This window comes from Rhizobium sp. B230/85 (genome assembly GCF_019355735.1).
GTDB lineage: Bacteria > Pseudomonadota > Alphaproteobacteria > Rhizobiales > Rhizobiaceae > Rhizobium > Rhizobium rhododendri.
Genome location: NZ_CP072157.1, coordinates 1,383,404 through 1,498,746, shown reverse-complemented (window position 1 = coordinate 1,498,746; position 115,343 = coordinate 1,383,404). Strand labels below are relative to the sequence as shown.

At 58.2% G+C, this 115,343-nt stretch carries 104 protein-coding genes and 11 pseudogenes (2 of these 115 running past the window's edge); 53 read left to right on the top strand and 62 right to left on the bottom strand.

Annotated features, from left to right (window positions below):
- The 6 genes from J5289_RS24910 to J5289_RS24885 all read right to left on the bottom strand — a co-directional run.
- On the bottom strand, positions 1-180 hold the start of the coding sequence (locus J5289_RS24910; protein WP_209206997.1) for a sugar phosphate isomerase/epimerase family protein. It extends 690 nt beyond the left edge of the window; 180 of the gene's 870 nt are visible here — the first part of the coding sequence; its start codon is at positions 178-180; its stop codon lies beyond the left edge, outside the window.
- A gap of 195 nt (positions 181-375) precedes the next feature.
- On the bottom strand, positions 376-1,230 hold the full coding sequence (locus J5289_RS24905) for a sugar phosphate isomerase/epimerase (protein WP_142831594.1): 855 nt from the start codon (positions 1,228-1,230) through the stop codon (positions 376-378).
- Between the two features lie 4 nt (positions 1,231-1,234).
- Complete coding sequence (locus J5289_RS24900; RefSeq protein WP_142831595.1) at positions 1,235-2,230, bottom strand: ABC transporter permease; 996 nt, start codon at positions 2,228-2,230, stop codon at positions 1,235-1,237.
- Positions 2,227-3,228 carry an ABC transporter permease gene (locus J5289_RS24895; protein WP_142831596.1) on the bottom strand — a complete coding sequence of 334 codons (1,002 nt, stop codon included), beginning with the start codon at positions 3,226-3,228 and terminating at the stop codon, positions 2,227-2,229. Before J5289_RS24895 ends, J5289_RS24900 begins: the two co-directional genes overlap by 4 nt.
- On the bottom strand, positions 3,221-4,735 hold the full coding sequence (locus J5289_RS24890) for a sugar ABC transporter ATP-binding protein (protein WP_209186136.1): 1,515 nt from the start codon (positions 4,733-4,735) through the stop codon (positions 3,221-3,223). The genes J5289_RS24895 and J5289_RS24890 overlap by 8 nt, the downstream gene beginning before the upstream one ends.
- Positions 4,736-4,819: 84 nt before the next feature.
- A complete protein-coding gene (locus J5289_RS24885; RefSeq protein WP_209206999.1) occupies positions 4,820-5,809 on the bottom strand; it encodes an autoinducer 2 ABC transporter substrate-binding protein in 990 nt (329 codons plus the stop codon).
- Between the two features lie 230 nt (positions 5,810-6,039).
- Between J5289_RS24885 and J5289_RS24880 the strand changes: the two genes are divergently transcribed.
- Positions 6,040-7,098 carry a LacI family DNA-binding transcriptional regulator gene (locus tag J5289_RS24880; RefSeq protein WP_209186134.1) on the top strand — a complete coding sequence of 353 codons (1,059 nt, stop codon included), beginning with the start codon at positions 6,040-6,042 and terminating at the stop codon, positions 7,096-7,098.
- 1,535 nt (positions 7,099-8,633) lie between these two features.
- Positions 8,634-9,150: pseudogene (locus tag J5289_RS24875) on the top strand (SDR family NAD(P)-dependent oxidoreductase); the annotation flags it as partial.
- Positions 9,151-9,486: 336 nt separating this feature from the next.
- Here J5289_RS24875 and J5289_RS24870 read toward each other — a convergent pair.
- Positions 9,487-10,401 carry a LysR family transcriptional regulator gene (locus J5289_RS24870; RefSeq protein ID WP_142831636.1) on the bottom strand — a complete coding sequence of 305 codons (915 nt, stop codon included), beginning with the start codon at positions 10,399-10,401 and terminating at the stop codon, positions 9,487-9,489.
- 172 nt (positions 10,402-10,573) lie between these two features.
- Between J5289_RS24870 and J5289_RS24865 the strand changes: the two genes are divergently transcribed.
- The 6 genes from J5289_RS24865 (at position 10,574) to J5289_RS24840 (ending at position 16,405) form a co-directional block, all read left to right on the top strand.
- Complete coding sequence (locus tag J5289_RS24865; RefSeq protein ID WP_209207000.1) at positions 10,574-11,854, top strand: serine hydrolase; 1,281 nt, start codon at positions 10,574-10,576, stop codon at positions 11,852-11,854.
- A gap of 30 nt (positions 11,855-11,884) precedes the next feature.
- A complete protein-coding gene (locus tag J5289_RS24860; RefSeq protein WP_209186132.1) occupies positions 11,885-12,766 on the top strand; it encodes an NmrA family NAD(P)-binding protein in 882 nt (293 codons plus the stop codon).
- A gap of 71 nt (positions 12,767-12,837) precedes the next feature.
- Positions 12,838-13,665 carry an aldo/keto reductase gene (locus J5289_RS24855; protein WP_209186131.1) on the top strand — a complete coding sequence of 276 codons (828 nt, stop codon included), beginning with the start codon at positions 12,838-12,840 and terminating at the stop codon, positions 13,663-13,665.
- 222 nt (positions 13,666-13,887) lie between these two features.
- Positions 13,888-14,316, top strand: a complete 429-nt coding sequence (locus tag J5289_RS24850; RefSeq protein WP_209207001.1) for a hypothetical protein — start codon at positions 13,888-13,890, stop codon at positions 14,314-14,316.
- A gap of 379 nt (positions 14,317-14,695) precedes the next feature.
- Complete coding sequence (locus tag J5289_RS24845) at positions 14,696-15,370, top strand: permease (RefSeq protein ID WP_244615504.1); 675 nt, start codon at positions 14,696-14,698, stop codon at positions 15,368-15,370.
- Positions 15,371-15,829: 459 nt separating this feature from the next.
- On the top strand, positions 15,830-16,405 hold the full coding sequence (locus J5289_RS24840) for an alpha/beta fold hydrolase (RefSeq protein ID WP_247750693.1): 576 nt from the start codon (positions 15,830-15,832) through the stop codon (positions 16,403-16,405).
- Between the two features lie 268 nt (positions 16,406-16,673).
- Here J5289_RS24840 and J5289_RS24835 read toward each other — a convergent pair whose 3' ends face one another.
- From J5289_RS24835 to J5289_RS24815, 5 genes and pseudogenes are all read right to left on the bottom strand, one after another.
- Positions 16,674-16,964: a hypothetical protein gene (locus tag J5289_RS24835; protein ID WP_209207003.1), complete on the bottom strand. Its 291-nt coding sequence runs from the start codon at positions 16,962-16,964 to the stop codon at positions 16,674-16,676.
- A 71-nt stretch (positions 16,965-17,035) separates the two neighbouring features.
- Positions 17,036-17,464 carry a type II toxin-antitoxin system VapC family toxin gene (locus J5289_RS24830; RefSeq protein WP_209186127.1) on the bottom strand — a complete coding sequence of 143 codons (429 nt, stop codon included), beginning with the start codon at positions 17,462-17,464 and terminating at the stop codon, positions 17,036-17,038.
- On the bottom strand, positions 17,461-17,700 hold the full coding sequence (locus J5289_RS24825) for an Arc family DNA-binding protein (protein ID WP_142831607.1): 240 nt from the start codon (positions 17,698-17,700) through the stop codon (positions 17,461-17,463). Before J5289_RS24825 ends, J5289_RS24830 begins: the two co-directional genes overlap by 4 nt.
- 255 nt (positions 17,701-17,955) lie before the next feature.
- Positions 17,956-18,670 (bottom strand): annotated as a pseudogene (locus J5289_RS24820) (IS6 family transposase).
- 39 nt (positions 18,671-18,709) lie between these two features.
- Positions 18,710-18,958, bottom strand: a complete 249-nt coding sequence (locus J5289_RS24815; RefSeq protein WP_142831608.1) for a hypothetical protein — start codon at positions 18,956-18,958, stop codon at positions 18,710-18,712.
- Between the two features lie 349 nt (positions 18,959-19,307).
- Here J5289_RS24815 and J5289_RS24810 point away from each other — a divergent pair, with 349 nt between their 5' ends.
- Positions 19,308-19,652, top strand: coding sequence for a hypothetical protein (locus tag J5289_RS24810; protein WP_209207006.1), 345 nt, complete (start codon positions 19,308-19,310; stop codon positions 19,650-19,652).
- A gap of 1,059 nt (positions 19,653-20,711) precedes the next feature.
- On the opposite strand, the gene J5289_RS24805 is transcribed toward J5289_RS24810, so the two are convergent.
- Positions 20,712-21,116, bottom strand: a complete 405-nt coding sequence (locus J5289_RS24805) for a helix-turn-helix domain-containing protein (RefSeq protein ID WP_209207008.1) — start codon at positions 21,114-21,116, stop codon at positions 20,712-20,714.
- A 726-nt stretch (positions 21,117-21,842) separates the two neighbouring features.
- Positions 21,843-23,474: a sensor histidine kinase gene (locus J5289_RS24800; RefSeq protein ID WP_142831618.1), complete on the bottom strand. Its 1,632-nt coding sequence runs from the start codon at positions 23,472-23,474 to the stop codon at positions 21,843-21,845.
- A 951-nt stretch (positions 23,475-24,425) separates the two neighbouring features.
- Between J5289_RS24800 and J5289_RS24795 the strand changes: the two genes are divergently transcribed.
- From J5289_RS24795 to J5289_RS29515, 5 genes and pseudogenes are all read left to right on the top strand, one after another.
- Positions 24,426-25,136 carry a haloacid dehalogenase type II gene (locus J5289_RS24795; protein ID WP_209207016.1) on the top strand — a complete coding sequence of 237 codons (711 nt, stop codon included), beginning with the start codon at positions 24,426-24,428 and terminating at the stop codon, positions 25,134-25,136.
- Positions 25,137-25,423: 287 nt separating this feature from the next.
- The gene (locus J5289_RS24790; RefSeq protein WP_209183094.1) at positions 25,424-25,954 is read left to right on the top strand and encodes a phosphate-starvation-inducible PsiE family protein; all 531 of its coding nucleotides are present in this window, start codon (positions 25,424-25,426) and stop codon (positions 25,952-25,954) included.
- 657 nt (positions 25,955-26,611) lie between these two features.
- Positions 26,612-27,091 carry an Hsp20 family protein gene (locus tag J5289_RS24785; RefSeq protein WP_209183070.1) on the top strand — a complete coding sequence of 160 codons (480 nt, stop codon included), beginning with the start codon at positions 26,612-26,614 and terminating at the stop codon, positions 27,089-27,091.
- Positions 27,092-27,186: 95 nt separating this feature from the next.
- The gene (locus tag J5289_RS24780; RefSeq protein ID WP_143123089.1) at positions 27,187-27,696 is read left to right on the top strand and encodes an Hsp20/alpha crystallin family protein; all 510 of its coding nucleotides are present in this window, start codon (positions 27,187-27,189) and stop codon (positions 27,694-27,696) included.
- Positions 27,697-27,766: 70 nt separating this feature from the next.
- Positions 27,767-28,069, top strand: a pseudogene (locus J5289_RS29515) (NADH dehydrogenase ubiquinone Fe-S protein 4); the annotation flags it as partial.
- 329 nt (positions 28,070-28,398) lie between these two features.
- On the opposite strand, the gene J5289_RS29510 reads toward J5289_RS29515, so the two are convergent.
- From J5289_RS29510 to J5289_RS24755, 5 genes are read right to left on the bottom strand one after another with little or no spacing between them, the layout of a single operon-like run.
- Positions 28,399-28,599: a hypothetical protein gene (locus J5289_RS29510; protein ID WP_224129430.1), complete on the bottom strand. Its 201-nt coding sequence runs from the start codon at positions 28,597-28,599 to the stop codon at positions 28,399-28,401.
- A gap of 36 nt (positions 28,600-28,635) precedes the next feature.
- The gene (locus tag J5289_RS24770) at positions 28,636-29,616 is read right to left on the bottom strand and encodes an aldo/keto reductase (protein ID WP_209207020.1); all 981 of its coding nucleotides are present in this window, start codon (positions 29,614-29,616) and stop codon (positions 28,636-28,638) included.
- Between the two features lie 15 nt (positions 29,617-29,631).
- Complete coding sequence (locus J5289_RS24765) at positions 29,632-30,618, bottom strand: aldo/keto reductase (RefSeq protein ID WP_209207022.1); 987 nt, start codon at positions 30,616-30,618, stop codon at positions 29,632-29,634.
- A gap of 32 nt (positions 30,619-30,650) precedes the next feature.
- Complete coding sequence (locus J5289_RS24760; protein WP_209207023.1) at positions 30,651-31,478, bottom strand: SDR family oxidoreductase; 828 nt, start codon at positions 31,476-31,478, stop codon at positions 30,651-30,653.
- A gap of 5 nt (positions 31,479-31,483) precedes the next feature.
- Positions 31,484-31,900 carry a cupin domain-containing protein gene (locus tag J5289_RS24755; RefSeq protein WP_143123084.1) on the bottom strand — a complete coding sequence of 139 codons (417 nt, stop codon included), beginning with the start codon at positions 31,898-31,900 and terminating at the stop codon, positions 31,484-31,486.
- A gap of 97 nt (positions 31,901-31,997) precedes the next feature.
- On the opposite strand from J5289_RS24755, the gene J5289_RS24750 reads away from it, so the two are divergent.
- The 7 genes from J5289_RS24750 to J5289_RS24720 all read left to right on the top strand — a co-directional run bounded on the left by J5289_RS24750 (position 31,998) and on the right by J5289_RS24720 (position 36,580).
- Positions 31,998-32,891: a LysR family transcriptional regulator gene (locus J5289_RS24750; protein ID WP_209207025.1), complete on the top strand. Its 894-nt coding sequence runs from the start codon at positions 31,998-32,000 to the stop codon at positions 32,889-32,891.
- 143 nt (positions 32,892-33,034) lie between these two features.
- Positions 33,035-33,334: a hypothetical protein gene (locus J5289_RS24745; protein ID WP_209207027.1), complete on the top strand. Its 300-nt coding sequence runs from the start codon at positions 33,035-33,037 to the stop codon at positions 33,332-33,334.
- On the top strand, positions 33,334-33,765 hold the full coding sequence (locus tag J5289_RS24740; RefSeq protein ID WP_209207029.1) for a type II toxin-antitoxin system VapC family toxin: 432 nt from the start codon (positions 33,334-33,336) through the stop codon (positions 33,763-33,765). Before J5289_RS24745 ends, J5289_RS24740 begins: the two co-directional genes overlap by 1 nt.
- Before the next feature lie 358 nt (positions 33,766-34,123).
- The gene (locus J5289_RS24735) at positions 34,124-34,438 is read left to right on the top strand and encodes a helix-turn-helix transcriptional regulator (protein ID WP_142831623.1); all 315 of its coding nucleotides are present in this window, start codon (positions 34,124-34,126) and stop codon (positions 34,436-34,438) included.
- Positions 34,439-34,440: 2 nt separating this feature from the next.
- Positions 34,441-34,905, top strand: a complete 465-nt coding sequence (locus J5289_RS24730) for an SRPBCC family protein (protein WP_209183074.1) — start codon at positions 34,441-34,443, stop codon at positions 34,903-34,905.
- Between the two features lie 40 nt (positions 34,906-34,945).
- Positions 34,946-35,362 (top strand): GFA family protein, encoded by a 417-nt coding sequence (locus tag J5289_RS24725; RefSeq protein WP_209183075.1) that lies wholly within the window; start codon positions 34,946-34,948, stop codon positions 35,360-35,362.
- A gap of 138 nt (positions 35,363-35,500) precedes the next feature.
- The gene (locus tag J5289_RS24720) at positions 35,501-36,580 is read left to right on the top strand and encodes an IS630 family transposase (RefSeq protein ID WP_111223089.1); all 1,080 of its coding nucleotides are present in this window, start codon (positions 35,501-35,503) and stop codon (positions 36,578-36,580) included.
- Between the two features lie 266 nt (positions 36,581-36,846).
- On the opposite strand, the gene J5289_RS24715 is transcribed toward J5289_RS24720, so the two are convergent.
- The 4 genes from J5289_RS24715 to J5289_RS24700 are packed head-to-tail and all read right to left on the bottom strand — an operon-like array spanning position 36,847 to position 42,055.
- Entirely contained in the window at positions 36,847-38,274 is a 1,428-nt protein-coding gene (locus tag J5289_RS24715) for an arabinose isomerase (RefSeq protein ID WP_209188196.1), read from the bottom strand.
- Between the two features lie 25 nt (positions 38,275-38,299).
- Positions 38,300-39,304 (bottom strand): ABC transporter permease, encoded by a 1,005-nt coding sequence (locus J5289_RS24710; RefSeq protein WP_142832538.1) that lies wholly within the window; start codon positions 39,302-39,304, stop codon positions 38,300-38,302.
- On the bottom strand, positions 39,301-40,863 hold the full coding sequence (locus J5289_RS24705) for a sugar ABC transporter ATP-binding protein (protein WP_209207041.1): 1,563 nt from the start codon (positions 40,861-40,863) through the stop codon (positions 39,301-39,303). The genes J5289_RS24710 and J5289_RS24705 overlap by 4 nt, the downstream gene beginning before the upstream one ends.
- A 22-nt stretch (positions 40,864-40,885) precedes the next feature.
- Positions 40,886-42,055 carry a sugar ABC transporter substrate-binding protein gene (locus J5289_RS24700; RefSeq protein ID WP_209207043.1) on the bottom strand — a complete coding sequence of 390 codons (1,170 nt, stop codon included), beginning with the start codon at positions 42,053-42,055 and terminating at the stop codon, positions 40,886-40,888.
- A gap of 185 nt (positions 42,056-42,240) precedes the next feature.
- Here J5289_RS24700 and J5289_RS24695 point away from each other — a divergent pair, with 185 nt between their 5' ends.
- Entirely contained in the window at positions 42,241-43,128 is an 888-nt protein-coding gene (locus J5289_RS24695; protein ID WP_209207045.1) for an AraC family transcriptional regulator, read from the top strand.
- A gap of 326 nt (positions 43,129-43,454) precedes the next feature.
- Here J5289_RS24695 and J5289_RS24690 read toward each other — a convergent pair whose 3' ends face one another.
- The 3 genes from J5289_RS24690 to J5289_RS24680 form a co-directional block, all read right to left on the bottom strand.
- Positions 43,455-43,877 carry a type II toxin-antitoxin system VapC family toxin gene (locus tag J5289_RS24690; protein ID WP_209207046.1) on the bottom strand — a complete coding sequence of 141 codons (423 nt, stop codon included), beginning with the start codon at positions 43,875-43,877 and terminating at the stop codon, positions 43,455-43,457.
- On the bottom strand, positions 43,874-44,128 hold the full coding sequence (locus J5289_RS24685; protein WP_142831627.1) for a type II toxin-antitoxin system Phd/YefM family antitoxin: 255 nt from the start codon (positions 44,126-44,128) through the stop codon (positions 43,874-43,876). Before J5289_RS24685 ends, J5289_RS24690 begins: the two co-directional genes overlap by 4 nt.
- Positions 44,129-44,536: 408 nt before the next feature.
- Positions 44,537-46,669 (bottom strand): bifunctional diguanylate cyclase/phosphodiesterase, encoded by a 2,133-nt coding sequence (locus tag J5289_RS24680; protein WP_209207047.1) that lies wholly within the window; start codon positions 46,667-46,669, stop codon positions 44,537-44,539.
- A gap of 362 nt (positions 46,670-47,031) precedes the next feature.
- Here J5289_RS24680 and J5289_RS29505 point away from each other — a divergent pair, with 362 nt between their 5' ends.
- Positions 47,032-47,508, top strand: coding sequence for a LysR family transcriptional regulator (locus J5289_RS29505; protein WP_247749420.1), 477 nt, complete (start codon positions 47,032-47,034; stop codon positions 47,506-47,508).
- 316 nt (positions 47,509-47,824) lie between these two features.
- On the opposite strand, the gene J5289_RS24665 is transcribed toward J5289_RS29505, so the two are convergent.
- The 6 genes from J5289_RS24665 to J5289_RS24640 all read right to left on the bottom strand — a co-directional run bounded on the left by J5289_RS24665 (position 47,825) and on the right by J5289_RS24640 (position 54,976).
- Complete coding sequence (locus tag J5289_RS24665) at positions 47,825-48,220, bottom strand: RidA family protein (RefSeq protein ID WP_209207049.1); 396 nt, start codon at positions 48,218-48,220, stop codon at positions 47,825-47,827.
- Between the two features lie 62 nt (positions 48,221-48,282).
- Positions 48,283-50,085: an ABC transporter ATP-binding protein gene (locus tag J5289_RS24660; RefSeq protein WP_209207050.1), complete on the bottom strand. Its 1,803-nt coding sequence runs from the start codon at positions 50,083-50,085 to the stop codon at positions 48,283-48,285.
- A 2-nt stretch (positions 50,086-50,087) separates the two neighbouring features.
- Complete coding sequence (locus J5289_RS24655) at positions 50,088-50,951, bottom strand: ABC transporter permease (RefSeq protein ID WP_374108599.1); 864 nt, start codon at positions 50,949-50,951, stop codon at positions 50,088-50,090.
- Positions 50,948-51,889, bottom strand: coding sequence for an ABC transporter permease (locus J5289_RS24650; protein WP_143123098.1), 942 nt, complete (start codon positions 51,887-51,889; stop codon positions 50,948-50,950). The genes J5289_RS24655 and J5289_RS24650 overlap by 4 nt, the downstream gene beginning before the upstream one ends.
- A 23-nt stretch (positions 51,890-51,912) precedes the next feature.
- Positions 51,913-53,430: an ABC transporter substrate-binding protein gene (locus J5289_RS24645; protein WP_209207051.1), complete on the bottom strand. Its 1,518-nt coding sequence runs from the start codon at positions 53,428-53,430 to the stop codon at positions 51,913-51,915.
- A 64-nt stretch (positions 53,431-53,494) separates the two neighbouring features.
- Positions 53,495-54,976, bottom strand: coding sequence for a M81 family metallopeptidase (locus J5289_RS24640; protein WP_142831699.1), 1,482 nt, complete (start codon positions 54,974-54,976; stop codon positions 53,495-53,497).
- A gap of 754 nt (positions 54,977-55,730) precedes the next feature.
- On the opposite strand from J5289_RS24640, the gene J5289_RS24635 reads away from it, so the two are divergent.
- A complete protein-coding gene (locus J5289_RS24635) occupies positions 55,731-56,594 on the top strand; it encodes a MurR/RpiR family transcriptional regulator (RefSeq protein WP_143123079.1) in 864 nt (287 codons plus the stop codon).
- 148 nt (positions 56,595-56,742) lie between these two features.
- On the opposite strand, the gene J5289_RS24630 is transcribed toward J5289_RS24635, so the two are convergent.
- The 4 genes and pseudogenes from J5289_RS24630 to J5289_RS24615 form a co-directional block, all read right to left on the bottom strand.
- Entirely contained in the window at positions 56,743-57,849 is a 1,107-nt protein-coding gene (locus J5289_RS24630; protein WP_142831701.1) for a branched-chain amino acid ABC transporter substrate-binding protein, read from the bottom strand.
- A 288-nt stretch (positions 57,850-58,137) separates the two neighbouring features.
- Positions 58,138-58,668 (bottom strand): annotated as a pseudogene (locus tag J5289_RS24625) (peptidase M14); the annotation flags it as partial.
- A complete protein-coding gene (gene denD, locus J5289_RS24620) occupies positions 58,628-59,596 on the bottom strand; it encodes a D-erythronate dehydrogenase (RefSeq protein WP_209207052.1) in 969 nt (322 codons plus the stop codon). The pseudogene J5289_RS24625 and the gene denD, both read right to left, overlap by 41 nt.
- Positions 59,597-60,328: 732 nt before the next feature.
- Positions 60,329-61,302: pseudogene (locus tag J5289_RS24615) on the bottom strand (DUF932 domain-containing protein); the annotation flags it as partial.
- 607 nt (positions 61,303-61,909) lie between these two features.
- Between J5289_RS24615 and J5289_RS24610 the strand changes: the two are divergent.
- The 3 genes and pseudogenes from J5289_RS24610 to J5289_RS24600 all read left to right on the top strand — a co-directional run.
- Positions 61,910-63,292, top strand: a complete 1,383-nt coding sequence (locus J5289_RS24610) for a Fic family protein (RefSeq protein WP_209186909.1) — start codon at positions 61,910-61,912, stop codon at positions 63,290-63,292.
- Positions 63,289-63,951: a hypothetical protein gene (locus J5289_RS24605; RefSeq protein ID WP_247749915.1), complete on the top strand. Its 663-nt coding sequence runs from the start codon at positions 63,289-63,291 to the stop codon at positions 63,949-63,951. Before J5289_RS24610 ends, J5289_RS24605 begins: the two co-directional genes overlap by 4 nt.
- Positions 63,903-64,317, top strand: a pseudogene (locus tag J5289_RS24600) (SDR family oxidoreductase); the annotation flags it as partial. The gene J5289_RS24605 and the pseudogene J5289_RS24600, both read left to right, overlap by 49 nt.
- A gap of 19 nt (positions 64,318-64,336) precedes the next feature.
- Here the strand turns inward: J5289_RS24600 and J5289_RS24595 are convergent.
- The 6 genes from J5289_RS24595 to J5289_RS29765 form a co-directional block, all read right to left on the bottom strand.
- Complete coding sequence (locus tag J5289_RS24595) at positions 64,337-65,311, bottom strand: sensor histidine kinase (RefSeq protein ID WP_257625477.1); 975 nt, start codon at positions 65,309-65,311, stop codon at positions 64,337-64,339.
- Entirely contained in the window at positions 65,308-65,508 is a 201-nt protein-coding gene (locus tag J5289_RS29500; RefSeq protein WP_247749914.1) for a hypothetical protein, read from the bottom strand. Before J5289_RS29500 ends, J5289_RS24595 begins: the two co-directional genes overlap by 4 nt.
- Positions 65,509-65,597: 89 nt before the next feature.
- The gene (locus J5289_RS24590) at positions 65,598-65,969 is read right to left on the bottom strand and encodes a response regulator (RefSeq protein ID WP_142832377.1); all 372 of its coding nucleotides are present in this window, start codon (positions 65,967-65,969) and stop codon (positions 65,598-65,600) included.
- On the bottom strand, positions 65,966-67,372 hold the full coding sequence (locus J5289_RS24585; RefSeq protein WP_209188290.1) for a sensor histidine kinase: 1,407 nt from the start codon (positions 67,370-67,372) through the stop codon (positions 65,966-65,968). The genes J5289_RS24590 and J5289_RS24585 overlap by 4 nt, the downstream gene beginning before the upstream one ends.
- A 236-nt stretch (positions 67,373-67,608) precedes the next feature.
- Complete coding sequence (locus tag J5289_RS29770) at positions 67,609-67,776, bottom strand: hypothetical protein (protein ID WP_307877425.1); 168 nt, start codon at positions 67,774-67,776, stop codon at positions 67,609-67,611.
- Positions 67,777-67,895: 119 nt separating this feature from the next.
- On the bottom strand, positions 67,896-68,012 hold the full coding sequence (locus tag J5289_RS29765; RefSeq protein WP_307877424.1) for an SDR family oxidoreductase: 117 nt from the start codon (positions 68,010-68,012) through the stop codon (positions 67,896-67,898).
- 669 nt (positions 68,013-68,681) lie between these two features.
- Between J5289_RS29765 and J5289_RS29960 the strand changes: the two are divergent.
- The 5 genes and pseudogenes from J5289_RS29960 to J5289_RS29495 all read left to right on the top strand — a co-directional run.
- Positions 68,682-69,065, top strand: a pseudogene (locus J5289_RS29960) (Abi family protein); the annotation flags it as partial.
- Positions 69,066-69,560: 495 nt separating this feature from the next.
- On the top strand, positions 69,561-69,902 hold the full coding sequence (locus J5289_RS24570) for a helix-turn-helix domain-containing protein (protein ID WP_209186906.1): 342 nt from the start codon (positions 69,561-69,563) through the stop codon (positions 69,900-69,902).
- On the top strand, positions 69,892-71,175 hold the full coding sequence (locus J5289_RS24565) for a type II toxin-antitoxin system HipA family toxin (protein ID WP_209207055.1): 1,284 nt from the start codon (positions 69,892-69,894) through the stop codon (positions 71,173-71,175). The genes J5289_RS24570 and J5289_RS24565 overlap by 11 nt, the downstream gene beginning before the upstream one ends.
- 215 nt (positions 71,176-71,390) lie before the next feature.
- Positions 71,391-71,594, top strand: a pseudogene (locus J5289_RS24560) (hypothetical protein); the annotation flags it as partial.
- Positions 71,549-71,743: pseudogene (locus J5289_RS29495) on the top strand (short-chain dehydrogenase/reductase); the annotation flags it as partial. The pseudogenes J5289_RS24560 and J5289_RS29495, both read left to right, overlap by 46 nt.
- A 260-nt stretch (positions 71,744-72,003) precedes the next feature.
- Here J5289_RS29495 and J5289_RS24550 read toward each other — a convergent pair.
- On the bottom strand, positions 72,004-72,696 hold the full coding sequence (locus J5289_RS24550; protein WP_209186903.1) for a Crp/Fnr family transcriptional regulator: 693 nt from the start codon (positions 72,694-72,696) through the stop codon (positions 72,004-72,006).
- Positions 72,697-73,268: 572 nt separating this feature from the next.
- Here J5289_RS24550 and J5289_RS24545 point away from each other — a divergent pair.
- Complete coding sequence (locus tag J5289_RS24545; protein ID WP_209188295.1) at positions 73,269-73,799, top strand: ROK family protein; 531 nt, start codon at positions 73,269-73,271, stop codon at positions 73,797-73,799.
- A 64-nt stretch (positions 73,800-73,863) separates the two neighbouring features.
- Here J5289_RS24545 and J5289_RS24540 read toward each other — a convergent pair.
- Positions 73,864-74,633 (bottom strand): annotated as a pseudogene (locus J5289_RS24540) (SDR family NAD(P)-dependent oxidoreductase).
- Between the two features lie 840 nt (positions 74,634-75,473).
- Here J5289_RS24540 and J5289_RS24530 point away from each other — a divergent pair.
- Together J5289_RS24530 and J5289_RS24525 are read left to right on the top strand one after the other, a co-directional pair.
- Positions 75,474-76,103 (top strand): recombinase family protein, encoded by a 630-nt coding sequence (locus tag J5289_RS24530; RefSeq protein WP_209186901.1) that lies wholly within the window; start codon positions 75,474-75,476, stop codon positions 76,101-76,103.
- Between the two features lie 366 nt (positions 76,104-76,469).
- Complete coding sequence (locus J5289_RS24525) at positions 76,470-78,419, top strand: nucleoside-diphosphate sugar epimerase/dehydratase (protein WP_219259069.1); 1,950 nt, start codon at positions 76,470-76,472, stop codon at positions 78,417-78,419.
- A gap of 40 nt (positions 78,420-78,459) precedes the next feature.
- Here the strand turns inward: J5289_RS24525 and J5289_RS24520 are convergent, their stop codons facing one another.
- Positions 78,460-79,284 carry a glycosyltransferase family 25 protein gene (locus J5289_RS24520; protein ID WP_209187813.1) on the bottom strand — a complete coding sequence of 275 codons (825 nt, stop codon included), beginning with the start codon at positions 79,282-79,284 and terminating at the stop codon, positions 78,460-78,462.
- 527 nt (positions 79,285-79,811) lie between these two features.
- Between J5289_RS24520 and tauA the strand changes: the two genes are divergently transcribed.
- The 4 genes from tauA to J5289_RS24500 all read left to right on the top strand — a co-directional run bounded on the left by tauA (position 79,812) and on the right by J5289_RS24500 (position 82,828).
- Positions 79,812-80,783, top strand: a complete 972-nt coding sequence (gene tauA / locus J5289_RS24515) for a taurine ABC transporter substrate-binding protein (RefSeq protein WP_374108608.1) — start codon at positions 79,812-79,814, stop codon at positions 80,781-80,783.
- A gap of 58 nt (positions 80,784-80,841) precedes the next feature.
- Complete coding sequence (locus J5289_RS24510; protein ID WP_209187811.1) at positions 80,842-81,633, top strand: taurine ABC transporter ATP-binding protein; 792 nt, start codon at positions 80,842-80,844, stop codon at positions 81,631-81,633.
- Positions 81,630-82,484 (top strand): ABC transporter permease subunit, encoded by an 855-nt coding sequence (locus J5289_RS24505; protein WP_142831689.1) that lies wholly within the window; start codon positions 81,630-81,632, stop codon positions 82,482-82,484. The genes J5289_RS24510 and J5289_RS24505 overlap by 4 nt, the downstream gene beginning before the upstream one ends.
- Before the next feature lie 188 nt (positions 82,485-82,672).
- Complete coding sequence (locus J5289_RS24500) at positions 82,673-82,828, top strand: hypothetical protein (RefSeq protein WP_219259082.1); 156 nt, start codon at positions 82,673-82,675, stop codon at positions 82,826-82,828.
- A 70-nt stretch (positions 82,829-82,898) separates the two neighbouring features.
- On the opposite strand, the gene J5289_RS24495 is transcribed toward J5289_RS24500, so the two are convergent.
- The 9 genes from J5289_RS24495 to J5289_RS24455 all read right to left on the bottom strand — a co-directional run bounded on the left by J5289_RS24495 (position 82,899) and on the right by J5289_RS24455 (position 91,629).
- Positions 82,899-83,090 carry a hypothetical protein gene (locus J5289_RS24495; protein WP_142831688.1) on the bottom strand — a complete coding sequence of 64 codons (192 nt, stop codon included), beginning with the start codon at positions 83,088-83,090 and terminating at the stop codon, positions 82,899-82,901.
- Positions 83,091-83,258: 168 nt separating this feature from the next.
- Entirely contained in the window at positions 83,259-84,008 is a 750-nt protein-coding gene (locus J5289_RS24490) for a VOC family protein (RefSeq protein ID WP_209187810.1), read from the bottom strand.
- Between the two features lie 54 nt (positions 84,009-84,062).
- Positions 84,063-84,665: an alkylhydroperoxidase domain protein gene (locus J5289_RS24485; protein WP_209187809.1), complete on the bottom strand. Its 603-nt coding sequence runs from the start codon at positions 84,663-84,665 to the stop codon at positions 84,063-84,065.
- 9 nt (positions 84,666-84,674) lie between these two features.
- Positions 84,675-85,322, bottom strand: coding sequence for a CMD domain protein (locus J5289_RS24480; protein ID WP_209185844.1), 648 nt, complete (start codon positions 85,320-85,322; stop codon positions 84,675-84,677).
- Positions 85,323-85,349: 27 nt separating this feature from the next.
- On the bottom strand, positions 85,350-86,399 hold the full coding sequence (locus tag J5289_RS24475; protein WP_209207063.1) for a putative FMN-dependent luciferase-like monooxygenase: 1,050 nt from the start codon (positions 86,397-86,399) through the stop codon (positions 85,350-85,352).
- Positions 86,400-86,403: 4 nt separating this feature from the next.
- Positions 86,404-88,098: an ABC transporter ATP-binding protein gene (locus J5289_RS24470; RefSeq protein WP_209187808.1), complete on the bottom strand. Its 1,695-nt coding sequence runs from the start codon at positions 88,096-88,098 to the stop codon at positions 86,404-86,406.
- Positions 88,095-89,003, bottom strand: coding sequence for an ABC transporter permease (locus tag J5289_RS24465; RefSeq protein WP_209207065.1), 909 nt, complete (start codon positions 89,001-89,003; stop codon positions 88,095-88,097). The genes J5289_RS24470 and J5289_RS24465 overlap by 4 nt, the downstream gene beginning before the upstream one ends.
- Positions 89,000-89,944 carry an ABC transporter permease gene (locus tag J5289_RS24460; protein ID WP_209187807.1) on the bottom strand — a complete coding sequence of 315 codons (945 nt, stop codon included), beginning with the start codon at positions 89,942-89,944 and terminating at the stop codon, positions 89,000-89,002. Before J5289_RS24460 ends, J5289_RS24465 begins: the two co-directional genes overlap by 4 nt.
- A gap of 53 nt (positions 89,945-89,997) precedes the next feature.
- Positions 89,998-91,629, bottom strand: a complete 1,632-nt coding sequence (locus tag J5289_RS24455) for a TIGR04028 family ABC transporter substrate-binding protein (protein WP_374108598.1) — start codon at positions 91,627-91,629, stop codon at positions 89,998-90,000.
- A gap of 434 nt (positions 91,630-92,063) precedes the next feature.
- Between J5289_RS24455 and J5289_RS24450 the strand changes: the two genes are divergently transcribed.
- The 3 genes from J5289_RS24450 to J5289_RS24440 are packed head-to-tail and all read left to right on the top strand — an operon-like array spanning position 92,064 to position 94,658.
- A complete protein-coding gene (locus J5289_RS24450) occupies positions 92,064-93,032 on the top strand; it encodes an aliphatic sulfonate ABC transporter substrate-binding protein (protein WP_142831679.1) in 969 nt (322 codons plus the stop codon).
- A 16-nt stretch (positions 93,033-93,048) separates the two neighbouring features.
- Positions 93,049-93,894, top strand: a complete 846-nt coding sequence (locus J5289_RS24445) for an ABC transporter permease (protein ID WP_142831678.1) — start codon at positions 93,049-93,051, stop codon at positions 93,892-93,894.
- A complete protein-coding gene (locus J5289_RS24440; protein ID WP_209185840.1) occupies positions 93,894-94,658 on the top strand; it encodes an ABC transporter ATP-binding protein in 765 nt (254 codons plus the stop codon). The genes J5289_RS24445 and J5289_RS24440 overlap by 1 nt, the downstream gene beginning before the upstream one ends.
- Positions 94,659-94,689: 31 nt before the next feature.
- Here J5289_RS24440 and J5289_RS24435 read toward each other — a convergent pair whose 3' ends face one another.
- Both J5289_RS24435 and J5289_RS24430 read right to left on the bottom strand, forming a co-directional pair.
- Positions 94,690-95,271 carry an alpha/beta hydrolase gene (locus J5289_RS24435; RefSeq protein WP_142831697.1) on the bottom strand — a complete coding sequence of 194 codons (582 nt, stop codon included), beginning with the start codon at positions 95,269-95,271 and terminating at the stop codon, positions 94,690-94,692.
- 222 nt (positions 95,272-95,493) lie between these two features.
- Complete coding sequence (locus tag J5289_RS24430; RefSeq protein WP_153816604.1) at positions 95,494-95,664, bottom strand: hypothetical protein; 171 nt, start codon at positions 95,662-95,664, stop codon at positions 95,494-95,496.
- Between the two features lie 148 nt (positions 95,665-95,812).
- On the opposite strand from J5289_RS24430, the gene J5289_RS24425 reads away from it, so the two are divergent.
- The 8 genes from J5289_RS24425 to J5289_RS24390 all read left to right on the top strand — a co-directional run bounded on the left by J5289_RS24425 (position 95,813) and on the right by J5289_RS24390 (position 104,405).
- Complete coding sequence (locus J5289_RS24425; RefSeq protein ID WP_247750698.1) at positions 95,813-96,568, top strand: ABC transporter substrate-binding protein; 756 nt, start codon at positions 95,813-95,815, stop codon at positions 96,566-96,568.
- A gap of 215 nt (positions 96,569-96,783) precedes the next feature.
- Positions 96,784-98,205: an LLM class flavin-dependent oxidoreductase gene (locus J5289_RS24420; RefSeq protein ID WP_209207066.1), complete on the top strand. Its 1,422-nt coding sequence runs from the start codon at positions 96,784-96,786 to the stop codon at positions 98,203-98,205.
- Entirely contained in the window at positions 98,205-98,972 is a 768-nt protein-coding gene (locus J5289_RS24415) for an ABC transporter ATP-binding protein (RefSeq protein ID WP_209207068.1), read from the top strand. Before J5289_RS24420 ends, J5289_RS24415 begins: the two co-directional genes overlap by 1 nt.
- A 9-nt stretch (positions 98,973-98,981) precedes the next feature.
- On the top strand, positions 98,982-99,863 hold the full coding sequence (locus tag J5289_RS24410) for a branched-chain amino acid ABC transporter permease (RefSeq protein ID WP_209207070.1): 882 nt from the start codon (positions 98,982-98,984) through the stop codon (positions 99,861-99,863).
- Positions 99,864-99,934: 71 nt separating this feature from the next.
- Positions 99,935-100,918, top strand: coding sequence for a branched-chain amino acid ABC transporter permease (locus tag J5289_RS24405; RefSeq protein ID WP_374108607.1), 984 nt, complete (start codon positions 99,935-99,937; stop codon positions 100,916-100,918).
- Between the two features lie 86 nt (positions 100,919-101,004).
- Positions 101,005-102,345 carry an ABC transporter substrate-binding protein gene (locus J5289_RS24400; RefSeq protein ID WP_209207072.1) on the top strand — a complete coding sequence of 447 codons (1,341 nt, stop codon included), beginning with the start codon at positions 101,005-101,007 and terminating at the stop codon, positions 102,343-102,345.
- Positions 102,346-102,364: 19 nt separating this feature from the next.
- Positions 102,365-103,135 carry an ABC transporter ATP-binding protein gene (locus J5289_RS24395; RefSeq protein WP_142831671.1) on the top strand — a complete coding sequence of 257 codons (771 nt, stop codon included), beginning with the start codon at positions 102,365-102,367 and terminating at the stop codon, positions 103,133-103,135.
- A gap of 34 nt (positions 103,136-103,169) precedes the next feature.
- Positions 103,170-104,405, top strand: a complete 1,236-nt coding sequence (locus J5289_RS24390) for an acyl-CoA dehydrogenase family protein (RefSeq protein WP_257625475.1) — start codon at positions 103,170-103,172, stop codon at positions 104,403-104,405.
- A 34-nt stretch (positions 104,406-104,439) separates the two neighbouring features.
- Here the strand turns inward: J5289_RS24390 and J5289_RS24385 are convergent.
- The 4 genes and pseudogenes from J5289_RS24385 to J5289_RS24370 form a co-directional block, all read right to left on the bottom strand.
- A pseudogene (locus tag J5289_RS24385) lies at positions 104,440-104,661 on the bottom strand (VIT1/CCC1 transporter family protein); the annotation flags it as partial.
- Positions 104,662-105,092: 431 nt separating this feature from the next.
- Positions 105,093-108,194, bottom strand: a complete 3,102-nt coding sequence (locus tag J5289_RS24380) for an efflux RND transporter permease subunit (RefSeq protein WP_209207076.1) — start codon at positions 108,192-108,194, stop codon at positions 105,093-105,095.
- Positions 108,191-109,324 (bottom strand): efflux RND transporter periplasmic adaptor subunit, encoded by a 1,134-nt coding sequence (locus J5289_RS24375; RefSeq protein WP_209207078.1) that lies wholly within the window; start codon positions 109,322-109,324, stop codon positions 108,191-108,193. Before J5289_RS24375 ends, J5289_RS24380 begins: the two co-directional genes overlap by 4 nt.
- Positions 109,321-110,775 carry an efflux transporter outer membrane subunit gene (locus J5289_RS24370; protein ID WP_247750702.1) on the bottom strand — a complete coding sequence of 485 codons (1,455 nt, stop codon included), beginning with the start codon at positions 110,773-110,775 and terminating at the stop codon, positions 109,321-109,323. The genes J5289_RS24375 and J5289_RS24370 overlap by 4 nt, the downstream gene beginning before the upstream one ends.
- 300 nt (positions 110,776-111,075) lie before the next feature.
- Between J5289_RS24370 and J5289_RS24365 the strand changes: the two genes are divergently transcribed.
- Together J5289_RS24365 and J5289_RS24360 are read left to right on the top strand one after the other, a co-directional pair.
- On the top strand, positions 111,076-111,759 hold the full coding sequence (locus J5289_RS24365; protein WP_209185833.1) for a response regulator transcription factor: 684 nt from the start codon (positions 111,076-111,078) through the stop codon (positions 111,757-111,759).
- Positions 111,759-113,024, top strand: a complete 1,266-nt coding sequence (locus tag J5289_RS24360) for a HAMP domain-containing sensor histidine kinase (protein ID WP_209207080.1) — start codon at positions 111,759-111,761, stop codon at positions 113,022-113,024. Before J5289_RS24365 ends, J5289_RS24360 begins: the two co-directional genes overlap by 1 nt.
- Positions 113,025-113,094: 70 nt before the next feature.
- Here the strand turns inward: J5289_RS24360 and J5289_RS24355 are convergent, their stop codons facing one another.
- Positions 113,095-114,504, bottom strand: coding sequence for an amidase (locus J5289_RS24355; protein WP_209207081.1), 1,410 nt, complete (start codon positions 114,502-114,504; stop codon positions 113,095-113,097).
- A 124-nt stretch (positions 114,505-114,628) separates the two neighbouring features.
- On the opposite strand from J5289_RS24355, the gene J5289_RS24350 reads away from it, so the two are divergent.
- Positions 114,629-115,195: a TetR/AcrR family transcriptional regulator gene (locus tag J5289_RS24350; RefSeq protein WP_142831664.1), complete on the top strand. Its 567-nt coding sequence runs from the start codon at positions 114,629-114,631 to the stop codon at positions 115,193-115,195.
- Positions 115,196-115,335: 140 nt separating this feature from the next.
- Here J5289_RS24350 and J5289_RS24345 read toward each other — a convergent pair whose 3' ends face one another.
- On the bottom strand, positions 115,336-115,343 hold the 3' end of the coding sequence (locus tag J5289_RS24345) for a hypothetical protein (protein WP_142831663.1). 271 nt of this gene lie beyond the right edge of the window; only the last 8 of its 279 coding nucleotides appear in the window; its start codon lies off the right edge, out of view — the gene reads right to left on this strand; the stop codon is at positions 115,336-115,338.

Here is a 115,343-nt window from a genome sequence, read left to right as displayed (position 1 = left end):
GATACTGTTGTCTGCCGCGCTCTGTTTGATCAGGGCAAGATCTGCGTCGCTATAGTCGTTGATGTGGTGCGCAGCCACTTCGATGACATCGAAGCCAAGCTTCGCAACCTTCTCGATGTATGGAGCAAAACTGGCGCTCCACTCATGTTCCCAGTAAGAATAGTAAATTCCATGCTTCATTGGAGCCTCCTTGAGTTTTCAGATGCAGATGTTCAGAACGACCAGCCGTCGAGAAAATTTGATCGGGTTAATATTCGTCGTCTCCTCCTTGCGAATGGAATTACCTTCCTGCCTAGAAGCGTCGCATGACAGCCGGACCGTCCGTCTTTGCCGGAGTGCAAGCTGCGATCGCCGGCGGCAAATGCCGGCTTGACTTCAACGGGAGAACAATCCGTATTGCGCGGCCTTACCGCGCAGAAAAGACAAACCGTCGCCCATCACCTGTTCAACGTCGCGCGCGACCGGGCGCCATGTCGATATGTCACCCGCCATGTCCGCTGGCATGCCGACAAAACTTTCCAGCGTCAGGACTCCCTTGAAATCGACCGCGGCGAGAGAAGCGAAAATAGGATCCCAGGGAACGTTTCCGTAGCCGGGCGTGCCTCTGTCGCTCTCCGACATATGCATGTATTTCAGATGATTGCCGGCGTTCAGGATGCCGTTTCCGGCGCCCTTCTCCTCGATATTCATGTGGAAGGTGTCGAGATGGATGAAGACGTTGTCCAGACTGATCCGTTCGACCAAGGTGACGGCCTGCTCGGCGGAGTTTATCAAGTGGCTTTCATAGCGGTTCACCGCCTCGACACCAAGCTGGATGCCATGAAGCTTCGCATGGGTGCCGGCGGCGTGCAGGGCGCGCACCAGATTGTCATATTCGGCCTGCGTCGGGGGCAGCCCGGTCCGCTCGTTGGTACCACCGTATGTTACACCAGTCAGCGCTTCGCCCCCCAGCGCTGCCGCCGTGTCAATTGCAATCTTGAGATGTTCGATCGCCGCATCCGGTCGAACCGAAGCCCATGCCGCCTGCGGCAACACCAGGGAGCAAGCAGCGCGCAGGGAATGTCTATCGAGAAGTTGGCGCGTGTGTCTTGCATCAACCGACGTCGCGTCCAGTAGTGGTATTTCGATGAAATCCAGCCCGTACTCGGCCGCGCCGGCTATCGCTTTCTCCGCACCGGGGCGGTCCCACTTCATCGTCCATATGCTTGCATGAATGCCGAACCCTTGCATATGCCTAACCTCTTCTGCTGCTGAAAACTTTGTACTGCGATGCGGCCCATCGAAGGATCATGACGCCGACAAGCAGCAGGCCCCAGACGGCGGTTGCCAGATGCTGATTTGCGCCCATCAGGTTCAGGCCAGAAGACAGAAGTTGTAAAACGACGAGAGCGACGAAGACTGGAATGACCCGGCCGAAACCGCCGAATGGGTTGATGCCGCCGAGAAAGCATGCAAGCACCGTAATCAACAGGTAAGATTCACCATGTCCGACCCGGACGGAGTTGAAACGCGCCATCATGACGATACCGGCGATGGCACACATCGCTCCGGACAAGGTGTAGACCAGGATAACCACCCTGCGAGTGCTGACGCCGGAATAGCGGGCGGCCTCGATATTGGAGCCAATCATGTAGGTGTTGAAGCCAAGCTTCGTGCGCGTCAGCAGCACGTGCCACACCAGCACGCAGCCGAGCAAGACGATCAGCGGGATGGGAATCCCAAGCCAGCTGCCGTGACCCAGCGGCTGAATAAAATCAGGAAAGCCAGAAACATCGCCACCGCGCGTGAGGAATTCGCCGAGACCCCGAACGAAGATCATCATGGAAAGAGACACCAGGATCGGGTGCGCCCGCGTGTATGCCACGACGACGCCCATGATCAAGCCGGTGGAAGCGCCGGCTACGACCGCACATAGGCAGCCGACCGCGAATATGAAGGGGTTGGCATCCACGCCGCCATTTGCCTGCAGGATCCAGGCGACGGTCAGCCCGGCGAAGTTAGCGGTGAACGTGACCGCCAGATTGAGCCCACCGGTCAACACCGGCAAAAGCATCGCCAATGTTAGCAACCCCAATTCCGGCAGTTGGAACGCAACGGAACCGAAGGTCGCCTGGCTTAAAAACTGCGGCGACGCGATGCTGAAGAACAAGAGCACGGCCATCAACGCGAGGAAGGGTCCAACCATCTCCTTGCCGAAGCGCCTATAGAAAGTTTCAACGATAGCGGTCATTGCGTTTTACCCTCCTTGCGAAGGAACGGCATGAGCCGATCGATGCGCGTGTTCGACACGGTGATGGCTACCAGAATGATGGCGCCAATGATCATCTTGAAGGCGAAGGGCGACACGCCCATCAGGTTCAGTCCGTTTTGTATGATGGCGATCATCAGGATCCCCAGCACGCAGCCAAGCACCGATCCTTTTCCGCCACCAAGGCGCGCGCCGCCAAGCACAACCGCCGCCAGCACATCGAGCTCGCGGCCATACAGAGCGTTCGGAACCACTTCTTGGGCGTAGTGCGCCTGGACAAGGCCGCCGATGCCGGACATAAGCCCCAGCCAGCCGAAGGCAATGAACTGCATCGCTCCGACATTGATGCCGAACCGTCGCGCGCCCTCCGGGTTGTCGCCAAATGCGTAGAGCTGGCGTCCGATCGTCGTGCGGGTGATCAGCAGCCAGGTTGCGATGACGCACAGCACCATGACGAGAACCGGAAGCGTGATCTCGATCCAGGTACCATTGGGCATCTCGTGTTCGAAAAGCACCACCCGGCTGGTCAGCCAATCCGGCAAATTGTAGATTGACACGCCGCCGGTAAAAAACATCAGCAGGCCAAAATAGATATTGAAGGTTGAGATCGTCGCAACGATGGAAATGATGCGGAAGCCATGGATCAGAAAGGCATTGAGCGCGCCCAAGAGAATTCCGACCGAACCGGCGATAATGAGCCCAGACACCCAGCCGCCGCCGCCAATCCAGCCGAGCGCGATGACGGTGACGTATTGCACGACGGACGCACTAACCGCGAAGGATATGTCGATGCCACCGGCGATCAGGACGACCAACAGGCCGACCGCGAAGATGATGTTGACCGAGCTTGTGTTGAGCAGATCGAACGTATTGCCGAGCGAGAAAAAATTATCGGTGGCGAACGACAGATAAATGCAGATGACGGCAATGACGCCGATGAGCGCACTTTCGGTCGCGTGAGTACGAATAAAACTACGCATAAACAGCCGCCTCGATTTCCTGGAGTGAGCAATGCCGCGGATCGAACGAGCCGACGATCTCGCCTTTCGCCATGTGCAGCACCCGGTCTGCGTTGAAATAAACCTCCGGCACCTCGTCCGAAATCAGAATGATCGCCAGTCCGGTCTTCGCCAATTTGGCGACGATCTCGAAAATTCCGGCCCGAGCACCGACATCGACACCAACCGTCGGCGAATCGAGAATGAGCAGCTTCGGCTCGGTCGCCAGCCACTTGGCAATCGCAATGCGCTGCTGGTTACCGCCTGAGAGCGTCGAGATCGCGTCTTCCTGAAGCCCTATCTTGACACCGAGTTCGCGGATCCATCCGGCAACGAGATCGTGCTTCTTTTTGTCCGAAAGAAACCCGCCGGATCGGATTTTGTAGAGTGACGAGATCACCAGATTGTCGGCGATCGACTGCGGTTGAATGAGACCAAGAGACAGACGGTCCTCCGACAGATAGGCAATTCCAGCATCGATGGCGTCCCGATTGGACGAAAACCGGACAACCGAGCCTTCGAGCGTCACAGTGCCGGAGTCTGGCCGGTTCATGCCGAACAATGCGAGCGCCAATTCCGTCCGCCCGGCGCCCAAAAGCCCGGTGATGCCAAGCGTTTCGCCACGTCGAACGGTGAGCGAGATATTCTCGAACTGACCGCGACGACTAAGCGACTTGACCTCAAGAACGGTCGGCTGGTCTTCTTTCAAGGTGGCCCGAAGGTGATTGTCGAAATTCTTGCCCGTCATCAGTTCGGTGATGCGAGACTGGGTCATGCCCTCCGTCGAGTAGGCGCCGACCAGGGCTCCGTCGCGAAGGACGGTCAGGCGGCTCGAAATCTCCAGCACCTCGGCTAGGCGGTGACTGACAAAGACGACGGAAACGCCGTCGGCGGACAGAGTGCGCACAATATTCAGAAGATGATCGGTCTCCGATTGCGTCAGCGACGCGGTTGGTTCGTCCATGAAGACGATCTTCGCCTCGCCGACTAGGGCGCGGGCAATCGCGACGATCTGTCTCTGCGCTATGGGAAATTCCTTGAGCGGCAGATCGATATTCAAATCGACTCCAAGCCGCTTGAGAGCGCTCAATGCCAGCCGCCGCATGTGGCGATAATTGACGAATCGAGGCCAGCGACCGAGAACGGTCTGGAAGGCAATGTTTTCCGCGACGGTCATCTCCGGAAAAAGTGCAAGATCTTGCCAAATGACCTGGATGCCCTTTGTCTGTGCCGTGACCGGCGACATATCCGGGTAGGCCTGACCATCGAATTCAATGATTGCCCCAGGCGCCGGACGATATACTCCAGTGATGATTTTGATCAGGGTGCTTTTGCCAGAGCCATTCTCGCCGGCAAGGCAATGGACTTCGCCCGGCAGCACATCAAAGGAGACATTCTTCAACGCATGGACGCCGCCAAACGTAATATTGATGTCGCGCAGCGACAGCAGCGGTCGGCTGCCCGCAGTCGCACTATCGATCTCATGCATTCAGATGTGCTCGCCCGTTTTGGTGGATGGTCAACGAGCCGGGCCAGCCCAAGCAGGCCCAGCTTGCTGGGAGGAACAAGTGTCCTAGAGGCCCATGGCGGCCAGACCAGCGACCGTGTCCTTGTTGATCTGGACAAGCTGGTCGACTATGATGTTGTGGTTAGTGAAATCAGGATGGATGACGCCGAGACCCTCGATCGTATCGCCGTCCTTCAGTTGCTCGCCCTTCATCAATTTGTCGGCGAGCGTCACGAAAACTTCGCCGGCTTGCTTCGGATTCCACATAATCCCGCCCGAGATCGCATCCGATTTCAGCAGCTTCTCGCCCTGACCGGGCGAGAAGGGACCCAGGACAAAAATCTTGCCGGTCTTGCGCCGCTCTTCAACAGCACGGCCGGCGCCGATTGGCCCTTGGCTGCCGAAAGCCAAGAAACCCGTCAAATTCGGGTGGGCGGAGATCAGATCCAAAGCGGTGCTGCGACTTTTGTCGACATCCTCAGCCACGCCGTAGCGATCGCCGACCAGCTTCATGTCCGGATTATTTTTCTTCAGATAGGCAATGGCCGCATCGGCCCAGGCATTGTGCAGGGGAACCGTCAGCGAACCGACAAATACCGCGTATTCGCCTTTTCCGCCCATCTTGTCGGCGAGCAGCTTTCCGTAAGCCTCGCCGAAGCCCTTCGAAGAGGCGAGTTCGAAGTCCCAATCGGCGCCTTTCTGACTGGGCGACTCATGGGTGATGACGATGATGCCCTTTTCTCGCGCCTTGGTGAGAACCGGCTCCAGAACCTTAGCGTCGTTCGGCACCACACCGATGACCTTCACGCCCTGGGCAATCAGATCCTCTATGGCGCGAACCTGCAGTGCGGGGTCAGAACTCGTTGGACCGACCATCGTCGCATCAATACCGAGCTTCTTGCCTTGTTCCTTAATGCCGGCTTCCATCGCATTGAACCACGGGATGCCGCCAATCTTGACGACCACGCCGACTTTGCCGGCGTCAGCGGCAAAGGCGGCTGCAGCCGTTGAAAGCGCCAGCGACGCGGCCAGCGCGGCAACGATAAATTTGGTCATTATTTCTCCTCCACAGTTCCCGCAGGAACACGCAGACGCCCACGAAGGCGCCCTCTCCTCATCCCTGACGACGGCCGAAGCCTTCGCCACCTCATTCCCCACTTCCCGATGGGGCCACCAGAAGCACAATCGATATTTCTTTTTGCGCAATCGATGGTGCAAATATCATCTATCTAATGTGGGCTTTCGTCAAGAGGGGACGGAGGATAAGAGAAAATTAAGGAGCGACCATGAAAGACGACAGCAAGAAAAAGGCCACGATTTACGATCTCTCTGTGCTTTCGGGAATCTCCGCCTCGACTGTCAGTGCGGTTCTCAACGGCACGTGGCAAAAGCGGCGCATCAAGGAAAGTACGGCGGCGCTCATTCGCGGCCTCGCCGACAAGCATCAATATACCGCCAACCGCCAGGCACGAGGCCTTCGCAGCTCCAGGTCCGGCTTGGTGGGCCTTATGCTTCCGGTCTACGACAATCGCTATTTTTCGTCGATGGCTCAGGCATTTGAAGCGCACGTGCGGCAACGGGGCCAATGCCCGATTGTCGTAAGCTCGGGTCGCGATCCTCAGGAAGAACGCGAGACGGCAGAGGATCTCATATCCTATTCAATCGACGAGCTGTTTATTTGCGGTGCCACCGACCCTGATGGTGTGCATGATGTCTGCGAAGCCGCAGGGTTAAGACACGTCAATATCGATCTGCCCGGGTCGAAGACCCACTCGGTGATCAGCGACAACTATCAGGGTGCGAGGACGCTTACCGAGGCAATTATTCGGCACTTCCCTGCGGACGATCCGTTGCGAGCTGACGAGATCTTTCTGTTCGGCGGGCGTGACGATCACGCCACGCGTGAGCGTATACGAGGGTTTCGAGATGCTCGCGGTGAACTGCTCGGCGTTGGAGTGGAAGACGGAACCCAATCTACCGGCTACTCTCCGAACGCAATGCGGATTGCCTTTGAGTCATATTTTCAGCGTACGGGGAAACTTCCAAGGGCATTGTTCGTCAACTCTTCTATCAACTTCGAGGGTTTGCTGCGTTTCATGTCGGCTCACCCGCACGAACTTTTCGCTGATTTGGTGGTCGGGTGCTTTGACTATGACCCCTTCGCTTCATTCCTTCCTTTTCCGGTGTTCATGATGAAGCAAGATGTAGAAGGGATGCTTTCCAAGGCCTTCGAGCTCATCAAACAGCCTTCTACCCACCCGTTGATGCATCTCGTTGCATCGCAGTTAGTTCCTCCGCGTACTGCACTCCTTGGCCCATTGGACAACCTCAAAGATGCTCTCTGAAAAGTCGCCAAACCTTGTTGTCGAGTTTGGCGGCTTTGAAATTACCGAAAAACGCACGCCTTTAAAGGATTCGAACTGGCGTGCTTGTAGCGAGAGAAGCTAAAATATTGATCTTTTGGGTTGCGCGGCTCTCCAACTCGATCGCTCAGCTGATGGATGGAGCGGGAGAAAAGGCTAATACGGGAAACGCCAAGCGTTACCAGCTCACGAACCCATTTGGGGTTATCACACCCTTCCCTCTGCGGACAACGGTCGATAAACGAGCATCCAGCGGGCAGGTGTCGGTTGCTTGGCAATTGGCCTGTCTCGGCATTCGGCCAATCACCATGAGGCATCGCAGATGCGTGACGTTATCCACGTGGCCAATCAGTTTTAATCCAACGCTTGCAGATACCGGTGAAGTTGGATCGTGACGTATCCGGATAGAAGGGTTGCTGGGAGCACTTGTTGCGCGAGATATACGATGAATTGGCCCCACACAAGTGGGGCCAGCCGCGCATCAATAATCGCCTGGGGGCGGTGGTGCAAACCCCGGCGGTGGCCGTGGTGGTGGCCCGCGCCTGAAACCAGGCGGTGGTTCGTCGTCATAGCCGTTCCAGTGCCGCCGCGGCGGGGGTGGTGGCATACGATTAAAATAGCACGGCCCGTCAGGACCCAGGTGTCAGCCTCGCCCGAAAGCATAGTCTACATGCAGCACGAACAATGACACGCCCGCTGGGCTAACGGTACCAGGCACCGCCACTGAAGCGGTCGAAGCAAGGCCTTATATGGTCAGTCCTATAGTCAAGAACATTGTTTTCATAAGGTGTTCACATAGGTTTTGAGGTCCAGACGACATGATGGAAGAAGCCGCTCGGTGTCTGGCCCCGACTAGGCGGGGCCATCTCTTTTAGTTGTCGTCGCCGGGTGGCGGCGGCGGTGGTGGCAAGCCACGATCATCGCCAGGGCGCGGATGGTTGAGATGGCGACGCGGCGGTGGCGGTGGTGGGCCATTGCGAATGCAACGGCCGTCGCGTCCAAGATGGCGACGCGGGCCACACTCGCGGTCAACCAAAACAACCGAGTTCGATTGAGCGACCGAAAGACCGGCCGCAGGCATGGCGTAACTGGCTGAGGCGGACATACAGCTGGTTATAGCGGTGAACACCAATATTAGCTTTTTCACTTTCTCTCCTAAACTGCCCCACGTCGGATCAGTTAGCGCATCCCGGGTGAATATCCAGTGGATCATAGAGACAACTAGAGGAGCCCTGGTGGAACGACCTCGTTTCGATCTCGCGGCCCCTGCTATCGAGATGACCCCACAGAACTGGAACTGTGAGGATGTGGACGATTGCAGTCACAAAAAAATGCAGCCTCCTCGTCGCCGAGCACGCATCCGGACAGCAAGCTCGGCTCATTCTTGCTGTCATTGTCGCGCCATAACTCGGGAGCCCCTTCAAGAACATCCTAAAATACCCTCGAGCTTCCTCGAACCTGCCGTATGGCCGGGTTGGCTGTGACGGCAGAAGTCAGTTCCGGCATTGACTAAGGTCAACTTTGGCCTCCTCAACGTAACCCGCGCCGTCCTGCCCTTCATGCGCCGGGCACGTTCCGGCCGCATCCTGAATATCTCGTCGATCGGCGGCTATCGCGGCGTCGCTGGCTTCGATGTTTACCCAACGAAATTCGCGGTCGAAGGGCTGAGCGAGGCTCTACATGACGAACTTGCACCGCTTGGCATTCAAGTCACCGTCATCGAGCCGGGCTATTTCAGCACCGACTTCCTCGACAGCTCATCCTTGTCCGTCAGCGGTAATATCATCGGCGATTATGCAGACACTTCCGGCAAGGTGCGAACCATAGACCGCCGGTCTCAGCCATAATCAACCCGGCAACCCTCAAAAGCTGGCAGAGGCGCTCATCGCCTTCACTGACGCCCCCAATCCGCCGGTCCGCCTGCCGCTCGGTAGCGACACGGTCGCCGCGATCGAGAAAAAGCACGCACAAGACGCTGCCATTCTCTCCGAATGGCGCACCGTCTCGTTCTCGACCGACTTCGCCGTTGACTAACGACGGCGCTCGTCTGATTAACTTCGTGAAATGGGAGGCCGCTTTCGGGGCCTCTCATCGCCTTGAAAGGTATCGAACCGCGTTTTTCAATTCTCGGCGATTTAAGAGACTGAAGACCCTTCCAGTGACTAAAAAACCCCGACTTAAGGATAGTCCCGTACTGAACTGAACCGTTGCCAACGCCGCGCCGCATACGCCGTATGTGGCCACAGCTGCGTATCCCCGGGCAAATATTTCAATTCATCTGCGTGAAAATCAGGGTCCGCAGCTCTGACCGCACCGTGTTGTGCAAAAACAAGGATTTCTCTAACAGCCCCCGCAATCATCTTCTTTCGCTCAGCCGTCGCGCGCTTTCTCCTTGGCGACCTGCTGTACAAAATCGAGGAAAGCTCTGACCTTTGCCGGCGGCAGATGGCGCGCTGGATGGTACGCGTAGAGGGGATAATGTTCGTCCGACCAGTCTTTGAGAATTTGTCTTAGTCCGCCGCCTTTCAGCCAGGGATCCAAACCGATCTCCAGGCTCTGAAAGATACCTTGGCCGGCAATGCAGGCGGCGATCGCGGCGGATGGGTCGTCAAAAATTATCCTGCCGACGACTTTTACGCTGACAACTTCACCACCTCGATGAAATTCCCAAGGGAAAGCTCGGCCGGTCTCGGGGTCTCGGAACAGAATAACTTCGTGTCCACCTATCTCCTCCGGCCGGACCGGCTCGCCGAATTTCTCGAGATAGGCGGGGGCCGCGCACGTGATGACGCGGATATCCAGAAGCTTTCTTGCGATGAGTGACCCGGCATTGGTCGATCCAAATCGGACGGCCACATCGAACCCGCTCATCATGTCGTCACGGGCGTTCGTCGTCATAAGATCGATTTTCAGATCCGGATATTTCTCGGTGAACCGCGGAAGCTGGGGCGCTAATACCATCCTTGCGAACCAAGGGTCGATCGATACGCGCAGCCTCCCGCCGACCGCTGCTGCCGATCCCGAGGCGGTCGCAGCCGCTTCTTCCAGGCCCGCCACGAGCGGCACCGCTTGTAGACGAAACAAACGACCCTCTTCGGTCAGCGCGACAGAACGGGGTGTGCGGTCGAAGAGACGCACGCCCATCCTTGTTTCCAGTCGTCCGATTGCTCGGCTGATGCCGGAAGGGGTCACTCCCAATACGTCCGCGGCCTTGGCAAAATTGCCGGCGTCGGCAACTGCCAAGAATACACTTACCCCAGTAAGAAGACGTCCGTCGAAGCTCATGAAAAAGCTTTCGCATTCCGGGAAAACGAATAACAGTGATTTTTTGTCATTTTGAATATGACTATTATGATCTTTTAGCATGGCTCAGCTGTTGGTAGGTATTCGCCGTCAGCCTTTCGAAGGCGAGCGGTTTACCAGACCCGCGATCCGTCTGGATTCAAGGTAAACAATCATGAGTGAGATCACGAGAAGAGCGGTGCTGACACGCGGCACCATGGCCGCCGCCGCGGCATGTCTTGGGGCAAGCGCTGTTCAGGCGGCCAGCCAAAGCCCGCGCCTCAAAAATGCGAAGTTTAACTCGATCGATGCCGCGATAGAGAAGGCAGTCAATGACCGCACGGTCGCTGGTGCGGTCGCTATGGCTGCAACGCAGAAGGGAATCGTCTACGAAGGCCTTTTCGGCAAGGCAAACGTGGACAGCGGTACCGCAATGCGGCCTGACACGGTCTTTTGGCTTTTGTCGATGACGAAGGCGATCACAGCGACAGCATGCATGCAGCTGGTTGAGCAGGGCCGCCTCAAGCTGGATGATGACGCATCGAAATACCTGCCGCAGCTTGCTGCACCCAAAATTCTGGTAGGTTTTGATGCCAACGGTCAGCCACAGCTGCGTTCCGCCAAGAACTCAATCAAGGTTCATCACCTTCTGACGCATACCTCCGGCTACACCTATGCGAACTGGAGCGATGTGATAGTGCGCTACGAGACCGCCACCGGTTTACCCGATATCGCAACCTGCCAGAACGCCGCCTTCAATGTGCCGCTCGAATTCGAGCCGGGGGAACGATGGCAGTACGGCATCAGCATGGACTGGACTGGTAAGCTGGTCGAAGCTGTTAGCGATCAGTCGTTGGAAGTCTATTTCCGGGAGAACATTTTTGCGCCTCTCGGAATGAAGGATTCGGGATTTCTGATCAGCAGCGAGCAGAAGCGCCGTGTCGCGACATGTTTCAGCAGAGAGACTGATGGCGGCTTGAAAGCAATGCCGTTCGAGATGCCTCAGAGGCCGGAATTTTTCATGGGCGGTGGCGGCGCATACAGCACCCCGCAAGACTACATGATGCTCCTTCAGGCATTGCTCCATGGAGGCAAGTTGAACGGGGTTCAGATCCTCAAGCCTGAGACCGTCGCGATGATGATGCAGAACCAGATCGGGGATCTGAATGTTCGCAAGATGGAGTCGGCCGCACCGGCCTATTCGAACAGCTTCGATCAGTTCCCGGATCAGAAGCACAAATGGGGCTACTCTTTCGACATCAACACTGAGGCTGGGCCACACGGCCGCTCCGCAGGCAGTGCATCCTGGGCTGGGCTACTCAATTGCTACTTCTGGATTGATCCGGTTCGCCGGGTGACTGGGTCCCTCTTTACGCAGCTTCTTCCTTTCTATGACGACCGCGTCGTTGCTCTCTACGGCGACTTCGAACGCGGGCTCTATGACGGGCTCGCTTAATCTCTCCTCTTTCTGAATGGAAAATCAGACATGTACGCAATCACTGGAATCACCGGCAAAGTCGGCGGCGCTCTTGCGCGGACTCTGCTCGCCAACGGCAAAGCCGTCCGTGCGATCGTTCGCGATCAGGCCAAGGGCACTTCGTGGGCCGCTCTCGGCTGCGATGTCGCTCTAGCCGAGATGGAAGACGGAAAGGCGCTTTCGGCGGCCTTTGCCGGCACTGAGGCCGTCTTCATTCTTCCGCCGTCCGAGTTCGACCCTGAGCCTGGCTATCCCGAGGCGCAAAAGGTGATCGACAGTGTCGTCGCCGCTCTAAAGACCGCACGCCCGAAAAAGGTCCTCTGCCTGTCGACGATCGGCGCAGACGCGAAAGAGGACAATCTGCTGTCCCAGCGCACGATGCTGGAAAATGCCCTTAACGAGCTTGACCTGCCTGTCACCTTCCTCCGACCCGCATGGTTCATGGAAAATGCACTTTGGGACTTAGGCACGGCCCGCGACACTGGCATTCTTCACAGCTTCCTGCAGCCCGCGGACAAAAAGTTCCCGATGATCGCAACGAAGGACATCGGCATCCTGGCGGCAGAGCTGATCCAGCAGGATTGGACCGGAAAACGCGTCGTCGAGTTGGAGGCTGCTCAACGGGTATCGCCAGATGACCTCGCGCAAGCCTTCGCAGTGGCGCTCAACAGGCCGGTGAAGGTCGAAATTGTCAACCGCGCAACTTGGGAGGAGCTGTTCCGCTCGCAGGGGATGAAGAACCCGACGCCGCGTATTCGCATGCTCGACGGCTTCAATGAAAGCTGGATCGAGTTCAAGGACAGCGGTCGCCTGGCGGAAAAGGGAAACACCTCGCTGCAGCAGGTCGTGGACGCACTCGTGGCCGGTGACAACACAGACGATCGCGCCTGATCGAACGATTAGGATGCAGGGGGGCGCCCACCTGCATCTCCAGCTTTGTTGTTGTGGAAGGAAAATATCCAATGGACACGATCGAAACGCAAGGTGTGACGATACCTCGTCTTGGCCTCGGAACGTTCCGGATGCCGGGTGCCGGCGCGCAACCGGCGGTGGAAAGCGCGCTTTCGCTCGGATATCGGCATATTGATACCGCGGCAATGTATGAAAATGAGGCGGCGGTCGGTACGGCGATTGCAGGCTCAGGCATTCATCGCCGCGAACTCTTCGTCACGACCAAGGTTTGGCACGATCAACTGGCGCCGGGTGCTTTGCAGCGAGCCTTCGCGACTAGCCTCGAAAAGCTGAAGATGGACTATGTCGATCTTTTTCTCGTGCATTGGCCGTCGGCGGACATGGACATTGCGGCGACCCTGACTGCCATGGGCCGTCTTCGTGAACATGGCTTCGCGAGAGCAATCGGCGTGTGCAATTTCAACATGCCAATGATCCGGCACGTTGTGGAAGACATACAGGTTCCGATCGCGGTTCATCAAATCGAGTACCATCCGTATCTGTCGCAGGCGCCCATGCTTCAGTACCTGCGCGCCAAGGGAATTGCGCTGACCGCTTATGCCCCTTTGGCGCAGGGCCGCGCGGCGAGCGATCCGACCCTGCAGTCGATTGGCCGGAAACACAATGTTAGCGCGTCGCAAGTTGCTATCGCCTGGCTCCTTGGCCAGGACGGGGTGATCGCGATCCCGAAGGCTGGACGAACCGAGACCCAAAAGGCAAATCTCGCGGCGGCATCGATCCGGCTGGATGACGAAGACCTCTCTTTGATAGCCTCCCTCCCCAAGGACCAACGCTTCGTCAATCCCCCGTTTGCGTGTGACTGGAATGCCACCGACTGAAGACTGGGCGATTACTCAGGAGCGCTGTCAGGCACGGCAGTGAGCGAGCAGCGTCTCCACCACAGTGATTCGTGATCGCCGCGCCATGGTGGCGGGGCTGTAGCAGGCGCGATGTCCAAAACGTGGTCGCGTTTCGGCGGAGGCTTCACTGGGTCAACTGCAATCCAAGCACTTTCTTACAGCCAATAAGAATCCGATGACGAGAATGAAAGGGATAGCGTCTTGGATACCGATTTCGACGTAGCGCGACCGCTTGGCGTCGTTGAGGACTTCTTCTGGCTCTTCGATCATTGTTGTCCCAAGCATTTCTGTATCGTCGCAGAGATAAAAGGTCGAACTCTCGTGACTGATTGGAAGGCGGCGGCGGATGCATTGCAGGCACGTCATCCAATGCTATTTGTCTCGATCGATTGTACGCGACAGCGAATACCCCATTTCTACAAAGGCTCTCGGCGCCCCATCCCGCTGCGCGTCGCGCCTTCTGGAACAACTTGGGGGAGAGAAGCGGAACGTGAGATCAGTTCGCCGTTTGATCCGACGGAGGGGCCGCTTGCTCGCGGCTTGTCATCAATCTCTTTGCTGCGCGATTTACTTTCGGCAATTTCGGGGCAGCAACTGGATCCCTATGAATTCCCGCCCCCGATCGACTAGAAATTGGATGCTCCTACGCGACCATCATCGGCACCTGGCAAGAAACTCTCGCACACGCTCGCTGTCGGATGCTTGAAACAGCCAGCGGTTACCCGACCGAGTACTCAACACTCTGGTAGCCTTTGAGCTTCGACGTAGTGGTGGAGCCTGACGAGCCACTGGAGAAATGCACGGTTGCGCGTCTAACCTCGTCGGCAACCGCAGGCACAGCAGCCAACACCGCAAGACCAAACATCAGATATCCGATCATTCGCATTGCAAAGCCTTTCCGGGTTGATATTGGCAGAGGGAATTAAAGACTGGATCTGCGGCATTCGCAAAGCCGACGAGACGAGCTATCAACATGACTATAGCCGCACAGGAGGTCGCCTTGGACTTTATGAAACTGCTTAAGTCGCTCGAAGAGCTCCTCTATGAGCTGGTGTCGTGGCTAGTGTTTTACCCGCTCACCATGTGGCGCTCTGTCGTCAGACCCCTCACCATGATGCGTTATGCCGATGCTGAACTCACTGACGAGCCTGCGGATCAGTACGAAGATACACTGAGCCCACCTCTCTTTCTTCTGATCACGCTGCTGCTGTCACAGTGCCTATCAGCCGCCTTTCCGTCCATATATGACACGGCGACTGCAGCCAAGGAGCTGGGCTCGGGATCAAACCTGCTTATCGCCCGCGGCGTGGTCTTCGGGATCTATCCGCTTTGCATGGCAGTCACAGCGCTGCGTCATCAGTCGACAAAGATTACCCGGAACTCACTGCGTCCACCGTTCTTCAGCCAGTGCTATGTCGCAGCGCCCTTTGCGTTCATGATTGGCTTGGCGTTCGACTTCATGTTCATGCCCCACGAACAGGGCCTCACCATCGGGGTCCTGACGATCGCGTCGGCTACACTCTGGTATGCGCAAGCCCAGGTAAGATGGCTTATGCAGGATCTCAAAATCGGAACACTGAGAGCGACGGGTGCTTTCGTTATCGCTTTCGTCTCTGCGAGCGTCGTCGCGCTTGTACTGGCGGTCACAATCGCCCTAGAGGCCAAAAACATAGCAGCCAGCTAAATCTCGATAATCTCTTTGCGCTGTTGGACGCCTTGATGGCATTCGAACCGCAGCCGGACGACAATCAAGTTTCTAAATCATTGATACGACAAGGCTTCTAAACAAATTTACTGCATTTGGATCCATGAATGACTGTAATTTTCGCCGGACCGCTCGACCAGTCAAACAACGCCACCACGATTAACCATCCGCGCGCCAAGACCCCGGCTAATGTAGAGGCTGTCTCGTCGCAAGGGAGCATCACCACATTACGCGCGCGGGCTTCGGAGATTGCTGACACAAACTGTCAACACCACAACATAACGTATCGCTATGTTTCCTCAACGAGACCAATTTCCAATGACCCCAATCGTTATGATCCCTGGCTTGCTGTGCTCCGCAGAGCTTTACGCTCCCCAGATGGCTGCGCTGTGGCCGTTCGGCCCCGTTACGGTAGCATCGACACTATCCGGGACAACCATGCCGGAAATCGCTACAAACATTTTGAGAGACGCGCCGCCGAGCTTTGCACTCGTCGGTCTATCGATGGGCGGATATGTCGCCTTGGAGATCATGCGTCAGGCACCGGAGCGAGTCAGCAAACTGGCATTGCTCGATACGTCTGCTCGGCCGGACACCCAAGAGCAAGTTGCGCAGCGGCGCGGCATGTTGGCTCAAGCTAAAGGTGGCGATTTCGAAGAGCTTTTGAGCCAAGTAATGTCGATACTCTTGCACCCTGCCCATCGAGATGATCAGCATTTGCTGGAGGTCAATATTCGCATGGGCTTAACGGTTGGTGTTGAGGGGTTTGAACAGCAGACAGAGGCAATCATTGGACGCGCCGACAGCCGTCCGCATCTCGCTGATATTACCGTTCCAACCCTCGTTCTTGTTGGCGACTGTGATTCCATCACACCTCCTTTTCTGTCAGAGGAAATTGCAGCGGCCATCCCCGACTCCAGCCTCGTCATCATTCCGAAGTGCGGTCACGGGTCAACGCTTGAACAGCCAGAGGCAGTAAACCGGGCGCTTGTTACATGGTTGGAAGGCGCCTAATCGGAATATCCAGACCGACGTCGTCCGCTTTATCCTTCATGGCTGGAACATTTATTTCTGGGGTCAGCCTGTACCTCCTGTTTCGCCCCCGTTGGATTCCAGAAAGGCAACGAAGATGAGCCTGCCTTATCCAGAACAATCGCAATGCTCCGCTTCGCTCTCGTAACTGCGACGTAGAAGCTGGAAGCGGAATTTGCCTCTAGATAGGCACCAGATGCGATGAACTTAGCGATGGGCGCGGTCGGGACTATCAGGACGCGTTCATATGTCAGTGCTTCACTCCATCCAACCTCTGCATAATCCCTAGAACGATCCCCTCGATTTGATCGGTGTGAAGCCCCGGATGCATTATCTCGTCGCAAGTTACGATGTTGTAGAACAGCGCCGAAAGGCCGTGTTCTACGATGTGCTTTTGGATTTCTTCTCGAAGAACGTCCAGTGACAGACGATAGACCCCAAAGTCCCGCGCGAGATCACTTTTATAGAATCTGTTGAAGAAGTCTTTGATGTTGTCTCCATCCCTGAGATTCTTCACCCCGATGATGCTCGAATCAATCATGGTCTATCCCCGAATCTTTGCGCCGCACTGTTGCGCGTCATGCCGCCGCTGGATCGGAAGGCGTTAGTTTTTCAGCCATTAGATGCCTCCCACGGATTGATGACAGTCAGGCCGGCGGCCTCGAAAGGGCTGGTGTCGCGGGTGGCGATCATCAGACCATTCGCCTTGGCCGTGGCAGCGATATAGCCGTCTGAATCGCCGATCGCCTTGCCCTTCTTCGCCGCTGCGGCCCGCAGCTCGGCATAAGCCTGGGCGGCGGCTTCATCGAACGGCATGATGCGGCCCCGGAACAAAGGCAGCATCAACCGATCAAGCTTTTCCTGCACGGCTTGTTTCTTCTTGCCGTCAGGATGCACGGCGATGCCGTAGCGCAATTCCGCGAGTGAGATCGCAGCGACGTAGAGGGTTTCGACGGCCTGCGTATCGATCCATGCGGCCACCCGTGGATCGGGTTGCGACTTGAGCGGCTCGGAAATAACGTTGGTATCGAGCAGGATCATTCAAAGCTCACCGGCGGCGACGGGGTGCGGTCTCGCTCGATCGTCAGATCGAGGCCGCCGACTTCCTGGCCTATTTGTGTGAGCAGGCTGCCGAGTTTGACTCGGCCTTCCGGCTTGGCGGCCTGTTCCAGGATGATGCGAATTTCCGCCTCGGCGCTGCGACCGTGCTGAGCAGCGCGCACCCGAAGCGCCCGATGCACTTCGTCGGGCACGTTTCGGATCGTGATAGATGCCATGGTATTGCACCTCCTTTAACTGCTGCGAATGATATCAGTTCTTATATATGCAAGCAAGGCTGCCCCTCCCTGTCGAGACAAAAAAGCCGGCCGGAGCGGGGCAAATCATTGGGTGATGCCCCGGAACGCCGGGGCGCGGGCACTGTAGCTGGTGGCGGCTGAACTGCTCAAAAACCCAATGACCCGTTTTTTGCACATCTGTCGGCACCGTAAAGTTAAAGGGCTGCGGCCAAGATTGGCAAGTGCCGATTCCTCTCACGCAGCTTGCAGTCGCGCGACCTCACTCCACATTTGCATGGCTGCGGTTCTCAGTTCACGGTGATGGTGGGACGGGATATCGTGGCGTGGAATGTGGAAGAGATTGGCGACCGGGTCATGGATGGAGACGAAACGCTGGAGATGTCGAGCTGACGAAGCCCTTCATGATGCGCTCTCGCCGTCGTGTCGGCTGATGTGAATTCTCCGCCCGGTTGTTCAATCCCTTGTGCGAACGGTGTTCGACGCCGGGCATGATGTCGCGTTTGGCCGCGCCGTAGGATCGGAGTTCGTCGGTGATCATCACACGGGGTGCGTGACCGTGTCCTTTGAGAAGCTTTCGCATGAGACGTTTGGCTGCCTTGGTATTACGGCGGCTCTGCACCAGCACATCGAGAACAAAGCCATCCTGATCAACGGCCCGCCACAGCCAGTGCTTCTTGCCGCCGATGGAGATGACGACTTCATCGAGATACCATTTGTCGCCAAGCTTTCCGGCTGACCGACGCCGGATTTCATTGGCAAAGTGGCGACCGAATTTCTCGACCCAAAGGCGGACTGTCTGGTGCGAGACAATGATCCCGCGCGCCGCCAGTAAGTCTTCGACCATCCGCAGACTGAGCGGAAAACGAAGATAGAGCCAGACGGCCTAGGCAATCACTTCAGCCGGGAACCGGTGGCGGCTATAAATGGGATCACGAACGGCTTGGGTCATGCCGCAAAATCGCACAGGCAAATCGCCGCGCGGTTAACGTTACGACGCCCGGTTGGCGCATGTAGCCTCCTGGCCCACCGGGTAGGCAAAGGCGGTGAAATCGAGATCGTCCTCTACCGCGAAGCTATGGCCATTTTCGGAAAGAAATCGAGCGTCGTGGGCGCTGAGCTGGTCATACGCATACCGTTCTAGGAAAGCTTCGTCAGACCTGAAGTAGGCGCCGGCATCATCTGCGAACAACAAGCCCTCGCCTGCAGCGTGCCGGAATCTCAACGGAAACACCGTCATTTGCCCATCACACCTTCCATGACCCTTGTCCGAAGCGCAAGATTGTCGCTGTAGACCTTTTGCCGATACAAACCGAAATTTAAATCGCGTCGGATCGCGTTAGCATCCTCTGTGGGGCATTCGATCGCTACTTGGTTTGCTTCAACGAAGAAACGGGCCGCCGGATACAGGAACCCGAGACGGACTATTGTGTCTGCCAAAAATTGGAGAAACGAAGTTGGAACATTGATGTCCAGCTTTACGTATTCCTCGCTCCGAACGTCCACGACGTACCCCCAACCCTGACGCTCAATCGCGTCACCACCCTTGGCGGCACACTATCAGGTTGTTGACAGGTTGTTGAGAAATCTTGCCGGACTTCGAGGAAAAGTTCGTGCCGAAACATTTTTTTCAGGCCCGATTGACTCTCTCAGCGGCAGGGAACAAAATAGGAACATATTCCGCGATTGGGATTGTGTCTTACATTTTGGGGAGTGCCGACGTGTCAGCTATTGGTTGCCATGATGATATTGATTTGTCCGAAGAATGCTTGGTGAGAGACTTGGTTGCCGCTTACGGGCGGGATGCGATCGCTGCGCTTCGCGCCGTGATTGAGGACGCCACGTTCGAACAGAACGAGCTTCCGACGGCGCCCGGCATCCTCAGTAGCTTTTTCGCTCAAGGATGGCAGCCCCACTTCCAGCGGGAGGCTTGAAAATGAGACACCGTCGCGGCGTTGAGTTGGCGCCATTTCAACCTGCAATTTTTCGGGAGTTCGATGGCTACGATTTTGACACCATCCGGATCTTGAAGGAATGGGAAGTGCTGGGAGCCAAATGCGGAATATGCGGGAAGACTGTTTGGCTGGACAAAAGCGCATTTATCCAACGCTATGGGAATCAATACCTTAGGTACATGGGTAGCAAGCTTCGGTGTACCTGCGGCAACCGCGAGGGTAACCGTGTGCTGATAGGGAAGCTTGGAAGAGACTGAGATCACTACTTGCGTTTGAACGGATCTGAACCGCGACCCCGTAATTGCCGAGGGGCGTAACGGCTATTTATGGAACCCTAACGGACTAACTGCCTGCCTTTCCGGGCGGACACCGACGCTGATCCTCTTCCCTCTATATTGTCCCGCACCCGCCATGGCGAAATCCGATGTGGCACCGCAATCCAACTTCAGACGAAGAATCTCTTAACCGGTAGCTGTTTAATCGGATAGGCTGCGCACCCGCGCAGCCCAACGAGGTTTGCAGGAAGGATCGTGATGATGGCCTGACAGTCGAGCGGCGGTTGGAAAGCCAGGTTAAAAAATGGCACTGGTTGCCGAAGTGTTTATTGGGGCTCTGAACGTGCGGATGTCATCATTGGCAATGAGGCTCCTCATGAGACCGTATACGTTGACGCTGACTGATCAGCAAATCGTACAATCCTCATGCAAGCGGGACGGGCCATACGTTTTCTAAGGCCCCGGTAAAGTAGCTTGACAGGTTCGACGCCTTCACACCATTATTCTTTTCCAGCCATGCCACCAGGTCGGGCATGGTTACGTCCCGTTTCGCCTTTACGTTGATGATAATAGCATCCTACTAAGGGCCCAATTTGCCACTGCCGCTTAGTTGCCCGACGCGTTGCGCCCTGCGTTATCGCATTAACGTTCCGCTGGCGAAGATCCAAAGAGTAGGTGCGTGACATGGCAAGTCCTCCTGCCATGTTGAATTATAAATCGAAGCCAAGGGAAATCGCCGGATTCAAAAAGGCCGCGCGACGCTCTAGTCATGGGATCCATCCTCATCTTCGGATGCCAAATCAGACACCGCGAGCGAGCGAATGAGTGCGAGTAGTGCGGTCCGCTGCTTTCCCGGAATAGTATCGAACAGTTTCATCGCCTTTATTGCAGTGCTGGATTGGTCCTTGGCACGGGGGGTAGTCACAGCACCCAAGTCGACGTCTTCGACACCGTAGAACAGGTCCACGATGGGGCAGCCAAACAGGCGACAGGTCATCACAATTTTGCTTGCACTGATCCGGTTAGCCGCTTTTTCGTATTTTTGAACCTGCTGAAACGCTACGCCGAGATGCTCCGCCAAGGTTTCCTGAGAGATGCTTAGGCGGACGCGTAGGAAGCGCATATTTGCGCCCACCTGCAGATCGATGGCATTGGGGACTTTGGTCATAGCGGTCGTCCTAATCTTGATGGAAGGTGATGGGTATCTACTACACTCTGTTCCGCAAAACTTCATCGATGTTGGGGACGCGATACCAATTTCATCACTTGCCAGCCGCTTCTCCCGGTCCCTTTCGGTTCACGTGAGTTGCACGGCCGCATCCCACGCCTGGCACCAAATCAAACTGCCGAAACAGCGATGGGAGGCCGTTTTAAAAAGAATACTGCGCGTCGACTGCGGGTGGAGTGACTGACATAGGATGTGGCATAAACAGCTAAGACAGAAAACCCGACTGCGGGTGTGCTAGCGCTTTCAGCAGTTGTGTCATGGAGTAACCCGAGACGATTGAGGCGAAGCCGACGCTACATCGAAGCAACGTACTGGAAGGCAATATCAGGATTCTGCTCCCTAGCCGCAGCTACTCACGTACGATCGTCTTAATGATTCTCGTGAGCACCTTGAAAGATTCGTCGGCGTCTCTGAGAGTGGCCGCTGGGGCAAGAGGATGATCAATTATAGGTCTAAGTGTCGTCGCGACTTTAGAAGCCGATTGTTTGAGGCTTTCAACTGGCGTGTCCGAATTCTCGATTTCGACCGCGACCGCGTACATGGCGCGGTAGCTGCGAACTGCCCGACAGCGGTGAAGTATATGGGAGATGTTGCTCTCGAGAGGAACGGCATCGGCTGGACGATTGGAAACCCGGAGCCGCCCCTGACGGGCAGCGCCTGGCGTAATTATCTTGCGGCTCGCAATCCAGCAGATGGCGCCGTGAGTTGACAGACAACACCAGTCACTTTGTAATCAACATGGACATCAGCCGCCATTTCGATCGCCAGGATCTGCTGTATCATCCTTGATCCAAACCCTTTTCGCTCGGGCGGCCGAACCGGTGGGCCATCATGCTCGGACCAGGTGAACCGGAACTCAGGGTCGGGAGCGCCGGTCTCAGAGCCAGAAGACCAAGTGATCCTGATACGGCCGGAGGGCTCGCGCAAGGCCCCGTACTTGACGGCATTGGTGCACATCTCGTGCAGGGCCATCCCAAGCGCCAAGGCCGCTTTGGAGTGAATCGTCAGATCCGGCCCCAAGACGCTGAACTGAGACGCCTCCGGATTATCGAAGGGTGTGACGGCTGCCGCCACGAGTTCGGCAAGACTGGCAGCTTGCCAGTCGTCCTTCATCAGCAACTGATGGGCTCCGCTCATCGCGGTCAGTCGTTTGCTGAAAATTTCAAGCGCTTCGTCCGTGCGCTCGTGGTCCCGGAAGGTCTGCCGAGCAACCGCCTGGACAGTCGTCAAAAGGTTTTTGACGCGGTGGTCGAGTTCGCCAACCAGCAATTCCCGCTGCTTCTCGGAGCGCCGCCGCTCCTGGCGGGCGGCAACAAGCTCATCCATGAACCGGTCGATCGCCGAGCCAACCACCCCGAACTCGCCATCCCGTTCGTCCATGCCGGTGCGCGCTCCCACATCATCCTTCTGCCAGGCCTTGATGGTTGTGACCAACCGGCTAACCGGCCGACGCACGAGTTGGGTGCTTGTGAACCAGGCTAGAAAATAGGCTGCAATGACACCCAGGAAAACGATCGCCAGACTGATGTAGGTCGAGCGGTTCAGGTCGGCATAGAAGTCAGCGGTAGAGATGCCGGCACTGACATAAAGGCCTGCCGCATTACTTGCAGGCGGATAATAGCCAAGGATGCGGTTTGTCCCGTCCTGGCTGCTGACTTCCAGTGTGCCGGGAGCAAAAGCGCTGACTAGCCCCAGGTATGCGCTAGGGATTAGAGTGCCGACAAACCTGTCGGGGAACGGTTCCCGCGCCAGGATGACGCCGTTGCGATCCGCGACGGTCAGTGCGTTGTTACGACCAAAATCGCGCTCTTTCAGGCGTGCCGCCAGCCAATTCAGATCCAGCGCCCCGACCACGATGCCGGAGATGCCTCCCGTGTCAGCCGTGATCGGCAATGCCAAAGGCAGAACGTTGGTGCCGGAGACCCTACCCTTGGTGAATTCGCCAACAACGAAGGTGCCTTTGCTCATGGCTTCGCGAAAATAAGGCCTGTCGCCAATTGTGATGCCCAAGCCCTTCCCGTCCTGAATACAGCGCACGGTGCCACCACTATCGACCACACCGAGGCTGGCAAACTGCGGCAGGCTCTTGCCCAAGCGCTGCAAATAAGTGTTGCAGCCATCGACGTTGAATACCTGAACCACCGGAGCAGCTGCCAGGGTGGCCATCACGTTCTGCAAGCCATCGATGATCCGCGTTATTTCCAACGAAGCCAGTTCACCCGAGCGCAGGGCCTCAACCTGAATTTCGCGCTCCTTTACTATGCGGGTAGACGCAACATTGTAGAAAAGGATCGCCATCGCCGGGGCCAGGGCCAGCGACGTCAATAGGAATAGGCGGCGAGATAGCCGAGCCTTAGCGATGTTCCCGTCCTCCCCTGAAGTAGCCAGGTCTTGTCCTCCGCATTTACACGGGACAAACTCTTAAACAAGAGGAAAAACTTCCCGAAGTCAGCGCCATGGCAACGATAACGGAGGGCCCTCTCACAGGCCGTACGAAGTTTGCAGTATTTGCCGGAGCCCGTGAGGCGTGTCTTCGAGAACCAGAAAGCTAGTAACGGGCGAGCGAGTGACCATCGCTATGTTACTCATGGCAACCACGCTTAAAATGAATATACAGAAATCGCTTCGATGACCGAGAAGATGGCAAGAGACGAGATATTTGATCTATCGGCCGCTCTTAAGGATGCGAGCGCAAGGCTGACACACTATACACCGAGGTCTTCGCTCGCTGACTGGCTAAGATGGAGGCTGTTGTCCGGAAAATTATTGCCGCCGTTCAAAGGACGGAGGGAGACGCGGAGCTCCCGCCAGGTGGAAAGCTGCACTCGCTAGACCATAGACGAGACCGCAGGCGGACGGGTCGGGCGCCCGGCTGCCGTTTCGTTGGCTACGGGAAGAAACTGGAAAAATCCCCGTATTCACCATCCCCATCGTGCCCAGTTGACACGCTTGCGATCTCGAATAGACAATGAGTTTTGAATTCCACTGTTCCGCCAAATGTTTTCTGTCCGCTGGCGTGCAGAACGACCTGAGCACGGACGGGAGAGTGACAGCACGGCAGTTCGCTCCCTACGCGGAATGACATCGAGCAACGGGCGTGCTTTCATAGAAGCACGGGACGGCGGGGCGACATAAGAAAGTAGGCAAGGTTGGTCAGTGAGTGGCGACCAGGATGTTCAATAGCGTACCAGCGCTGTGGTGAGTTCGTCTCGTTGAGATAGGAAGCGATGTTTCGAGGAGCAAGATTCGATGCCCGACCCCAACGCCTTAATGTTCACTCTCGATCCCGCGCCGAAGGTTATTACCTTCGATTGCTATGGCACGATCGTGCAGTGGTACGAAGTACTTCTGCGCGAGATCGGTGCAATACTGACAGCGCATTATGCGGGCGGCGCCAGCGCAACCAAAATTCTCGAAAGCTTCTCCGCGCAAGGGCAACGGCTGACGGCGGAGAGGCCGCACCGGCTTTACAAGGATGTTTTGCGCCTCGGCTTCGCTGCAGCATTCGCCGAACATGGCCTGACGCCGACCGCAGCCGAAATCGATCGCATTGCGTCGTCACCGATGGTGATGGGTCCGCACCCCGAGGTTCCGAATGTCCTGCGTCGACTGCGCGAGCGCTATAAGCTCGCGATCTTCACGAACTCTGACGACGATCTCATCGCGCCCACCGTTGCGCGCATCGGCGTACCCTTCGACTACGTCATCACCGCGGAACAGGCGCAAGCGTACAAGCCGTCGCGCCAGTTGTTCGAGTATGCCTACCGCGAGATGGGCGTGACGCCAAGCGAGACGGTGCATGTGGCGATGGGGATGTACTGGGATATGAAGGCGCGACACGAATTGGGTCTGCGCGGCATCTGGGTGAACCGGCAGCGGGAGGTAGGCAATTCAGATTGGCGGCCCTATGCAGAGGTCTCAGATTTGAACGGTGTGGCCGCATTGCTCTTGCCAGCATGACGCTACCCGGCGTGGAAGATCTTCCGTCTGGCGTAGATGGGGAGCCTTGGCCCTCGGCTAGCGGCGTCCGGGCTCAGGGGCATGGTGCTTGACGATATCATTCCGCAGAGCGAGCTCTTCGCCGGCAGGCTCTACAGGTCACGTGAAGACTTTTCGCTTTCAGGTGACTCGATCCTCAGGGGGGTATCTGATCGAACAACCGCAGTGCTCGTGGCAGGTTCCCTGTTTTTGCCATTTATGGAAGCCAAATACTACCGTTCAGTTCAATAACAGCTGAGGCGGAAGAGATGATAGACGAGGCCTACCATCAGAGTAAAAACAGAATCTCAGATCCAAATGATGCACTGAGCGACATCCGTCGCTCTTGGTCAGCCCTCAGCCTCTACGAGCGTTTCGAGCAACTGGTAATCGTTGCGTTGACAGCCCTGATCAGCCTCGTGGTCATCGCTGCATTGGCGGGGTTGTCGATCCGGGTTTTCCAGTTAGTTGCGCAGGGCATTATCGACCCGGCCGATCACAGCGTTTTCCAGACCGTCTTCGGCATGATCTTTACGGTGTTGATCGCGCTAGAATTTAATCACTCGATCATCAGCGTCCTCAAGCGCCATGAACACATCGTCCAGGCCCGCGCCGTGGTACTCATCGCCCTACTGGCGCTGGGAAGGAAGTTTATAATTCTGGATGCCTCGGCCACGGAACCGCTGACAATCCTGGGCCTGGCCGTCGCGATACTATCGCTTGGTGCGGTCTGCTGGCTGGTGCGCGACCAAGACCGGAAGGATGCCTTGGAAGAGCGTTGCCGACCAAGTTCACGATAAGATCGTCGACCGTAGCCGGCAGACGGCGGCAACGAACAATTTTGGATCTGATCCTGTTGAACGGTAACCAAACTGTCGAATTCGGGTTCCGTGCGCTTTACGAGGAAATTCGATGTTGCGATCGAGCCCGCTCTTCCTAATTGCTGTGCCGGCGGTGACCCTGAGCGGTCTGGTCGTCATAAATCCTTCCGGCCGGAACTTGGGCAACCGAGTGGCTTCAGACACGTTCGGCAATGAGTCGCCTGATCTTGATCGCGAACGCAACACCTCGTTATTTTGATGCACGGCCTGGGTGGTGCAAGCTCGCTTCTAATGCAGGTAGCTGGGCATTGGGGGCAGGCTTTGCCTTCGACGTAGGTTGTGTTGCGCCGATTGCACCGTTTCCTTCAGCTCACGTCGCGGGACCATGAATGGTAGTGATTTCGTTTCATCACCCTTTCCTCCCGCTTTAAGGGGAATTGCGCTGTCTGAGATAGGAGTGCGCCATTTAGAAAAAAGTATTGCGGTACCGGTTGGCAACCTCTTGAACAGCCAAATTGCTGAAACTAAATCGTAGTCATCCGAGGCCCCATCGGGTCCGGTGCCGTCGCACGATGGGTTATATCCGCGACACAAATCGAAACTTGTACCCATGTTGCTTCAATGGAGGATGTGGCTATGAGAAACACTACTTTCGACTATGCACCTGTGCTTCGGTCGAGCATTGGTTTCGACCGGATATTGGATGCGCTCGGCGCAGCAAGCCGCGCCGAGACGATCGACAACTGGCCTCCCTACGACATTGCCAAGACTGGCGAGGACGACTACCGCATCAACATGGCGGTGGCCGGCTTCTCGCAGGACGAAATCGACATCACCCAGGAGCAAAACATGCTCGTGGTGTTGGGGCAGAAGGCGAGTGAGGATGACAGCCAGTATATGCATCGCGCCCTTGCCGGACGCGACTTCAGGCGCCGCTTCGAGCTCGCCGATCACGTCAAGGTCATGGGTGCCAACCTGATAAACGGTATGCTGGCCATCGATCTCAAGCGCGAAATCCCTGAAGCAAAGAAGCCGCGCCGGATCGAGATCAGCTCCGCGATTGCGCGGCCCAAAGGCGAGACGAAGCAGATCGAGGCCGAGAAGCAGGCGGCATAGGCTCCCACAATAGCCTAGCTTGCAGAAACGTGCTGGGCATTGCCCGGCGCCACAGCACCGCTTTACCAAGTGAACCAAGAGAAAGGAGAAAAACCATGAGTGTTCGTGATCTGATTCCCTGGCGCCGCAACGACGGCAACCAGGCTCCCAGTCTCCTGCGAAATGACGAACGCGATCCGTTCCTGTCGCTTCACCGCGAGGTGAACCGCTTGTTTGATGACGCGTTCCGTGGCTTCGGCTCTGGCCTGCCATCCCTCGGCAACGGCGCCGCGTTCGGCATCGGCTGGCCAAGCGTCGAGATCTCCGACACTGAGAAGGAGATCAAGGTGACCGCCGAAGTGCCGGGCCTTGAAGAAAAGGACATAGAAGTCTTGCTCAACGACGGCGTGCTGACGCTGAAGGGCGAGAAGCGCTCCGAGAGCGAGGACAAGGATCGTCAGTTCTCCGAGCGCTACTACGGCCGTTTTGAGCGCCGCATTCCGGTCGGCGTCGAGGTCGATGAAGACAAGGTCGATGCCAGCTTTAGGAACGGCGTTTTGACCGTGACCTTGCCGAAGACTGAGACGGCGCAGACGCAGGTCAAGCGGATCGCCATCAAGAGCTAACCGGACCAACCAGCCCGGCGGTCAGCCTTATTGGGGGCCGCCGGCATCCTTCGCCAACAGGGAGGGATAGATGATGGAGATTATCAGAGAGATACATCACCCAAGCAAAAGACCGGCATCCTTCGGCCGGGCCTCCAATGATAACCGGCGGAATCGTCCAGCTTTCGGCCGCTCTGTATTTCCCGGAGATGCCGTCGCCCACATTTCTAAACCATCACGCTCGGCGATGACATCGAGCAAAGCGCGAATGAACGGCTGGCTGCTCGTCTTCGAGCGCCGTAGCGCGCCGTTCATCGAGCCTTTGATGGGCTATACGGGCAGCAACGACACGCTCACACAGGTAGAGCTGGCATTCCCGACCCTGCGATCGGCCATCCGCTATGCCGAGCGACAGGGTCTGACCTATGTCGTGCAGCGTCCGGTAACGCCGTCGACCAGCGCCAGGCGGATAGCTTTGGACAAGCCGGGTCTCCCGGCCGAACGCCACCTCTGTCGCCGATCGTACGAAAAGCCGGGCCATAGCGCTCCAGACAAAAGCAGCGCACGGATTTCGGTCAATTCGGCTTGTCCGCCAGAACGGCCTCGGCGAGCCCAAGCGCTAGCACCTCGGCATCCGGGCGAACGGCATAGATCGGCGTTACGACGTCCGCCACCGCGAAAGGTGCTGTCGACCATATCGGGATTCGAGGCAAGACTGTCGTGTCAGTTGATCCCCAACAGCTCGGCAAGCTCCTTGAAGAACGGTGTGGTGATAATTCCGGATCGACGCGTTAGCATTCGTGCTGCTAGCTCCTGGTTCCTCCACGTGATCACGGCGGTCGCGCCCTGGGCGATAAATTCCTGAGCGATGCCGAAGCCGACGCCCGAGTTGCCGCCGGCTATGACCGCGGGCCAACTGTCCATTGGCCCCGAGCACCAGCACTTTCGGATTACCGACGGTCATCGGTCGATCCGGGCCTGCTGCTGGGGTGAGTAGCGTTCGCCCTGGATGGCAATGCCGGCCACGGCATCATTGATCGCAGCGAGGTCGGACGCTGACAGAATGATGTCCGCCGCCGCAATGTTTTCATCCAGGCGGTGCAGCTTGGTCGTGCCGGGGATCGGCACGAACGTCCGGCTTTGCGCCAGCACCCACGCTAGTGCGAGCTGGGCAGGTGTCACGCCCTTTTCCTTCGAGATCCCGGCCAGCGTATCGACGATGCCCTGGTTGGCGGCACGGTTTGCCTCACTGAAGCGCGGGACGGAATTGCGGAAGTCGTTCTGAGTGAAGCTCGTGCCAGCATCAATCGTGCCGGTGAGGAACCCTTTGCCCAGCGAGCTGAACGGTACGAACCCGATGCCCAGTTCTTCCAGCACGGGAATGATCCCTTCTTCCGGCTCCCGCCACCACAGTGAATACTCGCTCTGCAGCGCGGTGACTGGCTGGACAGCATGGGCGCGGCGGATATTGGCGACACCCGCTTCCGACAGCCCGAAGGCGCGGACCTTGCCTTCCGCAATCAGGTCTTTGACCGTGCCGGCCACGTCTTCCATCGGCACGTTCGGATCGACCCGGTGCTGGTAGAGGAGGTCGATATGGTCCGTCCGCAGGCGCTTGAGGCTGTCTTCGACGGTGCTGCGAATGAGTTCAGGCCGGCTGTTCACGGCGCCACCGCCAGGGATATCAAATCCGAACTTGGTGGCGATCACCACTTTGTCGCGGATCGGCTGCAGCGCCTCGCCGACAACCTCTTCGTTCTTGTAGGGACCGTAAACCTGAGCGGTATCGAAAAAGGTGATGCCGCGCTCGAAGGCGCCCCGGATGAGCTTGACCCCATCAGCAACCTCGAGGGGCGTGCCGTAGGATTGGCTGATCCCCATGCAGCCGAGCCCGATGGCGGAAACTTCCAATCTGCTGCTTCCCAGAATACGTGTCTTCATCGTGTTTCTCCTTGTTTAGCGGTCGATAGCGGCATCCAGCCCTTCGGAAAGAGGTGCCCCCTGAATGTCTATGGTGGCGAACGCGTCGTTGATCTCGCGCAGGTCGTCCTCGGTCAGCTTGAGGTCTGCAGCTGGCAGGTTGTCGTCGAGATGGGCAACCCGCGTGCCGCCGGGGATCGGCACGATCCAGGGCTGCTGAGCCAGCAGCCATGCAAGTGCGATCTGTGCCGGTGAGCTGTTCTTGCGGGTGGCAAGGTCTTTGAGGAAATCGACGACTTTAAAATTGGCTTCCAGTGCTTCGGGCGTGAAGCGCGGGAAATCCCTGCGCAGGTCGTTCGGGTCATCGAACATCATGCCGCGGGTAATGGCACCGGTCAGAAAACCTTGGCCCAGCGGCCCCCACGCCACCAAGCCGATGCCCAGTTCCTCGCAGAGAGCGAACTTGGTCGTCTCCGGCTCCCGCATCCAGAGTGAATAGTGGTCCTGAATGGCGGTCACCGGCTGCACGGCGTGCGCGCGACGGATGTTGGCAACACTGGCTTCTGACAGCCCGAAGTTCCTGATCTTGCCTGCGCCAATGAGGTCCATAACGGCGCCAGCGACCTCCTCGATAGGCACAGCCGGATCGACGCGGTGTTGATACAGCAGGTCGATATGGTCGGTGCGCAGGCGCTTCAGCGACGCATCGACAACGTCTTGAATATGATCTGGCCGGCTATCGAGGCCGACGATCTGTCCTTGGTCATCAATCTTGAAGCCGAATTTCGTGCAGATGAGAACCTCTTCCCGCACTGGCTGCAGGGCTTCACCAACCAGTTCTTCGTTGGTGAAGGGCCCATAACCCTCTGCCGTATCGAACAGTGTCACGCCCCGGTCTGCAGCAGTCCGGATGACGCGAATGGCCTCTGTGCGATCGGTGGCCGGGCCGAGGCCGAAACTGAGGCCCATGCAGCCGAGACCGATGGCCGAGACGTCGAGGTTGCCAAGTTTACGTGTGTACATGATGGTGTTTTTTCGGATTGGTTGAGTGGAGGCTACTTCGGCGCCAGTTCGCCATAGCGGTAGGAAGCTGTGACGCCGCCATCCATCAGGAAGTCGCTCCCGGTGATGAAAGCGCCCTCCAGACCCATCAGCAACGCACCGACATGGCCGACCTCATCCGGGTTCGCCGCCCGGCCGACTGGGCTCAACTCAATCATGCGGCGGTAGCCTTCGCCGCGCGGGCCGGTCAGTTCGTCGCGGGCCAGCGGCGTGATGACAATGCCGGGGCTGATCGTGTTGATGCGGGCGCCGCGCTTACCCCAGCGAACCGCTTCCGCCATGACCCGTAGGGAATTGCCGCGTTTCGAAAGCTGGTAGGCGTTGAGCGGATCGGTGACCACGTCGGCCTGCAGCCACGGCAGATCGAGCAACTCGTCAACAGGAAGTGTGGCAAGCGCCGCGTTCTGTTCCTCGCTGAGGGCGCCGAGGCGGTGACCCGACTGGGAGGCGATCACGACCCCCGCGCCACCGGGCGCGATGACGTTGCCGAACTCTTCGAGTACCAGTGCCGTGCCATACAGGTCGACCTTGAGGATCGTCGCGGGACTGGCCTGCGACGGCGACACGCCGGCGGCGTGGATGACCCCTGTCACGTCACCAAGTCCGGCGGCGGTTTCGACAAGCGCGTGGACGGAAACGCGCGACGCTACATCGACCGTGGCCGTGCTGACCTTGAAACCCGCATCGGCGAGAACCTTCGCGGCAGCCTCCGCGTTCTCGATGCGCAGATCGGCGAGCAGCACGTGCTTGCCCGAGCTGACCCTGCGGGCGATGGCCTGGCCGATCGAGCCGGCACCAATTACAACAATGACATCTGTCATGTGACTCACTTTCCTGATTGTTCGTGGGCGGGGCCGTAGTGCTCGTCGCTAACTTGCTCCATCCACTCAACGACCTTGCCTTCGAGGGCTTCCGCGATGGCGATGTGTGTCATGGCCGCGGTGGGCGAGGCGCCGTGCCAGTGTTTTTCGCCCGGTGCGAACCAAACGATATCGCCCGGGCGGAGGTCCTCGACAGGACCCCCTTCCCGCTGCGCACGACCGGACCCAGACACGACAAGAAGTGTCTGCCCGAGCGGGTGGGTGTGCCAGGCTGTGCGCGCGCCAGGCTCGAAGGTGACCGTAGCGCCACCAATGCGGGCCGGAGCCGTAGCGGAGAAAGGCGCGTCAATTCGCACCGTGCCAGTGAAATAGTCGGCCGGGCCTTTGGCAGAGGCCTGGGATCCGTTGCGCTTGATATCCATTGTCGCACCCTTTCTGTCTGATGAGTGTAAGATACGCTTGCCCGATCATTCTAATTAGATGGTATGATCCGCATGAACATATGCCGGAGAGCCATGAATGCTGCGCGAGAACCTCATCGATCTGTTGGCCCTGCGCGCGGTGGCGCAGGATCGGAGTTTCACCAAGGCGGCAGCCAAACTCGGTTTTTCCCAGTCGACGCTGAGCCACACGATCCGGGAGCTGGAAGCTCGCCTGGGGGTCCGGCTGCTAACCCGCACCACACGCAGCGTCGCTCCCACCGAGGCGGGCGAGCGTCTGCTGCTGTCGATTGGGCCGGATCTGGATCACATCGAGGGCGAGCTGGCGGCGTTGAGCGACTTCCGCGACCGTCCAGCCGGCACAATCCGCATCACCTGCAGTGAACATCCCGCCGATGCCATCCTACGTCCTGCCCTGCAGAAGATCCTGCCGGTTTATCCCGACATACGGGTGGAGGTGATTCTCGATAACGGGCTCACTAATATCGTGGCAGAGCGTTATGACGCCGGTATCCGTCTTGGCGAGCAGGTCGACAAGGACATGATCGCGGTGCGGGTAAGCCCAGAGGTCAGCATGGCGCTGGTCGGCTCGCCCGCCTACTTCGAGAATTGCGAGAGGCCGCTGACGCCACGCGACCTGGTCGGACACAACTGCATCAACCTACGCCTGCCGACCTTCGGCGGGCTCTATGCCTGGGAATTCGAGAAAGACGGCCAGGCGCTTAACGTGCGCGTCGACGGTCAGCTGACCTTCAATACCGGAAGTCAATCGCTGAAAGCTGCCATCGCAGGGCTTGGACTTGCCTTCGTCACTGCGGATATGGCAGTGTCGGCGATGAGCGAAGGCAGTCTCATCCGCGTCCTTGAAGACTGGTGCCCGCCCTTCCCCGGTTACCATCTCTACTACCCCAGTCGGCGCTTGCCCTCACCTGCCTTTGCCGTCCTGCTGGAGGCTCTGCGTTATCGAAGCTAGCGACGCGCACTTTGCCCGCCTTGAAAGGAATCGAACCATCGACCGGGAGATTCGCCGGCTTTCAAATCTTAGCCAAGTCCAGTGCTGGTCTTGTGCGCTGAGGTCTTTCCAGCTATATTACCGGGAATAGCTAGGAGGTCAAAATGTCTAGTTCCCAGACCCGCGCAATTCAAAACTACAGATCCCGCTTGAGTGACCGTGGGCTCGCTCGTTTCGAAGTCATGGGCCGCGACGCCGATCGTGACCTCATCAGAATGTTAGCGCGCCGCCTCGCAGAAAATGGCCCGGAGTCCGTCAAACTACGTGCGGCTTTAAATGATACCATCAATGGTGAACCGCCAAAAAAAGGCGGAATTCTCGCAGCGCTTCGCCGCTCTCCAATTGTCGGCGCTAACCTTGAAATCTCTCGTCAACGTGAAGAAGGTCGTGAGATCGATCTTTAATGCGCTACCTTCTCGATACCAATATCCTGAGCAACATCACAAAGCCGGAGCCATCGGTCGCTTTGATGACATGGATGGCCGATCAGACCGACGATAGTCTTTTTATCGCTTCACTTACTTTGGCTGAAATCCACAAAGGCATCTTGGAGAAGCCCGCCGGCAAGAAGCGTACTTCTCTCGAGAGCTGGTTTGTTGGTGATGAGGGGCCGCAGCGTCTCTTCGCCAATCGTATCCTACCCTTTGACGAAACGGCAGCTCTCATATGGGCGCGATTGATGGCCGAGGGAAAAGCAATCGGGCGATCACGCGGTGGCCTTGATACCATCATAGCGGCCACCGCCCAGGCGAACGGATGCATCGTCGTGACCGACAATGAGAAAGACTTTTACGGCATAGAGATAATCAACCCGCTTCGCATCGGCAAAGGCTGAGCACGAACTACTCGCCTTGACGGGGCTCGAACCGCCGACCCCATCGTTGGCTCATTCGTTCGCGCCGAATTTCGGTGTGCGGGCAGCTATTTGCTTTCGGAAATGGCTGACAGGGGCGCTTCGCGACTGTCCGGCTTTGGTGGTCTAGGCTAAAATAGCTGCCAAAGAGCGCGAGCTGCATCTAGGCCTGCTTCCGACTTCATCCCAGTCATAGCCGACAAGTGACAATCTCTCCGTAAGCGGACACTTGTATCTGTAGTTGGAAGTTCACGAGTGCGGATCGGGCGCATGCTCCCACCCGCCCCTTGACATGCAGGTATTTACCTGCATATTCATGCACTCGTACAGATTGAGACCAATGCACGCTGACAAAGTTTTCAAAGCGCTGGGCGACCCGACACGCAGAAAGCTGCTCGACCTTCTCTGCGAGAGGAACGGGCAGACGCTCAGCGCGCTCTGCGAAACCCTGGACATGGCCCGGCAATCCGCCACGCAGCACCTCGGTATATTGGAGGATGCTAATCTGGTGAGCACGGTCAAGCGTGGGCGCGAAAGGCTGCATTTTATCAATCCAGTGCCGCTGCACGAAGTCTACGAGCGGTGGGTGCAGAAATTCGAACGCCAGCGGCTCAGCCTGCTGCACGACCTGAAGAAAGAACTGGAAGGAGAGTAGCAATGACCAGAGAGACGACCAGCTTTGTTTATGTAACCTATATTCTCTCGACGCCCGAAAAGGTGTTCGAGGCAATAACGAAACCGGATGTCGCAAGGCGTTACTGGGGCCACGAGAATATTTCCGACTGGAAGATCGGATCGAAGTGGGAACACATTCGTGCCAATGATGAACGCTCCGTCGAACTTGTCGGCAAGATCATCGAGATCTCTCCGCCGACCCGTCTAGTCATGTCCTGGGCGAATGCTTCGCAGGCTACCGATCCGGCCAGTCACAGCCGTGTGACCTTCGAGATAGTAGAGTATGACGATATGGTCAGGTTGACTGTCACCCATGACGACCTAATTGCGGGCAGCGGCATGGCGAACGGCATCAGCAAAGGCTGGCCAACCGTCCTCTCCAGCCTGAAATCCCTTCTCGAAACCGGCAAGGGTCTGGACATCTTCGCCAAGCCAAAGGCGGCCTGATTTCAGGCGGCGTCAAATCTCACTCTCAGAAAGAATAGTCATGACCAAAGCCTATACCGGCGGCTGCGCCTGTGGTGCAATCCGCTATGAAACGGCGGGCGAACCTATCTTCGAGAATCACTGCCAATGCGGCGATTGCCAGAAACGCAGCGGCACCGGGCATGGATCCTATCTGACGTTCGCGCAGCGCGCCGATGTGACAATCTTGGGCGAGGCCAAAAGCTGGCGGGTTGCGGGCGAAAGCGGAAATGAAAAGATACACGCCTTCTGCCCGGCCTGCGGAACTCCAGTTTACCTGACATTTGCCGCGATGCCGGAACTGATAGTGGTACACGCTGCCAGTCTCGACGATCCAGGCAGGTTCAATCCGCAAGTCGTCACATATAGTGTCTGCGGCCAAGTGTGGGATAAGATAGATCCTTCGCTACAGGCATTTGAGCGAATGCCGCCCTCATAATTTTCGCCGAAATAGCCCGAATTCGCAACTGTATTAACGGGTCCGATAAGAGCTCGATCGGGACATCTAGTGGTTACCGCCTGACATAAGAGTCCTGTATGGGATTCCATTTGCTGGGTTGGCATGCGAGTCTGGCGCATGCGCACAGGAATATCGTTCACCGTTTCGCCAACAGATCACCAACGCCTGATGGCCTTGACCAGGGATCGCAATGCGCCCCAAAAGCACGTCTGGCGGGCCGAGATCATCCTGCTGAGTGCCGATGGCGTCGGGACTGTCGAGATTATGCGCCAGACCGGCAAATCGAAGACCTGCGTATGGCGCTGGCAAGAGCGCTTCGCCACAGAAGGCGTCGAGGGTCTCCTGCGCGACAAGACGCGGCCGTCGCGTATTGTGCGGCTCGGACCCGATGTCGCCGAGCGTGTGGTGGCCCTGACGCTGGCTGATCCGCCGGGCGAGACGACGCACTGGACGGCCGACATGATGGCGACGGCCGCCGGCATCAGCGCCAGCGCAGTCAGGCGTATCTGGAAAGCGCATGGCCTCGCACCTCATCGGTGGCGGCAGTTCAAATTGTCCAACGACCCGAAATTCGTCGACAAGCTGCGAGACGTTGTCGGCCTCTATGTTGATCCGCCAGCCCACGCCGTCGTGTTGTCGGTCGATGAGAAAAGCCAAATCCAGGCGCTCGACCGCACCCAGCCGGGCCTGCCGATGAAGAAGGGTCGGCTCGGCACCATGACCCACGACTACAAGCGGCACGGCACAACCACGCTGTTTGCCGCCCTCAACGTGCTCGACGGCACCGTCATCGGCCGCAACATGCAGCGTCATCGTCATCAGGAGTTCATCCGCTTCCTCAACGCCATTAACGCCCAGGTGCCGGACGACAAGGCCGTCCACGTCATCCTCGACAACTATGCTGCCCACAAGCATCCCAAGGTGAGAGCCTGGCTCGACCGTCACGAGCGTTTCACCTTCCACTTCACTCCGACTTCAAGCTCATGGCTCAACGCGGTGGAGGGTTTCTTCGCCAGGCTGTCGAAGCGGCGTCTGAAACGCGGCGTTTTCCATTCCGTCGTCGATCTCCAGGCCGCCATCAACCGTTTCCTCGTTGAGCACAACAAAAAGCCAAAGCCCTTCACTTGGACCGCCGATCCCGACAAAATCATCGCCGCCGTTAAACGCGGGCACCAAGCGTTAGATTCCATCCACTAGTCATTAAAATGAAAGTCGGCTTTTCAGGAACGACTAGCAAAAGAAGACAGGCCGATTCCGTGGACCGTCAGCTTATAGGAGATCGAAAAGCAGCTCGAATGGCCAAAATGACGGCGCAAAGCTGCCATGGAGAATGGGTCGCAGCCACTATTGAGCACAAAGTCGAACCGATATTTCAGGTCTTGAAGGGATATGAACGTCCGGCTCGCTATTACGCTTGTGCGGACAGAATATCGCAATATCAAACAGAGAGGCTGAGCCAACGCTCAACAGACCTTTACGAATGGAATGTCTAAAAGCTCTGCCAGCTTTTCAATCTTACCGCCGATGTGGCCGACACCGACGGCACAATGGTGTGCTGGCCCTTGCGCGTTCCAATTCTCCGTAAACGCTCGTGCGCCAATGGAGAATTGATATCGGCTGTTGGTGTTTCCGATTTCCAGGATAGGACCCTCGACCGAAAAGCCCTCAGCGCAAAGCAGCTTGAGCGTGCCCGCGATTTCGACCACGGAAAGCAATGTGACTGGTCCGTGCTTGACGGACATTTCAACGCTGACGCCCGAGCCGACTTTACCGTGGAAAACTTGGAGGGGCCGTATCTTCGTACGGCCTTCGGCTATCTTCGTGTGACCTGGGCCATCATGGCCCATGAGGACGACGTCAGCCTTGAAGTCCATTGCGTAGTACTCTGTGAACGATCCGCCAGAGCCGAAACTGTCCATAATCTTCATCGCCTGAGCGTTCTTGATCTCGTATTCACCAGCAACCGGAATACCCTCGGCCGTCAACATCGAGCACCCGACGATAACGGATGTGATAATGTTCTCGTATTCATGGCCGGGAACGGATTCGTAGTAGTAGGCCAGAGAACCGATGCGCTTGAGTTCCACGAGCTTGCGGAGGGCAACGGCGGTCTTTGCGGCCCGCGTCAGTTCCTCTTCGTCGCAATCGGCCTGCACATCGAAATCGGACTTGATCTTAGCTAGGCATGCCAGGATTTCGCTGTCGGAGACTTCGCGCCTCAAGCGCGCCAGTTCGTCGATTTCCAAAACCTCGATATGCGTGCCGAACACGGCGCTTTGCGCGGTGAGATCGGAGTAGATATCGAGCATGCCGTTGTAGTAACGCCCCATCACCCCGAGCCTGTTGTGCGCCATGATATGAGCAACGCGGGCCGCCTCGATCCATTCCTCGATCGCGTTTTCGACGATGGGGTCATCCTCGAGGACGCCGGTAACCTGGTGGAAGCGAATACCCGCCCGAGTGAAGACGTTGGCGATCTCCGGCACCGGGCACGCCGCGCAATGGGCAAGCCACTCGCCCGTCATAGCCGTCCTGTCGCCGAGTGCGTTGAAGGATGCATAGTCGATCGCAGCCACCGGTTGTAGGTTGAGAATGATGACCGGAACTTTGGCGCGGCGGACAACAGGCAGCACCGTCGAAGACAGCGCGTAGGTCGTTATAAACAGGAAGATGATATCGACGTCAGCCTCCCGGAACGCATGACCGGCGTCCAGAGCCTTTTCCGGAGTATCGATCAGACCGAGATTCACGACGTCCACGCCAGGGCGCTCGAGCTTCGAGGCAACGACGTCGACATATCTGCGTAACCGTGCCTCGAGCCCTTCGAATTGCGCCCAATAGGCTTCTAGGCCGATGCCAAACAGGCCAGCCTTCAAGGGACGCTCAGACATTCTGGTTCTCCGGAAAAATGGGGTTTCAGCCTTGCAGGCGGACGCGGAGTTGATCGAGACCAACCGCCAACAACAACACGACGCCGCGCGTCACATCCTGCCAGAAGCTCGACACATTCATGAGCGTAAGGCCGTTGTTCAGCGTTCCGAGGATCAACACGGCGATCAGCGTGCCCCATACGCTGCCGCGCCCGCCGAACAGGCTCGTGCCTCCCAGGATGATAGCCGCAATGATGGTCAGCAGATGCTGACTGGCGGCATTCGGCGCTGCGGCACCGAGCATGGCTGACAGAATGATGCCAGCAGCTGCTCCAGAAATGCCGGAGACCACGTACAGGATCAACTGCGTCCGCTCGACAGGTACGCCAAGAAGGCTGCTTGCCTCCGGGTTGCCCCCGGTCGCATAGACGAAACGACCGAACGGCGTCTTTGAAAGCACCAGCCAAAGAACGACGAAGACGACCAGCATCAGGATGACGGGGAACGGTATCGAAAGAACACGACCGGACCCCAGCCAGTTGAATGCCGGAACGAATAGCGGCTTGCTCAGGCCCCCCGTCATGACCATGGATATCCCGGAGAAGATGCTCATCGTTCCCAATGTCACGATCAACGGGTTGAGGCGCAGCTTGGTGACGATCAGGCCGTTCAGGACGCCGACCCCTGCGCCGACGAATAAAGCCGCCAGACACCCGATCCAGATGTTCATACCGTTCGCATGGATCAATGCGACGATGACACCTGCGAGACCCGCGACGGCTGCGACCGAGAGATCCAGTCCGCCACCGATAATGAGCGGCGTGCCCGCTGCGGCCATCAACCCGATGAAGGCCATGTTGGTACCGATGTTTGCAAGATTGCTGACTGTAAGGAAATAGGGCGACAGCAGCGCGAAAGCGGCGAGAATGACGACGTAAAATACCAGGAGCACGACGATGCCCGCGGCCGGCCGTGCCAGAACGTCCGCCAAAGAGGGACGCCCGGGCTTCTCCGCTGGCCCATGTTCCACGATCGAACCAGACTTGCTCATGCTTTCTCCAATTCATTCGAGGCGCTCGAAACGGACCTCGTTTCTGCCGCCTGCATCAGATCCGCCGCCGATGCCTGTGGTCCGAGGACTGCGACGACTTTTCCGTCTTCAAAAACGAGGGTCCGGTCTGCGAGGCCGGCAACCTCTTCGGCGTCCGACGATACGAGAAGTATCCCCATGCCGCCGACCGCAAGGCGGTGGATTTCGTCGTAAATCTCCCGCCTTGCGCCGAGATCGACGCCGCGTGTCGGCTCCTCGAGGATTAGAAGCTTTGGGCTGCCGAGCAGCCAGCGAGCAAGACACAGCTTCTGCTGGTTTCCGCCCGACAACAGGCGTATCTCCTGCTCCGGTCCCGTGGTCTTGACGCGAAGGGTTTTGATCCAGTGCTGCGAAATCGCACGCTCTCGCGCGGTGTCGACCACTCCAAAACGTGTGAAGGATCCAAGGTATGGGAGAGTCGTGTTCGTCCGGACCGTGAGATTGCCGATCAGACCTTGCCGCTTGCGTTCCGCCGCGACAAAACCGATGCTGTTTTCGATGCTTTGTTTCGGACCAGAGAGTTTGATCTCCTTGTCAGCCATCCGCAGGGATCGCGCCCTTGCAGATGGTTCCGCGCCGTAGACGGCTCTCCCCACTTTCTCGATACCGGAGCCGATCAGGCCGAATGCGCCCAGGATTTCGCCGCGTCGCACCGAAAACGAAACGTCCTCAAGCCAACCGGGCAGCGAGAGCCCGTCGACCGTAACGACGGTCTCTTCCGGAAGAGCGACGGATTTCGGAGGAAACAGGTCACCGAGGTCACCACCAAGCATCGCCCTGAGTACTTCCTCATGGCTGGTGTCGGCGGTCCGGAATTGCCCGCGCACTTCGCCGTCTCGCAGCACCACGATCCGATCCGACAGCCGGAAGACTTCGTCGAGATAATGCGAGATATAGATGACCGTCACGCCGTCTGCGCTCAGTGCATCGATCACACCGAAAAGCGTTTCGGCATCAGCCTCTCCCATTGAAGCCGTCGGCTCGTCCATGATCAGAATTCTGGCTTTCCCGGCCAACGCTCTGGCGATCTCGACGATACGCTGCTCCGGCAGAGAGAGGGATCCCATCCTGCGATCCGGTACAATGTGGGCGAGACCCAATCTCGAAAGCAGTGCCAGGGCCTGGCTTCGCATGGCGTTCCTATCGACGAAACCAATCCCGGCCACCTTCCGTATGGGCATCGACCCTAGAGCGATGTTTTCCGCAACCGACAGGTCCGGATGTACCGAAAGTTCCTGCGGCATCAAGCGAATGCCGGCGGCGATGGCAGCACGAGCAGACGTGATGTCGACGCGTATTCCATCGATTTCGATGAGGCCCGCATCACAGGAATAGACACCGGACAGGATTTTCATCAAAGTGGACTTGCCGGCGCCATTGGCTCCGAGCAAGGCCACGACTTCTCCGGCGTCTGCCGAGCAACTGACGTTTTTCAGCACCTGCACGCCGGAAAATGCCTTTGTGACATCGGTGATCCGGAGCCGCGGTGCGCGGGTCCCTATGACTGGTTGCGTTTGCATACCTCTCTCCTCCGCTCTCATCCTATTGTTGCGGGAGGATCGCCTCGTAACCCTTCAGCCAGTCTTCCTTCTTCAGACCCGCGAGGTAACTTGCAAACTCTGCCTCAGGGAAGACATAGCCGTCGGCTTCCCCTGCACATTCGAATTCCTTGTAGAATTTGCAGATGTTGGCCTTCGTAACCATCTGATGCGTAACGAATATAGCTTCCGGTACGGGTTTTCCCGCAAGCGCTGAAAGCGCGATCGGGATCAGATAGTTGCCGTAGCTGCCGGGAAAGGACCCTGTCGCCGCGATCAGCTTCGGATCGGTGGCGAGCGCCTCGGCTTCATCAGCACCATTGCCGACCGCAATGGCCTGGTCGACGCGACCCGCTGCACGCACGGCTTGCAACATGCCCATTGTCGCCTGGTCATTGATACCGATGATCATGATAGGCGCTTCAGGTGGAATGCGGCCAAGGACATTGTTCATCTGCGTGTAGGATTCCTGCAAGGTATTTTTCGTATCGATCTCGATGATATGATCGGCTGGAAAAGCCTTGCTCAGTGCCAGGAACCCGGCGCGCTGCCCTTCGGTGCGCATCCGCGGTATGACGCCCGATTGCGGCAAAGCGCCTATGACCAGGTAGCCCTTCTTCACGCTATCGGCACCGAACTGCTTGTCCGCCGCCTTCGCCAGATAAGATCCGCCCATGAAGCCAGATCTCGGATTGTTCACACCGAAGAAATTTGCGCCGGGCATCGGGATGTCGATCGCGGTAACCTTCGTGCCGTCCTGTTTGAAGACGTCCATGACCGCCTGGCCGAAATTGGCGTCGGTCTGGAATTCGATGATGTAATCGACCTTGCGCTCGGCAAACGACTTGGCGTTGGCAAGCGCTGTCGGTCCGTCGAGACGATTATCGGCGATGACCAGTTCCACGCCGGCCGCATCCGCATTCTGCTGTATTCCTTTTTCGACAAGGACGCCAAAGGCGATGTCTCGCTGAAGATTGGCGAAGCCGATACTGTATTTGTTACCATTCTTCGGTCGCGTGACCTTGGATGCATCCTGAACCATGGCTTTCAGGGTCTCGGCAGAAAGCATGTTTCCGTCGAATTTCAACGGGTCGAAACCGTGGAAATCGTCGGCGTAGGCAGCAGATGCAAAAAGGCAGGATACCGCTGCGAGCAGTCTGATTGGGGTTCTCATGTTCCTCTCCTCCCGTCCGCTACCCTCCCCGGCAGCGGCTAAATAATAATTTTGCCCATGGCACCATCGCATCGAGTTGCCCAGCAACCACAACGCTAGCATTGCCACAACGTGTTGACACGCCGGAAAAAACCGCAAAAGTGACTTTTGCATACAAAAATTGATCTTATCTCTGAGGTCTTGAAATGGCGGATAATTATTTTGTCTACATGCCTGAAAACCGAATATCCGCTGCTTGGGGATGCACTGCAGTTTCGACCGGATATTCGGTTATAGCGCCACACTCCAGCTATCCTCCGAGCCGCCATCCAGACGACCATCATTTCAGCTGGTCGCGTGGCCGTATCCTTCACGCGTACCAAATCGTGTTCATCAGTAGCGGGATCGGAAAGCTCGAATTCGGGAAATCGCGGCGGAAGATGAATGTGACGGAAGGGTCGGTATTCCTCCTTTTTCCCGGAGAATGGCATCGCTTTGCCCCCGATCGGCCGAGTGGCTGGACGGAGCACTGGATAGAGTGCCGTGGAAATGCTTTCGACTTTGCGCTACACACGGGTTTGCTGAATAAAGAGCGGCCAATGAGCCTCGCGGGAGACGAAATCGCGGCAGTGTTCGCTTCGATCCATACTCTCGCCCGCGAAGACGCCGTTTTGCACCAATTGGTAATATCGACACTCGGCCTGCAGCTGCTTGCATTGCTAAGCCGGTCATCAGGCCTTGCGGCCGAGGCGAACTCGCGTTTGGTGGATAGGGCTCGTGCAATTCTCATGGAGCGCTGCGGGGACGGCCAGTCGGTCGAAGATTTGGCGGCGGAGCTGGGTATCAGCTATCCGTATTTCCGGCGAATTTTTCGCGAGAAGACGGGAATGTCTGCCAAACAGTACCAGATCACCGTCCGGATCCAGCGGGCTCACGACTTTCTCTCCAATACCGACAAATCGATCAAGGAGATCGCCGGGCTACTAGGCTTCAACTCAGCCTTCCATTTCTCCAATCAGTTCAAACAGTCAACAGATCTCTCCCCAAGCCAATTCAGGCATGCCGTGGGGAACGCTCAAGCTTCACGAAAGTGACCTGATGAAGAATGAAATCGGACAATTTTCTCCGAAAGGAGTGCGAAAACAGGGCTCCGTAAAGTAAACCTTCCGGCGGTCGAGTTGTGCGATGTTGCAGGATGACCCAGTCGCTTGTGCGGTAACCGGGAGGGTAACCGTGTGCTGATAGGAAAGCTTGGAAGAGACTGAGATCACTACTTGCGCTTGATCCGATATGAACCGCCGACCCTTCTTGCGCCGCCAAAGATATTGAAAAATCAGCTCCCGCCGCTGCCAAAGGCTTTGATTTGGAAGGGAACGCGGCTATTTGCCACCATAATGCTGTGTTGCAGAATGTAAAATCGTCAGCCCAGCCACGGATCAACGACAATCGCGCCGGTTCCGGCGAAATCTTGAACGTTACGCGTTACGACGGTCAAGCTATGAACCAGCGCGGTCGAGGCGATCAAAGCGTCAGCCTCGTTTCGACGATCTGGGATATGAAGATGAGCGCAACGCGTCGCAATCGCATCATCGATCGAGAGAATACGGCCCTCGAACTCAGGGCGGACGCGTCTGTCCATCCATGTCCGCAAGAGAGCCGCCTGAGACCGATCGCGACGTTGAAGGATCAATATCCCTCGCTCAATTTCGAGGATCGTGATAGCAGAAATAAACAGATCGCTCGAATGCTGCGAGCTGAGCCAACGCGTAACATTTACATCTGCCTTACCGTCTCCGGCCTTATGCAGTTCGGAGACGACGTTGGTATCGAGCAGGTATTTCAAAACAGGTCGACCTCGCGGGTCACGATTTCTGCCCTCGGCGGATCCAGGTCGACCACCGAGAGACCGGGCATTGAAAGCGCGTCAACGAGGCTCCGCCGTTTTCCCGTCAGACGCTCGAACTCGCTGTAGGTCATCAACACATGGGATGGCTTACCACGATCTGTGATGATAACGGGCCCCATCTGGGCAGCTTTCTTTGCCTTGCTAACGTCGTGATTAACCTCACGGCTGGACAAACTGGTCATACTCATCGAAAGCCTCCTAGTAGGTAGGTAGGTACCTACATATAAGAAAGATCCGGCTTGGTAGCAACACTTTACGCGACTATAAGCCCGGCGCCGTTTAAGTTTGATCGCCGACTCGGTAAAGTGATTCATCCAAATCAAGTGCTTATTCTGGCTCGGGCAAGCTCTTGTATGGGCGATGCCGTCGGCTGTTGCCGCCGCACCTTCGGTCTGATAGCGGCCAAACATCAGGCACAGGTCTAGCGCATGCCACGCGGTGTGTGCTCGACAGCGACCGGATGGGCGGCCGACAGTCTTGCTCTCGGATTGGATGTTGGCTCGTCTGTCGTACGATCATCACCGAGAAACCCAAGATTAGGAGAGTTCGCTTTTTTGAAAGTTCGACGCAAAGATTGGATATCTATTCCAGGATTGTCAGGCAGCGGCCGGCGAGCTCAAAGGCCGCGCGTTCGCGTTCGTTCTGAAACGGGATAGCTCTTCCGCGGACATCGGGCGCCCTACCATATATCCCTGAAGCTGATCACACCCGGCATCTCGAAGAAAGTCGGCCTGCCCTTCGTTTTCAATCCCCTCTGCTGTGACGGGGATTGATAGTGCCGCGGCGAGCGCGATCGTCGCCTTCAATATGTCTCTTCCACGCCCATCGTCGAATGCCCAAACCAGAGACCGATCGATTTTCATGCTGTCAAAGCCAAATTGTCTAAGCGCTCCGATACTGGCATAACCGCAGCCAAAATCATCGAGAGAAAACCGGACACCAATCTTTTTAAGCTCATCGATAGCCCTTTGCGCGTGGGTTGGGTTCGACATTAGGACACCCTCGGTAATCTCCAGGGTCAGCCGAGTGGGTTCAAAGTTCTCTTCCTTCAAGAGGCTTGCAACCCGGTGTGCGAACGAGGCATTGCACATTTGCACCGGAGAAACATTGACGGACAGCCCAAGCTCCGGCCAGTCGGCAGCCGCTCTTACAGATTGACGTAAAATCAACATCCCCAGTTGATCAATCAGGCCAGAGCGCTCTGCCAAGGGGATGAATATCTCAGGGCTGATTGGACCCGTCGGGCTCTGCCATCGAGCGAGCGCTTCTACACCGTTCAATTTACCGCTCCCTGAGGCGACAAGCGGCTGATAGGCAACACCGATATCGCCATTGACAACGGCACGTTTCAGCTCGTTTTCAAGCACGGCCATCTCTTCGCGGTCGCGGTCGAGTTCCGGCCGATACCCCACGGCCCTTCCCTTGCCGTCGTGCTTTGCCCGATAAAGAGCTAAGTCGACACGGCGAAGCAATTCGAAGGAGTCGGTGACGTTGACCGAACGCGCGCTGCCAATGCTAACACCAACTTCTACTGTTCGACCTTCGATTTCGAATGGCTTTTCGAAAATCGACAGAACTCGCGCGCAAAAATTCGATGAAGGACCGTGGTCGCACTGGACAAGGGCAAACTCATCGCCCCCCAATCGCGCCGCGGAGACAATTTGCGGGTGGCACTGAGAAATTGTGTTAGCAACTTTTTGGATAAGGACGTCGCCGATCTGATGACCCCAGGTGTCGTTGACCGCCTTGAAGCCGTCAAGATCCAGGAGATGAAGTGTAACATCGTCCCCGTTTTCAAGTGCTTTATCCAAATCCGCCAAAAGCCCGTTTCTGTTCAAAAGGCCGCTGAGACCATCGTGGCTCGCTTCATATCGAGCCAACCGCGCCATTCTCGCCATCCGCCGGGACTCTGCACCTCCGGCAGTTACCACCACGACAAGGAAAACGACCAAGATGACGCCGGCGGCTAGTACTTCATTTCTGACCTCCTGATACACTCGGGTGCCCGGTCGAAGTCTATTCCATCCCAGGTAAGCAACGGGTAGGCCTGAGGCACTCCTCAGCGCGACGACGAGCATATTGCGAGGTGCTTCCTCGTAAAGACGCAGGCCCTCAAGCTGATATTGCTCCGCAAGCAAGCCAAGGTCAGAATCCCGCACGTGCCTGAAGAGCGACAAAACCGCATAAGGGGTACTAATTGTCGTGCCGCCGTCTGGATGTATGATTGTCGATGCCAGGATATCAACACCATCCCACGTCTTGACGAATTCGACGAGCGGCTTTCCCTCATTCTTCAGAGCTGCCGAAGCTTGCGACTGGAGAGTACCTCGGAAGCGAGTCGAGGGATCGAAGGTTGAGCCTTTGTAGCTCGCCATAGCGGTCGCACCGCTGCGCGTCGTTACGATCGCTCCATCGTAGATAGATGCGGCTCCGCTCGTTCCGCGCCATTTCTCAATGGCCCATCGAGAGAATTCCCCCGCTTGCGAAACCTGGTAAGCATCACTCGAGCCGGCATTGTCGAGAAGTGTCATCGAAACCCGGTCTTTGAGAGACCGGATTGCCGACTGGGCTGCTCGAGACGCACGCTCGTCATCACGGATATCTGCAGAGCGGCGCATGGTTGTGATGACATTTGTTGCCAGAGCGCCCAGAGTGACAAGTACGATAACAAACAGGGCAGTGGAGAGAGCAACAGGCCACTTCGAGATGTTGGTCTTCGTTATTGGCATTGGCCTCTCCCCCAGATAAAAAATATAAGCGATATTTTGTAGTTGAATCTTTCCTCGACTTTGAAAAGTAACTCAGCCTTATTATCATGTGGCTTACGCTTGTGGTTAAAAGCCAGTTAACTTAAATGAACTTGCAACTACTTAACCGGCGTCGGCATCTCGAATATTGGGCGTTGGTTTGTGAAGTACGTCCGGAAAGTTGCGCGGTTGCGTACTGGCCTACAGTCGCGGGAGGATATAGATCGAGGCTCGATCTCTTCTTTGCTAACACGAGCATGAATTGCCTTGTCGTGTCTGCGGTCTCCCACGTGACCACTTCTGACGCAGGGCATCAGATTTCGTTGGCATTTGGAATGCTATCCATGCCTTCCCTGGCCGTGACGATGAAAAGGCATCGACACTCAAGCGGGTTTGCTGCAACACCTTGGCATCAAGCCGTGCGGGCGGATCGACGTCGACCAGTTGCCAGGCGGCAAGCTCCGGGTAAAAACGGCTTTACCAACCGGCACGGCACAGCCGGCAGTGAGCAAAGCGATCCGTACGCTCGAAAATCATCTGGGGGGTTGCACTCTTCAAATCGAAGCACGCCGAACGCCACCTTGACGGATCAAGGGCAAAAATATTTCGACAGAATGAAACCACTGCTCAAGGCGATCGAAGCTACTGATCGAGAAGTTAAGGGCAGCGGCGCCGACATGTCTGGGTCGATCCGCATTGCAGCCCCTACCACATTCGGTCGACTTCACATTCTGCCAACCATTCCGAATTTGCTGGCCGAATATCCTCATCTCCGGGGGGGATCTGGTTTTATCGCAGCTTCGGCGGGACATGATCGATGATCGGGTCGATCTGGTGATAAGAGGAGTTGTCGAGGAGCCCGATGCCGTCGCCAGGCGCGTGACAAACCTTTCTCTGGTATGCGTAGGATCTCGCCAATACCTCGAAAAGCACGGCGTCCCGACCCTGGCTGGGTCGAACCCGAGAATCGACGCGCGGACCACTCGGCTCAGCGCCGATTTTTCCGCCAGGCCGTCCTCGTGATCACAGGATGCTTTCTGACATGCAGCCCGCCCGACATGCCCGCGGCGAGGGACTTCAAGGCAACCTCAGGCGCCACGAAAGACGCATGAGGTTGCCTGGCCCGGCGAGACCTTGTCAATCCAGCGGATTGTAGGCAATGACGTCCATCTCTACCTTGACATCGACCATCATCGGCGATTGGACGGTGGAGCGTGCCGGCGGATGATCGATGAAGTGTTTCTGGAAAACGGCATTAAAGCTGGAGAAATCGCGGGCGTCGTCGAGCCAGACATTAACCTTGACCACATGTTCGAGCGTGCAGTCGGCGAGCGCCAGGACGGACTTGATATTGGCGACCACCTGTTCGGTTTGAACAGCAATATTGCCGACTACGACCTCGCCATCGATGGTTGGCACCTGACCGGAGATGTAGATGAAATCGCCCGCGCGCACGGCCTTGGCGAAAGGTCGGCTCTGGCCGCCTGCCTGGGCGTCGGCGATATCGTAACGAATGATCTTGTCGCTTGTCATGGAAGTGTCTTTCAGTTTTATTTTACAATGCGAATTTGAACCGTTGCCCCTTGGGAGTGGCATCAGTGCGAATCCTGGATGAAATGGCCGGGCGAGACTTCCCGAAAAATGCGCTTCGGCGGAACGTAATCGAATGGACGGATAGGGCTTCTGATCTCTTCAGTCGAAGGTGGTACAGTCCGGCCGCGGCGTGCCGGATCGGGAATAGGCACCGCAGAGATCAGACGGCGGGTATAAGGATGTTGCGGGTTGTCGAAAATTGCCGCCCGCGGACCGATCTCAACGATTTCGCCAAGGAACATCACCGCGACGCGATGGCTCATCCGCTCGACGACGGCCATATCATGGCTGATGAAGAGATAGGCAAGACCATGCTTTTCCTGCAAGTCGAGCAGGAGGTTGGAAACCTGTGCCTTCACTGAACCGTCGAGCGCCGAGACAGCTTCGTCTGCGACGATGAATTTCGGATCGAGTGCCAAGGCACGGGCAATCGAGATGCGCTGCCGCTGGCCGCCGGAAAATTCATGCGGGTGGCGCTCCGCCATCGCCGCCGACAGTCCGACCTGTTCCAGCAGTTCGACGACGCGCTCCTTGGCATCCCGCCGTCCCATCAGCCCATGGGCGAGGATCGGTTCAGCAATCGCCGAACCGACGGTGAGGCGCGGATTGAGCGAGGCAAAGGGGTCCTGAAAGATCATCTGCGAGGTGCGACGCATGGTGCGCAGCTCCCTTGTGCCGGCTTTCGTCACATCCTGGCCGCCGATGACGATCGAGCCTTCGGACGGATTGATAAGCCGGATGATGGCACGGCCGGTCGTCGACTTGCCACAGCCGGATTCGCCCACCAGCGACAGAGTTTCGCCAGGGCGAAGATCGAAGGACACGTCTTCGACCGCATGGACGCGGCCGGTCGGCAGGTCGAAGCGTACGGACAGATGATCGACCTTGAGGATCGGCTCGACGCCCAACGCAACGGCAGACATCTCGCGGCCATCGTTTGCCACGCCGGTCGACACATCGACCTCCGGGAAACGCTTTGGCGCGACCGCGGCTCCCATGGTGCCGAGACGCGGGATCGAGGCGAGCAGCGACTTGGTGTAAAGCGCCTTGGGAGCGGCGAAGATCTCCTGCGTCGGCCCTGTCTCGATCGTGTCGCCGCGAAACATCACAACGGTACGGTCAGCGATTTCCGCCACAACACCCATGTCATGGGTGATGAACAACACGCCCATGTTTTCGTCCTGCTGCAATTCGCGCAGCAGATGAAGGATTTCAGCCTGGATCGTAACGTCGAGCGCGGTTGTCGGTTCGTCGGCGATCAGAAGCTTCGGGCGACAGGCAAGCGCCATGGCGATCATCACGCGCTGGCGCATGCCGCCGGAGAACTTGTGTGGATATTCGTGGAGGCGTGCCTTTGCCGCCGGGATCCGCACCCGCTCCATCAGCCGCACGGTCTCGGCCTCGGCTTGTGCCCAGGACAGGCCGCGATGCAGGACCAGCGCTTCCGCGATCTGGTTGCCGATGGTAAAGACCGGATTGAGCGACGTCATCGGTTCCTGGAAAATCATGCCGATCGAGCCGCCGCGCACTTTGCGCATCTCGGCTTCGCTTGCAGCAAGCAGGTCCTTGCCATCGAGAAGAATACGGCCTTCAGTGCGTGCCCGACCGGCCGGTAGAAGCCGCATTGTCGATAGCGCGGTGACACTCTTGCCCGAGCCGCTCTCGCCAACCATCGCGACCGTCTCGCCGGCATCGACATGCAGGCTGATATTGCGGATGACGGCCTTCCAGCCTTCCGGTGTCTTGAAAGAGGTCGTCAGGCTCTCGACTGCAAGGACCGGCTTGTTTGTGGTCGCGTCGGTCATGATCAGCTTTCCTTGGCGAGACGCGGATCGACAAGATCGCGCAGGCCGTCGCCAAGCAATTGCAGGGAGAGAACGGAGAAGACGATGGCAAGGCCAGGAAACACCATCAGCCACGGTGCGTTGTTCATATATTCGCGCCCCGACGCCAGCATCGTGCCCCAGGTCGGCATGTCGGTGGAAACGCCGACGCCGAGGAAGGAGAGGCTTGCCTCCGCGAGCATCGCCGAGGCAAAGACGAAGGTCGACTGCACGAGGATGGGCGAGGCCAGATTGAGCAGCACGTGACGGACAAGGATCTGCCAGGTTGGGAGCCCCATGGCGACGGCTGCCTCGATATAGGGCAGTTCACGCAGGACCAGCGTCGAGCCACGGATAATGCGGGCCAGGCGTGGCGCATAGGTGATGCCAAGCGCCAGGATGACGGTGGTGAGCGACGGCCCGAGCGCTGCAACGAGCGCGATCGCCAGCAGGATGTCCGGGAAGGACATCATTGCATCCAGCAGGCGAGAGATCGGCGCATCGAGGCCGCGAAAGAACCCGGCCGCAACGCCGAGGATCACCCCGAGCACGGTCGAGATGAAGACGACGCCGAGGCTGACCAGAAGCGAGATGCGGCCCGCAAAGATGGCGCGGGAAAAGATATCACGGCCGAATTCGTCGGTTCCAAAAAAGTGGACCATGGATGGCGGCTTCAGCTTGTTGACAATCGACAGTTTGTTCGGCGCATAGGGCGCGACAAAGGGGGCCAGCAGCGCTGCGAAGACGACGACGACCAGAATGATTGCGCCGAAAAGCATGGCTCGGTTGCCGAGCAGGCGGCGTAGGCCGGAGGACAAGGGCATGGAGACGGAAGCCATGGTGATCATAGGCGCACCCGTGGATCGACGACGATATAGAGCATGTCGACGATGAAATTGATGAGAACGTAAATGGCGGCGACTGTGAGCAACGCGCCCTGAATGACCGGATAGTCCCGGCGCAGGACAGCCGAGACCACGAGATTGCCGACGCCAGGCAGACCAAAGACGGTCTCCGTGACAACCGCACCGGCGACCAGCATGGCGACCGACAGGCCGATGACGGTGATGATCGGTATCATCGCGTTTTTCAACGCGTGCTTGAGGACAACGCGACCTTCCCCGGCGCCCTTGGCACGGGCGGTGCGGACATAATCCTCACCGAGGACATCAAGCATGGCAGCGCGGGTGAAGCGGGTGATCAGCGCCGAATTGACGATGCCGAGTGCGACAGCCGGCAGCACGAGATGATGCAGCCGTTCGAGAAAGGGTGTCTCGGGGCCGCCGTAGCCGGAGGCCGGGAACCAGCCCTGACCGACGGCGAAGATCTGGATGAGCATCAGCCCGAGCCAGAAGCTTGGCACGCTGGCCGCAACCATGGTGAGCGTGACGACGATCTGGTCGAAGATCGTTCCGCGCTTGACCGCCGACAGGATGCCGACAGGCAAGGCTATGCCGACCGCGATCAGGATTGAGAAAAGCGTCAGGAAGAAAGTCGGCTCGGCACGCGAGGCAAGTGCCGTCGTCACCGGCTGATTCAGGAAGATCGACTGGCCGAGGTCACCATGCAGTATGCCCAACACGAACTGGCCATACTGGACGATCATCGGTGCATCGAGCCCCATCTTGGTGCGCAGCTGGGCGATGTCCGCAGGGGTCGCATCCGACCCCAGCATGACTGCGGCCGGATCGCCAGGCGTCACGCGAACGATGATGAAGACCACCGTTACGACGAGGGCGAGCACGACGGCCATGCCCCCCAACCGTGTTAAAAGTGCCTGTGCGATCGTAGCCATGGTCGTTCCAAGCCCTACTTCTTCGGATTGACGTTCCAGAAATGCGGCCAGTAGGTTGGCTCGTATCCGGAAACGCCGTTTGCGAGACCGGAAACCGCATTGAAGTTGCCGACTTTAAAGAGCGAGGCGTCATCATAGATGGCTGTCTGGATACCGTCCCAGGCCTTCTTCTTGGCATCATCGGTGGTTGCATCCATGTAAGCTGCAACAGCCTTTGTCTTCTGGTTGGAAACGTACCAGCCCGGATAGCTGTCGGTGATGGTGTTGATCGTGGTAGGGTCGCCCGGAAAGTTGGAATGGGTGATGAAGATGTCCCACTCCTTTGGATCGGCGCGCCGGGTGGTCAGCGTTGCCCAGTCGACAACCTGCAGGTCGACCTTGAAACCGGCAGCTTCCATATAGGCCTTGGCGACTTCGCCGATTTTGTAGTGGAATTCGTACTGGCGGCTGGTCATGAGGCGTAGCGGCGTGCCGTCATAGCCGGCTTCCTTTAGAAGCTTGCCAGCGGCTTCCTGATCGCCTTCTCCGTACCGGGCAACGCCGGCTTCGGTGTGCCAGAAGGAGCCCTTCGGGAAAATCGAGCCATCGACGCTGAAGAAGCGGTCATCGGAGAAGGCGGCCAGCATCATGTCATTGGCGTTGAGGGCTGCTTGCACCGCCTGACGCAGCTGCTTATTGACCAGAAGGCCCTGCTTCATATTCATGTTCATCGAAGCCCAGCCGGCATTCTTGAAGATCACGGGTTTGGCGTTGCCGCTCTTTTCGACACGCTCGTAGGCGCTGACAGGCAACGAATCCGCATAATCGAACTGCCCGGAAATCAGGCCTTCGACGCGAGTGTTGGCATCTGGAACAGGAACGAACCGGATTTCCTTGGCGATCGCCTCTCGCTTGCCGGCATAGTTGCTCGGCGTGCCCTGCGGCGACTTGTAGCCGTCGAAGCGGACGAGCTGGGTGTACTGGTCGGGCTTGCGCTCCTTCAGTTCGTAAGGGCCGGTACCGATGAAATCGGTGAGCGTATCCTTGACCTTTTCGGAGGGCATGATCACGCAGGCCTGCGACAGAGTGGCCAGCAGCGGCGCATAACGCGATTTCAGCTTGATGATGACGGCATGATCACCGTCTTCTACAAGGCTGTCGATGATGGCGGCAACCTGCTTGCCCTTCGAATTGATCGCCATCCACCGCTTCAGCGAGGCGGTCACGTCCTTGGCGTCGAAGTCGCTGCCGTCGTGAAACTTCACGCCTTCGCGCAGCGGGATCCTGTAGGTCATGCCGTCTTCGGAAATCGTCGGCATGGCAGCGGCGAGCAGCGGAACCGACTTCCATTCTGCGTCATAGGTATAGAGCGTCTCGAAAATATGCTGGTCGATGGTCAGAACGATATCGGTCGGCGTCTGCATGACATCGAGCGTCGGCGGCTCGCCGATCGTGGCAACGGTCAAGACGCCGTCACTTTTCTGAGCCAATGCCAGATTGCTCGTACCGGCCAATGCCGCAAGCGTCATCAAAACAAGTGCACTGTGTTTCATCGTCATCCCCTTGTTGTTTTCGGTTCGGCCAGTTCTTTCGGCGCGGTTTCTGCCGGTCGAGAATTCAGCTATCCAGCCCCAGCGGATCGGCAACGCGCGGCCAGAGTTCGAGGCTCGCCTTGCGATAAAGCGTCGTTGCAGGATCGGTCGGATAGGAAGTCGGCGCGGCGATATAGACGATGTCTGACGAGACGGGTTGGAAACCGGCATAAAAATGATTGGTCGACTTGATCAGGAGCCAGCACTTCCCGGCGAAATCGATACCCTGGTTGGAGAAGATATCCGGCTCGTAGGTCTGCGTGCGGCTTGTGATCAGGACGATATCGATGTGGGTACCGACCGGCCTGATGACCGCGGCACTGCCGAGCGTGACGCGCGAATTGCGGAAACTCTGCCAACCGGCATCGAAGACTTTTTGCACGGTGACGCGCAGGTCGAGCGGTTCGCCGCCCTCCGGGCCGGACTTGCCGCCGACGCGCAGAGAAAGTTCGGCGCCCTCGCCCGCTGCATGGCAAAAGGTGACGGCGATGGGGTCCCAGATCGTCGCAACGGCGAAATTGTCCATGCCGCGTTCCATCATCCGGCGCAGGACATGGGTGGCGTCACCGGCGACGCCACCGCCGGGATTGTCCCAGACGTCTGCGATGGTGACCGGCTTTTCAAGATGGGCGGCGCGGATGGCGACCGCCTTGTCGAGGCCCGCCTCGGTGTCGACCATCGGCATCGCGGTCTCGCGGCGAAGGCCGTAGAGCTCGCGACCAAGGCCTGCCGCTAGTTCGTCGCCCTTTTGCCTGTCATTGTCGGTGACGACGACGATGCGGGTTCCCATATCGGGCACGTCGCCGGCCATGAAGCCGTGAATGACCGAGGCCGATAGGATGCCGTCCTTGCCCTCCATCGCCTGCATCCGATCGACGAAGGAGCGCATCGGCTCCCGGCTCGTCGGGAAAATCGTGATCATACGGCAGTCGAAGGTAGAGATGACCGGCTTGATCTGTCCGCGCAGGGCCTGGAGCGCAAGCTCGACGACATGTTCCCCGCGCTGTTCGAAATCCGTATGCGGGAACTCCAGGAACGCGGCCATGAGATCGAGATTAGCAACACGAAGCGCCGTCAGATGGCTGTGCGGGTCGAATTCGGCAGCGATGAGGACATCCGGGCCGACCATGTCGCGAATATGCGAGAGGAAATCGCCCTCCGGATCGTCATACCCTTGAGCGGCCATTGCGCCATGCAGGCCGAGCACCACGCCATCGACCGGCAGGGTTGCCTTCAGCTCGGCGAGGATCTGGTCGCGCAAGGTCTCGTAGGTCTGCCGCTGGATGAGACCGGCCGGTTCCGCCCAGCATGACGTGCCTTCGATGACGGTGAAGCCTTCCTGCTTGCCGCGGCGGCGCAGGATCGGGACAACGGCGGAGCAGAGCGTCGGTGTGTCCGGATGTTCGCCTGGCCCGGCATAAAATGCCGCCTTGAAGGCGTTCATATCCGTTGGCACGGGAGAAAAGGTGTTCGTTTCAGTCGCCAGCGAGGCGGTGAAGATGCGCATGTCTGTCGCCTAAATACACGCCGGGCTCCGAGCCACCGCAAGGGGGCAGGTACCGACGTTAGATTGTCTATCTGTCTAGTTCCCGCCTGCCGGGCCGCCGTGCGCGACCGTCAGAACTGCAACTATCGAAGTGCCCCCGGACATGGGATTCCCTGTTTTCTGTAAAATTCCCGCTCACCGTTTCGGTGTAATTAATTTTCTCCAATATGCGTCAAAGCCGTTTGAAGTCAATTGACGATCTGATTTTTTGGTTATTTCTGTAATTTATTTTCTAGACAGGGGAAAACTTGGAAAAATTCTCAGACCGCGCTCGCGGCCGCAGAAACGGACATGGCGCTTCGATATCTGCGTCCTATTTTGAATCAACAGGTTCTGCCATTCGCGATAGTTTGTTGAAGAGGGCGCCGATTGACCGAGAATGAAAAGGCCACCAGCCTAAAGCATCTAATTTTCATCACTGAGCCGGGGCTGGGCTCTGGCCGGAGCCGGATGGGGATTGGGCGTGGGACGCTTCGCAGACCTACCCCTGCACTGAGAGCCCAAGCGGCTGGTTCCGGCTACGGAAAACGCCGCGGCAGCAAACGCTGGGAATGCACGCGCGCAACGGCCGGCGATAGGCGCCTGCGTTTATTATCGCCAGGCTGCCGAGTTCGATTGATGCCTACCGACATCATGCTATGAAAAATTCGCGGCGGTGAAACTGATTTTCATCGATGCCTTCTGTTTCCCTGTGGCGTTTCGAGGAAAAGACCCAATGGACCTGTTTCACGCTCTTTCCGATGAAAATGGAAAACTCTCGGGCCTGGACGCCAGGCTGGCGAAATTCTCGCTGGAGAATGTGGATGCCGTCGTCAATTTCTCGATCATCGAGCTCGCAGCACGCGCGGGCGTGTCACCACCGACCGTGACGCGGTTTTGCCGACGGCTGGGCTGCCAGGGCTATTCCGACTTCAAGGTACAACTCGCCAAGATGGCCTATGTCGGCTTGCGATACCTGAAGCCCGATGCACCGACGGCGACCGTTGAAGAGGTTGCACACGATATCGTCTCGAAGGCCCAGAATTCGCTGTTCGAGCTTCATCGGCAGCTTGACCTTGCCGCCATCGAGAAGGCGGCTCAGATGTTGCGGGCTGCCGAGTTCATCCAGGCCTTCGGTGCGAGCGGCAATTCGGCTATGATCGTCAACGAATTGCACAACCGCCTGTTTCGTCTCGGCTGCCGCATCCATTCATCCAACGACCATGGCATGAACCAAATGATCTCTGCCTCGGCACAGCCGGGCACCGTCGTTTTCGGCTCGTCGTTCACCGGTCGCGACATGGAGCTTGTCCGCTGTCTGGAGCTTTTGCGGGAGCGCTCGATCCCGACCATCGCGATGACGCAGGGCGGTTCGCCAGTCGCTGCTGCGGCCGACGTGGTGATCGCGATCGAAATGCCGGAGGGCAAGAACATCTTTCGCCCGACCTCCACCCGCTATGCCTATCTGGCAGCGATCGACATCCTGGCAAACATGGTCGCCTATGCCGACCGGACCACGGCCCTGAAGTCGCTGCGCGCGATCAAGGAGCAACTGGTGCGCAATCGCGACGGCGACGACCGCCAGCTTCTGGGCGATTGAAAGCGGCAAGGTAGACTGACCGCTGACGGCATGCTGGAGCAGCCTGACCAGAACTGATTCAGATATCCGACGCTCTCTCGCCGCGGCGTCGAACATTGTGTTCAGGAGGACCGATCGGGCCTGCAGGGGCCCGATCGGCAACGCTTATTTATTCCGCAGCGACAATCTTGCCGCCGTCCCACTTGTAAAGGGAGAAGCTTTGCGAGGTGAGGTCGCCTGTCTCGCCGTAGGTCAGATTGCCGATTGCGGTCGCGATAGGCTGACCGGACTTGATGGCCTTTGACACCGCATCGACGTCTTCGGCACTGCCGGCCTTCTCGATGCCTGCCTTCAGAACTTGAACGGCGGCGTAGGCGTTCAGGGTGAAGGCCTCGGCAGGAATGTTCTTGGCCTTGAGCGCATCGGATGCGGCCTTTGAATCGGGGCTCCTGATTGCGTCCGCCGCATTCGTGAAGATCGTGCCAGCGGCAGCCTCCGTGCCTATCTTCCAAAATTCCGTGTTGGAAAGGCCGTCGCCGCCGATCAGCGTTGCCTTGACCGACAGATCGGCTAGCTGCCGGACAAGCAGGCCGCCTTCGGGATGGTATCCGCCGAAATAGATCACGTCGATCTTTTCCGACTTCAGGCGCGTGGTCAGGGCCGAGAAATCCTTATCGCCCGGATTGATGGCATCATCGATGACTTCCTTGGTGCCGGCCGCATTTAGCGTCGCCTTAAAGGCATCCGCCAGACCTTTGCCATAGGCACCCTTGTCGTTGATGATGGCGATCCGTTTGCCGCTGAAGTTCTTAAGGACGTAGCGGGCTGCAACTTCGGCTTGCTGGTCGTCGCGTCCGCATGTGCGCAGGACATTCGTCAGGCCACGCTTTGTCAAGTCGGGTGCCGTTGCGGTCGGCGTGACCATCAGGACGCCGTTTTCGGAGAAGACGTCGGAGGCAGGGATGGCAACGCCCGATGTGACCGGACCGACGACGAAATGGATATCCTGGCCGACGAGCTGGTTGGCGCCGGAAACACCCTGCTTGGGTTCGCCCGCGTCGTCAGCGGTTTCCAGCACGACTTTCTGGCCCAGAATGCCGCCGGTCTTGTTGATCTCTTCGATAGCGGTTTCAACACCGTTCTTCACCTGATCGCCATAGGCGGCGACGGGGCCGGTCAGGGGCGCGATCAGTCCAATTGTTACGTCTGCGTGGGCCAGGGGCGCAAATGCAATCGAAGCGGCGAATGTCGCTCCTGTCAAAGTCTTGAAACCCATTACTCTCTCCTTGGGAATATGATTGCCGAGTTCGAGGCCCTGGCGCTGAAACGTCGAGCGTCGGAGCCAGCGACCGGTGAACGGTCGTTGCGGCCATTTTTGGCTTCGAAACGTCCATGCGCGTTCTATGGCGCCGGTCGGATTTGCGCAAGAAGTTACCCATTCGAATGAATGGCATATATTCAGCGCTTACGAAGGAATGCGACGCGCAACCGGAGGGCAGTGCGGTTAGGGAGCCGAGAGCTTCATCCCTGAGCTTCGCCTTGGGACGTGGAGCACACGAGGCGTTCAGACCGTCTCGCCCGCCCCCATCTCTTGCCAGGCATCGTAGCAAGACAGCACGGTTTCCATCTGCGCCGTGTGGCCGGCGATGAAATCGTCACCATAGATGGTTTCGTCGGGATATTCGGTGATCAGCGTCATCGGTACGGTGTGGCGGTCGTCGACCGAGCACAGGCAGGGAAAGCCGTTGATAATCTGAAAGCCGGTTTCGCCGGCATGGATCTCGTAGAGCGCAATCTGCCGGTCGTTATACGCCAGTAGGCCTGGGATCTGTCCGAGATGGCGTGTAACCCGATCCAGCAGAATTTCAGAGCGCTTTTCCCACTCGGGATGGTGGCGCATGATGAGGAAGAACCCCTTCGGCAGTGTCCACATGCCAAAGCCGCGCGGCACATAGCCGGAGAGCGGCCTTGTCCATTCGTGGCTCGGATAGCCGTGCAGGTTGACATGCAACTGAGCGTTGCTCAGCGCCTGCGCTTGGATCCTGATCTGCTTCTCATTCAGATGGGGGCCGGCGGTTTCCACCGTGCGGTACGATCTCATCGAAACTGGCATCTGGGACAAAGCCAAGATCCAGAGCGAGGCGTGCGTCAAAGGATTTGGGCCAGGAGCTGACAATCATGTGAATCGCCGGATCGGGCTCTTCGCGAATGAGGGCCACTGCATCGTCACCGGCAACCTTCCGCAAGGCTTCGATTTGGTCTTCCACCGACGCTGAGACGCCAGGCATCGTCAACGCCCGGACAGTGAGGTCCGGGCCCGCAACCTCTGCGGCCCTGATGAGGAAATCTTCCGCCTTCCGCGGTGAAGCGAACCAATGGCGAATGTCGCGCGATACGGGGAGGACGGCTTCTTCGCCGTTCAGGGGCTCGCGGATGATGCTCGAATAGAAACTCGACGCCGCCTTATTGGGTTTACCGGGTCGCACGCAAATCGTCGGGAGGCGTATACTCAAGCCATCTATGATCCCGCGCCTGGCATAGTCGGCGACGAGAAGCTCCCCCATCGCCTTTTGTGCGCCATAGCTTGATAGGGGACGCGGGAGATAATCATCTGGAATGACATCCGGAAGTGGTGCGCCGAAAACCGCAATCGAGGATGTGAACACGAAACGCGGTCGGTAATCTTGTCCGATCGTGCGAACGGCATTGAGTAGCGCGCGGGTCCCCTCTAAGTTGACCCGGTAGCCTTTCTCGAGGTCGGCTTCCGCCTCTCCCGATACCACCGCAGCAAGATGAAAGATCACGTCAGGACGATACAACAGGATACGCTCTGCCTCTCCTTGGTCCGAAAAGTCAGACGTCAGAACATCGACGTCAAAGTTACCGTTTACACGCGCCGCCGGCACAATATCGTGAAGGGTAAACGCCGTGATGGCCTTTCCAGCAAGCTCTCCTTCGGCCGCAAGGCGCTCGGTCAGTCTTCGCCCGAGCATTCCAGCTGCTCCCAGGATGGCAATACGCATGACTACACTCCCATATAAAGTATCATGTTCGGCAACGGGTCGTAGCTCTTTGCCCATCGCCCATGCACACCTTAGTGGTGAAAGTGACACGTACACGCGCGTTTTCTCACGAGCTCTAATGTCTACTGCCCCGCGCAAACTCAGTTTGCGCTTATCCCCGCCGGGGCTGCCGCTACTTTTCTAAAGTACTTTTTCCTCAGCGACAACTTGGCAAACGCAATCCACAGCGACAATATCGCCCACGGTTCCCGTTTGTCGACATTCCAGCTTCATTTCGCGGTCGCGAGTCGCCAAGCTTGCCCTAGACGATTGCACGAGAAGACATTGCATCGGAATTCGTACGAAATTAAATCTTGGGGACTCGGGGTTGTGGTCTGGAGCATGGCAGCAAGAGGGCTGCGATTGGAAAGAATTCAAAGGTGTTTCCTTGGTGATTGCCGCCTCTACCTTCCGTCAGGTAGTTGATGACCGATACCTACGCCTTATTGTCCGTCGACGTTGTAGCCGCGATGTGGGCCACATCACGCGCGCTGTCTCGGGCGCTCTTCTCGGATTCCCGCGCGCTCTTTGCCGCGTTACGCGACAATTATCCGGGCGGGGATCCCTACGTTAATTACGAACGCAAGCGTGTGCTGCCAATCTCAACGTTATGGGCCGCTAGGACAAAGTCCGGTCTGAAAAAATCATCGAGAGGAAGGGCGACGATTGCGCCAAGCCCGCCTGCGCCAGTGGGCGCGCCACGATCCGTTTGCGCGCCGCCTTGATCCCGTTGACGAAAGGCACTGGCGAGGAATTGGCGAAATTCTGCAGCGCCGGGGCGGCCTCATGGGCGAAACGGGAGGCGGCATATTTGCTGTGACGGATGGTGATCTCTTCGAAATCCTCCACGCCCCATAGATTGCGGTTCTGGCAGACCGCTCGAAGGTAGAAGCTCGCCATGCCGAGCGTTTTGGCACCAACCTCGCTGTTCCAGGCATAGAATCCTCGGAAGAACAGGTCGGGCGACCCACCGGGCAGCTCGCCAGCCTCGATGGGGTTCAGATCGTCGACGAGGAACAGGAACACGTCGCGGTCGCTGGCATAGGCGTGGTGGTGTCCTTGGTGATATTGACGCGCGGATTATAGATCCCGGTCGACCAGTCGAGCACACCCGGCACCTTCCAGCGCGTGTAACCGGTGCCATTGCCGGCGATGCGCTGAACCGCTTCGACGAGTTCGTGATCGTAGATGCGACCGTAATCGACACCGGTTGACGCCCGCAGCTCGACGCGACCACCATCGGTTTCGAGCGTCTTGATCTGCTCGGCCCGATGCGAGGTCAGACGGTATTGCAGATTGATCCCGGCGAGCGCGGCGGGGAGTTGGCGCAAATAGGCGGCCGGCGCACCGACCTGGGCAGCGAGCTGTCCAAGACTCCAGTGCGTCGGCGCGATGGGCGCGTCTGCACCGGGAAGGATCAACTCCAGGCGCTCGGGATTGGTGCGGCTCGCCTCGACATGGATGAGCGCGCTTTGCACAACGCGGGTCCGGCTGCGTTCGGCACGATCACGCACCATCCGAGCCAGTTCGCCAAGCGACAGGAAGCGCTCGTCATGAGGGCGGGAATACCATTCGGATGAGACGCGACCGACCTGTCGGCCACGGCTCTGATCAACCTTGAAGCCACCACTCTGATCACGGGGGGTGTCCAGTACCTGAATGTTCATAGGATCTACTCCAGGACGGGTGCCGGAAGCCTCTCTCTCGGCCCTCCCACGTCCACGAAGTGAGACGCCGCCTCTTACTCTGGAGGGATAGCGCACGACCGAAACGGACAAATGGAGAAGCCAAAGACATGAAGCCGGCACAACGTCCTTGGATAAACTTCGGTCCTCCGGCGACATTGAGAACCAAAGCTGCATGGGGTCAGCACGTAAAGTCGCAACCGACCGCAAGAGCATTTCTCCAAGCCTGCGTTCTCCCCTTGCCGTTATTGCCCCGCCTGCCCGAGTTTTTAGCGACGAAACGAGAAACGACGCTTCCACATTTTCCGAGCCAGGGACATTTGCCGGCAAGGACGAAGGCTTTCGCGCGAGTCGCCAGTCCGGCCCTATGGCCACGCTGGCGGATGCGTTTCATCTCAACACGCGCAGTCGATCATGTTCTCACCGACGGCGGTGACGGACAGGGTCGCAACGCGCTTCAGGTTTATGACGTTATGCTAACGAAGATTCCGCCGGATAAGCGCAACTATGATTGCGCATAGACTTGATATTTGCGCGTATCTGGGCATTCTTGCGCCTACTCCGTTAGGCGCAAGAAAAGCAACGAATCGTGGCGAACCAAATTCCTGAGGACGCATTTGCTGCGATCGAAGAGATCGTAAGCCAGCACACAGGTGCTATTCCAGCATCAGAGATTCTTCGCGCTCTGCAAACGCCTATCCCCCAACGCACCCTGCAATACCGGCTGAAACGGCTGGTATCGGATGATCGCTTGATTATGGAGGGCGAAGGCCGCTGGGCAAAATATCGCCTGCCCGACCACGCTTCGTCCCCTCCATCACCTGGCGAGGACAGGGTTTTCGACATTACACTTTCCGATGCAGCCAAATCAGTGCGCGATTATGTTCGACAGCCGTCCGAAGCCCGTAAGCCGGTCGGTTACAATCGCGAGTTTCTCAACAGCTACCGCCCGAACGTTACCTTTTATTTGACCCAATCCGAGCGCCTCCATCTGACGTCGGTCGGGCGGCTACAGGTCGCAGAGCAGCCAGCAGGAACCTATGCCAAGCATATCTTGAGCAGGCTTCTGATCGACCTTGCCTGGAACTCGAGCCGGCTTGAGGGCAATACCTATTCGCTGCTCGACACCAAGCGCCTCATTGAACTCGGTGAAGAAGCCGAGGGCCGAGCCCATCTCGAAGCGCAGATGATCCTCAACCACAAGGACGCAATCGAGTTCCTGGTCAGCGCAGCCGATGACATCGGCTTCAACCGCTACACGATTCTCAATCTACATGGTCTGCTAGCCAATAACCTGCTTGTCGATCCATCAGCTGTGGGAAGGTTACGCTACATAGCGGTCGGAATTGAGCGGTCAGCGTTCCACCCTCTGGAAGTGCCGCCGCTCATTGAGGAATATTTCGATCAGATCCTGGCCACTGCCGACGCCATCACCGACCCGTTCGAGCAAGCATTTTTCGTTATGGTGCAATTGCCCTATCTTCAGCCCTTTGACGATGTGAACAAGCGCGTTTCCCGCCTTGCCGCGAACATCCCGTTTATCAAGCATAACCTCTCGCCGCTCTCCTTTGACGACGTACCACGGCAAGCCTACACAGAGGCGGTACTCGGTGTTTACGAGCTAAATCAGATGGATCTGCTCAAGGACCTCTTCTTGTGGGCCTATGAACGCTCGGCTGCGCGCTATGCCGCTGTTCGCCAATCGCTGGGCGAGCCCGATCCATTCAGGCTTCGCTATCGCGCCGAATTGCGCGAGCTCGTCGCGACCCTCATCCGAGGGTGCACCCGACGTAAGGAGATCGCCCAACGCATCGCAGCTTGGGCGGCAGAGAAAGTCGATCCCGCCGATCGTCGGCGCTTCATCGAGATTACCGAAGCCGAAGTAACGGGACTGCATGAAGGCAATTTTGCGCGCTATCAGATCCGACCCTCGGAGTTCGCAGACTGGCGCAAAGTCTGGGAGGCGGAATGACCGACAGCTCTTACCCGATTATCGCCGCCGACGACTTCGCACGCCGATTTTCAATGCGGCCAGGTGGCCTAATGTGGCTACTTGGGGCTGGAGCGTCTGCCGCGGCCGGTATTCCCACGGCTTGGGACATGATCTGGGAATTCAAACAGCAAATTTATGTAAGTCAACGTCGCGTCTCGCCAAAAACCGTAGCCGACCTGGCAAATCCGGCGGTCCGTCGCTCATTGCAGAGCTTTATGGACGGCCTCGATCGGTTTCCACCAACAGGGGCTCCCGATGAATATGCGGCGTTGTTCGAAGCGGCCTATCCAAGCGAAAACGACCGCAGGACGTACATCGCGGCCAAACTCGCCGGTGCAAAACCGTCTTACGGCCACATGGCTCTGGCGACCTTCATGAGAGCAAGCCGCACCAAAATCGTATGGACCACAAACTTTGATCCGCTTGTCGCCGATGCATGTGCCAAGGTCTATGACGGGACGGGGCATCTGACCACCGTCGCGCTCGACGCTCCCGATCTCGCGCGAGACGTAATCAACGGCGAGCGCTGGCCTGCGGAAATCAAGTTACACGGCGATTTCCGATCGGCAGTAAGGATGACCGCTCGACTGCTGCCCAATGGGGAAGAATTATCAACATATCCAGCATGGCGGCATTGATGACTCCTGCGAAAAGACCCGACTATGGTGCCGCAAAGGCCGCGATGGATTGCGATGACAGCCTCTTTGGCGAAGGAGGTTGCGATGGATGGCATCACAGCCAACACGGTATCGCCCGGAACAATTAAAAGCGGCAGGCTAGACGAAGGCTTCCGCAAGGTAGCCGCCGCGCAAGGCCTTGCGCTGGACGCACCATGGACCGAAATCGAGAAAATAGTGCTGCCGATGTTTGCCCAAGTCCCCATGGGAAGGGTTGGAACACTTGAGGAGATCGCCGATGCCATCGCCTTCCTCGTTAGTCCACGCGCCTGCTATATTACGGGAGCGAACCTGCGACTTGATGGCGGCATGTGGCCAGGCCTTTGATTGTCGAGGCCTATCCGAACTACGAGCCGATATCTTGTACTGCTGCCATCGGCGCTCTGAACGTCGCCGTGAACCCCGAAGGGAGATAGGACTTCTCGGCGTGTCCCGTCCCCGCGATCCCCATGCGGATCAGCCTCGAGCCGAACCCGCGCCTGATCGGCTCAGATATCTCCGGCCCGCCGCTTTCGGTCCAAACCATCGAAAGGGTCGGGACACCGTCAAGATCATCGACCGACCACTTCACAGAAACCCGGCCCGACCCGTTCGAAAGAGCTCCGTACTTGATGGCGTTGGTGGCCAGTTCGTGGAGGAGAAGGGAGAGCGATAATCCAGCCTTGGGACCAAGGGTAACCTTTGGGCCGTCCAGGTCCCGACGCGTCCCGTCGGCGTGAAGGGTGAGCACGCTGAGCATCACGTCACCGATCTCGGCCGACGACCAATTCTCCCGAAGCAGCACGTCATGTGCCCTGCTGAGCGCCTGAAGCCGACCCGTAAACGCATCGACCGCATCGCGCTCAGTCACGTCTTTCAATGCCTGGGCAGCGATCGCCAGCACCATCGACAACGTGTTCTTCATGCGATGACTGAGTTCGGCGGTGAGAAACTTTCGCTCTTCCTCCGCCTGTGCCATGGCTCTCGTTTGTGCGAGCATTTGTTCGCTCAAACTGCGTTGAACCTCCGCCTCTTCCGATTTCTCCCGCAGGGCCTTACGCAGTTCAAGCTGTGCCATGACCTGCCGCGCGAGCAGACGGAGTGTGTCCTGCTGCAACTCGTCGAGGACCATCGGCTCGTACCCGAGAACGCATACTGTACCGATAGGGAGATCGTCTTCCGTCTTGAGGATCGCGCCAGCGTAGAAGCGAAGATGCGGCTCGCCTGTCACCAGAGGATTGCAGTCGAAACGCTTGTCCTTGGTCGCATCCGGAACCATCAGAAAGTCGTTCTCGAGGATCGCTTTGGCACAGAACGAGCTGTCGAACGGGGTGGACCTCACCCCAACCCGACCTCGGCCTTGAAAAACTGCCGCCGATCACCGATCAGGTTGACGACGGCAATCGGTGTGCCGCACAAACGCGACGCGATCTTTGCAATGTCATCGAAATCCTTCTCCGGTTCCGTGTCCAGAACGTCATAGGAATACAACGCGGCGAGCCGACGTTCTTCGGGGAAGTCGACTGCGAGATTTTTCAACGAGGGATTCCCTTGGCCTGACAAACTCAGGTCTCCATGGGATTGATATACCAACGCACGATGTAAAGCGACGAATATCGGGGTAGGATTCAGCCCGCCGCCGTCCTGATGACCGCCAGCACCTCGCGCTCCGAATACGGCTTGCCAACAAAGCCGATCGGCTGCCACTGCATCGCCATATGCCGGGTTCGTTCGTCGAGGTTCCCGCTGACGAACAGAGACGGGATGTTCCACCTCTGCCTCAGCGCGGCGGCCGTAGCGACGCCGTTCGACCCACGCGCCAGGTTGATGTCCATGATGGCGACGTCGATCCCTCCGTCCACGCTTTCGGCGATAGCTAGCGCCTGGGGCATGTCGGAGGCCTGGCCTACCACCGTATAGCCAGCATCCAGCAGCATGTCTTCGAGGTCGAGCGCCAACAGCATCTCATCCTCGACAATCATAACCCGCAAAGCCGTCATCTGTCGTTTCCCTCGAAGGCCAGCATGAAGCGATAGCCATCAGGAGCATTGGCCTCTGCGACAACACCGCCGAGCTGGGAAGCCATGGTGGCTATCAGTCTACCCCCCAGTTCGTCGGACCCCATTGGCGAGGCCACGTCCGACCCCGACACCGTTAGCTCTATCCGACCTTCGGCAGTGGTCTTCAGTGAAACGGTAATCGGATTTTGCTCGTCGGCCCCTCTCAACGCCCCGGCCAGAAGCTCGTTGACGATGACCGATATCGGTATAGCGCGTTCGGTGGGCAGCTCCAACGCGTCGGCATCGACGATGATCGCCTTGGGCCCGTCGCCCACGAGATCAAGGCAGAGCTTTGACAAGTGGTCAGCCATGTCCACGCTGAGCGAATTATGGTTTCGATAGAGCCGTTCGTGTACGGATATGATGGCTCGGACGCGCGAAATCGCCCGGGCGAAGGCTTCGTTCGTGGCAGGGTCCCGTAGTTTTCGCGCCTGCAAACGCAATGTGCTGATAACCAGCTGAAGGCTGTTCTTCACGCGGTGGTTGACCTCGGCGAGAAGAAGTTCCTTCTGCTCGATCAGCTCCCCCTGTGCGGCGAGGGCGGCGCTCAATTCGGCCTCTCTGAGACGGTCTGCGGTGACATCCATCAGGACACCGATCATGCGTACCTTTCCCGTTGAGGTTCGCAAAACCTCGCCTCTCGACGTGACGTGCCGCACTTCCCCGGACGGCAGGAGGATACGGTAATCGAACTTCATCGCCGTTCTATCCGGGCACTCCATCACGTCGGCGACGACCTTCTTCGTGGAGAGCAGGTCGTCGGGGTGCATCCTGGCAAAGAACGGCGCCGCGACGGGGCCGCCCTCGCCGGGCTCGAAACCAAAGATCACGTCGACCGAATGGCTGCGCCTCCAGATATCGGTCTCCGGTTCGTATTCCCAACTAGCGAGGTCGGCGGCGTGGAGCGCTACGCGAAGACGGGCGTCAGCCTCCTTGGCCTTCAGGACGCTCTCGGTGACGTCCATGGGATTCTGGATGATGTATTCGATCTCGCCGTCGTCACCGAGGACCGGAGTGTGGACAGGGGTCCAGAACTTCTGCGTGAATCGCCCGTCAGGTTGGGGGATGTCATACTGGATGACCGCCATCTCATGCGGCTTGCCGGTCTCTATGACGTGGCGCAGAGAAACTTCGAGCGGTCCCTGCTCGACAGTCCCCGCTGCATCGGGGTTTTCGGGGAATGCCACCAGGATATTCTGACCGACGATATCGGCCAGGCTGCGGTCTGTCAGCGCCAGGTATGCGTCGCTGGCTCCGACGATCATGAGGTCGGTGTCGAGAACCAGATATGGCTGAGGCATTCCTTTGAGGATGGCCGCGAAATTCGTGTTGGACATGGACATTTAGAGCGGCACCCAAGATTCTTTTCCGTCATGACAGACCATCAGGCGTTGAAGTCCTTTCAATAAACCGCTCCCGGAAATAGAGCGGCGATCTCGGAGGGCAAGTCGTAAGGCTCTGTGTTGAAGTACCTGGACCTGTCAAACAGCGATGGTCTCGTACGTGAATATAAGCGATCCGACAGACGGCTCAACCTTCTTCGTCTTTTGCTTTCGAGGGGACCATCCCTCGGCGGTCGTCATAGGGAATTTTCTCCTGGCGATATCCGCCGTGATCGGCCTGGCTTCAGTCTTAGCGCCGGCCGCACGTTCCAAATTGCTGACCTCCCGATCGAAGCCCCGCCGTCGACATGCAAGGTCTGTCCGGTGATGAACGCGGCATCGTCGGAGAGCAGGAAACCGATCACGCCGGCTACTTCCTCGGCCTGCCGAAGCGGCCCATAGGAATCGCTGATAGGTATCGCGCTTCACCGTTGCTTCCGATAGGGTTATTTGTACGGAACAATTCGGTCTCCGTGGGTCCAGGCTAAATTGCATTGACGGTGATGCCGTCCATAGCGAGTTCCAGCGCCCAACTCCGGGTGAAGCTGACAAGTGCTGCCTTGGCTGTGGCGTAACTCGTCCGCTCAACGTCGCCGAGCACCGTGAGACTCGAGATATTGACAACCCGGCCCCACCCGCATGACTTCGTCGAGCGTCTCGACGGCGATGTCGCCGACAGGTTAGACAGCTTTTCGCCTTGATAGGATACGAACCGAAAGTCACCTGCGCGAATTGCTATGTACCTACCAATGCTCTTCTTTTTGTGCGCCCGTGGCGCTGGCTCTTTCGATGCTTTACGTCGTTAAAACTCGGAATTTGCCGAGATAATGGTATGCATGATTTTTGCGAGCCCGCATGTCCAAAAAATCGTGATTCTGATCCGTGACTTGGTTCGGTTCGGGCAAAAATGGGTACTTTTTTGCCCAGCCATTGTTGCATTCTTAATGGGAGTGCTCCATATCAATGATCAACAACACCCGCTACGCCTCGGACGGAACCTCGGTTTCGAAACTTCGCACACCAGCGGGTTTTTTGTTTTCTGGCGATTTCGAATCCGCCTATGAGATGGTATGAAGTTTTAAAAGCCATCCGTTTCTATTCCCGATCAAATTGCCTGGCTCGAAGCAAGGGGAATGGCCGTTCCGGATCTAGGCGACGCAGCCCATTGCTCCAGCACATAAGCTACTACCCGCTACGGTACTACTGGCTTCCGTTCGAGGGTATCCCACACGCGACTGGCGAACATAGGTTTTGATATACAACATCCTTCGACGATGTGTTGGAGATACACATTCTCGATAGGCGCCTTCGACTACTCGTGATGGATGCGATCGAGAGAATCGAAGTGTCTTTGCGAGGCGGTTGGGCGCATCACGTCGCGATGAAATACGGGCCGCACAGCTATCTTGATCCTGGCCTCTATCACCGAGCAGACCGATATGCTCAGGCCTTCTTGAAGCTAATTGAGGATCTGCGTAGGTCGAAGGACACTTTCATCCTCCATTATAAGAATAGATATGACGATCCTGAACACTCGCCGGTCTGGATGACAGCCGAGGTAATATCGTTAGGGCAGTTTTCGATGTGGTACAGCAATCTAAAGAATCGATTCGACCCGCCAATTACATGCAAGGTGGCCGATGTCTTTGAATGAACCACAAGCCCTTAAAAAAGCACTCATACGGTTCACCGGATACGTTGATCTGTACTACAATTTATGCGTAAACTCTTAATGGTGCAACGCTGGGATGCAACCGGCTTAACAGGAGCTGCAGGCAGTTAAAGTTGCACCGATTGCTTTGACTGGCGACGACGGCGCAGCTTGATTTGTATGCAGCTACGGATGTCAACTGAAACATTGTCGGTTTTTGGCCGGGGCCGCGGTTGCTTTCAAGAAGCGGTGTATGAAACTCTCGTCCAGGGGTGTCCCGTACTCACGCGATGTACGTTCTTCGGTTGGCAATTCAGCGAAATGCACCACATTCACGTCTGTCTTGGCGCCCATTGACCGCCATCTCAATGTTTGTCTATTTTAGTAGACATTGTCGTTTACAATAGCTTCTAAAATAGACAAAACTGCCGGCATATTTGCCATTATTCTCCGATGTGATATATCCTAAAGTAGATATTAACGTCACTTGTGTATGCCATGGCAGAGAATGCGAATTCCTTTTTGTCACTTTCGCTAACCAGTCGATCAGCGTTGCAATTGCTTGCGTCCGAGATTCAGGCAGCTCGAAAGCTTCGCGGCTGGACAGAGGCCGATCTCGCCAAACGAACCGGATGTTCGCGGCTGACGATCCGCGCGATAGAAGCCGGCAAGCCAACCGTTGCAGTCGGATACATCTTCGAAGCAGCGACGATGGTTGGGTTGGCCTTGTTCGGAGGCCCCTTTGAGACGAAAGCCCGGCTTTCGGAAACTAAGACAAAACTCGAGCTTCTGCCAGCACGTGTCCGATATCAAAAGCCGGAGCTGAAAGATGATTTCTGATCCCAGCGAACTTTACGTCTGGATATGGTTGCCGGGAGAAATCGAGCCAGTCGTCGTGGGGCGCGTAGTCCGTGAGAGGGATCGCTATTTCTTCAACTATGGTCGCAGCTACCTGGAGAGAAAAAAGGCAATCGCCATTTTTGATCTCGACCTGCCGCTCGGCGCGGGCGTCATCGAACCTCCGGCCGATCATTTTCTCGCACCATCCCTGCGCGACGCATTGCCTGACCGATGGGGCCGTCGCGTTATAGTCAATGAATTGTTGGGACTGAAGCAGGACGCGATCGACGAGGACGCCTTTGGCGAGATGACATTCATGCGCCATTCCGGTTCAGACAGAATCGGTGCGCTGGATTTTCAGGAGAGCGCGACGGAGCACATTGCTCGCGAGGGTGACCATGCGACGCTGACGGAGTTGCTGAGTTTCGCCGATAAGGTGGAAGCCGGGGAACCGGTCCCCGAAGGCTTGCACCGTGTCATCCTTCATGGCAGCTCGATCGGCGGTGCGCGCCCAAAGGCGCTCATCAGTGACCACCAGGCGGGGAAACCAAGGAAGCTGATCGCTAAATTCTCGGCCACGAATGACACATTCGCGATGGTCAAGGCGGAATTTGCAACCATGCGCCTGGCAGCATGTGCTGGTATGTCCGTGGCGCCGGTAGAAATAGATAGAGTCTTGGATCGCGATGTCCTTCTCGTCGAACGGTTCGACCGCATTTCCGTCGAAACATCATGGCAGAGGCGTGCAATGGTCTCCGCCCTGACATGGACACAGGAGAATGAACTCGCTGCCCATCATATCTCGTATCAGATGCTTGCGGAGATCATTCGAGCTCGGTTTTCCGAACCATTGGAAAACCTGACCGAACTTTTCTCGAGACTTTGCTTCAACATTCTCGTTGGAAACACCGATGACCATGCAAGAAATCATGCAGCCTTCTGGGATGGGAAGACACTCAACTTGACGCCCGCATATGATATCGCCCCGCAACGCCGGGGAACACCAGAAGCCAATCAAGCAATGATTGTCTCTGGAGGAAGTCGCGCTGCGAAGTTGATGAACGTCTTGGCTGTCGCGCCGTCGTTTTTGCTATCAAAGGCGCAAGCTCGCACGATTATCGATGATCAGACCGCCGCAATCATCGCCAACTGGCAACTAATCTGCGAGGAGGCTGGCATGACGGCAATTGAGCGACGTTTTTTTGAGGGGCGCCAGATCCTCAACGGCTATGCCTTCGACGGCTACGGCCGCGCCCCAAGGCTTGGCGAATGAGAAATGCGGCCCAGACTTCGTTTTCGGATATACCCGTTGTGGTGTGAGTATCCAAGACAAGTGCCTCATGTCTGCAAATCAAAAAACCGCCACGCGAAACCGGAAGGCCACTGTAGTTTGTGGAATTTTGCCCTCAGCCAAGCCCTGCTCGCCTTTTGGTGACACGGTTAACGCAGACGTCTCGGCAGAGGAACGTTTCTCCCTGGCAATGATCGATACCATCCGCCCGCGCACTTATGATTGAAGTTGTCGCGGAGGGAGCGGAAACACCTAAACATGCCGATGTCTTGCGCGATCTTGGTGTCGATGTCTTGCAGGGCTATGCGCTCAATCGACCTGAGCCTTGGGGTGTCGTAACCCGCACACTGTCGCTGCAGGATATGACCGTGAGGGAGCACTTAAGGAATCGCCTTGTGTAGAGATGCCGCGTCAGTTCCAAGCCAATCTCTTCGATGCCGCTTCAGTCACCCAGGCATTCCTGCCTCATTTTCGCTGACGGCTTAGTGGCTTTGTCGTCAACGTGACGTCGATGGGCGGAATGATCACCATTCCTGGGATCGTCCACTTTCAGCTTGACGCTGGAAGCCTCTTTACCTGCTGCCTCGCGAGAACAACCGCTGGAAAGAAATCCTTCAAGACACTTCTGCAGTGTTTCGACATCTAGAAAGCCAAATTCTATTTGGTCGCGGGACGGATCTGGACGCATTTTCCACTCCTGCATCGGTCACCATCTGATCGTAGCGCAACGAAGGCCCGATGCAACCGTTCGTCCGCCCGCGGACAGAGGCGCCGGGAATGTGGAAAAGTGCTGATCGTGGCGTAGGGTTGCTAGCCCATCGATCCTATCAAGCGACAGAATTCGGTCTCAGCAAGGCCGTATGCCTCACCTGCGAACGCCTCAAGTCGTTTGCGGTCCCGGATCGTTACGAGGCCTCGCGAACTGTAGACCAGGTGATCACCCTCAAGCTGATGGAGAGACGTCGTCACGCTCTGCCGCCTTACGTTCAGCATTGCGCCTAGGAATTCGTGTGTCACAGGCAGCTCGTTTCCAGCCGTCCTGTCATGCACCATCAAAAGCCATCGAGCGAGCCGCTTTTCGACGGAATGCGTCGTGTTTGACAGTGCGGTGAAACTGGTCTGGACGAAAAGGGCCTGCGCGTATCGACTCAAAATCTTTCGAAGTGCCCTACTCGCGGCGAGCGCCTCAAAGAGATGGTCGTTCAATATTCGATTGCCCTTGCCCTCCACCTGCATGAAGACCTTGAACGGGGCCTGGTCGTCCTCGAATAGACTATTTGGTGGCGACATGCCTTCCCGACCGAAGATCGCAACTTCGACCTCATGTCCAGCTGGCGAGACAGCCACCACCGATCCAATGCCCGACTCCAGAAAGAAGCTGTATTTTGCCGCTTTGTTCGGTTCCGCCATCTCGAACAATCTGGGGAGTTCGACCGGCTCGAAGTTGGCAACTAATCTTTTCCTGTCCGGCTCTTCCATTAAGGCTATCAGACGATTGAACATTATTTGGTTCTCCGTGGTGGTCTGGAGAAATATGTTTCGTGACGGCATTCTGACAAGATCGCTCTTACTACTCCGAGACGAAAACCAATAGTGAAGCAAAGGGACGCTACCTTAACGCCCGGAAAAGGGCTGAGCCCGCCTCAGTCTTTAAGTTGTGTCATTGTGCGTCGCTCCAGCTGTCACTCGTTCGGCAGCAGCACTAACCCGCGGCTGGCTGACAAGGCAGCCAGAAATTTGGCGGCGATGTCGCCCACCAACAAGCGTTCACGGTTCTTGCAAACACGATGACGGCCCAGCTCGGCGCGTCAATCGACATGCCGTTCAATCATCTAAACAGCAGGTTATCCTCCATCTGCTCTATGAGCTAGCGCTCTGAGCGGATCGTGTGGGAAGCCTGAAACAACAGCGCACGCATTAGCTATTTCGGCGGGATGGACGGGCGGCCGATCGCTGAAAACATCGCTTCAAATCAGGCAACAAACTTTCCGACGGCTGGTGTAACATCGCGCGGATTGCGGCAGCGGATCGTTTTGGCGGGACGCGTACCTCGCAGCTCGCATAAGAAAACAGACTTGCTGTCTGGACATCACTGCCTCGCATGTCTTCAGACATTTGTCGGCGGGTACCAACTCGTCCGGCACGCTGAAGAATTTGACGGCTACCCCGTCACTATTGATGAATTTGTCGAGCACGCAAGGGATGGCCGGCTTGGATATCGGCGCTTGATCGCCGATGCAGCGGACAAGGCCGGCTGGGGTATGGGCATCGCTGCCGCCATCCTCAACCCACCACTGTTCGTCATAGTTGGCCAGCTGGTCGCAATCGGCGAAGCCTTCCTGACGCCGATGGAGCGCAGTTCTTGCGCCACACCCTCCAGCCGCCGGACCAGCTGGTTGAAACAACGAGACCCCGTTTCGTGGATGGGAAGTTTCTGGGTAATGATGACACAGTCCTTGGTGCAGTGGCTCTCGTGTTGCATCAACACGGACGCGTCACCGGCTTTTCATAGCGGAGTTAGGCTTCCCAAATCGAACGTGACGGTCGTAGCGCTTGATGGGATGCGAGCCGTCGACGCCGTGCTTATCGCCGCTCTAAACAATTGATCAGAAGCGATCCAGTGACTGGGAACATCAGGCCATGGCCCTAAATTTTCTTAGGTCTGCGCGACTACATTGCTGTATAGCCGCCATCGATGGTCAGCACCGTGCCGGTGAAGTAACTCGATGCGTCAGTGGCGAGAAAGAGAACGGCATTGGCGATTCGCGCGGCTCGCCGAGGCGACCCATCGGCGTCATGTGCATCCATGTGTCGAACCACTCCGTGTTGCTACGGCCGCGCAAGGTCAGCTCGGTGGCGACATAACCGGGTGCGACGGCATTGACGCGCACACCACTCCTTGCCCATTCGACCGCCAGCGACTTGGTCAACAGATTCACGCCGGCCTTGGCAGCGTTGTAGGATACCTGCGGCTGGGGGAAGACGGTGACCTCGCCACAGATGGATGAGATGTTGACCATCGAGCCGCGCCCGGCAGCCACCATGCGGCGCCCGAACGCCTGGGCGCAATGGAAGACACCGCCGAGATTGATATCAAGCACGGACTGCCAGTCGTTTCGGCTCATGTCGAGAGCCGGCGCATTGCGCACAATACCGGCATTGTTGACCAGCACATCAACAGAACCATGCTGCGCATAGATTGTTTCCACGACATCTGCGACCATCGCCGGTTTTGTGACGTCGAGCGCGACGAAGGCAGCCGCACTTCCGGACCTGACGATCGCACCGACGACAATGTCGCCCTCCGTCTGATCCAGGTCGGCGATGACGACACGGGCACCAGCATCGGCCAGCCGTTCGGCGATCGCCCGGCCGATGCCGCGCGCTGCCCCCGTGACAACGGCCGTCTTGCCGTCGAGGCGGAAATCGGCATCACCCATGTCGTGTACCTCCCTGTTCGAGAACCGATTTCAGCGCCGGATAGAGTACCCGGTACTGCTGATAGAATTCGTTGTGGAGTGCCATTTCGCGAGGCTGCGGCTCAATGCGTTTGCCAGGGCGCACCCAACCTCTCGGACCTTTTCAAAAGCGATATCATATTGCTCTCTGCGGGCACTGCGAAGGTGAACGCCACGCGCGCGATCTTGAAAGCTGGGTTTATAACAGGCCTCGTGATCGACGCCGATAGCGCGCGACAATTGGATGTAATTTTGCAGCGCTAGCGGCAGACCTATGTAGGACACGGTCGACGTACCAACGACATAAGCGGCGGGCATTAGCCTCGAACCATGACGAACCACGGACCTGTCGTGAAACTCCATCTCCGACCGATCGTCGCCAGTCAGCCTCGGATCGAAGCCATTTAGATGAATGGTCGATCGCTTCGTGATCAATCACGCAATATCTCGCTACCCTCCCTATCTACATTTCTGCAGCGCTGTCTCAGGAACGGTGTCGGCAGCCAAAGTCCAAGCCGCTCTGCGCGGTCGCACGCCATGCATCGCAGAACAGCACGACGCTGCCTGTTTGGAGGCACGGTGCGCTTGTACCGGCGGCATAAGAACAGTATATGGTTTCAGCGCGTCCCGCCTTATCGCTCAAAGCATTAAACGTCTCTCTTTCACGTCTAATTATGATAATAAAAGCATATCGTACCGCTCTTGGCCATTGCGTATCTTTCTGACCCGAAATATTATTCCCACACACAAAGGGGAAACGCCCGTTCTTGAGACCAAAAATATACTACATTTCAAAAATAGCATCTCGTGAGCAGCTGTCTTATGGCCATACATGCCTACCTGCAAAAAAACATTGGTAAAAACGAGGTGACAGACGTCCAAGAGATGCTGGCAAAGTTTGCTGGCGAACGAAACTGGACGATTGCCACCACCAGCGTCGAGACCGAGGGCGGCGCGACATACAACTGTCCGGGCCTTTTCCACCTATTGGCAATCTGCAAGCCCGGCGACATCCTCCTGATCGCCCAAGTGGACCGTCTTACCCGTCTGAACGTCGAAACCTGGGATCAGTTGCGCTCCGAAATCAACGCCCGTGGTGTTCTCGTGGTATCTCCGGACCTGCCGACAACGTGGGCTTTCGGATCGGCGGAACCGACTGAGCTCTGGGGACCTGTGAATCAGGCGATCAACAGCACCCTTCTCGACGTCCTGGCCACCGTTGCGCGTAAAGCGCAAGAAAATAAGCGCTGGCTTCAGCGTCAAGGTATCGCCGCTACCAAGGCGGCCGGTGGTTATCGTGGCCGTCCGGAGAACACGCGGCGCAACGACGAGATCATAGCGATGCTTCGAAGTGGGAGGACCTGGGAGAGCGTGCGGAATAAGGTCCGATGCTCGAACTCCACAATCGCGCGAATGGCAAAACGCATAAAGACCGAGCCGGTGGACGAATGACCGTCCCCGGCTGCCGCTGAGGCCAAAGCCTTTGGACTGTGGGCGTCCGCCATTCGGGCTTTCGGGGCAGGTGTCAGCGGCGGTGCCGTCGCAAATGGCATCCCCGTGCTCCACCGACCGGACCATCTGCAGTAGGTAGGAATAAGCCGCACCTGATGTCCTGGTCGTGACCGCCGGTTATTGCCCGTCCCCGGATCATCGGTGCAATTGCGCTATAGCGGTGTGAAAAACGCAGCTCGGCTGTCTCGCGCAATTGCCTTTTGCTGTTGGAAGCAGCAAGACATGTTCGGTGTGCTGAAGATGGCCGATGCGCCGTGCAGGAATATGAATGCGGACTGGGATGACCGGCGCCTGAGGAAATTGTTGATGGTATCTGCCGATCGGCTCGTTCTGCCCTTTTTGGCTTTGCCGCGCGTAACAAAGCGCGCCTTTGCACTCCTGGTCGACTCCAGCCTTTGTGTCCTTACGGTATGGTTTGCCTATTGCCTGCGGCTTGACGGGTGGGTGATCCTTGAGGGTGTTGAATGGGTCCCTGCCTTCGTCTCGCTCCTGCTCGCGATCCCGATCTTCATTGTGCTCGGGCTTTACCGCGCGATCTTCCGCTATGCCGGGCTCTCGGCGTTCATGACGGTGGTGAAGGCGGTGGCAATATACGGCCTGGCCTTCATGACGATCTTCACCGCGATCAGCATTCCAGGCGTGCCGCGCACCGTCGGCATATTGCAGCCGTTGCTGCTTCTGATCGCCGTCGGGCTGTCGCGCATGTGGACACGCTACTGGCTCGGCAACGCTTACCAGCGGCTTCTGAACCGCAATTCGCTGGCAAAAGTGTTGATCTATGGCGCTGGTGCTTCTGGAAGGCAGCTCGCCGCAGCTCTGTCTAATAGCTCTGAGTTGAATGTCGTAGGCTTTCTTGACGACGACAGGCACCTGCATGGCAGTATCATGGCCGGGCTGCCGATCTACGATCCCGCCGACCTGCCGGCACTCGTTGCTACCGGCGAAACACGTGACGTATTGCTGGCGCTGCCGAATGCCACAAGGCAACGCCGCAACGAAATCCTGGAGGCGATTCGCAAGGCCCGCGTCACCGTCCGCACCATGCCCGACCTGACCGCCTTGGCGCAGGGACGTGTGGCCGTGTCCGACTTGCGTGAACTCGATATCGAGGACCTACTTGGCCGCGATGTCATTGCGCCCGACCAGGCTTTGCTCGACCGCAACATCCGAGGAAAGGTCGTCATGGTGACCGGTGCCGGAGGCTCGATCGGCAGCGAGTTGTGCCGCCAGATCGTCAAGAACCGCCCCTCGAGCCTGCTGCTGGTGGAGCAGAACGAATTCGGCCTCTATCTTATCCTGGGCGAACTCGAGAAGGCGGCGCTGGCGATCCAGGATGCCGAGATCCGCATCATCCCTTTTCTTGCCTCCGTTCGCGACGGACCGCGTCTGGAGCAGATCATGACGGCATGGAAGCCGAGCACCGTCTACCACGCTGCCGCCTACAAGCACGTGCCGCTCGTCGAGTATAACCCCGCCGAAGGTATCAAGAACAACGTCACCGGGACCGTCGCCGCAGCCACGGCAGCGCAAAAGGCGGGCGTCGAGAATTTCGTCCTCATCAGCACGGACAAGGCGGTTCGCCCGACCAATATCATGGGCGCGAGCAAGCGACTTGCGGAGATGGTGCTGCAGGCCCTCGACGCCGATCGCGTCACCAGCGGCACGACCACGAGTTTTTCGATGGTCCGCTTCGGCAACGTGCTGGGCTCATCAGGTTCCGTTGTGCCGCTGTTTCGCCAGCAGATCCGTGACGGTGGCCCGGTTACGCTCACCCATCCGGAGATCACCCGCTATTTCATGACAATCCCGGAAGCCTCGCAGCTGGTCATCCAGGCCGGCGCCATGGCATCGGGCGGGGATGTCTTTCTGCTCGACATGGGAGAGCCGGTTCGCATCGTCGATCTCGCCCGCCGTATGGTTGAGCTATCCGGCTTCAGTGTTCTGGACGACGATAATCCCGAGGGCGATATCGAGTTGCGGATTACCGGCCTGCGTCCCGGCGAAAAACTCTTCGAGGAACTGCTGATCGGCGATAACCCGCAGCCGACGCCGCATCCGCGCATCATGCGGGCTCGCGAGGATTTTCTCAGGTGGCCGGAATTGTCCGAGCGCCTGGCGGCGCTGGAGAAGGCTTTGGATGAAAATGACATTCCGCTCGCCCAGAGCATCCTGAAGATGCTGGTCTCCGGCTATGCCCCGAATGGAAATGTGGTGGACCTGGTGTTTCGCGAACGCGAGGGAGAGGCCGCCGCTTAGACCGGCTCGCGGTCTTTTGTGTTTGAGCGCCTGAAAGCTTCTAGCGGCTGATCCGCTGGCATCCCCATGTCGCATAGAACCACCGTCGCAGTTGGTCGTGAGCACGGAACCAGTGGGTTGTCATGCGCAGCATGAAGTGTCGCTTGGCAGCCCTGTAATGCGACCTCTTGCCGATCGTCGTATCTCTTCGATGCGGACTGAATGTTACGAGATTGTCTTCTGTCGAAAACGTCTGGACACCAGTCGACCAGCCGCGTTCGAGAGCGACATCGTAGGGCAACAGAACCGTATTCAACCTCTTTACCAACTTCAACGCCGCTTCGCGCGTGACGATGTAGCATGCAGCCGAGCCCTGGGGACCGTGCAGGCAGCGGCCGACGACATCGCCGAGGGTGGTCATAGCGACGGGTCTGAAACCGACCTTTCGGTGATTTGCGAGCTTGATGACGCTGCCCTCGGTGCCAGGCACGGCCGCCACGGCCGCCATGGCCCGCGGGATAAGTGCCGCGTTGAGGTCGACATCATCCTCTATGATGATGGCCATCGCGTCGCCACTGGCAACGAAGGTTTCAAGAGCCAGCAGGTGGCTTCGATAACAGCCGTATTCGCCGGCGAGGATCGTGCGGCCGTTGTGATAACTGAAGGAGCGGGGATGAAAGCCGACCCGCTCCTCCGCGAGCACAGATTGGCCGTCTACTGCTGCGACCCGAACGAGGTTCAGGCCGTGCTGGACAGCCTGGGTGCGGAGGCGATCCCAGCGCTCGATGCAGCGATCCAGATTGATAACGTAAATGAGGAGCGGAGACGCGGGGACTGCCCTGTCAATCCCGCGACAGGCATCCTTTCGCTCGACCCGTTCAAGCATTCACTCAACTCCCGACAGATCAGCACGACTAAGGTCGCAACATCCAAAGAAGACGTATAAGTCATAGTGCATAGTGACCCCGATTGCGAGTCCTGGCGTCGTCTCATAGTCGACGCCCCAACGAAAGCTGCCCCGACAGCGTGGGGCGACCGGAGTTGTCACCGCAGGGCACCGCAAAGCGGACCCCGCCGTCGAAAGCCTAATCCATAGCCGGCTGTCATCTGCGAACACCACTTAGGTTTGACGAAAGAACAGATTCGATCTGTCGGCTAACAGCCGACGTCGTCAAGCAGTCATCCGCATCCCCCTGCGTGTAAAGATGCCGGATGCAGCTTTGACAGGAAGCTATTTCCCGACTCATCTTGAATTTTAGTATATTTGAACTGTAAATGCTCAAAGCCCCTGCTTAGCCTATAGTCGCCGGCGTCACGAAAGGCGACGGCTCAAGAAACGGCGACGTGCGCCACATGGGTAGGGACGGGACAATGAAACTCCACAAGGGACTGCTTGCCAGCTTGTTCGGCGCAATGACACTGGTTGCTGCCTTCGGAGCCAGTGCGGCCGACAAAAAGGTCGTCGTCGGCTATCAGACGGATGCCTTGCCGTCGTCGGTCGGCATCGCTAACGGCGCCTTTGCCAAGGCGACCGGCTATGACATCGATTTCCGTAAATTCAATTCTGGCGCCGATATCTTTGCCGCCATCGCCTCCGGTGACGTGCAGGTCGGCTATGTCGGTTCCAGCCCCTTTGCAGCGGCGACTTCGCGCGGCCTGGCCGTCAAGGCCTTCTACCTCTCGTCGATTTCGGGCATCGACGAAGCGCTTGTCGTGCGCAATGGCTCTGGGATCAATACGCTGGCGGATCTGAAAGGCAAGAAGCTGGCGGCCGCTCCGGTCTCGACTGACCACTACCAGCTTCTCGCTCTCATCAAGAGCCTCGGCCTGACCGAAAAGGACGTTCAGGTCTTCGCCATTCCCCAGCCGCAGATCGTTGCGGGTTTCGCGCGCGGTGATATCGATGGCGGCTTCGTTTGGGATCCAGCGCTGACTGAACTGAAAAAGAACGGCAAGGTACTTATCACCTCCAAGGAGGTTGCCGACAAAGGAGCGCCGACCTTCTCCGCCTGGGTCGCCGCTACCGACTTCGCCGACAAGAACCCCGGTTTCCTGAAAAACTTTGCCGGCGTTATCAACGCGTCCTATGCTTCCTTCGCCAACGACAAGGCCGCCTGGGGGCCGGACAGCGACAACGCCAAGCTGCTGGCCAAGCAGCTCGGCGGCACGGCGGAACAGCAATCTGCCGCACTGAAGAACCTGACATTGCTGACACCTGAAGTTCAGGCTTCCGATGCCTGGCTCGGCGGTGGTGAGAAGTCCGGTGCGGCCAAAATCCTCAAGGATACGGCAACGTTCCTTAAGGACCAGGGCAAGGTCTCGGACGTCCTGCCAAGCTACGCCGCCTTCGTCACGCCGGACGCCGTCGTCGCGCCGAGTAACTGATAGCAACTGTGCCGCGCTGTCGTTATTCGCAGCGCGGGAAACGTATTGGATTTCACATATGCTGAAAGTCGAACGCGCCTCCGTCCATTTCAAAGCGCGGGATGGCCGCACCGTGCATGCTCTGGACCGGGTGTCTCTCGACATCCCCGACCAGGGTTTCGTCGTTGCACTGGGTGCTTCCGGCTGTGGCAAGTCGACCTTGCTGCATGCCATCGCCGGATTTCTGCCGCTGTCGGAAGGCAAGATAACGCTGGACGGCCGGCCGATCGAAAAGCCCGGTGCCGACCGTGGCGTCGTGTTTCAGAAAGATACGCTCCTGCCCTGGAAGTCGGTCCTCGACAATGTTGGCCTCGGGCTGAAATTTGCGGGCGCCGGAAAATTCGAGCGCCGCGAGAAATCGCAGGAGCTGCTGCAGCTGGTTGGTCTCGGCGAGTTCGGCAACGCCCTGCCTCATGAGCTCTCCGGTGGAATGCGCCAGCGCGTCGGCATCGCCCGGGCACTGGCGACGGAGCCGGATATCCTGCTCATGGACGAGCCGTTCGGCGCGCTCGACAGTCTGACGCGCGAGCAAATGCAGGAGCTTCTGGTGTCGATCTGGCACCGGACGCGAAAGCGCATCTTCTTCATCACCCATTCGATCGAGGAGGCGCTGTTCCTTGGCACAGAACTGATCGTCATGTCGCCGCGCCCAGGCCGGGTCGTCGCTAGATTCAGCCTCGATTTCGTCAAGGATCTTGCCAAAAGTGGCGATGCGCGGGCGATCAAGACATCGTCCAAATTTGCCGATCTGCGCGAAGAGATCCGCACCATCATCCACAGCACCGACGACGTCAGGAGCGCTGCCGAATGACCGAACTGACAGAAGCAGCGAGCATTCTCCATCCCGAGGCGGAGGCGACCCATCGCCTCGTCAAGATGCGCACCTTCGGCATAGGCGAGCGATCGACTGCACCGATCAGCATCATCACCGGTATTTTGCTCTTGGCCGCCTGGTGGGGCGTGGCGAAATCTGGGCTCGTCGCCCATCTCTTTCTGCCGACGCCGGAAGAAGTCGTGAAGCAGGCAGTCGCCGTCTACAATGACGGCTATGCTGGCGCATCACTCTGGGAGCATGTCTCGGCCAGCCTGTTTCGAATTCTCTCTGCCGCGTTCGTTGCCTGTCTTTTCGGCGTGCCCGTCGGGCTGGCCATGGGATTGAACCGCTGGGCCAAGGGCGTACTCGACACGCCCATCGAATTCTACTGGCCGCTGCCGCCACTCGCCTACCTGCCGCTGATGATCATCTGGCTCGGCATTGGCGAGACGTCTAAGATCACCCTGCTGGTTCTGGCGATGTTCGCGCCAATCTGCCTGTCTGCCCAGGCCGGTGTGCGGTCCCTACCGATCGAGCGGGTCAACGCTGCGCTGTCGCTGGGCGCCAGCCGCTGGAACCTGTTTTTCGACATCGTTTTGCCCTCGGCATTGCCGGAAATCCTGACGGGCATCCGCATCGCGCTCGGCGTCGGCTGGGGAACGCTTGTGGCGGCCGAATTGATCGCGGCAACCCGCGGAATTGGGTTCATGATCATGTCGGCCTCGCAATTTCTGGCAACAGATGTGGTATTCGTCGGCATCGGCATCATCGCCGCTTGCGCGTTTGCCTTTACGCTGGTGATGCGTGCCTTGGAGGCATGGCTCGTGCCCTGGAAAGGCAAGAGCTGACGCTCCTGTCAGTCGAAACCTCCGCGGAACAAAAGAGAGTAGGTCACCATCAGGAAGCTGGCTCAAGATGCGCGAGTTTCGCCCACTTGACGATCTCGTGCGGCTTTGCAGTTCATTGGCAGAGGTCGCCGAAGAGGGCTATTTTTCTGCATTGGGTGCCAGGATCGAAGTAGCGAGATACTGTTGCAATGAGGTCATTGCTGCTGCTCGATGAGCCGACCTCGGCGCTGAATGCGTCCGTCCAGGCCGGCATTCTCGACCTGCTCAACGATCTCGCGGTATCGCATGACATGACGCTGGTCAGCCATGATCCCGGCGTCATCGGACATATGACCAGGCCATAACGATGGAGAAGGGGCGCATCATCGGCGACGCCGACCACGCTGCGCTCGTCGCGCAGGCATCGGCCGTGCGTTAACGACGCCGCCGATAGCGCAGAGAAGACAAGCTGCCGTCCAGTTCGGAAATCTGCGCTAGCAGCTCGTCGGTGGTGCCGTCCTCGCAATCGTCACTTCCAAAGCAGCGGCGCGCCTCGTGCAGATTCAGCCTGTCTTCCAGACTGTCGCGGCAAGACCGAAGGCGACCGAAATAGCGCAGGACGCTCATAGCGTTCTCCATGTCAGACGTGGATGTCTCCGCGGAAACGGTTCTGTCAAATTAGTCTATCCAGCGAGTAGACTAAAGAAATGCAGCCCCGCTCTTGTCGCAATTCTTGAAAAAGATGACCACCGGGTGCCAACCCTCGGCTCTAGATCATCCGGCAACGACCCGCCGCTAAGGACGGATGCGCAGGACGGCGCGATGTGAGCGGCCGATGTCGAGATCCGCGGCGACGCCCCCATGCAGATCGATTGAGGAGACGCCCTCGCCACGCGTTTGCAGACGGCCCTGCTCCGCGCCATGGTCTGGCCCGACGAGTTCGATAATCGACGTGCCGATGGCGATGCGGATATCCTCGCCGGATCGCGTGACGGCATCGTCGCCCAACAGCGCGCGATAACGGCCGGCGCTCGCCGCAATGTCAGCGACATCGACACGAACGACGGCGATGCCCTCAGCGCGGTTGGCGTGCTTGCGGTGCTCGCCAAGAGGCACGCGCAAATCCCGCGCGGTGACATCGCCGCACCAGAAGGGCAGGTCGCGCGTTTCCGGCCGAACGATCTGCCAATCGAGCCTTACGCCATCCGGCCGCACGCGTCCGCCGGCGGCGGGCTCTGTTAAGCTGAGGCCCCGCGCCCGGGCGGCGGCGATACCCGCCTGCGTGTCGTCGGGAGCAAGGGCGAAGTCGACAAAGCCCTCGCCGGCCTCAGCAAGCAGCGTCCACCACGGATTGCCGGGATCGGGCCGATGATAGGCGATGAGCTCGAAATAGGCGCCATCGGCAAACACCACCAGGGCATTATGCGATACGCCGCCATGATGCACGCCGCCGGGATAAACCGTGAAGCCGAGTAGCCGGTAATCCGCAACGGCCCGCGCCAGATCGTTGACGGCGATGACGATATGGTCGAGGGCAAAAGCCATGGCTTGGTTTCCTTTGCGGCAGGATCGTGGGAGAGGTCGGACGCGCAAGCCGCTTCAGGCCGCAGGCGTTGGCTCTCCGAGCGACAGCATCAAGCGGTTGGCCCAGTTGAAGAATGCAGCGCCATGGATGACGTCGGAAATTTCCAGATCGTCCAGCCCCTCGGTCCGCAAGCGCTCAATTTCGGCAGCTCCAAAAACGGAGGGCGTGGCCGTCAGCGCCACGGAGGCGGCGACGATGGCATTCCAGCGGCTGCCGAGATCGGCATCGGTGCCCTCATCGAGAAGCCGCTGCACATCCTCCGTTCGCCTGGAAAAATGCGAGGCAAAACGGGCATGCACCGAGGCGCAGAAGATGCAGCCATTGGAGCGCGATGCGGCGGCGGCGGATAGTTCGCGCTCGGCGCGCGGCAAGCCGGACCTGGTGTTGTAGAAAATGTCTTTGTCCGCCTTGGTGCGGGCGCCCAAGATGTCCGGATCACGGGCAAGCAGCATGAAATAACTTGATTTCGCGCGGGCCGCATCGACGAGGCCAGCCCAATGCCGTTCGGTCAGGTCGGCCTCTTCCAATGGCTGAAGCCAGGGTGTCCAGCCGATCTCGGCCTGGGTAAAGGCGTTCGGGCGATTGTCGATATCGGTGTGGATGATCGTCTCGGTCAAAGTTGTCTCCTACGTGTTCACGGTTGCCGTCGTGTTTGGAGCAGCCAGTCGCTTGGTGCCGGCAGCGGCCAAGGCGGTCAGACCGCCAACCACGCGGATCTGGAAGGCCAGGAAGGCGACGATCTGCGACAGTGTGACGATGGCCGTCGTGCTCCAGCCGGCATCCAGCAGCCTCTGCAACGCCGCGGGGCCGGCCTCGCGCGGCCGGAACACCAGCAGATGGCTGTGCTGCAGCGCTGCCGTCAGCGTCTTGCCAAGCGTCACGGCGTTGAATTCTGAGATGGCGAAGGCCGGCCCCGGCTTGTCCTCCGCCGAAAGCGGCCCGCTCGGGAAGCGTCCGTAAGGCCCTTGCGTCCGTCCCTTTTCAACCTCGGCCTTGATGGCGCCGAGAAGCGACGCGCCGCCAGGAATCTCGGCCAGGCCCGAGGCATAGAAGTCCGCCACCGCATCGGCTCGATGCAGCCCCGCGACGAAGGCGGCCACCGTCAGGCGCTCAGTCCGACTGACATCGCCAGGCTCGGTTGGCTCGAACAGCGCCAGATAGCTCTTCTGGGCATTGGCGCGTGTTTCAGGTCGCTCGCTGCGAATGCGATCAATCTTGGACCCGGAGCTTATTCTGGTCAGGAGGTCGATGACGTCAGGTGTTGACGATGTCATGGGAATACCTTTCTGTTGAAAACGCGATCACATGGTTGCCACATTGAGGCGCCCAAGCGGTCGAATCGACTGCCCGCTCCAGCCTAGCGCAGGCGCGACTTCGCTGGCGATCAGCTCGAGCGAGCGCAGGATATAGGCGTGTGGTGGATCGACGGAGTGCACCTGGAAGACAAGATCGGTGACGCGCGACAGCGCCGTGTCGGCCTTTAACGAGGCAATGACATCATCCGGCGTCCCGACATGCACGTCGAAGGCCTTGATCAGGCCGGCGGTCGTCCGGTCGGCGATGACATGGCCGCTAGCGACAAAGCGCTCGACGCTGCGCTGAAGGCCGATTTCCGCCAGGTGCAACGCCTCTTTCCGGTCGTCGGCGACAAACAGGCTGCGAGAGCCGAGAATGCGCGGTGCACGCCCGGTCGGCAACGCCGCATGATAGGCGTCGATGATCGGGTTCTGCAGGTCCCAGAGGGCTGCAGACGGTGCCTGCTCCGGTCGCGGTTGGGTGCGCGACAGCATCAGGCCGTCGCCATCGCGGCCGGCCCTCTCGCCGCCGCCGACAGAGAAGGTCGCCTGCCAGACGCGATCCCCGAGGGTCGGCGCCCTCGGATAGAGCCTGTTGCCCCCCGGCAACTCGCCGCCGCTCCAGGCATTGCGGATGTTGGTGAGGTGGCTGGCATAGACGGGTCCGCGTTCGGCGCTTTCAAGGCCAAAGGGCAAGAAAGCTTGCGGCGTGCCACCGGTGCCAAAGCCGACCTCCAGCCGACCACCTGACAAGAGATCGAGCACGGCGGTGTCTTCGGCCACCCGCACGGGATTTTCCATCGGCAGGGTGATGACGCCGGTGCCGAGCCGGATGCGCGAGGTCCGGGCGGCAATATCGGCGAGCAGAATGAGCGGCGCCGGTAGGCCGCCTTCCTCCCCGTTAAAGTGGTGTTGCGCTAACCAGGCGCTGTCGAAGCCGAATTTCTCGGCATGGATGATCTGTTCGCCGACAAGGCGATAGCGGGTTTCTGCGTCCGTCTGGTCGAGTACGCGGCTGAAGAAGCCAAGGCGCTTTGGCTGAGAGCAAGCGGTCATGGGATTATCCTGCACTGGTAAGGGCGGCGCGCGTCAACAGCTGGTAGCGCTTGCCCGGAATGGCTTCGAGCAGCTCGCGGGTGTAGGCGTTTTGCGGATTGCCGAAAACGTCTTCCACCGCGCCATCCTCGACCAGCCTGCCGTTGTTGAGCACGGAGACGGTGTCGGCGATTTGTCGGACGACAGAAAGATCGTGTGAGACGAACAGATAGGTGAGGCCGAGATTTTGCTGCAACTTTTCCAGCAGCGTCAGGATCTGTGCCTGGACGGTAACATCGAGGGCGGACACAGCTTCGTCGAGCACAAGAATCTGCGGATCGAGGACCAGCGCCCGGGCAATGGCAACGCGCTGCCGCTGGCCGCCGGACAAAGCCCGCGGCTGGCGGTGCAGCACATCGGCCGGCAGGCCGACCTCTTCCACCATCGCCGCAACTCTGTCGAGCCGCTCTGCCGGCGCGATCCGCTCGAAATTCAAAAGTGGCTCCTCGACGATCCGGCGGATCGTCTGGTGCGGATCGAGCGAGCCGAACGGGTTTTGATAGACGAGCTGGATTTTCTTGCGAAAAAGCCGCAGCGTCTCGCCCTTCAGCGAAGCGAGGTCCAACCCATCGATGACGATCCTACCCGTCGTCGGGCGCAGGAAGCCGGCGACGGCGCGGATGGTCGTGGTCTTGCCGGAGCCGGATTCGCCAACAATGGCATGGGTGGTGCCGCGCCGGACGCGGAACGAAATGTCGTTGACAGCCCGAAAACCCGCACCCCTGCCCTGTCCAAACTCCTGGACGAGGTTTTCGACGACGATGATGTCCTTCGAGAGATCGTTCGCCGGCTGCGTATCGTCTGTCTGCTGCACGGCAATGGCCGCAAAGAGCCTTCGTCTGATGTTAAGAGACGGCGCATCCGCCAAGAGCTGACGGGTATAGCTGCTTTTCGGCTGCCGCAGAATTTGGGCGGTGCGGCCCTGCTCCTGGATGACGCCGTGCTGCAGGACGACCAGCCGGTCGGCGCGGTCGGCGGCGACCCCGAGGTCATGGGTGACAAGCAGCACCGCCGTCCCCGATTCCTGCCGCAGCCTGTCGATCAGCTCGAGGATGTGCCGCTGCACTGTAACATCCAGCGCGCTGGTCGGCTCATCGGCAATGATCAGCGATGGCTTGAGAGCGATGGCGATGGCGATCAGCACCCGCTGCTTCATGCCGCCGGACAGTTCGTGGGGATATTGCCCGGCGCTAAGTTCGGGCTGATTGAGGCCTACCCGATGCAGCAGTTCGATGGCGAGCTTATAGGCCTGCGCACCCGAGGCCTTGCCGTGGATGGTGAGGATTTCTGCCACCTGTCGGCCTATTGTCTTGACCGGGTTGAGCGAATTGCCCGGGTCCTGAGGGATAAGGCTGACGACCGAACCGCGAATACCGTTCAATCGCTTCTGCGGCCATCGTGCAATGTCCTGGCCATTAAGTCGGACGCTGCCGCCTTCAAGCCGGCCGTTAGAGGGCAGCAGCCCGATGATAGCCTGCGCCGTGGAACTCTTGCCGGAACCGGACCCACCGACCAGCGCTACAACCTCGCCGGCGGCGACGGTAAAATCGATGCCATGAACAGCGGTGCGCCATCCGTTCCGGTCCTCGTAGCCGACCGTTAGGCCGGAGACGTCGAGGGCATGCAAGGCGGCGTTGTTAACTGTCTGAACGATGGTCATATCCGCGCCCTCCCAATGGCTTGGCTGACACGATTGACAGAGAGTACGACCAATACGACGACGATGCCAGGTGCGGCCGTCAGCCACCAGGCGGTCGCGATATAATTTCGCCCCTCGGCGATCAATAGCCCCCATTCGGGTGTCGGCGGCGGTGCGCCGAAACCGAGGAAGCCAAGCGTTGCCAGCTGCAGGATGGCCCAGCCGATCTGCAATGCCGTAAACCCGATGACGGATGTCAGGGAGTTCGGCAGGATATGGCGCCAGAGCACCTGTAGGAAAGTGCCGCCACTGCCGAAGGCGGCCTCGACATAGTCGCTGCGGCGGACGGTGACGACCTCCGAGCGCACCAGCCGGGCAAAGCTGGCGATTGAGGTGACGCCGACGGCGATGGCGGCGTTGGTCGTACCGAAGCCAAGTAGCGCGATGACGCTCAGCGAAAGCAGCAGCGCCGGGATCGACAGCAGCACATCGACGAAGCGCATGATGGTGGCATCAACCCAGCCGCTGAGCGAGCCGGCGAAAATACCCATCGTCGTGCCGACGACAAGCCCAATGGAGACGGCCGCAAGCGCGCCTGACAGCGAATTGATCGACCCATAGACGATGCGACCGTAGACGTCGCGGCCGAGCGAATCTGTGCCGAGCAGATGCAGCGCGCTCGGTGCCTTGAGCTGCTGGCCCGGCTGGCCGGCAAAGGGGTCGTAGATCGTGAACAGACCCGGCACAATGGCCCACAAAGTGACGACGGCAAGAACGACGATGCCAAGGATCAGGCCCGGTTGGAGACGACGGATCAACCCGCGAGAGCGTCGATGTTCGGGCAGCAGGACTGGTGCTGGCGCAGCTGCGCCAACGCCGGTTTCCGCTGTTTCGACGGTATGTCCGGCTACATCGAGAAGGCTCATCGGATCCCTCCAAAAGCAACTCTCAGCCTCGGGTCGAAGACTGGATACAAGAGGTCAACGACGAGGTTGATGACCACGAAGGCGGTGGCGGAGATAACGACGATCGCCTGCAGCACAGCGACATCCTGACTATTGACCGCCTGTTCCGTCAGGCTGCCGATGCCATTCAGCCCGAAGACGGTCTCGGTAACGACGGCGCCGGCCAAAAGTTCGCCGAACAGTACGCCAGCGACGGTCATGACGGGAAGCGCCGCGTTTTTGGCGACATGCCGCCAAAGCACCCAGGCATGCGACGCACCCTTGGCACGGGCCACCGACACAAAGGGCCGCGTCAAGACCTCATCGATGTTTCGCAACAGGATTTGCGCCATCGGCGCCGAGATCGGCACGGCAAGTGTCAGCACCGGCAGGATCAGACCCTGCCAGGGGCCGGGGTTGATTACCGGGACGAGGTGGAAGCGAAACGAAAACAGGTGAATGAGCATGATCCCAAGCCAGAAGGCCGGTACAGAGATGAAAAGCGCCGGGATCGACTGGATGAGGGTGCGCAATCGTCCGAAGCCGGCGATGTTGGCGAGCACGGCGATGACCATGGCAAACAGCGTTGCGGTCGCAAAGCCGAGGCCGGCAAGCCACAGGGTGGCCGGTAGATTGGTGGCAAGCTCGGAGCTGACCGGAACGCCGGCCTTGAACGAATAGCCGAAATCGCCCGTCAGAAACTTGCCTATGGCGCGAAAATATTGCTGCAATATCGAGCCATCAGCAGCGTAGGCGGTACGGAGCTCCGCCAGCTGGTCGGGGCTGAGGCCATAGTCCGGATTCTGAAATTTGATCAGCACCGCATCTCCAGGCATCGCCTGCAGCAGCAAGAAGGAAACCGTGAAGCTTACCCAGAGTACCAGCACCGCCTGCCCTACTCTGAACATGATATATCTTGGCATGACAGACCTCATCAACTGCATTGGCCCGGACGTCTGGCCGGGCCAGATATGTTTCAGTGTTCGGCAAGCCAGGTGTCGTAGAAGCTTGGACGGCCGACGGATTCAAAGGCAATGCCGCGGACATAAGGCGCGCTGGCAAAGACTTGCGGCTCTTCGAAGATCGGGATGACAAAGGCCTGGTCGAGCAGATATGCCTGCGCCGCCTTGGAGGCGGCAAAGCGTTGGGCGCTGTCGGTTCCCGACGCAACGCTTTCCAGGAGTCCGTTCAGCTTGGCATCGACGAAGGTCGCCTTGGCGTTGAGACCGCCCTTCTGCAGCAATGCATCGCGGTTGAGCGGGTAGAACTGGCTTTTGATCACATCGGGATCGGCGCGGCCGACTTCGGCAACCACCAGCGGCGTTTTATCGGGATTGACGGTGTCGACGACGACATTGCCCGAGGTGCCGGCCAGCACTTGCAGCTTGACACCGACCTTTGCCCACTGCTGCGCCACGAGCTGCAGCACAGCCTTGTTCTGCGGCTGCGGCAGGGATTCGTAGACGGCCAGCGTTAGTGGCTTGCTGTCCTTCTGGCGAACGCCGTCTCCCCCCTTCGCCCAACCAGCCTCATCGAGAAGTTTTTCCGACAGCGCCGGGTCGTAGGATAGCTTATCGGACAGATCCTCATAGGCCGCGGCGGATGACGAAATCACGGATTTGGCAGCCGGGTAGTTGGCAGAAAACAGGGTCTCGACGATCTCCTTGTTGTTGGTCGCATGCAGAAGCGCCTGGCGCACCCGCACGTCGGCCACCAGCGGGTTCTCCGGTCGCAAGGCAATGCTGTCGTTGACGCCGCGGGTCGGCGCGGCATAGATCGGGAAGCTCTGGTCGCTGACCTGCTTTTCGTCATAGGCTTGCAATTGGCGGATGAAATCCGCTTGCCCTGACAGCAGCGCGCCGATGCGAACGCTGTCTTCGCCGGTAATTATGTATTTGAGGCTATCGAGATAGGCGCGCCCCTGATGCACGAGCTTCTGAGGACCCCAGTTGTAATCGCCGCGTGCCGTCAGCGTCAGATCCTTGCCGATGGTCTCGGCTGCGACCGTGAAGGGGCCGGAACCGATGATTTTCGTGGCGTCGCCGAGTTGCTCGAAGGGCAGGCCTAGCGTCTTCAACGACACCAACCCGGAGCCGATCACAGAGGTCCCCTGCAGGAAGCCGGGCGCCGGTTTCTTGAAGACAAATTTTACCGTTTGCGGATCGATAACTTCGCTGTGGTCATAATTGTTGATGACTTCGGAAACCGGCTGCTTCAGTGCCTTGTTGCCATGTCCAAAAGTATCGAAGTTCCTGGCCACCGCGTCGGCATCGAGCGGCGTGCCGTCGGAGAAGGTCACGCCCTTGCGCAGCTTGAAGACATATTCGGTGGCATCGGTGTTTACAGTCCAGGAATCGGCTATCCACGGCTCGATCTCCAGCGTCTTTGGGTTCTGGTAGGTCAGCTTGTCAGTGATCTGGTTGAGGATGCCGCCGTTCGGGTAGAAGCCGCCGGCCGGCGGATAGAGATTGGTGTGGGCCTGCTGCTCGAGATAGACCAGCGTGCCACCTGGTACCGGTTTCGCGACATCCGCCGTAAAGGCAGTCGATGACAGCAGCGATGCGATGCCGGCGAATGTTGCGGCCATGAAGGTAGTCTTGTTGCGCATGGGAGAGCCCTTGATGTGAATTCCTCTCAAGGGTACGGCATGCGGCTGCAGGCGCAATATCCTCTATTAAATTAGTGTGCTATTTTTGTCGGTATATGCAAAACAACCGACGCGTAAGATCATCTTTCCTTGCAACTTGTCTCCGATCCCATCCGCAGACCCTGTCTCGCGGCTCGTTCGGTATACAACTGCGACATCGGCCAGCACTTGCCCGTGGCATTGTCGCCGTGAATGCGGCACGCGGCCTAGACATCAGTTGGCCTATCCCCACCGCTCGGGATGTCCACTGCCGTCGGCACAGCTATTCTCGAAAAATTATTCCTGTTGAGGCAGCCGAATGAGAGAAATCTGCGTCCCGCATCGGGGTGCCTTCTCTTACGATTGCGATAAGACAATTTTTTCGTCAAATCAAAAACAAGAGGCAGCCCCAGATGATGTCGACGATCAGAGCTACATTCTTGGGAGTTGCAGTCGCCGTCGGCATGGTCGCCGGGTCTGCAGGGGCGGCCCAGCTTTCAGAGATCCGCATCGACTGGGCTACCTACAATCCGGTAAGCCTGCTTCTCAAGAAGGAGGGCTTGCTGGAAAAGGAGTTCAAGAATGACGGCATCAAGATCACCTGGGTGCAGTCGGCCGGATCCAACAAGGCGTTGGAATTCCTTAATGCGAGCTCGATCGATTTCGGCTCGACAGCCGGCGCCGCGGCGCTGATTGCCCGTGTCAACGGCAATCCGGTCAAATCGATATATGTTTTTTCGCGGCCTGAGTGGACGGCTCTAGTCACCCGTGCAGACAGCCCGATCAAGTCTGTAGCCGACCTCAGGGGCAAATCCATCGCAGTCACGCGTGGCACCGATCCACACATATTCCTCGTGCGCGCGCTGGCAGATGCCGGGTTGACAGAAAAGGATGTCAAGCTTGTGCTGCTGCAACATGCCGACGGTAAGCTCGCCCTATTGCGTGGCGATGTTGACGCCTGGGCGGGCCTCGACCCCCTGATGGCATCGGCCGAGGTCGAAGAGGGCGCGAAGCTCTTTTTCCGCAAGCCCGAGAACAATACCTGGGGCGTGCTGAACACCACGGAGACGTTCGCTGCAGAGCATCCAGACATCGTGAAGCGCGTGATTGCGGTATACGAGCGGGCACGCCAAGATGCCCTAAAGCACCCTGAAGCGCTCAAGGCGGCGCTGGTCGAGGCAGCGAAGCTACCGGAAAACGTGATCGACAAGCAACTCGAGCGCACCGACCTCACCAAGCCGACCATCGGTACAGCCCAGAGGGAAACCGTTGTCGCGGCTGGAAAGGCATTACAGAAGGCCGGAGTCATACAGGCAGGGGCGGATGTCGAGAAGGTGGCAGGTGAACTAATCGATACGGACTTTGCCGTCACAGATACTCGGTAGGGTTACGGTTCACTCCATGACGGATGCAGCCGAAGTCAGGCAGACTATCGATAAGCAAGCCGCGAGCGCCCGCAAACGACGGGCGCTCGCGGCTTTTTCCGTGCGCATTGCCAAGGCAATTATCATTCCCGCTGGTCTACTCATTTTCTGGGAAGTGGCTGTCGATCTCGGCTGGATGGGTGGACGGTTGATGCCGCCGCCGTCGATGGTGATGAAGACAATCTGGGCACTGTTGCAGAGTGGCGAGTTGCTGACACATGTGTGGATCACGACGCTTCGCGTCCTGCTGGGATTCTGTATCGGAACCGTGGCTGGCACCATTGCCGGCGCGCTGACGGGCTATTTTCCGCTGGCTCGCCAGTTGCTCGATCCGACCCTGCAGGCGTTAAGGGCCATCCCCTCAGTCGCCTGGGTGCCCTTGTTCATCCTTTGGCTCGGTATCTTCGAGACATCAAAAATCGCGCTGATTGCCGTCGGCGTGTTCTTTCCTGTCTATCTTGGCTTTTCCGGCGCGCTGCAGTCGGTCGATCGCAAGATCGTTGAGGTCGGCCGCATCTTTCGGCTGTCAGGTTTTGCGATGGTCGGGCGCATTTTGCTGCCAGCGGTGTTTCCTGCCTACGTGATTGCATTGCGGGCTGGTCTTGGACTTGGCTGGATGTTCGTTGTCGCCGCAGAGTTCATGGGCGCTTCCGAAGGACTTGGCTACCTGCTCGTCGACGGCCAGCAATTGGGGAAACCGGCGCAGATCATGGCGGCTATTGTCTGTTTTGCAATTATCGGCAAGGCAACCGACAGCTTGCTGGTCTTGGCCACCGCCCCTTTGCTTCGCTGGCAGGACACTTTCAACCGGGGGCAGAGCTGATGTTGTCGTTGCAGGGTCTTTCAAAAACATTCGCCGGCGGCATGCACGCTCTTGAGGGAGTTTCACTGCGGGTGAGACCCGGCGAGATCGTCGCCGTGATCGGCGGCTCCGGCTGCGGCAAGAGCACGCTGCTGCGTCTAGTTAGCGGCCTTGATCACCCAAGCCGTGGCCGTGTGATGCTGGGCGCAGAAACGATTTTGGAACCGCACCCTCGCATCAATCTGATTTTCCAGGAGCCGAGGCTGCTGCCGTGGTTGACGGTGGCGGGCAATGTGGGCTTTGGATTGCCGAAACAAACCGCTATCAACCGGGTTGGCCTTGTAAATGAGGCGCTGGAGAAGGTCGGCCTCTCATCCTATGCGGCGCGGTGGCCGAAGGAGCTTTCGGGTGGTCAAGCGCAACGTGTGGCGATTGCGCGTGCCTTGGTGACCCGCCCAAAAGTCCTGCTTCTCGATGAGCCGTTTTCGGCCTTGGACGCATTTACCCGAATAGATCTGCAAGACCATCTTCTCGATATCTGGGATGATACGCGGCCGACGCTGATCCTCGTTACTCACGACATCGAGGAGGCAGTAGCGTTGGCAGACCGGGTCGTTGTCATGCGCCCACGTCCTGGTCAGATACTCGATGAGGTTGCGATCCAGCTGCCAAGAAAGCGAGACAGGACAGCCCCCGCCTTTGAAGCTAAAAGACGCGAAATCCTGGCGCTTCTGAATATGTCGTTACAATCTGCAGCGTGTCAGATGACCGCAAGTCGATCGTGATCAGTGTGTTACCAGTCGGACATCGCCGACGTCACCGAACCGGGCACGTCGGCAGTTCGGCCACTGACCTGCGACGGCGGGTGCGTGACTTCATACCTTCAAGCAGCTGATAACCGCCGCTCCATCGACCAAAGCCACTGGCCGTGTTGATGTGTCCGGCGTTACCGATATTCTTTATCTCTGCGCCCCAGCAACGGCCGACCAGCGTCAGGCGGTCGAGCGACATGTAGCGGTCGTTGAGGCTGCCAACGACTTTAGTGGGAAAAGGCAATTGCCCCATCGGCATGTCGCCGAAGAGGACTTTCCCGGGGTGAAGAGTGTGGGTCGGCTCTAGATCACAGGGCGCGACGAGCAGCGCGGCCTTGACCTGTCTGGCGGCGCCTCTCCCGGCGAGGTGTGCGGCGAGCAGGCAGCCAAGGCTGTGGGCAACGATATAAGCCTCGCCGACAGCATCGAGCGCCTCTTCCAGACGCAGCATCCAATCACTGAGCCTCGGATTGTTGAAATCATCCTGAACGACGCATAGGCTGTCAGGCTGGTCCCGCAACCAATGCTGCTGCCAGTGTGCCTCATCCGATCCGAATAGCCCCGGCAAGATTAGGACTGCGGTCATGACCTGATTTTCTCCCTCAAGAGGATTCTGGGACGCGAACAATCCCTGGTCCTGCTCGTTGAGCTCCCCTCAGACCAGTCCCGCGACAAATGCGAACAGGAACAGGAATGCGAAGACGACCGCCCCCGTCTCAGCGCAGCGCGCTAAGCTGCGCCTCAGATCGACCGGCTGAATAAGCTGCAAATGCCAAGTGTATCCAATGACATAGCTCATATATGGGCCTCAATACCACGGTGCAGGGCTGAATCCCCAATAGTACATCTCGTATTCACTGGTCGGGCGCTCGCGCTCGTGCTCTGGAAACACCTCAGGGGTGCGCAATTTCTGCCGCTGTCCACGCTCGAAAAGAGTGGCGAGACGCAGTGTCAAATGTCCAAAAAATTTTGGCTTCATGCTGATCCCCTTCTGTCTATTGAGCATTTGAATGATCCTATCGTCGACGTGGTATCTGCGGCTTGCGGGTGCCAGATACAGCCCGGTCGGCCGCCACATACCAATATTGTCGATAGAGTTAGTAGATTGAAGAAATGAACGCCTAACCTTGAACCTGAGCCCGAAAAATTCGCCTGCGCGCACTGTCTTCGGCGCAACGCTTCCGTATCCGCATCAATTCAAAGAAGCCGCCATTCGACAATTCGGCGCTGCGTCAGCGCCGGTCTATGCCATCGACAAGGACGGCATAACACAAGGTATTCTCGACGGCCTCAACAAGCCGCTTGCGCAGATGGTGACTCCGGCGCATTTCGACTGGAGCGACAGTGTTTCGGGCCTTGAATACGATCTCGACAGAGCCACGGCGCTGATCGCCGCAGCCGGCAAACCACTAAAATTACACCTGACGACTGGCGCGTTCTTCGACCAACGCGTTGCTGAAGCTATCCTGCAGGAATTGCAGGACCTAGGTTTCGATGTCGATATGGTTCAGGTCGACACCCCGCCTTTCTGCAGCTTATCCAGAAGGGGACGGCAGATGGCCCCACCCTCGCCATCAGCGCGTTCTCCTGCGCATGCCGACGACGCCCTCTCCTCATTGTTCCACCCCGGCAGCAGTTGGACAGTCGCGAAAAGGCCGGAAATCGGCAGCCTGGTCAACAAGGCTGGCTCGTCCTCAGACGACAAGCGCCGCCTCGCCGACTCGCAAAAAAGTCTCGAACTGGATCGCCAAGGGCATCCCCACTGGGCCGCTTTACCAGATGGTGGCAATCTACAGCGCAGCGAGGCCCTTAAATTTCAAACCGACGCCGAACGAAAGCTTCTCGATCAACCGCATGAGTGGCGATGGTTGATTGGATTATAGCGGGCTTGAAGCGCTCGCTAGCCAATGTGTGGAAGGATTATAGTCAATGGAAAATAATTCGAGCTCACGGCTGACCAAGTGTCAGAGATGACCTCCGGCAGCGCAAAAAGAGAAAAAAACTCTACGAAGTACTCTATTAAAAATATATACTAACTATGCATTTGGAAAGCGGCCGATTAGATTCTCGTTCAGTAAAACGAGCAGCCGGAGCCGCCATGTCGCGTTCAATTCGCTTCAATGCCTTTGATATGAACTGCGTCGGACATCAGTCTCCCGGCCTATGGAAACACCCGCGTGATAGGTCCTGGAAATACAAAGACTTAGATTACTGGCAGGACTTGGCTAGAACACTTGAGCGGGGAATCTTCGATGGCATCTTCATTGCCGACGTGATCGGTTATTATGACGTTTATAAGGGTTCGAACTATCACGCCATTGAGCAGGCGGCACAGATTCCAGTCAACGATCCTCTGCAGTTGGCGGCACCCATCGCGCTTGCGACCGAACACCTGGGCATCGGCATCACCGCATCGACATCCTTCGAACATCCCTACACCTTCGCGCGCCGCCTCGCGACGGCCGATCACCACACCAAGGGGCGCATTGGCTGGAACATCGTGACCTCGTATCTTGAAAGCGGTGCGAAGAATATTGGCCAGCTTGGTCTGAAGGGGCATGACAACCTCTATGAAATCGCTGCCGAATATGTTGAGGTCCTATACAAGCTGTTTGAGGGCAGCTGGGAGGAAGGCGCGGTCCAGCGCGATGCGGTTCGCGGCATCTTCACCGACCCCAGCAAGGTGCACGAGATTGGCCACAAGGGCAAATACTTCGATGTCCCGGGCTATCATCTGAGCGAGCCCTCGCCGCAGCGTACGCCCGTCCTGTACCAGGCTGGCGCCTCAGGGCCGGGCAAGGCTTTCGCCGCAGCACACGCGGAATGCGTCTTCGTTGGCGCGCCGACCAAATCATTGCTCAAAGCCTATGTCGCCGAGATCCGCCAGCGGGCTGCCGATGCCGGTCGCGATCCACGCAAGGTACTGATCTACAATCTCTCAACGCTGATCATCGACGAGACGGACGAGAAGGCACGAAAGCGCTTCGAGGAATACCAGGCCCATAGCTCTTATGACGGTTCGCTGGTGTTCATGTCAGGCTGGAGCGGCATCGATTTTGGCCAGTACGCGCCGACCGATGCTTTGAAGAAGGTCGAAACCAATGCGATCGTTTCGATGGTCGAGCATTTCGCTGGCAAGGACAAGGCGTGGACCGTGGAGGAACTCGCCCGCTGGGGCGGCATCGGCGGTGTTGGGCCAGTCTTCGTGGGTTCGCCGTCGACTATCGCCGACATCCTGCAGGAGTGGTCGGAAGAGACCGATGTCGATGGCTACAATCTTGCCTACGCGGTAACGCCCGAAAGCTTCGAGCAGGCCGTCGATCTGCTCGTACCGGAATTGCAGAAGCGCGGGGTCTATCCAACCGCGTACCGGCCGGGAACGTTGCGCGAAAAACTGTTCGGCGAAGGTCCATATCTTGCCAAATCTCATCCCGCAGACGCCTATCGCGACATCGAGGCTTTCAAGCGTCGCCAGACTGAGCGGGCGGCAACGCAACAGCTTAGAACGGCGGCCTTGTAATGCCGGCGCTTCTGGAAATGCATCACGTCTCACTTTCCTTCAAGGGCGTTACTGCGATCAGCGCCCTTAGCTTCTCGGTGCAGCCGGGGGAAATCTGCGCCCTGATCGGGCCGAACGGCGCAGGTAAAAGTTCGCTGCTAAACGTGATCAACGGAGTCTATCGTGCCGATTCAGGCGACGTCGTCTTTGACGGCCTGCGCTTCGAGGCAATCCGGCCGCAAAAGGCCGCGCGTCTCGGCATCGGGCGAACCTTTCAGCATAATGCTCTCTTTCGTAGGCTTTCGGTCCGCGAGAACGTGTTGGCCGGTCTTTCACGGCATGGCAAGGCAAGTTTTGCCGAGAACATCCTACGCATCGGGCGCGATTGGAAGGAGCGGCGGACATTCCTTGCCCGCGCCGAAAGGATACTAGTCTTCCTCGGCCTCGAGCGGCATGCCGAGACCATCGTCTCGACCCTGCCCTACGGCTTGCAGAAGCGGGTCGACCTTGGCCGTGCCCTCGTTGCTGATCCCAAACTTCTTCTCCTCGACGAGCCGATGGCCGGCATGAACCAAGAGGAAAAGCATGAGATGAGCAGGATCATTGCGGAGGTCAACCGGACCTTCGGGACGACCGTCGTGCTGATCGAGCACGATGTCGGCATCGTGCTCGACCTTGCTCATCATGTCGTCGTCCTAGACTACGGCCGCAAGATCGCCGACGGCCTTCCTACTGAAGTGCGCGCCGATCCAGACGTCATCGCGGCCTATCTCGGCACGGTTCATTGAGGAGAGCCCATGTCCTTTTTCTTTGAAACCTTGGTCACCGGACTGTTTGCGGGGCTAATGTACGCGCTCGTCGCCATCGGTTTCGTGCTGATTTACAAGGCCTCCGGCGTGTTCAATTATGCCCAGGGATCGATGGTGTTCCTCGCCGCCCTTGCCTTTGTCACGCTTGTCGAACACGAGGTAAATTTCTGGATCGCATTCGTGCTGACGGTCGCGCTGATGATAGCTGCGGCTGTCCTGATTGAGGCGACGGTTCTGCGACCCTTGCGCAACCGTGATCCGTTGACGTTGTTCATGGCGACGCTTGGTCTGAGCTTCGTGGTTGACGGCGCCTCGCAGTTCTTTATGGGCACCGACGTCCATATGCTCGACATCGGTGTCGAGGATATCGCCGGGAGTTACGGCGGCATCCTCATCAGCCAGTTTGACATCGTCGCGTCGTTCATCGTCGTTGCATTGGTGGCAGTGCTGGCCTTGGTGTTCAATAAGACCCGCATGGGGATCTCGCTGCGGGCTGTCGCCGACGATACGCTGGCAGCGCAATCGATCGGCATCCGCTTGCCCGCTATTTGGCGGATCGTCTGGAGCGTTGCAGGAATCGTCGCCCTTGTCGCCGGCTTACTTTGGGGCGCACGCCAAGGGGTTCAGTATTCGCTGTCCCTCATTACGCTAAAGGCGCTACCGGTACTTATTATCGGCGGCTTTTCGTCAATCCCGGGAGCTATTGCGGGCGGTCTGATCGTCGGCGCCAGCGAGGCGCTGGCCGACATCTACATAGGCCCGCTAGTCAACGGCAGTGTCTCCTCCTGGTTCGCCTACATTCTCGCCATCGCCTTCCTCCTCGTTCGGCCCTCAGGGTTGTTCGGCGAGCGCGAAATCGAAAGGGTGTGATGATGACCGCATTTCAATATACAAGCCTTCCCACCAGTGGGCGTATTGCGCCCAATGCGCGATACCTCCTGATGGCCGCCGGCCTAGCCGTCGTTTTCGGACTCATACCGGCAATCGCCAATGACTATTGGTTGAGTTCCATCATCATTCCGACGGTCGTCATGGGACTTGCCGGCATCGGCCTCAATCTTCTGCAGGGCTATACAGGGCTGGTGTCGCTTGGCTCTGCCGCCTTCATGGCCATCGGCGCCTTTTCCGCGTACAATTTCATCCTGAGAGTTCCTGGCATGCCGCTGCCAGTCGTCCTCTTGGCCTCGGGGCTCGTTGCTGCACTTGCCGGCGTCGTCTTCGGCCTGCCTGCGTTGCGCATCAAGGGTTTCTATCTTAGCGCTTCAACGCTCGGTGCACAGTTCCTTTTCGAATGGCTGTTCAGCAACTTCAGCTGGTTCTCCAACGACAGTCAGTCGCTGACTATTTCGGCGCCGCGTCTGACCCTGTTTAACTACGACCTGCAAACGCCGCTGGGCCGTTATTTGCTGGCCACCGGCGTCACGACCCTTTTGGTCGGTCTCGCCCTGCTCATCGTCCGGAGCCGCCTGGGGCGCGAATGGATGGCTATCCGCGACATGGAGACGGCGGCATCGGTGCTCGGGATCAAGGTCGCGCGGCGCAAGCTGCAAGCCTATGCTATCAGTTCCTTCTTTCTTGGCATCACCGGCATTCTCTGGGCATTCGCTTATCTCGGTACGTCGGACGCCCACACCTTCAGTCTCGACAAGTCCTTCCAGATCCTGTTCATCGTCCTGATCGGAGGCGTTGCGACCATCTTCGGCAACTTCCTCGGCGCCGCCTTCATTGTCCTGACGCCGATCCTGCTCGATCGCGTCGTCCTGGCAGCCCACCTGTCCTTCATCGGTGATCAAGGCGCCCTGACAAACCTGCAGCGCATCGTCTTTGGCGTCATCATCATCGTCCTGCTGATCAAGGAGCCGGACGGCCTGACGGCGCTCATTCGCCGCGCGGTCGGCATGTTTAGGGCAAAAAGGTCCGAATGAAGCCTGTTGGCGACAAGCGCAAATGGCGGTCGCCCCGATCAATCATTCTCATCGCTATCCTTCAACCACCGCATCAAGGGGTTACCATGTCTCTTTTTTCTAAGACAATCACGCTCAGCGCCACAGCATTGATCGCTTTATCAACTCTCGGCGCAGCCGCACACGCGGAAGAGGGAAGTGGCCAGCAGCTCTTCCCCCTGTTTTCCTACCGCACCGGGCCCTACGCGCCATCCGGCATTCCGCAGTGGGCCGGCTATCGGGATTATTTCAACTATATTAATGCGAACGGAGGGGTAAACGGCGTCAAGATCTTCGTTCAGGAATGTGAAACGGCGTATACGCTCGAACGCGCATTCGAATGCTACGAGCGCTATAAAAATGGATATGCCGGCGCTCCGGTTGCTGTGCTCTTCACCACATCGAGCGGCTTCGACGCCGCCGTCTCCGACAAGGCCCGCCAAGACAAGCTGCCGATCGTGTCGGTCGCCGGCGGTCGGGGCGATGCCGTCGATGGAAGCGTCTTTCCCTATCAGTTTCCGCTGCTATTCGACTACTGGACCGAGGCTTCAATCGTCGTCGAGCACATCGCCAATACGGTGGGCGGCTATGACAAGCTGAAGGGACTGAAGATTGCCACCCTTTACCACGACTCGGGTTATGGGCGTGAAACCATCCAGCCCATGGCGATCCTCTCCAAGAAATACGGCTTCGAAAATATCCAGATCCCCGTTCCGGACCCAGGCCAACAGCAGCAGGCGCAGTGGCAGCAGATCAAGCGCGCCGGCGTCGATTGGGTTTTCTTCCGAGCCTGGGGCGTGATGTCGCCGGTTGGCCTGAAGACTGCGGCCCGCGTCGGCTTCCCGGCCGACCACATCATAGGCGATATATGGACCGGATCGGAAGAAGACGCGCGTCCCGCCGGACCAGCCGCCAAAAATTATCTGGCGGTCTCCGTGTTCCCGTCTGGGACAGATTTCAAGGTCAGCCAGGAGATTAAAAAGAACATCATCGATGCCGGCAAGGGAGATCTGAGCGACGGCTCGAAGTTCGGTTCGGTCTATTACAATGCCGGCCTGCTGCAGGCGGTCCTCTACACCGAGATCCTGCGGACGGGACAAGCCAAGTACGGAAACCGGCCTTTGACTTCAGCCGAAGGGCAGTGGGCCGTTGAACATCTCAACCTGACCGCCGAGCGTATCGAGGAACTCGGTGCCACGGGCCTCATGAGCCCAATCAAGGTGACGCCACAGGATCACGAGGGCAGTCCCGCTGCCAAGATCGTCCAGTGGGACGGCACGAGATGGACGGCAAAAACCGATTGGCTGAAAGGAGATCGACCGCTGTTCAAGGATGCCATCTACGCCAGGGCCGCAGCCTACGCGAAAGAAAAAGGCATCACGCCCCGTCCGTCCGACGCGGTCAACTAACACTAAAAGGATATGTAACATGGCCACACAGGCGGAAGGGTTTCTCGAAGTCAAGGAGATAGAGGCCGTCTACGGGCAGGCCGTTCTCGCCGTGCGGGATGTGTCGCTTTCGGTCGGGGAAGGCAAGATAGTTGCCCTCCTCGGCGCGAACGGCGCCGGTAAGACGACAACCCTGAAGGCAATCTCCAATCTCTTGGGCTCCGAGCGCGGTAAGGTAAGTCGTGGCAGCATCAGTTGGCGCGGCCAATCCGTTAGTACGTCGTCAGCTTCAAGGCTGGTGGGCAAAGGACTCGTTCAGGTTCTGGAGGGTCGCCATTGCTTCCCGCAACTGACAGTCGAAGAGAACATTCTCGCTGGCGGATTTGTCCGAAAACCGTCGCGCCGGGCGTTACTCGACGATCTCGAGCAGATCTATGCTTGGTTCCCGCGTCTTCGCGACAAGCGTCGAACAAAAGCTGGCCTGACCTCGGGCGGCGAGCAGCAGATGGTGGCAATCGGTCGAGCATTGATGACAAAGCCCAGCCTCGTACTGCTGGACGAGCCGTCAATGGGCCTGGCACCGATTATCGTCCAGGAGATATTCGAGATCATCCGGGCGCTGAACAGACAGTCTGGCGTCAGCTTCCTGCTGGCTGAGCAGAATGCCAATCTCGCGCTGAAATACGCCGACTACGGCTACATCTTGGAAAATGGGCGCATCGCCGTTTCGGGGACTGCAGCTGACTTGCGCGCTCGCGAGGATGTTCAGGATTTTTATCTTGGCGGCGCGGCAGCAGTCACAATTAACTGACGGTTCCTTTAGATCCAAAACTGACAAGGACTTCATGATGACCACCCAGATAGATCTTGCATGGGGTGCAGGCCCAACCGAACGCTATGAGGAACTGGCTTCGAGCTTCCGCCCTCTGTTCAACGATATTGCCAAAGGCGCGCTCGACCGCGAGTTGATGCGTACCTTGCCACAGGCCGAGATCGACCGGTTGAAGCAAGCGGGACTGGGCGCACTGCGCATACCGGTCGCCGAAGGCGGAATGGGTGCGAGCTTGCCGGAACTGGCCAACATACTGATCGAGCTTTCCAACGCCGATTCAAACATTACCCAAGCGCTGCGCGGGCATTTCGGATTTGTCGAGGATGTCGTTAACAAGGCGCCCGGCGGGTCTCGCCAGCGCTGGGTCGAACGCATTGTCCGAGGCGAGATAGCTGGCAATGCGTGGACGGAGGTCGGGGCCGCCAAGCAGGATGCCTTCTCGACGCGGGTCTCGCGCAAGGACGGCGGGCTCGTCGTTAACGGCACCAAATACTACACCACCGGATCCATCTTCGCCGACTGGATCGACGTCGGCGCGACAGGGCTGGAGGGAGAGGGCGTCTCGCTACAGGTTCGGCGTAACGATCCCGGCGTCAACGTTGTCGACGACTGGGACGGTTTTGGCCAGAAGCTGACGGCGAGCGGCACGACCGTCTTTACGGACGCGGTTGTCGATCCCGGTGACATTGTCGTCGACGACGACAAGTTTCGCTACGGCGCTGCCTTCTACCAGCTGGTCCATCTTGCCACTCTCGCAGGTATCGGCCGTTCGCTCGCTAACGAGGTGGCGCAGGCTGTAGCGGCGCGCACTCGCCATTATTCGAACAGCGCCGGGCCGCGCTCAAGCCAGGACCCACAGGTTCTGCAGGTAGCCGGTCGCTTGCGGTCCAACGCCTATGCTGCAAGTGCGATTGTGCTGCAGGTTGCCGCCGCCGTGGAGCGGGCCCATAAGGCCCATTTTGCCGGCGATCCAGAGGCCGAGGAGAGGGCCAATGCCATCGCCGAGCTGGAAACCTCGCAGGCCGTCACCGTCACAAGCAATCTCGTTCTCGAAGCCGCAACGATTGCCTTCGACGCGCTTGGGGCGTCCGCCACCCGGATTTCAGCCGGCCTCGACCGCCATTGGCGCAATGCCCGCACGCTGGCATCACATAATCCACGCATTTACAAAGATAGAATCGTTGGCGATTTCGCCGTGAACGGCACGCCGCCGCCTTATCAGTGGCGGATCGGATTGGCCCCGACCTGACCTGGCCAGAAGAAGCTTGAACTATGCAGTGTTCACGCTGACTAACGGATACATACTTGCCAGCCGCCATCGACATTGCACCCGCCACCATGCCGGCAATGGCGGCCACGAGTATATCCGAAGAAGCAGTGGAGGTGGACGCTACACCAACGATCAGGCTCGCCGTCGCGACGATACCGTCATTTGCGCCGAGAACCGCGGCGCGAAGCCAGCCGATGCGAGAGACAAGATGGTTTTCTACGTGCAATCGCTGAATGAGAACAGCCAATTCCGGATTGAGACAATTCAAGATTCAAAAAGACCGCGTCGAGAGCGCCTATTGAGGTCATAATACAGGAACAGGACGGAAAGAACGAGCTCGTTGCGCAGAATGTCCAGGACCTAGGCGTCTGTGTCCCCGAATAAGCGGTCAAGACCAAGGTCAGCCGAGCGTTAGTCCTCCAATCGGAAATCTCCTCGGCCCATAGCGCGTCATTTAGAGGGTGACGGGTGCCGAATTGAAGGTTAATCGGCTGCAGCGAGTCGTCGGCGCGCGCAAACCCGCCAGCGGGCCGATGCCCGTTCCGACCCGATGAGAATGACCGGCTTGCGGCTGCATAAGGGCGAAAGGCCGGCTTTGGACGCACGAAATCAGCGAGGGGCTTTTACCGTCGAGCCGAAGTCCTCCTGTGACTGGGATGATCCAGATCATTTTGTTGCCGTTGCCGTCGTCGTTTGCAGGCCCTCTGCCGACTGCTCCGCCTTGCTTGCGAACAGTCGTTTTAGCAGGCCGACGAGGTCGTCCACGAAGGTGTAGACGGTCGGGATGATGAGCAAGCTGAGGAACGTCGATGTAATCAGGCCTCCCAGGACCACGATCGCCATCGGCTGGCGAAAGCTCGAATCGCCGCCACTCAGGCTCATGGCGGCCGGCATCATGCCTGCTCCCATGGCGATGGTTGTCATGATGATGGGCCGGGCTCGCTTGTGGCAGGCGTCGACCAGTGCCTCGAAGCGCGCCATGCCGTTTCGGCGGGACATGATCGCGTACTCGACGAGGAGAATCGAGTTCTTGGACACCACGCCCATCAGCAGGATCAGCCCGATAATGGCTGGCATGGAGAAGCTCGTTCCCGTGATGAGGAGCGGTGCCAATGCACCGCCGAGTGCGAGCGGAAGCGCCATCAGGATGGTGACGGGCTGGAAAAAGTCATGAAAGAGCAAAACAAGGACCGCATAGATGCAAAAGATCCCGATGCCCATTGAGGTCCCGAAACTGGTGAAAAGCTCGGAACTGCGCTGCAACTCCCCCTGCTCCACCTGGTGAACACCCTGCGGAAGCTGGCGAAGTGCGGAGAGCGCCTGGGCCTCCTTGTTCACGTCCCCCAGGATGCGCCCGTTCAACTCGATGGACAGCGTGATGTTTCGGGCCCGATCGATCCGATCGAGCTCGGATGGACTGCCGCCGATCGAAATCGCGGCGATGCTTCCGAGCGCGACCTTGCCGTTCGCGCCGGCCACCTGCAGCTGCGATATGGCATCGATATCCTCGCAGGAGTTGGCATTGAAACGCACGCGGATTGGAATTTGGCGTTGCGGCAGATTGAGTTTGGCCAGTGCGTTGGAGTAATCGCCATTGGTGGACACCCGGACCGCCTCGGCGATCGTTTCCGATGTAATCCCCAGCGCCGCAGCCTTTGCGAAATCAGGCCTTATCTGGATTTCTGGGGCTTGCAGCGCTGCACTCGATGTGACCGCACCGATGCCCTTGAGTGTCCGGAGCTGTTCCTCGAGCGCACTTCCCGCCTGCTCCAGGCTGGTGGGATCATCACTGGCCAGCGTCAACTCGAGCTTGGTGCCATTACCGCCGGTCCCGACCTCGACGCGCACGCCGGCAAGAGAGGAGAGCGCGTTACGGATGTCGCTCTCGATCGCAGCCTGCTTTCTGCTGCGCTTCTTGATGTCGGTCAGGTTCACGACGAGGGTCGCCTTCGTCACATCCGCCGTTGTCGTGGAATCTATCCCGCTGCTGCTTGAGGAACTGCCGACGACGCTGAAGACCTGCGTGACATCGGTGAGTTTGGAGACGATGTCGCTCGCACGTCTCGATACGGCATCCGTCTGGTCCAGTGTGCTGCCGGGTTGAAGCGTCAGGGTGACCTGCGTTTGGGCGTCGTCCGAGGCGGGGAAAAAGCCGGTTTGCAGGAACGGGATGCTCGACAAGGACAGGACAAGGAAGATGCCGGTCACAAGCATCGTCATCTTGCGATGGTTGAGGCAGGTTTTGACCAGCGCAATATAGGCCCCCATGATCCGGCCGTCTGCCGCTTCAGCCTGACCCGGCTTCAACAGATAAGCGGCCATCATCGGCGTCAGAAAGCGGGCCACCAGAAGTGAGGATAGCACGGCGACGGAGGCAACGATCCCGAATTGCCGGAAAATCAGACCGGGAATGCCGCTCATGAAGGCCGTTGGTAGAAAAACCGCAACAAGGGTAAATGTGGTTGCGATGACGGCCAGACCGATTTCGTCGGCAGCTTCGATCGCCGCGTTCATCGGCGTCTTGCCCGCCTGGAGATGGCGGGAAATGTTCTCCACCTCGACGATAGCGTCATCGACCAGAATGCCGACCACCAGTGACAATGCTAAGAGTGTAACGGTATTGAGGCTGTAGTCGAAGAAATGCATCACCAAGAAGGTGGGGATGATGGAAAGCGGCAGGGCTATTGCGGACAGGCATGTTGCGCGGAAGTCCCGCAGGAATAGCCATACCACAATGACAGCGAGAATGGCGCCTTCGTAAAGCATCTCCATCGAGCCGTCATAATTTTCGATGACGGGATTGACTGTCGTATACGCATCGACGATCTCCACTTCGGGATGCTGCGACGCGAACGCCTTCATCTCCTTTTGAATATCTTCGGCAACGGCCGTGTCCGAAAACCCATTGGATCGCTTGATCTGAACGGCAATCACCCGGTCTCCATTCAGATAGGCAAGGGACGAGCGCTCCGCAAAGCTGTCCGTCACTTTCCCAAGCTCGTCGAGCCGGACACTCTGTCCCGTCGAGAGGGGGATCGCCAACGTCGCTATATCCTCGACGGACGGAACGGCACCGAGCGTGCGAATGGTCTGACGCGAAGAGCCGATGTCGCCGCGACCGCCGGACTTGTCCGACTGCACAGATTTAACCCGTGCAGACACATCCGATGCGGTCACCCCGAGCGAGGTCATGGTGTTGGCATCGAGGTCGATATGGACCTCGCGATCAACCCCGCCCAGCCGATCGACTTCCCCTACTCCGCCGACCGACAGGAGCGCCTTGGTCATGTCGTTGTCGACGAACCAGGAGAGCTCGGTCTCGTTCAGTTGCTTCGAGCGCACGGCGTAGGCGACGAGGACGGATGATTGGACCGTAACCTTCGAGACCGTTGGCGAATCCATTTCGGACGGAAGATCGCTCTTGGCGCTGTCGACCGCGTTGCGCACTTCGTTCAGTGCGCTTTCGCTGTTTTTTTCGAGCTTGAACGAGACGCTGATGGCGACAGACCCGTCGGTGATCGTCGTCGTTATGTGATCGAGAAGGCTCAGGGTCGCGAGCTTGTCTTCGATCTTCCGTGCCACCTCCGTCTCGAGCTGGGTCGGCGCCGCGCCTTCCAGCGATGCGGCAATCTTGATGGTGGGAAGATCCATGTCCGGAAAATTCTGGACCTGAAGCTTGGAGAACGCCAGCAGCCCACAAACGGTCAACAATGCGAAAAGCAGGATTGGCGGGACAGGGTTGCGGATGGACCATGCGGAAATATTCATTGTGCCGCCCCGTCAACCTTCACGAGCGCGCCTTCCGACAGGAAAGCACCGCCAGACTGAACGATTGCCTCATCGCCCTTCAAGCCAGAAGAAATTTCGACCCGGTTGTCCCTGCGGCGACCGACATCGACGCGTGTCCGGTGAACCTTGTGCGCCTGATCGATTGTGAAAACGTAATTGATGCCGTCTTTGAAGACCAAGCTGGATTCCGCCACAGTCAGGGCGTCCTTGTTGCCGATATCGATTGTCCCCGACACATAGAGGCCCGACCTGGGCTGCGGCTCCTTGGGCAAGGCCACGTACACGATCGAGCGACCCGTATCGGTGCTGACTGTCGGCGCGATGAGCCTGACGGTACCCCTGAAAGTCGCGCCGTCGGGCCGTCTGATCTCCGAGGTTTGCCCCTCTTTAATTTTCATAGGATATTGGGTCGGAATCTCAGCCTGCCACTCGATGCGTTGCTGACGCGTGAGGCGAAACAACTCCGTTCCTGTGGATACCACGGCACCCAAGGACGCGGATCGCGACGTGATGATGCCGTCATCGACGGCGGCAATCGTGGTTTGCGCAAGTTTGATGCGTTGGCTTGTAAGCGTGGCCTGTTCGGAATTGAGGTCCGCCTGCGCACTTTGTTCTGTCGTGAGATATTCAACTTGCTTCTGATCGGAAAGTGCTCCCGAACCGCTCATTTGGCGGGCCCGGTCAGCATCCGCTTTCGCCTTTGTCAGGGATGCCTGCTTGGATACGACAGCGGCTTCCTCCTTGCGCAGATCCGCAATTACGGTCTCCTGGTTGAGCCGAACCAAAATGTCGCCCTTTTTTACAACGCTGCCGACGTCCGCCAGGACCTCGGTGATACGCAGCCCACTCGTTTCGGATTCAATGACGGCTTCATGCCACGGCTTGAGCCAGCCGGTCGCCGGCACGGTTTCGGGCCAGTCCTTGGTTTCCGGCTTGACCGCGACCACCGTCAATGCAGCTGCTCCCTCGGTCTTTGCCTGTTCTTCCGCCGAGACCTGTGCCCCGCCTACCCAACAGGTGACGATGGCAGTCGCCAGCACCCGATGAACGAGACGGTTAGAGCGATGTCGGGAATTTTCAGTCGGTTCGATTTGGCGCGAATTTGTCATTGGGCGATTGGCTTTGCTCGTAGGTGCGGCGCTTCGACCAGGTCGCGCGCGGCAGGCTGTGAAATGTCAATTGGGCCGGTCCAACCGCCCCCGAGGGCTTTGTTCAGCGAGACGTAGTAAGTGGCGATATCGGTCCTGGTCTCGATGAGGTTCTGTTGAGCGGAGTACAGCGAGCGCTCGGCGTCCAGCACATCGAACAGATCGCCTTCACCGGATGTCTTGAGCTTTTTGGAGAGATTGGCGGCCGTGCGATAGCCTTCGACAGCCTTGCCGAGGTCCACCGACCGGGCACGCGATCGATTGAGGGAAACGATGGCGTTTTGAACGTCCTCCAAAGCGGAGAGGACGGCTGACTGATAAGCGAACACGTATTGGTCGCGCTGCGCCTTGGCGACATCGACCGCTGCCTTCAACTGGCCACCCTTGAAGATTGGGATTGTAAGCGACGGCCCGAACGACCAGCCGATCGTGGATTTCTTTCCGAGCTCCGAAACGCTCGCGGCAGATGAATTGATGGATCCGGTCAGGCTCACCGAGGGATACCGGTTGGCCTCAGCCTCACCGATCTTTGCGGTCGCCTGGGCCAGTTGCCGTTCAGCCTGGCGGACGTCGGGTCGGGTGTTCAAGATGTCAGCGGGTATTCCGACCGATAGCCTCGGAGGAGGCGCTGGAAGCCTCGATTTCTTGCCAAGAAGGCCGTCAAGCAGGAGCGGGGACTTGCCGAGCAGCACACCCAACCTGTTGACGGACTTGGCATAGGAGATTTCATAGGTCGGGATATCGGCATGGGTGGAGGCAGCCTGCGCCTCGGCCTTGGAGACATCCACCATCGATGAGCCGCCCGCCCCATATTCCGTCCGTGTGAGCGATGCAGTCTGGCTCTGGGATTTGGAAGAATCGCGAGCCAGTTCGGTGAGCTGCTGGTATTCCCGTGCCTGAATGTAATAGGTGGCAACGTCCCCGATCAGGGTCACGAGCGTATCGCGCAATTCCTCGTCTGCCGCATCGACCCCGTATTTCGCGGCTTCCGCCGCGCGCTTGTTGCCTCCGAACAGATCGAGTTCCCAGCTTGCATCGAAGCCCGGCTGGTAATTGTTGTAGATCGTCGCCGGCGCGCCGGCGGCAGCGGCGGTGCGATTGCGCGTCGCAGATGCCGTACCCTCGAGCGATGGAAGCAATGTGCCCACCTGCTCTCGATAGCTGGCACGCGCTTCGCGCACCTTGGCCTTTGCGGTGGCAACATCTAGGTTCGCGGCAACGGCCTGCGCGATGAGATCGTCCAGAATTGGGTCCTTCATTTGCTTCCACCACTCAGCCAACTGAGGCGGCTTATCGGCATGGACGGCCGCCTTCCCGCTCCAGCTTGCAGCCATAGGGAAGCTTGGCTTCTGGTAGTCCGGACCCACGACGCAGCCACTGAGCCCGCCGGCGACCAGAAGCAGCGCGCACAACTGGCGGGGCGCTCCGTTAAGGCCTGCCCAGAGACGATGATGTCGGGCAACATGGAAATGGCGGTTGGCCGGTAATGCGCCGTTGGACCTGGGAGGAGCATTTTCACGGACGCTCGGCCAGAGAAACCGGGCTTGGGCTATGGTCATCTTGGTCAAACTGGCTCCGAGGCAATTGCCGACGGATCTTCTGATAGCGACTGCGATGTTAAGCGCCGTTAAGGAAGTGTAAAGTTGTGTAAAACTTCTACCGGTTCGCCGTCTTCTGTATATTCGTTTACCTCTGACAACGTGGAAGCCAAGATGCCGAAAGTTCTTCTCATCGACGATGATATCGAGCTGACGACGCTTCTCAGCGAATATCTCGTGGAAGAGGGATTCGACGTCGAAACATCGACTGACGCCCGGGTCGGCATCTCCGGTGCCGCCGACCAATCGGTCGACATCATCGTTCTCGACGTCATGATGCCGAGAATGAACGGCATCGATGCGTTGCAGCGTATCCGCCGCCTTGGCAATGTTCCCGTCCTGATGCTCACGGCGAAAGGGGACGACATCGACCGGATTTCCGGCCTTAACCTCGGCGCCGACGATTATGTCGCCAAGCCCTGCTCTCCGGGTGAGCTTGTCGCGCGCATCCGCGCCATCCTCCGGCGAGCCGGAGGCCGACTTGATGAACAGGATATTCTTCGTGTCGGCGACCTGATCCTGAATTCTGCGGGCCGAGCAGCGCAATGGCAGGGAAAGCCGCTGGAATTAACGGGTGCCGAATACAATATTCTCGACGTGTTGGCGCGCAACGCCGGACAGCTTGTACCGAAACAGGAAATCTCCCGGCGTGCATTCGGTCGACCGCTGACGCCGTTTGACCGGCGCATAGATGTGCACATCAGCAGCGTCCGTCAAAAGCTCGGTGTTCGTGCTGACGGCACCTCGTGGATCCGCGCGATCCGTGGGCAAGGATACCAGCTGGTGCAGGCACTCTGATGCGGAGGCTCTTCTGGAGAATTTTCGCGATTGTCTGGCTGACGATGGCGGCGTCGCTTGCGCTATTGTTCGTCATCAATTCCGTTTTCGGCGTATTACCCCTCCCCGAGGAACTTCGCGATCAAAGAACAGGCCTGGCACTTGATACAGCCGCAGTGCTCTTGGCGAAAAACGGTGTTGGGATAACACAACAATACCTGACGGCAGTCGCCACGACACCCTCACCCGTTCATCTGAGCCTGGCGGTCATTGGAGATTCCATGGCATGTGCAACAAAGGTTACGGGTCAATTCGAGCGACGTATCCTCTATGGTGGCCAGTGCTATCAAGTGATCGCAGTCACAACAGAAATCGATTTTTTGGCGCGCAATCTGCCAAAGCTCGTCCCCTGGTCGTCGGCAATGCTCGCTGCTGCGGTTACGGCCTATTGGCTAGCCCAGTATCTGACACGACCGGTAGAGCAGTTGCGAGGCGGTCTTCGCGCACTTGCGCAGGGTCACTTCGATGTCAGGATTGGCGGCGACACCAATCTGAAAAGAGACGAGATTCAAGCGCTCGCCCATGACTTCGACGTGACAGCCGCCCGTCTTCAGGATTTCCAGGATATCCAGCGACGTCTTTTCCACGACGTGTCTCACGAGCTTCGGTCGCCCCTATCTCGACTTCAGGCGGCCGTGGGGCTGCTGAAGCAGAATCCCAGCCGGTTGCAGGCTATGGCCGAGCGCCTTGAGCGAGAGATCGCGCGGATGGATGACCTCGTCGGTGAAGTTTTGACGCTCGCGAGACTGACGGCGAGCGACAAACAGCCAATGGAGCGGCAGACTGTCGATCTGGTCGATTTGCTTCAGGAGATTGTCGATGACTGCGCTTTTGAAGGCGCCTCCCGCAACATCCACGTCACCTACGAAGGCGCGAAATCTTTCGTCACATCGGTAAATGGCGAGCTTATTTACAGGGCTATCGAAAACGTCGTGCGCAATGCCGTAAAATACGCGCCGCCGGATTCAAGGGTTGTCATTTGCGCAGAAAGAGCCGGCCAAAACTTCGTCATCACAGTCCTCGATGAAGGACCCGGCATAGCGAAAGACATCCTCGCCGCCATATTCCAGCCGTTCCGCCGTGGAAACGATGTGCCTGAAGGTACCCCCGGCTTCGGACTCGGATTGGCAATCACCAAACATGCTTTCGCCAGCCACAGCGGCCATGTGGAAGCGGAGCTTCCTGCCAAAGGCGGTCTGCTCATGCGGATGACACTTCCCGTTTGACCTGTCTTCTTGGAATGACAGCAGGCAACTGAGCACCGCGGTTATGCCGGAGTGCTCTGGTTGCGTCAATTCAGACGACGGGCCGCAGATCGCGAACCGTACTGACCGATTCCAGCAGTGCAGCAAGGTGCAGGATCGTCGTTTCTGCCTGCCACCTTGAAACCAACTGGATGCCGATCGGCATGCCGTCGTGGCTGGTACCAAACCGCATTGTCAAACCCGGCAGGCCAGTGACGTTCAGGGGCACGGTCGAGCCCTGGAGATAGGTCGCATCTACAGTCTGGCCGTTGATCAGGAACTCCGTAGTGCCATGTTTTTGGGCCGGGATTGGCTGCACAGGGGTGATCAGCGCATCGTAGCGCTGGAAATAGTCGGCAAAACCATCCCTCAGGCGCTCGGCCGCCTGCTCGGCTTCAATATAGTCCTTCATAATGGTGTCGGGCGCAGCAAGCATGGCTTTTGCCATCATGTACAATTCGTCCTGGCCGTGACCGGCCGTCGCCTCCGCGAAATCGGGCTTCATCTCCATCACGTGAAGGCGGTTGAACACATCGAGCGCAAAATCCTTCTCAAGCGCCGGAATACGAACCTGCTCAATGATCGCGCCCTGGCCTTCGAGCGCTTCGGCGGCGGCCTTAACGGTGGCGGCCACCTCCAAGTCGATCGGACCAAATCCAGGTTCGACCAGCCAGCCAACACGGATCGGACGATCTGGCGACGTCCCGACGCCCGTATCGAACTGGGCCGTGCTCGATGCAAAGCCATCCGCCCCGTCCGGCCCAACCATCAACGAATAGGCCAATGCGACGTCGCGAACGCTACGGGCCATCGGACCGACATGCCAGAAGCGGCGAGGTGCCCGCGGCCAGATCCCCGTCATGGGGATGCGGCCATGGGTTGCTTTCATCGATGTGATGCCGGTCTGCGCCGCCGGTCCACGGATGGAGATCGCCAGATCGGTGCCCAGACCCAGCGGCGACATGCCGGCGGCAATTGCAGCGGACTCGCCGCCACTCGACCCCCCAGGTGTGCGGTCGAGGTTCCAGGGGTTGTTCGAGCGGCCCGTAAGCAGGTTGTCGCTTTCGGTCCAGTAGGAGAATTCCGGAAGATTGGTCTTTGCCAGGAGGATGCCGCCAGCCGCCTTCATTCGGGCAACACTTGTGGCGTCGGCATCTGGAGTGCGGCCCCTGAAGATGGGCGAACCGCGCTGCGTGAGGACACCTGCTGTGTCGATTGAATCCTTGACTGTGAATGGGACGCCATGGAGTGGGCCGAGCTTTTCGCCGGCGAGGACGGATGCCTCTGCTGACCTGGCAGCGTCGAGTGCGCCTTCTGCCAGCGAGACGATCGCATTGACCTTTGGGTTGACTGAAGCGATCCGATCCAGGTGCGCCTGGACGACTTCAACGGGCGAGATATCCCTGGTGCGGATAAGTTCGGCCAGTTTGGTGGCATCGAGATTGGTGAGAGTTGTGCTCATGTGAGGCTCCTTTGAGATTCGCTTGTATATCTACCTAACGTTTGGTAGTCAAAAGCTAGAGCGTAAAAATTGGTTGGTCAAGCCCCTTCCTGCCGCTAGAACGAAACCGGAAGCGAGGTAGACAATGAGTTCGGATTCTCGAGAGAAGATTTTGCTGGCAGCCAGAACAATGGCGCAGGCGCATGGTTACGGAGGACTGAGCGTCCGCGATCTGGCGGCGGATGTTGGCATCAAGGCCGCAAGCCTCTACTACCACTTCCCGAGCAAGGCGGATCTCGCGACCGCCGTGGCGAAGCGATACTGGGAAGACTCGGCCGAATACCTTGAGGGTCTGCTGGCAGAGACGCCGCACGATCCGGGCCGCTCCCTGCATCGATATCCTGAGACATTTCGTTGGGCGTTGCAGAACGACAACCGCATGTGCCTCTGCAGCTTCATGGGTGCCGAGTACGACGACTTGCCTGAGGCGCTAAAAAAAGAAGTGCAGACTTTCGCCGATGTCAACGTGGCGTGGCTGAGCAAAACCCTTTTTGCTGCAGGGATTGTCGGCCATGAAGAGAGCGAAGCACGAGCTCATGCCATCTTCGCCGCCGTGGCCGGCGCCCAGCTAATGGCAAGGAGTCGATCAGACATAACACTCTATGATGCCTTGATCGACGCCTATCGCATTGCCGGGCTCCTTCCGGCATAGTGACAACAGAGTGCCCGGCAGTGGGGTCCACAAATGTCTTGCTAACGTCGTATCGCCCCCTGAAACCCGTGAGGTGCCGATGCGACGGTCAGCGGTCGCTCGAACAGGCGATCAAGCAGTTAGCCTGAACACGCAACCCATCAGATCC

Coding starts and splice junctions, on each gene's coding strand:
- J5289_RS24840 (WP_247750693.1), top strand. CDS start 15,830: ATGCCGGAAATCGCTACAAACATTTTGAGAGACGCGCCGCCGAGCTTT.
- J5289_RS24750 (WP_209207025.1), top strand. CDS start 31,998: ATGCTGCGCGAGAACCTCATCGATCTGTTGGCCCTGCGCGCGGTGGCG.
- J5289_RS24815 (WP_142831608.1), bottom strand. CDS start 18,958: ATGACGGTGTTTCCGTTGAGATTCCGGCACGCTGCAGGCGAGGGCTTG.
- J5289_RS24530 (WP_209186901.1), top strand. CDS start 75,474: ATGGCCATACATGCCTACCTGCAAAAAAACATTGGTAAAAACGAGGTG.
- J5289_RS24785 (WP_209183070.1), top strand. CDS start 26,612: ATGAGAAACACTACTTTCGACTATGCACCTGTGCTTCGGTCGAGCATT.
- J5289_RS24805 (WP_209207008.1), bottom strand. CDS start 21,116: ATGACCAAAGTCCCCAATGCCATCGATCTGCAGGTGGGCGCAAATATG.
- J5289_RS29510 (WP_224129430.1), bottom strand. CDS start 28,599: ATGGACAGTTGGCCCGCGGTCATAGCCGGCGGCAACTCGGGCGTCGGC.
- J5289_RS24745 (WP_209207027.1), top strand. CDS start 33,035: ATGTCTAGTTCCCAGACCCGCGCAATTCAAAACTACAGATCCCGCTTG.
- J5289_RS24420 (WP_209207066.1), top strand. CDS start 96,784: ATGTCGCGTTCAATTCGCTTCAATGCCTTTGATATGAACTGCGTCGGA.
- J5289_RS24415 (WP_209207068.1), top strand. CDS start 98,205: ATGCCGGCGCTTCTGGAAATGCATCACGTCTCACTTTCCTTCAAGGGC.
- J5289_RS24640 (WP_142831699.1), bottom strand. CDS start 54,976: ATGCGCATCTTCACCGCCTCGCTGGCGACTGAAACGAACACCTTTTCT.
- J5289_RS24665 (WP_209207049.1), bottom strand. CDS start 48,220: ATGACAAGCGACAAGATCATTCGTTACGATATCGCCGACGCCCAGGCA.
- J5289_RS24725 (WP_209183075.1), top strand. CDS start 34,946: ATGACCAAAGCCTATACCGGCGGCTGCGCCTGTGGTGCAATCCGCTAT.
- J5289_RS24495 (WP_142831688.1), bottom strand. CDS start 83,090: ATGAGCGTCCTGCGCTATTTCGGTCGCCTTCGGTCTTGCCGCGACAGT.
- J5289_RS24590 (WP_142832377.1), bottom strand. CDS start 65,969: ATGACGGCTTTGCGGGTTATGATTGTCGAGGATGAGATGCTGTTGGCG.
- J5289_RS24355 (WP_209207081.1), bottom strand. CDS start 114,504: ATGAGCACAACTCTCACCAATCTCGATGCCACCAAACTGGCCGAACTT.
- J5289_RS24700 (WP_209207043.1), bottom strand. CDS start 42,055: ATGAGAACCCCAATCAGACTGCTCGCAGCGGTATCCTGCCTTTTTGCA.
- J5289_RS24795 (WP_209207016.1), top strand. CDS start 24,426: ATGCCCGACCCCAACGCCTTAATGTTCACTCTCGATCCCGCGCCGAAG.
- J5289_RS24740 (WP_209207029.1), top strand. CDS start 33,334: ATGCGCTACCTTCTCGATACCAATATCCTGAGCAACATCACAAAGCCG.
- J5289_RS24350 (WP_142831664.1), top strand. CDS start 114,629: ATGAGTTCGGATTCTCGAGAGAAGATTTTGCTGGCAGCCAGAACAATG.
- J5289_RS24645 (WP_209207051.1), bottom strand. CDS start 53,430: ATGAAACACAGTGCACTTGTTTTGATGACGCTTGCGGCATTGGCCGGT.
- J5289_RS24450 (WP_142831679.1), top strand. CDS start 92,064: ATGTCGACGATCAGAGCTACATTCTTGGGAGTTGCAGTCGCCGTCGGC.
- J5289_RS24765 (WP_209207022.1), bottom strand. CDS start 30,618: ATGTACACACGTAAACTTGGCAACCTCGACGTCTCGGCCATCGGTCTC.
- J5289_RS24895 (WP_142831596.1), bottom strand. CDS start 3,228: ATGCGTAGTTTTATTCGTACTCACGCGACCGAAAGTGCGCTCATCGGC.
- J5289_RS24660 (WP_209207050.1), bottom strand. CDS start 50,085: ATGACCGACGCGACCACAAACAAGCCGGTCCTTGCAGTCGAGAGCCTG.
- J5289_RS24705 (WP_209207041.1), bottom strand. CDS start 40,863: ATGCAAACGCAACCAGTCATAGGGACCCGCGCACCGCGGCTCCGGATC.
- J5289_RS24715 (WP_209188196.1), bottom strand. CDS start 38,274: ATGTCTGAGCGTCCCTTGAAGGCTGGCCTGTTTGGCATCGGCCTAGAA.
- J5289_RS24825 (WP_142831607.1), bottom strand. CDS start 17,700: ATGGCATCTATCACGATCCGAAACGTGCCCGACGAAGTGCATCGGGCG.
- J5289_RS24780 (WP_143123089.1), top strand. CDS start 27,187: ATGAGTGTTCGTGATCTGATTCCCTGGCGCCGCAACGACGGCAACCAG.
- J5289_RS24475 (WP_209207063.1), bottom strand. CDS start 86,399: ATGACCGCTTGCTCTCAGCCAAAGCGCCTTGGCTTCTTCAGCCGCGTA.
- denD (WP_209207052.1), bottom strand. CDS start 59,596: ATGCGTATTGCCATCCTGGGAGCAGCTGGAATGCTCGGGCGAAGACTG.
- J5289_RS24685 (WP_142831627.1), bottom strand. CDS start 44,128: ATGAGTATGACCAGTTTGTCCAGCCGTGAGGTTAATCACGACGTTAGC.
- J5289_RS24400 (WP_209207072.1), top strand. CDS start 101,005: ATGTCTCTTTTTTCTAAGACAATCACGCTCAGCGCCACAGCATTGATC.
- J5289_RS24655 (WP_374108599.1), bottom strand. CDS start 50,951: ATGATCACCATGGCTTCCGTCTCCATGCCCTTGTCCTCCGGCCTACGC.
- J5289_RS24585 (WP_209188290.1), bottom strand. CDS start 67,372: ATGTCCATGTCCAACACGAATTTCGCGGCCATCCTCAAAGGAATGCCT.
- J5289_RS24435 (WP_142831697.1), bottom strand. CDS start 95,271: ATGACCGCAGTCCTAATCTTGCCGGGGCTATTCGGATCGGATGAGGCA.
- J5289_RS24695 (WP_209207045.1), top strand. CDS start 42,241: ATGGCGGATAATTATTTTGTCTACATGCCTGAAAACCGAATATCCGCT.
- J5289_RS24505 (WP_142831689.1), top strand. CDS start 81,630: ATGACCGAACTGACAGAAGCAGCGAGCATTCTCCATCCCGAGGCGGAG.
- J5289_RS24470 (WP_209187808.1), bottom strand. CDS start 88,098: ATGACCATCGTTCAGACAGTTAACAACGCCGCCTTGCATGCCCTCGAC.
- J5289_RS24720 (WP_111223089.1), top strand. CDS start 35,501: ATGCGCACAGGAATATCGTTCACCGTTTCGCCAACAGATCACCAACGC.
- J5289_RS24480 (WP_209185844.1), bottom strand. CDS start 85,322: ATGACATCGTCAACACCTGACGTCATCGACCTCCTGACCAGAATAAGC.
- J5289_RS24570 (WP_209186906.1), top strand. CDS start 69,561: ATGGCAGAGAATGCGAATTCCTTTTTGTCACTTTCGCTAACCAGTCGA.
- J5289_RS29505 (WP_247749420.1), top strand. CDS start 47,032: ATGCCTTCCCTGGCCGTGACGATGAAAAGGCATCGACACTCAAGCGGG.
- J5289_RS24835 (WP_209207003.1), bottom strand. CDS start 16,964: ATGATTGATTCGAGCATCATCGGGGTGAAGAATCTCAGGGATGGAGAC.
- J5289_RS24430 (WP_153816604.1), bottom strand. CDS start 95,664: ATGAAGCCAAAATTTTTTGGACATTTGACACTGCGTCTCGCCACTCTT.
- J5289_RS24855 (WP_209186131.1), top strand. CDS start 12,838: ATGGACACGATCGAAACGCAAGGTGTGACGATACCTCGTCTTGGCCTC.
- J5289_RS24565 (WP_209207055.1), top strand. CDS start 69,892: ATGATTTCTGATCCCAGCGAACTTTACGTCTGGATATGGTTGCCGGGA.
- J5289_RS24830 (WP_209186127.1), bottom strand. CDS start 17,464: ATGATCCTGCTCGATACCAACGTTATTTCCGAGCCGCTCAAGTCGCAA.
- J5289_RS24760 (WP_209207023.1), bottom strand. CDS start 31,478: ATGACAGATGTCATTGTTGTAATTGGTGCCGGCTCGATCGGCCAGGCC.
- J5289_RS24845 (WP_244615504.1), top strand. CDS start 14,696: ATGAAACTGCTTAAGTCGCTCGAAGAGCTCCTCTATGAGCTGGTGTCG.
- J5289_RS24510 (WP_209187811.1), top strand. CDS start 80,842: ATGCTGAAAGTCGAACGCGCCTCCGTCCATTTCAAAGCGCGGGATGGC.
- J5289_RS24730 (WP_209183074.1), top strand. CDS start 34,441: ATGACCAGAGAGACGACCAGCTTTGTTTATGTAACCTATATTCTCTCG.
- J5289_RS24880 (WP_209186134.1), top strand. CDS start 6,040: ATGAAAGACGACAGCAAGAAAAAGGCCACGATTTACGATCTCTCTGTG.
- J5289_RS24440 (WP_209185840.1), top strand. CDS start 93,894: ATGTTGTCGTTGCAGGGTCTTTCAAAAACATTCGCCGGCGGCATGCAC.
- J5289_RS24710 (WP_142832538.1), bottom strand. CDS start 39,304: ATGAGCAAGTCTGGTTCGATCGTGGAACATGGGCCAGCGGAGAAGCCC.
- J5289_RS24800 (WP_142831618.1), bottom strand. CDS start 23,474: ATGGCGATCCTTTTCTACAATGTTGCGTCTACCCGCATAGTAAAGGAG.
- J5289_RS24865 (WP_209207000.1), top strand. CDS start 10,574: ATGAGTGAGATCACGAGAAGAGCGGTGCTGACACGCGGCACCATGGCC.
- J5289_RS24410 (WP_209207070.1), top strand. CDS start 98,982: ATGTCCTTTTTCTTTGAAACCTTGGTCACCGGACTGTTTGCGGGGCTA.
- J5289_RS24525 (WP_219259069.1), top strand. CDS start 76,470: ATGGTATCTGCCGATCGGCTCGTTCTGCCCTTTTTGGCTTTGCCGCGC.
- J5289_RS24770 (WP_209207020.1), bottom strand. CDS start 29,616: ATGAAGACACGTATTCTGGGAAGCAGCAGATTGGAAGTTTCCGCCATC.
- J5289_RS24500 (WP_219259082.1), top strand. CDS start 82,673: ATGAGGTCATTGCTGCTGCTCGATGAGCCGACCTCGGCGCTGAATGCG.
- J5289_RS24520 (WP_209187813.1), bottom strand. CDS start 79,284: ATGCTTGAACGGGTCGAGCGAAAGGATGCCTGTCGCGGGATTGACAGG.
- J5289_RS24395 (WP_142831671.1), top strand. CDS start 102,365: ATGGCCACACAGGCGGAAGGGTTTCTCGAAGTCAAGGAGATAGAGGCC.
- J5289_RS24405 (WP_374108607.1), top strand. CDS start 99,935: ATGGCCGCCGGCCTAGCCGTCGTTTTCGGACTCATACCGGCAATCGCC.
- J5289_RS24735 (WP_142831623.1), top strand. CDS start 34,124: ATGCACGCTGACAAAGTTTTCAAAGCGCTGGGCGACCCGACACGCAGA.
- J5289_RS24890 (WP_209186136.1), bottom strand. CDS start 4,735: ATGCATGAGATCGATAGTGCGACTGCGGGCAGCCGACCGCTGCTGTCG.
- J5289_RS24630 (WP_142831701.1), bottom strand. CDS start 57,849: ATGGGTTTCAAGACTTTGACAGGAGCGACATTCGCCGCTTCGATTGCA.
- J5289_RS24900 (WP_142831595.1), bottom strand. CDS start 2,230: ATGACCGCTATCGTTGAAACTTTCTATAGGCGCTTCGGCAAGGAGATG.
- J5289_RS24455 (WP_374108598.1), bottom strand. CDS start 91,629: ATGCGCAACAAGACTACCTTCATGGCCGCAACATTCGCCGGCATCGCA.
- J5289_RS24490 (WP_209187810.1), bottom strand. CDS start 84,008: ATGGCTTTTGCCCTCGACCATATCGTCATCGCCGTCAACGATCTGGCG.
- J5289_RS24790 (WP_209183094.1), top strand. CDS start 25,424: ATGATAGACGAGGCCTACCATCAGAGTAAAAACAGAATCTCAGATCCA.
- J5289_RS24365 (WP_209185833.1), top strand. CDS start 111,076: ATGCCGAAAGTTCTTCTCATCGACGATGATATCGAGCTGACGACGCTT.
- J5289_RS24390 (WP_257625475.1), top strand. CDS start 103,170: ATGATGACCACCCAGATAGATCTTGCATGGGGTGCAGGCCCAACCGAA.
- J5289_RS24860 (WP_209186132.1), top strand. CDS start 11,885: ATGTACGCAATCACTGGAATCACCGGCAAAGTCGGCGGCGCTCTTGCG.
- J5289_RS24445 (WP_142831678.1), top strand. CDS start 93,049: ATGACGGATGCAGCCGAAGTCAGGCAGACTATCGATAAGCAAGCCGCG.
- J5289_RS24885 (WP_209206999.1), bottom strand. CDS start 5,809: ATGACCAAATTTATCGTTGCCGCGCTGGCCGCGTCGCTGGCGCTTTCA.
- J5289_RS24605 (WP_247749915.1), top strand. CDS start 63,289: ATGACCGACAGCTCTTACCCGATTATCGCCGCCGACGACTTCGCACGC.
- J5289_RS24360 (WP_209207080.1), top strand. CDS start 111,759: ATGCGGAGGCTCTTCTGGAGAATTTTCGCGATTGTCTGGCTGACGATG.
- J5289_RS24870 (WP_142831636.1), bottom strand. CDS start 10,401: ATGAGCTTCGACGGACGTCTTCTTACTGGGGTAAGTGTATTCTTGGCA.
- J5289_RS24755 (WP_143123084.1), bottom strand. CDS start 31,900: ATGGATATCAAGCGCAACGGATCCCAGGCCTCTGCCAAAGGCCCGGCC.
- J5289_RS24680 (WP_209207047.1), bottom strand. CDS start 46,669: ATGCCAATAACGAAGACCAACATCTCGAAGTGGCCTGTTGCTCTCTCC.
- J5289_RS24460 (WP_209187807.1), bottom strand. CDS start 89,944: ATGCCAAGATATATCATGTTCAGAGTAGGGCAGGCGGTGCTGGTACTC.
- J5289_RS24635 (WP_143123079.1), top strand. CDS start 55,731: ATGGACCTGTTTCACGCTCTTTCCGATGAAAATGGAAAACTCTCGGGC.
- J5289_RS24550 (WP_209186903.1), bottom strand. CDS start 72,696: ATGTTCAATCGTCTGATAGCCTTAATGGAAGAGCCGGACAGGAAAAGA.
- J5289_RS24375 (WP_209207078.1), bottom strand. CDS start 109,324: ATGACAAATTCGCGCCAAATCGAACCGACTGAAAATTCCCGACATCGC.
- J5289_RS24905 (WP_142831594.1), bottom strand. CDS start 1,230: ATGCAAGGGTTCGGCATTCATGCAAGCATATGGACGATGAAGTGGGAC.
- J5289_RS24465 (WP_209207065.1), bottom strand. CDS start 89,003: ATGAGCCTTCTCGATGTAGCCGGACATACCGTCGAAACAGCGGAAACC.
- J5289_RS24380 (WP_209207076.1), bottom strand. CDS start 108,194: ATGAATATTTCCGCATGGTCCATCCGCAACCCTGTCCCGCCAATCCTG.
- tauA (WP_374108608.1), top strand. CDS start 79,812: ATGACACTGGTTGCTGCCTTCGGAGCCAGTGCGGCCGACAAAAAGGTC.